Below are 101,254 nucleotides of genomic sequence, written 5' to 3' on the forward strand. Positions count from 1 at the left end.
ATTTGAATTGACCAAATAATCAGTATGAAAAGATGCAAAGAAATAAAGATTTCTCTGCATAAGGTTTACACCTTTTTTATATATAGGATATGTTACACACGGTTGAATCATGGTGGCAAAGGTAGCACAAACTATGAATCTTACCAAATATTTAAAGAAGAAAATGCGAAATTGTTTGCCTTTATTGAGCGCAAGTGTGGAATTCGAGATAAGGACTAAGGTTTCGAAAACGGTAATACGTAGGTGCATCCTTCGTGCCATCGGCTGCATCCGTAGGCGGTCTTTCCCTTTATTAATGTGCCTTTTCCGCACAGCGGACAGGGTTTGCCCACCATATCATCGGCAGGTGATGGAACTGTTGTCGTCGACTTCTTGCGCGGCGTTGTCGACTTTTTGCGTGCAGGTTTCCGCGTTTCCTCCGCCGTCGTTACCGTCAGTCGGCGATTCGTATTGTCGGCCAGCACTTGGTTTACGATGTCTGTCATCTGTACTTTCAGTTCATCAATAAACTGCGAAGCGTCGTATTTGCAGTGCTCGATGTCGCGTAATTTCTTTTCCCATATACCCGTCAGCTCACAACTTTTGAGTAGTTCCTCACGAATGGTGTCGATGAGTTCCACTCCTGTAGGCGTGGCGAGCAGGTTCTTACGCTCGCGGCGGATGTATCGGCGCTTGAAAAGAGTCTCAATGATGCTTGCCCGAGAGGAGGGACGTCCGATTCCGTTCTCTTTCAGCGCGGCACGCAACTGCTCGTCGTCCACGAATTTGCCCGCTGTTTCCATGGCACGCAGCAGGGTGGCCTCGGTATAGTATTTAGGTGGTGTCGTCCACTTCTCGGCCAGCGTAGGCTGATGGTCGCCGCTCTCGCCCTTGACGAATGTGGGCAAGATGCGTTCCTCGTTCTCCTTCTTCCGCTTTTCCTCGCCCGTATTGTCGGCATCGGAAGCATAGACGGTGCGCCATCCGGCATCGAGAATCTCACGTCCCGTGGCCTTAAAGCCTATGCCATCTACATCGCCGAGTACGGTAGTCGTGGCAAACTTACAGTCAGGATAGAAAGTTGCAATAAATCTTCGTGCAATGAGGTCGTACACATTGCGTTCCGTGTCTGTCAGACCCGTTGCCGGCACACCTGTGGGGATGATGGCGTGGTGGTCGGTTACTTTGGAGGCATCAAACACTTTCTTGCTTTTCGGCAGTGTGATATTCAGTAACGGAGTGGTAAGTTGTTCGTAACCACGCAGCCCACGGAGCGTGGCAGGGCACTTGGGGTAGATGTCGTCGCTCAGGTACTGTGTGTCCACACGAGGGTAAGTGGTGTATTTCTTTTCGTAAAGGCTTTGGATCAGATTGAGTGTAAATTCTGCGCTATAAGCGAATTTACGGTTGCATTCCACTTGCAAAGAGGTGAGATCGAAGAGGTGGGGCGGTGCCTCCGTACCTCGTTTCTTGGCGATATCGGTCACGACGAAAGGTTTTTCTGCGATGGTTTGAAACGAGGCTTCCCCCTCTTCTTTAGAGGTAAATTTACCCTGCGTAGCGGTAAAAAGAGTATTGCGATAAAGGGTGGAAAGCACCCAATATGCCTCAGGTTGGAAATTCTCTATCTCTTTTTGTCGGGCTACGATGAGTGCCAGCGTGGGCGTCTGCACCCTTCCGATAGAGAGCACTTGCCGTCCACTCCCGTATTTCAGCGTGTAGAGTCGGGTTGCGTTCATGCCCAATATCCAATCGCCGATGGCACGACTGAGGCCTGCAAGGTAGAGCGGTTGGTATTCCGATTGGTCTTTCAGCCCTTGGAAGCCCTCGCGAATAGCATCTTCGGTGAGTGATGAAATCCACAAACGCTTTACGGGACACGTGGCCTTGGCCTTCTGCATCACCCACCGTTGTATGAGTTCTCCTTCTTGCCCGGCATCGCCGCAGTTGATGATGCTGTCGGCTTTTTGCATCAGTTGTTCTATCACGGCGAATTGCTTGCGTATGCCGTCGTCGTCTATCAATTTAATACCAAAGCGAAGCGGGATCATCGGAAGCGCAGAGAGACTCCAATGCTTCCAATTCGGGGTGTAGTCGTGTGGTTCTTTCAGTGTACAGAGATGACCGAAAGTCCATGTCACTTGATAACCGTTGCCCTCCATGTATCCTTGTCGGGCGGTCGTGGCTCCTATGACACGGGCGATGTCGCGTGCCACACTCGGTTTCTCTGCTATGCAAACGATCATGCTTCTCCGTACTACAAATGAGATGCAAAAGTACGAAAAACCTTTCAGCCTCCCAAATCTTCATTTGCCAAAGTGGCAACAGAACGCCTTGTTACCACGTATCATCCCATGTTTGCACCACATTGCCGATGGCAATGCGCACGGTCTGTGCCTGTCCATCACTGTATAGTTCGGCCGTCGCGTGGTCTGCCTGTGCATGTGGTTTCCGACTCAGGGCGATGTCGAGACGTGCATTCTTCCAGCAAGTAAAGTGAGTGCCATAGGTGGCGCGATTACGAAGAAGGTCGGACAAGTGGCGACCTTTCTGTTCGTTTGGTGCAGGCAAAGCCACCGCCTCTATAGGACTTTGCGAGATGTAATCTATCTGCAGACGGTCGCGGGTGGCATTGGTAAAGGTGCCGGAGCCGGACAGCCGACAGACGAGGGGCATATCGGCCACATCATGCCACACCACGCTCCATGTGCCGTTTCTGTTTTCACAACTTCCCTGCTCAGCACGTTTGGGGCGGCATTCGCTATCCAATACCGCCCAACGTTCGTCTCCTGCATGGGTCACAAGCATAGAGAGACACAATGTCTGCCCCTGTTCGGTACATTCGGCATCCACCCGCCATGTGTCATTGATATGGCTGAGGGTGCGTACACCGCCGATGGGCGTCATCTTTACCACGTAGTGCGCCCGCAACCCTTCGTCTTGAGTGGTCAGTGTGTAGGTATTGGCCGTGAAGAGAGTGGCATGGGAAAAATCGGTGGCCCGTAGAGAGTCGCGCCGCAGGGTGTCGTCGTCCATAAGGTATCGGTTGGTTTGATACGTAAATACAAGTACATCGGTGTATTTTTGGAGTACGTCACGAACGAAATTGTAGGCTGTGTGTACCTCATTCGCCTTGGGATAGGGACTCTCTTCTCCGTCATCGTTCCAACAGCCGGTGAGCGAGAAGAGCAGCATTGACAGCAACGGAAGCAGACGTAGGCGTGTTTTTACATTCATCCCTAATCGGTCATGAGAGCGGGTCCATGTTTTGCTGGATGGTCGTTTAGATGGTTTGTAGCCCTGTCGAAGGCGTAGTGGACTACGTTGAGAGAGAGCGGCAAGCAAGATGCCGACCAGCGAATAAAAGATGCCGGAAAGCCATGTCGTCCCAATTGAAAAGGCAGATAAGCAGTCTAACGAGCGATTGAAGGTCATAGGCAAGGTGTGTCTATATTCCGCAAATATAGCAAAAAGTATGGTAAATACGCACTTTTTATATCCTATTTTTATAGAATACTCTGTTTTTTATGTAGAATTGTCAGTGTGTCAAACGGTCTTTCGCGTTTGCAGCACTTGTCTTCCATTCATCGGAGGATGCCGTTTACCGTGAGAAAGGTTGCCGACCTTTCCCTGTACAAACGCCATCTGTACCAGACACGAATGCCGACTTATCCATCGAATGAAAACTACTCTTTTCAACAAGGAACCTATCCGATGGGATAAGGCCTCCCATTCCATGTGGCTTCTTTTTAAAAAAAAGAGGCTTTATTTGTCCATGTTTTCCATTTGTTGTACCTTTGTCGAGGCCTTTTAGGCATACACAATATATATAACCCTTTAAAGGAGTAAAACATGTCATATCTATTTTCATCCGAATCGGTTTCGGAGGGGCATCCCGACAAAGTAGCCGACCAGATTTCCGACGCCATACTCGACCAACTACTCGCCTACGACGAAAAGGCACGCGTGGCCATAGAAACCCTCGTTACCACAGGACAAGCTATCGTGGCAGGCGAGGTACGCTCCACGGAATATGTGGATATTCAGACCCTCGCAAGGAATACTATCAACAGGATAGGCTATACAAAAGCCGAATACCAATTCGACGGCAACTCGTGTGGAATACTAAGTGCCATTCATGAGCAGAGCGACGACATCAATCGCGGAGTAGACAACGGCCAAGACGAAGACCAGGGTGCCGGCGACCAAGGCATGATGTTTGGTTATGCCACCAACGAAACGGAGAACTATATGCCGGTATCTTTGGAACTGGCACACCTCATTGTGAAAACGCTCGCTACGATACGCCGCGAGGGTCGGGAGATGACCTATCTGCGTCCCGATGCCAAAAGTCAGGTAACAGTAGAGTATGACGACGATCACACGGTGCAGCGTATTCATACCATTGTCATATCTACGCAACACGACGAATTTATGGACAACGATGAAGTGATGCTGGCTAAGATACGCGAAGACGTGATTCGCATCCTTATTCCACGTGTGAAAGCCCAGATACAAAGCGAAAAGGTGTTGGCACTCTTCAACGACGATATCATCTATTGGGTGAATCCTACGGGTAAATTCGTCATAGGCGGTCCGCACGGCGATACCGGATTGACAGGTCGGAAAATCATCGTCGATACCTATGGCGGTAAGGGTGCACATGGCGGCGGATGCTTCTCCGGCAAGGATTCAAGTAAAGTAGACCGATCTGCCGCCTATGCTGCACGCCATATTGCTAAGAATATGGTCGCCGCAGGAGTGAGCGACGAGATGCTGGTGCAAGTGAGCTATGCCATCGGTATAGCCCAACCCGTAAGCATCTTTGTAAATACTTATGGGAAGAGCCATGTGCAAATGACCGATGGCGAAATCGCAGCAAAGATAAAAGAAATGTTCGACCTACGTCCGAAAGCCATCGAACGCAAGCTGAAATTGCGGCAACCTATTTTCAGTGAAACGGCAGCCTACGGTCATATGGGGAGGAAAAACGAGGTCGTTCATAAGACCTTTACCAGCCGTTACCACGAGACAAAAACAATGGAAGTGGAACTGTTTACATGGGAGAAACTCGACCTTGTAGGCGATATTAAGCAAGCATTCGGGCTGTAATGGCGATACAACAGCCGGACTCGCTGGCGACGCGGATGGCACAAAACGGTGCCGAGGCCGTTGTCGTAAAGGATAGCAAGCCGAAACACCCCTATCAGGTGCTTCGGTCATTGCCGGTTGATGCCACGCCCGCCCAGCAAGACTCGGCCATACAGGCAACCTTTCAGCCCAACGAGATACACTACAGTAACCGACCGGACACGCTACATTTACCCGGTCACGACGTAGGAAAGAGTATCAAGGATATCCGACTGCCAAAATATTACAAGGAAATCTTCTTCTCGAAAGACTCGCTCCTGCACCCTGAACTTAACGGAGGGAGATATGGTATGGCGGGCGACCCTGTGCCTTACAGCATGAAAAACGACGATATTATTACGGGACTGTTGCTCGGTTGTCTCGTGATTGCACTCATCTCTTTCGCACAGTCGCGGCGTTTCATCGCCCTACAACTGAAACACTTTTTCTACACACCGAGGAGTGAAACCGGCATCATGAAAGAGACAAGTGCAGAAATGAAATTCCAACTTTTCATGTTGCTACAGACCAGCCTCACACTCTCACTTGTATATTTCTTCTATACACGTACCTATGAGGGCGATGCTTTTATCCTGAAATCCCAATACCACCTCATTGCCATATACTTTGGCGTTCTTGTAACTTACTATGCCGTGAAAGCATTGCTGTATAAGTGTGTGAATTGGATATTCTTTGAGAAGAAAGCCAATGAGCAATGGATCGTCTCCCAACTCTTCATCACAGGTATGCTCGGTGTCATGTTGTTTCCTGTAGTGTTACTCTTGGCATACTTCGACCTGCCGATAGACAAGGCCGTCCAATATGTGATAACAGTGATTGTGGTAACTAAAATGCTGTCCTTTTATAAGTGTTACAGCATCTTTTTCCGTAGATTAGAGGCCTTTCTGCAAATAATTTTGTACTTTTGCACCTTGGAATTGATACCCTTGCTTTCGTTGTGGGGTGTCTTACAGCTAATAGGTAATTATTTGAAGATTAATATTTAAAAGACAGATGATAAAGAAGATACTGATTTCACAACCCAAACCCACCAGTGAGAAATCACCTTACTTTGACATTGCTTCGGAATATGGTGTGGAACTTGTCTTCCGTCCGTTTATTAAAGTTGAGGGATTGTCGGCCAAAGAGTTCCGCCAGCAGAAAGTGAACCTTCTCAATTATACGGCAGTCGTGTTCACCTCCCGTCATGCTATAGACAACTATTTCAAGTTGGCCAAAGAGATGCGCGTCACGATTCCGGAGGATATGAAATACTTCTGTGTCACCGAGACCATCGCACTCTATATACAAAAATACGTGCAATACAGGAAACGTAAGGTGTTCTTCGGCAGCACAGGAAAAATCGACGACCTGATACCGACTATGGTTAAGCATAAGGCGGAAAAGTATCTTATTCCCATGAGTGATGTGCACAGCGACACTATTAAGAATCTGCTTGATGCTAAAAAACTGCATCATCATGAGTGTGTCATGTATCGCACAGTCAGCAATGACTTCACACAGGAGGAGGTGAAAGCCTTTGATTACGACATGGTGGTATTCTTCAGTACGAGTGGTGTGAAGGCATTGGCTACTAATTTCCCTGATATGAAGCCAGAGGAAATATGCATCGGCACCTTTGGACCGGCCACAGCAAAGTCGGTGGAAGCATTAGGTTTTACTCCCGCATTGAAAGCACCTACGCCGGAACACCCATCCATGACCAGTGCCTTACGGGCTTATTTGAAGCAAAACAAATAGGAGGGACGCATTCCGTGGTTGAAGCTCCGACATTCCGAAAGGCAGAACGTATTGCTGGAAGGACGCTCGTAGAACGCCTCTTCAATGGTACAGAGAGCAGGGCGATGTCGGCTTTCCCCATCCGTTTGGTATTCCTTTCCATTCCCAGAGACGAAGGAGAACCGCGCGCAAAGATACTTGTCAGTGTACCGAAGCGGTATTTCAAGCAAGCCGTCAAACGCAACCGCGTGAAACGACAGATACGAGAGGCTTACCGAAAACATAAGCAACTGATACCCGATGACAGCAAGCACCAGATGCTGATGGCATTTATCTGGATGGACAGTCGTCTTTATGACACTTCGGAAGTGGAACGACGGATAACGAACCTCCTGCAACGCATGATAGAAAGGCTATGACCTCGCCCAATCCCATCCGCCTCTTCCTCACTTGGGTACTCTTGTTGCCCATTTTGTTTTATCAGCGAATCGTCAGTCCTTTCACTCCACCCTCCTGCCGATTTACTCCTACATGCTCGGAATATGCCCGCCAGGCTTTGCTCAAACACGGACCCATCAAGGGATTATGGTTCACTATCCGACGTATCGCCCGATGTCATCCGTGGGGAGGGAGTGGTTATGACCCCGTCCCCTAAGACCCACAATCCAAGGCCTTAAGCCTACGAAATAATAACTAAACACAATCATTCGATGACGAAAAACTTTGTAGAAGAACTCAAATGGCGCGGCATGCTGGCACAAATCATGCCCGGAACCGAAGAACTCTTGCAGAAAGAGACCGTGACGGCCTATCTCGGTACAGACCCCACGGCTGACTCTCTCCATATCGGACACCTCTGCGGTATCATGATGCTCCGCCATCTGCAGCGATGCGGACACAAACCCATCATACTTGTAGGAGGCGCCACTGGCATGATTGGTGACCCATCCGGCAAGAGTCAGGAGCGGAACCTCCTCGATGCCGACACCCTCTACCACAATCAGGAGTGTATCAAGACACAGGTGGCCAAGTTTCTCGACTTCGATGGAACAGCCGACAACCGTGCAGAGATGGTGAACAACTACGAATGGATGAAAGACTTTTCCTTTCTCGATTTCGCACGCACCGTGGGCAAGCATATCACCGTTAACTACATGATGGCCAAAGACAGCGTGCAGAAAAGACTCAATGGTGAAGCGCGCGATGGTCTTTCATTCACCGAATTTACCTACCAACTCCTCCAAGGCTATGACTTTCTCCACCTTTACCGCGAGAAAGGATGCAAACTCCAGCTTGGAGGAAACGATCAATGGGGCAATATGACTACCGGCACCGAACTTATACGTCGCACCCTCGGCACAGAGGCCGAAGCCTATGCTCTCACCTGTCCCCTTATCACCAAGGCCGACGGCAATAAGTTCGGAAAAACGGAGAGTGGCAATGTGTGGCTCGATCCCGTCCGTACTTCGCCCTACGCTTTCTACCAGTTTTGGCTCAACGTGACCGATGACGATGCCGAACGATATATTAAAATCTTCACCTCGCTCGAACAGGAAGTCATCGACACACTCATAGCCGACCACCGTCAAGACCCGGGACGTCGCACCCTACAACGTCGCCTTGCCGAAGAAGTCACCACTATGGTACACTCGCCCGAGGCACTCGCTATGGCCGTAGAGGCCTCTAACATACTCTTTGGTAAGGCCACGAAAGAGAGTCTGCTCAAACTCAACGAGCAAACTCTGCTCGATGTTTTCGAAGGCGTGCCCCACTTCACCCTCCCTGCTGACAAACTCGGCCTGTCTGCTGGTGAACTCTTCACCACAGAAATTCCCATCTTTACCAGCAAAGGTGAGATGCGCAAACTCGTACAGGGTGGCGGCGTATCGCTCAACAAAGAGAAACTCGATAGCTTCGAACAGCCTGTCACAGCCCAAGACCTTATCAACGGGCGGTATCTACTCGTGCAGCGTGGTAAGAAAAACTACTACCTTATCACTGTGCAATAACATCCCTACAGAGGTTAAGCTTTAAACAAAACCAGCATTACACTGATTGAAATATGAAACATTATTTATCTATATGTCTTACGGTTCTTGCTGTCTTTACTACAGTATCGTGTAGTGAGAAGAAAAACACGGGCGATATTATTGCCGTCAAGCCCGTGGAAAAAGTACCCGATGTCCCTCGAAAGATGGGCGATAATGCGCAAGAACGGACGGTAGAATGGGGCGGAAATACGTATCGGATATCCGTCTCCAGACATGCAGACGGGAGCTTACCACGCGTGGAAGACGAGTCACATCGCCCGTATCTCGACAATAAGATCACGTTAATGATAATACGTAGCGACGGTAGTAAGTTTTTCGACCGCACTTTCACCAAAGCCGACTTCAACAGCTGCCTCAATGCTCATTTCCAAGCCCATGGTGCCTTGCTCGGCATTGTGTTTACGCGCGTAAAGGGCGATGTACTTGTGTTTGCAGCCAGCGTAGGATCGCCCGATATTACCAGTGACGAATATATGCCACTCACCCTTACGCTCAGTCGGACGGGCAACGTGTCGATTACCCGTGATTCGCAACTCGACTCAAGTCCCACGCAACAAGAAAACGAGGAAGACGGCGTCTAAAAAGAGCTGTCTTCCTCGTTTTTTTTCATACAGCACAACTTGTGCGCTTTCCTATTTCCGTTTCAGTAAAGTTTTTCTTGCCGAAGCGAAACTATCCGGACATTTTCCGATAAACACGACATTCAGCAGGCAATTGGCTGCCAAATCGAGATCGGACAGATCAACACCTTTCTCGCGTACCACTTGCTTACCTAAGCATACCTCCCACGTCGTATTGAAGTTAGCATCTTCGGCACCAAAGAAACTGTCGGCACCAAAAGGGCTTGGCATCAGCTTATACCGTATCGTCTTCTTGGAATCTACGGGTGACAGTGTGGTTAGCAAATCGTAGGCCTGTTTGAAAATAGTCCGATGTAGTTTGGCATCGGGAAACATGATAACGAGTTCAGGAAAGATTTCACCGAAATCGTAGGCCTGCAAGAGTTCTGTCAGCTTCATCGTAGGTTAGAATTTCGCCATTTTAATGGCCACCACGGCGCACTCGTCGCCTTTGTTACCCAATCGGCCTCCGCTTCTGTCGAGTGCTTGTTGCTGGTTCTCGGTGGTCAGCAGACCGTACACTACGGGAATCTCACTTGTAGCATTCAACTGTGCGATGCCTTGTGTCACGCCTTGACAGATATAATCGAAGTGTGGTGTTTCGCCACGTATCACGCAACCGAGGATAATGACGGCATCATAACCGCCATTGAGAATCATTTGATGAGCACCGTAAATGAGTTCAAAGCTACCCGGCACTCTCTTTACGTGGATGTTTTCGGGTATGGCGCCGTGCTTCTCAAGGGTATGTACCGCGCTATTGAGAAGTGCACCGGTCACGTCTTTATTCCACTCCGATACCACAATGCCGAAGCACATATTGCTGGCATCGGGTACGTTTGTAGGGTCGTAGTCTGAAAGACTGTGGAGAGCTGTAGCCATTTATTCAGATGCGCGTTCTATATACTTGTCTATCTCCTGATTGATGGGAGCATTGACATACTTTTTCTTAATGTCCTGATAAATCTGTAAAGCCTCGTTCTTCTTACCCTGACTTTCCAAAATTTCTCCGGCTTGGATGAGAAACGTGGGCGAAAGGCTGTTGTTCGTATTCTCGTCGGCTTTGCTGTCAGCCATAGATGCTGCTTTCTTCAATGCGTTTACGGCGTCGTCTAAACGATTCACATGTGCATAGGCATTACCCAGTGCTGCTTGCGAAGCCGGACTAACCATGGCATCGTCCGAGGTGGAGTAGGCTTCTAAATATTTCACGGCATCGCTCCATTTGTTCAAGTTAGCATAGCAAAGTCCGGCATAGAGATTTGCCAAATTACCGGCTTTTGTATTGCTGTAATCGTCGGCCACTTTCACAAAGCCGATATAACCGGCACCGTCTCCGTTTAAAGCCTTGTCGAAAGCCTCGGCATTGAAGTATTCCTGACCCTTTGCCAATGCCGTGCTTGCTTTATCCTCTCGCGGACCGGCCACGTAGTTGCTGTAAAGGATGATACCGGCCACCACAACAATTAGTGCCACGACGCCTCCACTTATTGCTTTCTTGTATTTCATGAAGAAAGCCTCTTTGTCGTTTAGTGCTCCTTCCCGAGAAGGAGTCTTTTGTAGCTTAATATTTGCCATTATATTCTTGTTTAATTGATTTCGTTTAGAAAGCGTCGCAAAATTACGTAAATATTCTCAGATGGTGAAATATATTGATTCTTTTTTCGTTTTTCCTGCCCAAAACAAGTAACTTTGCAGCCCACAGAACTACGTATTACGCATGATTCTAAGCAAGATATCCATCATTAATTTTAAGAATATCAGAGAAGCTGTGCTTGAGCTGTCGCCCAAGATGAATTGCTTTATCGGCGACAACGGAGAGGGTAAGACCAACTTCCTCGATGCTGTGTATTATCTCTCATTTTGCCGGAGTGCAAGCAACCCGATAGATTCGCAGATTATCTGCCATGAACAGGATTTCTTTATGCTCGAAGGCCGCTACCAGACCGATGAAGGAGAAGAGGTATCCGTGGCTTGTTCCATGAAACGTGGTACGAAGAAGCATTTCAAACGCAACAGAAAAGAGTACAAACGTCTCTCGGAGCATATCGGGTTTATTCCGCTTATCCAAGTTTCACCCTCCGACATTACGCTCATCGAGGGCAGCAGCGAAGAACGACGCCGATTGATGGACATTGTTATCTCGCAATACGACCGCACCTATCTCGAAACCCTCACCCGTTACAATAAGGCGTTGCAGCAACGCAACACGCTACTGAAGATGGATGACGAGCCCGACGAAACCCTGCTCGATATTTGGGAAACGGAGATGGCCGATGCCGGAGAACTCATCTTTCGTCGTCGCGATGCTTTCGTACAAGAACTTATGCCCACTTTCCAGAATTTCTACCAGCGCATCTCCGGCGACCAAGAGCAAGTTTCGCTCCATTACATCTCCCACTGTCAGCGTGGCCGGCTCCTCGACGTTATCCGGCGCGACCGTGCCAAAGACCGTGCTGTAGGCCATTCCTTGCATGGTATTCATCGCGATGACCTCGAAATGATGCTCGGCGGCTATCCTATGAAACGCGAGGGCAGCCAAGGGCAAAACAAGACTTTCATTATTTCTTTGAAACTTGCGCAGTTCGACTTCCTCCGCCGCACAGGCAACGGCACTACGCCGTTGCTTTTGCTCGACGATATTTTCGACAAGCTCGATGCCCGTCGTGTAGAGCAAATCGTCCATCTCGTGGCCGGTAACCATTTTGGTCAGATATTCATCACCGATACAAACCGCGACCATCTTGACCGAATCTTGCACAATGGTGATTTCGATTACAAACTCTTCTCTGTCGCCCACGGCGAGATAAGCGAACGGGAGGAGAGTCATGTTTAAGCGGAAGGTACAATCCATAGACGACCTGCTCTCTCATTTCTTGCGTCAGCAAGGCCTTGAAACGCCCCTTCTCCAACGGCGGCTCATCGACGCATGGGACGATGTGGCCGGTCAGACTGTAGCCCGATACACAGGTGAGAAGTTCATAAAGAATCAAACCCTTTTCGTTAAAATCAGCAATCCCGCCCTTCGTTCCGACCTATCCATGATACGTACACAACTGATTAAACGCCTGAACGAAGCCGTAGGTAGCATCGTGATTTTCAATATCAAAATCTATTGATTTCTTTTACTGACTCGGCCTTGGCCGGAATCGATTTTAGAGTCTCTTGAGCATTTCGGCTTGGGCCGAAATCGTTTTTAAAGTCTTTTGGTCATTTCGGCCTTGGCCGGAATTGTTTTTAAAGTCTCTTGGTCATTTCGGCCTTGGCCGAAATTGATTTTAAAGTCTTTTGGCCTTTTCGGCCAAGGCCGAAATGGATTTAAAAGGGTTAATTGAAGAAATTCCAGCTGAGACCGAGGCGGAGGATACGGTCGTTGAGGGGATAGTGGGGGGTAAGAAAATACTGTCGGTTACCGCTTCCGGCATTTATATGACTCATCATGATGAAGAAACGTGTATGCTTTAAGTGAAAATTGGCATAGACATTCACAATGGGGTAGTTGCCTGTCTTTGTAAGCGAAGCGGCTTTTTCTTGTATGACGTATTGCCCAAGGGCAGGACTATATTCGGGTGCGTAGTAGCGAGTAAAATAGCGCAAGTCGGCACCGAGGTCACATTTCAGCACCTTGGCAATCTTAAAACGCAGATAAAGATTGGTATAGATGTTGAGGTCGGGCACGGGGAGAATCTTCTCGGCCGAGGATTTCTGATAGGTGATGCTGTTTTCCCAATTCACAAGACCAAGTGTAAAATCCTGACAGAGCATGGCGGTAAGCACATTGATATTGCTGCCGTGTTGGCGTACGGCAACGGTGTTGTTCGTTCGCGCATAGGTGGAAGATATATCGTAGTTCTGTGCCATATACGTGTAGTTGCGAATATTGTCTACGGCAATCCGAAGAGCTGTGCGTGTGCGTTGAAGGCTTAAATGTCCTTCGATGCGTGTGCGTATCTCTTTGTCGAGGCCGGTATGATCCCACCAATAGTGCTTGGCATGATAGTGGCGATAGTAGAAGGTGGGGTTAAGATGGTGAACGAAAGCCTTTGCTTCCAGCTGCACGGTGTCGCCGAAGAGATGGAATTTAAGGTCGGCTGCGGCATCGACCTTGAATTGTCCCGCATCTTCTCCGGCCAGCCATGTCTCGGCCAATACGTGATAGTGGAGAGCGTCGCCCTGTTCCTTGGACAGTTCGCCTCCGATACTCAGATGATGTTCGTTGTAAGCGGCAAATCCACCCACAGAGTCGGGGAGTGAGAAGTGTCTCAGCTCTGAAGTGACAAAGGCTTTCAGGCCGCTTTTCGCCCATTTGTTGAAGCCCTCGAGCAAGGCGATGGCGAAAGTGTTGCGCAGTGCGTAGTGCTTGGTGTTGTCGTAGATGGAGTCGTTATCGTATTTACTTGTAGCACGAAACGTGTCGGCATAGAAGCCCGTGGGTGTTTTGTAGGCTTGATAGATGCGGCGATAGTGGTCGAACTGTGCGGTATGGATGAAACTCGTCACGGGCACATACTCATTTTTCGTCCATGTGGTATCTGTGTGAGCTTTCTCCTTTTCAGCCGCAAGACTGTCGGTCGCAGCGCGAGCGGCATCTTTCGCTTGGTAAAGGGCGAGTGCTTGGGTCGTATCGCGTGGCTCTGTCCCCATGATTTTCGCATTCTCGGGACGTCCGGCAAATGTTTTCTTTTCTGATGAAGCAGCAACGGGACGACCCTCTCGTGCCGCTTTACGGTTGTCGGCTTCTTGTTGTCGTTTCTCCTCATTCTCCTTTTTCGCGGCAAGCGCAAAGCGGCGCGCCTCTATTTCCTCTTTCGTCATGGGTACTTTGCGGTTGAATCCGATGCTGTAACGATGCGTAAAGAACACGTGACGGTTGTCGTTGCGATTCCAATTCTTTTCCAACACGGTGGGAATCTCGCTGGTCGTGAATCCGTCGTTGAAACTTTCGGGATGCGTAATGTAATTGTCGTTCGTAATGCCTCCGTTCTCTGCATGTTTCTGATGATTCGTAGAAAGCAGCAGGTGTGCTTGGTAGCGGTCGCCAAGATACGAAGCGTACATGGTGTAATTGAAGAGGGCTGTATTTTGGTTGGAATAGTACCCCCGCCCATAGAGGTAGTCGAACTTAAACCCCACACCGATGCGTTTGCCTGCATTCACGGCAAAGAGAGCTTTCAGATGGTCTTCCCCGTCGGTCTTGTCGCCAGCCGTGTTATATGAAAGATTGGTAATGGGCGAGTAAGTGTTGGTAAACAGAAACGAGCCTACGGGCACGATGAAGTAATCGTAGGGCTGCGTGAAAATAAACTGACGCGTTTCGGGACGATTGATAAAAATGCGATGGATACGCGGGTCGCCGAGGTTACCCGTGGTATTGTATTCTCCTCGCATACCCGTGGTGAAGATAGTGTTCATAAACAGATGCGGCAACGTGTCGGGCACGGCCGCCTTTCTGTCGCCGAAGCGTTCGTCTATCGTCCATACCTTTAGCCCTTTCGGTATCTCTTTATGCTGACTTTGTATGCTGTCGCTGCGCCCTCGGTTCCGAGCAGACGTGATGGTTCCGTCTTCGGTTATCTGATTGAAATCCTGTGCCGGCACGCACAAGGTAATGCTGAGACAGAGGAGTAGGGTAGAGGCGATTCTCTTCATGGCTTTATCGTCTGATACGAAATATACACTCAACAATTTTTATCATGATGGCCACCAGAATAATGACGGTGCCCACCATTCTATCGCCGAAGAAATAGAAAAGCATGCCGACAACAGCAGCTATCATGAAAACGAGGTTGAGTATCTGGCGTAACCCGTCGTAGGGACTTGGTTCGTCGACCTTGCGATGTCTGCGTGGCTGCAGGCGGTTATTGGCGGGAGAAGATGGATTTTGCTTCATAACTTTTGCGGGCAAAAGTACGAAAATATACCGTATCGTGCCGTTTATTAAGCATTATTTAACCAAAAACAGTTATGAGAACCCGCAGGCTCTCATGACCGACTTAGGTTTCAGGGCAGTAAAGTTACAGATGATAAGTCGGCATTCGTACCCTGTACAGATGCCGTTTGTACGTGGCACAAACACGGTTTGTACAAAGAAAGGTCGGTAACCTTTCACAGCACACATCGTATAAGAAAGAGCGATGGACTACAGTAGGAATGTCATCATGTAGAGGCATTTGCGGGAAAGTTTTGGGTGTTTTCCTTGTCCGCTTAAGAATCTTTCCGTACCTTTGCGGCGGTAAAAAGAATTCAAAGTGTCCAGCCAATTATCTGAGAATAACCCTACCTTATTATATAAAGGTATCACCGAGGTAAAGAGAAATGCGTGTTTCTCCTTATCTTTTAACATTTTATATTTGGTTAATTCAAATAATTTGCTAACACACACACACACACACACACACACACAGGCGACTTACTAAACGCTTTTGCATACGTGCGCGAGGTATGCCTCGCAATCCATCATTTAGACAAAGGACTTCCGAGAAGTTCCTCTGTTGGATGAGTCGTGTCTATATGTAAAGAAAATGAGTGTTCAGTATAAAAACAAACAGTAGTAATATGAAGAAAACAACGTTGGAAAGGCTATTCTATGTAAAGCCGGAATGTCGAGTATACCCTATCGAAGAAGAACAGTTCATCTGTACAAGCGTGTTGCCGAAAGTACCCGGTTCGACAGAAGAAGAATGGGAAGAGGATGAGGATGTTAACGGAGGAGAGTTCGATATATAGAGACTTAGCACATTCGGGAACTTCTCTGGTCTCTCGGGAAGGGAGGGGAAGGTCGAATGATGTGCTAATCATAAAGTTCAATACTTAAAATATAACTTCAATGAAGAAACAAATATTACCTATGCTGTGCCTTTTGGGCACTATGATGTTCACGGCATGCGGCAACAACGAAGAAACCGACGAGAAGAACAACGGCAAGATTGTGATGAGTGCGGCGCAGTTCACGCTGACCGAAGAACCTTACGGTGAAGAAACGGAGGTGGAGACGCGGGCTGCTGAGGCCTTACCCGAGACGCAGACCGTAGACTTGGGCAACGGCATCGAGGCAGAAGTGAGTATCGAGCGCGAACAAAAAGAGGCTACACACAAGGCCACGCGTGCCACGGAAATCAGCAACCAGCACTACACAATTACGGCTTTCAAGTGGGGAGTCGGTCGTGTGGGTGGCACGTTGCGAGGCACTGTGAGTGGTACTGGAGCTACGAAGACTTTTACTCCCGACCCGGGTACGCAGCATGAGATAGAGCTTCCACCCGGCACCTATACATTCTTCTGCTTCAATGACAAGGTGAGCGACGACGGTTCGTTCAATTATACGATTCAACAAGCCGATGCCGCTGGAGCACTTTTCGATTATAAGACAGTGGCCATCAGTGGTAACCATTATCGCGTGAACTTCGAAATGAAGCATCAGGCTGCCCGCATGCGCTTCGAACTGACCACCTATTGGGGTATCACCGGCATCAAAGCCACGGCAAGCGCCGACAATGGCATAACAGCATTCACTTATGATGACCTGATGTCGAACTACGCGGCGAGCGGAGGTGCTGTAACCTCTTCGGAATTTGGCTTCCCCAACGTCACAACCGAGGCCACCAACTATACCTATACTTCAACATCAGACTACGGGTATTTCCTCTGTAGTTTCTTTAATGGCGTACAGACGGCTTCAAACCTCAAAATCAACTTCACATCGGGTTCGCTCTACGGAAAGTCTCTTGCAGGAAAGAGTCTGACGATCGGCGGCTTCCCTCGTTCGAGCATGCAGCGCAATGAGTCCTATAAGGTGAAAATCAAACTGTTCTATAGCTACAACTATCTCTTCCAAGATGGAAGTGTCAGTACGTTGGCAGTAGGAAGAAAGGCAGGGAAGACTGCAGTGGCTGCAATGATTTCAAGTAACAAGGCCATGGCACTGACAGATGCAGGCGGTACTTGTAATTGGAGTAACTCTGCCGTGAAGCAGAACGTCGTTTCCACAGATGCCTTTGCCACGGTCTACAACGACATGGATGGTCACGGTCATACTTGGTCAGCTGCCCATTCGGCCTCTGGTGTTGCCCATGCCAACGACTTGAACTTTCCGGCTTTCTATCAGGCGACACATTACACTCCATTAAAGCCACTCACGGCTGGTGGAGGAATGTTGACTTCGTGGTATCTTCCTTCGATAGGCGAATGGAAATTGGCCGCACAAGCTATGGGTGGCTTCAATCCTGCCTCACTGACCACATGGCCAAATAATACACATCAAGCATGGAACGACCGATTGGTAAAGGTTATCAGCGTGCAGGCCGGAGGAACTAATCCGGTTTGGGGTAGCGGTCTTCCTTCTCATGGTTGGTATTGGGCAAGTAATGAGCATACCAACCCCGCTTCGGCCTTTCATGTTATTCTCTATCCCAACAGCGGTACCAATGGCTACGGCATGTATTTCGCCGCTAACCCCAAGGACAGGAACCCAATGCGTGTGCGGGCCTTCATTATCAAGGTTCATTGACATATTATACTCGTGATAGTTCCATCACTTGCTTGTGTCTTATCGTTCTTCCGAATTTTCCTGTTTAATAGCAAACAGAGAAACCCTCTTTGCTGTTGATTGAAAGGAGAAAAGAAGGGCGCATGGGAATGCCCTGTTTATCGGCATTCTGAAGGGATGAAAAAAAGTTGGGCAACTCGTTGGAAAAAGTTGGCCAACTATTTGCGCAAAGTTGGCCAACTTTTCATGTAGAGTCGGCCAACTATTTTCTTCAAGTCGGGCAAGTGTCTTTTCAAGGCGTCTCAAACGAGACATTTCTGTTTACCTCGAAGTACTTTTATCTATTATCAAAAATCTGACAGTGTCAAATGGTGATTTTCACACTGTCAGATTTTTAGCAATGAATATTCGGTATAAAAAATCCTCTCGGCTCATTGTGAGTCGAGAGGATTCTCCTATTTCGTATTCAATCTATTGAAGATACGTTTAGAAGTTGTAGTAAAGACCAAACGATACGTTGTTGCCGTCAAGATTCAATCCCCAAGCATTGCTGCTCTTTACACCGGAAGCCTTCGGGTCACTGTTCTTGTAACCAATAAAGCCTACATGAGCCTCAAAGCTGAGGCTCTTGTGCAGATTAACCGATACGCCGGGCTTCAAACCTACAGAGAGTTCGTTGCCTACACCGCTATAGTGCTTGTAACCTACAGCACCGTCGCAGAATACGTTGATGTATTCGTTGTGCAGGAAAGTGTAACGCACGTAGGGATTTACTTCGAATGTCTTGGCTGCAGTAGTCACGTTTTCGATGTTCACAGGATTACCTTTTCCCCAACCTACAACAGTACCTACAGCCCAATCTTCATTGAGGTTGTAACCGATTTCGGGGAGGAGACGGTAAGCAGTCTCACTGTCGCCACCTGCATTCTTTACACTCGAAAGGCCTACAGTACCACCCACATAAATCTGTGCACTAGCACTTACTGCGATAAAAGCAGCGGCCATAACCATAAATAACTTTTTCATAATCCTTTTACTTTAAGTTAATACTAAGTTGTTAAACACTCAATTTTATTTATTCATTGTGTTGGATGTGTTTGGAAACACGCTGCAAATGTAAAACACATTTGGTATAAAACAATGACTTTTCCATAAAAAAATGCCTACCATTTACAAAGTTGTGTTAATTCATTGGCAAATAACGGTATTTTTGTTACTTTTGCTCGCTTGAAAGCAAAAGTATGAGAAAGAATGAAAACAACTCCGATATTGATAGCTGGACCTTGTGTCATTGAGTCGCAGGAACTTCTCAACACTGTAGCAGAAGAGCTTGTAAATATCAACTGCATGTTGGGTACAGACATTATATTTAAGGCTTCGTTTGATAAGGCCAACCGCACTTCTATCCACTCGTTCAGAGGGCCGGGGCTGAAAAAGGGGCTTTCCATGCTCGCGGAAGTTAAAGAAAGGTATGGGTTAAAGATTCTTACTGATATTCATGAAAGCTATCAGGCCGAAGCGGCAGCCGAAGTGGTCGACGTGTTACAAATACCTGCTTTCCTTTGCCGGCAGACCGACTTACTCGTAGCTGCTGCACGCACGGGACGAATCGTCAATATTAAAAAAGCACAGTTCCTCAGCGGTCACGACATGCACTTTCCTTATGAGAAAGCCATGGATGCCGGAGCACAAGAGGTTTGGCTGACAGAACGCGGCAACAGTTTTGGGTATAACAATCTTGTGGTAGACTTCCGCAACATTCCCGACATGACAGAGATTACACCGACGGTTATCATGGATTGTACGCACAGTGTGCAACGCCCGGGCGCCGGCGATGGAAAAACAAGCGGCGACCGTAGATTCGTGCCGGCCATGGCTTTAGCAGCCAAAGCTTTCGGAGCCACGGGGTATTTCTTTGAAGTGCACCCCGACCCCGACAAAGGATTGAGCGATGCTGCCAATATGCTGGAACTCCACAGGCTGAAAGGTCTTATCAACGATATTCTCCACTGACTATGAACGAACAAATACAGGAACGGCTCGCCCATGCCGTTGAATATGGCGTGCAATGTATCAAAGACGAAGCACAAGCGTTACAGGAACTCATACCGCAAGTAGACGATAATTTTGCAGCTGCTGTGGCAATGATGTATGCCTGCAAGGGAAAGATTATCGTTACGGGAGTGGGTAAGAGCGGCAACATAGGTGCCAAGATAGCCGCCACGCTCGCCAGCACCGGCACACCAGCCTTTTTTATCAATCCCCTTGATGTCTACCATGGCGACCTCGGCGTGATGACCTCCGACGATGTGGTCTTGGCACTCAGTAATTCCGGACAGACCGACGAACTGCTGCGATTTCTACCCATGGTACTCCACATGAACGTGCCCATCATCGCTATGAGTGCAAATCCGGCATCACTGTTGGCCAAATATTCTACCATTCATCTCAAAGTGAAAGTGAACAAAGAGGCTTGTCCGTTGAATCTCGCACCCACGAGTAGCACTACCGCTGCTTTGACCATGGGCGATGCGCTGGCTGTGGCATTGATGCGAGTAAGAGATTTTAAGCCGAGAGACTTTGCACAGTTTCATCCGGGAGGAGAACTCGGCAAACGTCTATTAACCACAGCCGGCGACGTGATGCGTACCGACAATCTGCCCGTTATTCCGCAGAGCATGCCGCTGGGAGAGGCTATCATCGAGGTGAGCCGAGGTAAATTGGGGTTGGGAGTCTCACTCGATGGCGACAAGGTGGCAGGCCTCATCACCGACGGAGATATTCGGCGTGCCATGGAAAAATGGCAGGCAGAGTTCTTCAACAAAACCGTTAGTGACATCATGACTCGTACGCCGAAGACCGTTCTGCCAACAACAAAGATTTCGGAAATACAGCGAATCATGAACGACAACAAGATACACACCGTGCTGGTGGTGGATGCCAACGGCCGATTGAAAGGTGTGGTCGACCACTACAGCTGCATGATTTAGTCTCAGCCCCCATGAAAATGTTGATGGCAAAGTCTCTCCGATTCTTTCTTACGATATTCTTATTCCTCTGCTGCACATGGACGTTTGCACAGCGCAGTGACACGCTTATCATGGAAAAGCTGCAGGCCGAGGGTATCAACTTTTCCCACGACAACAGCGTGACGTTGCTCATGAGCGGGCAAGAAAAGTTCGACGACCTTTTCAAAGCCATACAACAGGCACGCCACAGTATTCATCTCGAGTATTTCAATTTCCGCAACGATTCCATTGCCGACCTACTTTTCGACCTCTTGGCCGAGCGGGCGCAACAAGGAGTGAAAGTGCGTGCACTTTTCGATGGCTTCGGTAACGATTCCAACAACCGGCCGCTCAAGCGTAAACATTTGAAACGACTGCGTGAACGAGGCATAGAAATCTATGAATTCGACCCCGTAGGCTTTCCTTGGGTCAATCACGTCTGGCATCGCGACCATCGCAAAATTGTGGTCATCGACGGCCAAACGGCATATACCGGTGGCATGAACGTGGCCGACTATTATATAAAAGGTACGGAGGTCGTGGGCAGTTGGCGCGACATGCACTGCCGTATTGAGGGCACGGAAGTGAATACCCTACAAACCATCTTTCTGCGTATGTGGAATCGGGTGACAGGGCAAAACATACACGGAGCAGAATATTACCGCAGCCCTTACTCCGATTTCCATTTCCAAGGCCTGAAACCCGACACCTGCGCTACGGCCGGCCACAAGACTGTGGGAATCATTAACCGTGAACCGCATACGTCAAACGGCATCATCCGCTCTTTCTATTTGCACGCTATCGAGGCTGCCCGCGACACTATTCGTCTCATCAATCCTTATCTCACGCTCAACCACAAACTGAAACGCGCCCTGCGCCAAGCCGTGCAACGCGGTGTAAACGTACAGATAATGGTCTCTGAGCACAGCGACATACCACTCACCCCCGACTGCGTGTTCTACAATCTTCACAAACTGATGAAGCACGGCGTGGAAGTCTGGATTTATCGCCCCGGCTTTCACCACACAAAAGTAATCATGGTAGACGGACGCTTTTGCACCGTGGGCAGCGCCAACCTCAATGCCCGTAGCCTGAATTTCGACTATGAAGAGAACGCCGTGATTATAGACCGCTGCACAACGCATGAACTCGACCGTATGTTTGAGTGCGACAAGCGTGATTGCTTCCGACTGACGGAGGCTAATTGGCGTACGTTCCGCACCCCGTGGAAACGTTTCGTAGGCTGGTTCGCCCATCTTCTTACCCCCTTTCTTTAATCTTTTCTAAGAGATGTTTGTCTATTCAAAGATTATCTTGTACCTCTGCCGCCATGCCGCAATAAGCAATCATCATACGACGATGAATGAGATGTAGAGGAAAGTGTGTTTTTCTGCATCTTTTAGCGCCATTATATTTACATGGCGGATTCCATAAGCGTGTGTAAAGTTAGGCAATTCTGTCGTTAATTCAGTCTGCGGGCTTTGAAGATTGTAGTGTACTAATGAGAGCTATGCTTTTAGGGTATGGGAGGATAGCTTTGGGCATACAAAAGGATAGCTTTACCGTGGTAAAAGCTATCCTTTCTCAAACAGCATTGTATGCTGTTGTGTGATAATGACTTACGTCTCTACTTTTCGTTGTTATTGTAAATTCTTTGCTACGAGGTCTGCAAGGGCTTCGCTTCGCAATCCCTGTCCCAACACTTTGCCTTGATTGTCGATAACGATTGTGTGAGGAATGGAGTTGATGCCAAGCATGCGGGCGGCCTTGTTGTCCCAACCTCGTAGGTCGGAGAGGTGCATCCACGAGAGGTGAAGCTCGCTGATGGCCTGCTGCCAGGCTGCTTTGTCTTGGTCGAGTGAGATACCAATGATGCCCAACCCTTTGCTCTTATAGGTGTTGTAGAGTTTAACAAGTTCGGGTGCATCCTGCCGACACGGCCCGCACCAGCTTGCCCAGAAGTCTATGATGGTGAGTTTGTGTTTCTTTGCCTCTGCCAATACGGATTGCGGCTTACCGTTTACGTCGTTCATGGTGAAGTCTGCGAGTGTTTCCAAACCTTTGATATGGGCTTCCATTTCGTGTATGGCAGGACGTTTTCTCATCTTTGCGGGCATTTTGGATATGATTTCCATCCGTTGTTTGTTGTTAATCATCTCTTCGGATGAGGTGAGCAACAGGAGATAGCCAAGTTCATTGTCGGCATTGTTGAGTGCGGCTTTGCGCAACGTCTCTGCGTATTTTCGCATGAGTTGTTCTCTTCTCATCTCTGCTTGAGGGCTTCCGGATGGGGCTTTCAGTTCTTTTCCGGTGTTTTGCGTGATAGCCGTTATTTTATCTTCGATGGATTTCAACGTGTCTGTGAGCTTCTGCAACCGGTCATTGGTTTCAGTTCCTCCCACTTTGCCAATCATCTCGTTGTTTGTAAAGGTGATATGAATGGTGCCCGGCTCGATAAAGAAGACGGAGGAATAAAACGACGTGGAATCAGCGAGGGCGAACACCTGAGCAATGGAAATGCTGTCGGTAGTGCCTTCGAGGACGAACTTCCCACCAGATACGATGAGCGTGTCGGAGGGTGCGGCGGCCTCAAAGTTGCGTGATAGCCATACGGTATCACCGTCATGTAGGCCTTTTGCCGTACCTTCAATTCTAAATGAGTGCGATTGGCATGCGGTCATCATGAGACCTGCCATGGCGCATACGAATAAATGGTGCCATTTCATATTAAAGGAATTTAGATAAGATATTGTGAACTGATGCTCTCGTTGAGGATAACACGGCGGATGGTTTCGGCAAACATGTCGGCTACGGACAGTTGTTTTACCTTGGCGCACCGCTGTGTGTAGGGGATGGAATCGGTGAAGACAATTTCTTCAAGGGAGGATGATTGCACACGTTCTGTGGCCGGTCCGCTCATCACGCAGTGTGAGGCACAGGCTCTGATGCTCTTGGCACCGGCTTCTTTCATGATATCGGCCGCCTTGGCGATGGTACCAGCAGTGTCTACCATGTCGTCTACAATGATGACATTCTTGTCTTTCACGTCGCCGATAATCTGCATACTCTCTACTTCGTTGGCGCGTGCACGGGTTTTGTTGCAGAGCACGAGCGGGCAACCGAGGTATTTGGCATACGTGTTAGCACGCTTAGAGCCACCCACATCGGGCGATGCTATCACGATGTCTTTCAGTTTCAGACTTTGCAGATAGGGGAGAATGACCCCCGAGGCATAGAGATGGTCTACGGGAACATTGAAAAAGCCTTGTATCTGATCGGCGTGTAAGTCCATGGTGATGAGGCGGTCGATGCCGGCAGCACTGAGTAGGTCGGCCACCAGCTTGGCACCAATGCTTACTCTTGGCTTATCTTTCCTGTCTTGGCGTGCCCATCCGAAGTAGGGAATGACGGCATTGATGCTGTGTGCAGAGGCGCGTTTGGCGGCATCTATCATCAGAAGCAGTTCCATCAGATTATCAGAGTTAGGGAACGTGCTCTGCACGAGGAATACGTCACGGCCGCGGATAGACTCTTCATAATACACGGCAAATTCGCCGTCGGAGAACTTGGTAATCTGCAATTTCCCCAATGGCCGGTTGAGACTAGCACAGATTTTTTCTGCAAGGTAGCGAGAATTGGTACCTGAGAACACCATGAAAGGGTTTTGTTCACTCATATTCGTTTGCGTTAATAGGTGGTTATTATGATGATTTATTTGTCTTCGTACGTGTCGTGTCGGCGATGGGAGATAGGATGCAGAGGTTATCCTACGGCCTTGCGTAGCTTATCGAAATGGCGTATCACCTCCTTATAGTTCAACTCATTGTGAATATCGAATCGGTTCCAAAGGTCTCCGCATACCACGATACCACCGAAGCCGAGGTCTTTCATCTGTTTGATGCAGTCTATGGTCATGCCCCCGAGAGCGTACACTTTCTTGTCTATGATGCCTTTATGGGCGGCATTGACCAACTCTTCTGCAGAAAAGGAGCTTTTGATGTTCTTGTCGTGAAGACTGTCGAAGATATTATGAAGAAACACGTAGTCCGATTTCTTTCTCGTTTCTTTCAGAAGGGAAAGGTCATCACAGCTCCTTGTTATGTGTCCCTTATAGCCTTGTGGAGGCATCTCGTCTAAGCGATCGAGATGGATGCCTGCTAATCCGTACTCTTTTTTTAGGTAATAGTGGTCGTGTACGGTTATTTTCCGATAGTAATCTTCGGGCAGGAGCGACAGCAAGCGCTCGGCATATGTGGGGGCTGTTCCGGGCTTGTAGATATGGAGGTTGTCCAATCCCTCATCGAAGAGTGCGGTCAATATCTTGTCCTCTTCCACAAAAAACGTGGGACTCGTCATGATTACCAGCTTCATGGTCTGTCTTTCTTTTCTGTTGCAAATGTATTAAAAATATAGGATATTTACAATGTTATCTGCTATAAAAAGTTACCTTTGCAAGCGAAACGACCATAGCCTCCCTCTCTCGGACTGCGTTTAGAGAGACTCGTCTATGGAAAAGAAAGAGAAAGGATAAGATGAAAGTAAACAAAGAGACGTATGCAGAAGTCCATACACCTATATATATATTGGAAGAAGAGCGGTTGAGAACTAACCTGCAGTTGATAGCCCGTGTGGCCAAGGAGGCCGATGTGGAAGTGATTCTTGCCTTTAAGGCTTTTGCTTTGTGGAAGACTTTCCCTATCTTCCGCGCGTATATCGACGGTACGACAGCGAGTTCGCTCAACGAAGCCCTGTTGGCTTATCGAGAGTTCGGTGCACGGGCACATACGTTCTCGCCTGCTTATACGGACGATGAGATAGGGGAGATTGCCCGCTGTTCGGACATCCTGACGTTCAATTCTCTGTCTCAATACTGTCGTTATGCCACAGCGGCCAAGGCTGCCCATCCCGATGTGAGCTTGGGGCTACGCGTGAATCCGGAGTATTCGGAGGTAGGCACAGCACTTTACAATCCTTGTGCGGAGGGTACGCGTTTCGGAGTGTCGGCCGACAAATTACCCGAACATCTGCCCGACGGTATCGAAGGATTCCACTGCCATTGCCATTGCGAGAGTGGTGCCGATGTGTTTGTACGCACATTGGCGCACATCGAAACGCAGTTCTCCCCATGGTTTGGGCAGTTGAAATGGATGAATTTCGGTGGAGGACATCTGATGACACGCCGCGATTACGACGTGCCGTTACTGGTGGAAACGCTGCGTGGCTTCCATCGTCGTTACCCTCATTTGCATGTTATTTTGGAGCCTGGCAGTGCCTTTGCGTGGGAGACGGGAGTGCTGGTGTCGCAGGTGGTGGATATTGTGGAAGACCATGGCATCAAGACGGCTATACTCAACGTGAGCTTCACTTGCCACATGCCCGACTGCTTAGAGATGCCGTACCAGCCCGCTGTGCGAGGGGCAGAGACCTTACCGCCTGATGCAGCTGCGCATTGTGCACCTGAAGCCCCTGTTTACAGGCTGGGCGGTAATAGTTGTCTTTCGGGCGATTTCATGGGCAGTTGGCTATTTGAACGACCGCTGTCGGTGGGCGACAACGTGATTTTTGAAGATATGTTGCATTACACCACGGTGAAGACCCATATGTTTAACGGTATTTCTCATCCTTCTATCGCGCTTTTGCATGCCGACGGTGAGTTGGAAATGCTCCGCGTTTTTACTTATGAGGATTATAAAAATAGAATGGATTAGTCTTTTAGCCCCAAATCTGTACAGGCTCTTATAACCGATTTGGGTTTCATGGCCGTAAAGTTACAGATGATAAATCGGCATTCGTGTCTTGTACAGATGGCGTTTGTACGTGGCACAGATACGGTTTGTACATGGAAAGGTCGGCAACCTTCTTAGCACAAATGGCATCTTTTTTCAAGTTTTGTCGCACCTGCAGCACTTAGGGTGGGAGAACACCCTATACTCAGTACTGCGCGCTGGGCTGACATATGATGCTCTTTGCTTTCCGCTTCGCACAGCGAACTTTGTTTCCATCGCTTATTTTTATCTAATAGACAGTTAAAATGTAGGTTGGTGTGAATCTTGAACCATATACCTTTGTATTTACAGGTAAAAATATTACCTTTGCACAAAATAATGGCGAAGCCCTCTGGTGGGGCATAGCAGCAGATAAAATTGAACAGAAAGACATGTTACTTGAGAAAATAGAGCAACTTCTGCGCGAAGTAAGTGAACTGACGGCAGCCAATGCCGAAGAGATAGAGGCATTGCGGTTGAAGTATCTGAGTAAGAAGGGCGAGATAACGGCGCTGATGGCAGACTTCCGCGATGTGGCTGCCGACCAGAAAAAGGCGGTGGGCATGAAGCTGAATGAACTGAAACAGACCGCTACGCGTAAGATTAACGAACTGAAAGAACAGTGCGAGACGGCAGAGACTGCCACCGACGACATCGACCTGACCCGCACGGCTTATCCCACGCCTCTTGGCACGCGTCATCCGCTAAACATCGTAAGAAACCGCATCGTGGATATCTTCTCACGCATGGGCTTTACCCTTGCCGACGGTCCGGAGGTGGAAGACGACCTGCACGTATTTACGAAGATGAACTTTGCCCCCGACCATCCTGCCCGCGATATGCAGGACACGTTCTTTGTGGACAACCATTCCGCGGATGTAACGAAGAACATCATTCTGAGAAGCCATACGAGTTCTGTGCAGGCGCGAGTGATGGAAACCACGCAGCCGCCTATCAGAATTATCTGTCCGGGGCGTGTTTACCGCAACGAGGCTATCACTGCGCGTGCTCATTGCTTCTTCCATCAAATAGAAGGCCTCTACATAGATAGGAACGTGTCTTTCGCAGATTTGAAGCAAGTGATGCTGATGTTTGCCCAAGAGATGTTTGGTGCAGAGACAAAGATACGCCTGCGTCCCAGCTATTTTCCCTTTACCGAACCCAGTGCGGAGATGGATATTTCGTGTCATATCTGCGGCGGCAAGGGTTGCGGATTCTGCAAGCATACCGGTTGGGTAGAGATTCTCGGTTGCGGCATGGTAGACCCGAATGTACTCGAAGCGTGCGGCATAGACAGCAAAGTGTATAGCGGCTATGCTTTCGGTTTAGGTGTGGAGCGAATCACGAACCTGAAGTATCAGGTAAGCGACCTGCGGATGTTCTCGGAAAACGATGTGCGCTTCCTTGACGAGTTTGTGAGTGCCGGTTAAGACATACAGGAAAGCGGATTGAAACAATGGTCAATCCGCTTTCTTCTTTATTGAGGTGTACGTGTGGCTTCCGTGGGATGAAACATATTATGCAGGAGGATAGACATTGAATAAGGAAAGGCTTTTTACCCGCAGTTACGTCTGTATCATGGTTGCTAACTTTCTCTTGTACTTCGGGTTCTGGACGCTTATACCCGTTCTTCCGTTTTATTTGACGGATGAATACGGTTGTCGAGCTGGTGTTATCGGCATCGTACTGAGCAGTTATACGGTTTCTGCCCTCTGTGTCCGTCCCTTTTCGGGTTATCTGATGGACTCTTTCCCCCGAAAACCCATCTACTTGTTTTGTTACTTTCTGTTTACTTCTGTTTTCGTTGGGTATATGCTCTCGGGTGTGCTCACCCTTTTTATCCTGCTTCGTGTGATTCACGGAACAGCTTTCGGCGGAGTTACCGTGGGCGGCAATACGTTGGTGGTAGACATTATGCCGAGTGCAAGACGAGGCGAAGGGTTGGGATATTACGGACTGACCAACAACTCTGCCATGGCACTTGGCCCTATGGCAGGCCTCTTCATGCATGGGCATTTCTCATACAATACCATCTTTCTTGTGGCTTTCGTCAGTAGTTTTACGGGCTTTCTGGCAGCCTCATTGGTGCAGACGAAGACGCGTCCTCCCGTGAAGCGCAATCCTGTTTCGTTGGATAGGTTTGTCTTGCTCAAAGGTATTCCCGTAAGCATAGCCTTGCTGTTACTCTCCATCCCCTATGGTGCTACCACCAATTTCGTAGCCATGTATGCCAAGGAGATAGGCCTCGATGTTCCGACAGGGTTTTTCTTCACACTGATGGCTGTCGGAATGGGGATTTCACGGATATTTTCCGGCCGTCAGGTAGACCATGGGTATATCACGCAATGCATACATTACGGCTATTATCCCGTTATCACAGCCTTTCTGTTGTTAGGCTCATGTCGGTTTATCCTCTCTGTCGATACCGGAACAACCGTAGCCGTGTTCTACCTCGTGCCTCTTCTATTGGGTATCGGATTCGGTATTATGTTCCCTGCCATGAACAGCCTTTACATCAACTTAGCTCCCAATGATATGCGTGCCACAGCCACGGGCACTTATCTCACGGCGTGGGATGTGGGTATCGGTGTGGGTATTGTGTGTAGCGGGATAATAGCCGAATGGTTTACTTTCTATATGGTTTATCTCATTGGAGCCATGCTGTGTCTTGTTTCTTTCCTTTATTTCAGCCGATATGTAACTCCTCATTATCGGAGGAATGCCTTGCGATAAGCGAGGGGTATTCGGATTTGCGCACAGCGTATCTCACAACGGGTGCTGATATGCTCTTTGCAAAGTGCAGAATGTATGTTTGAGGTATAGGACTTATACCCCATTAGATACGTAGGTGTTTAAATTATCATCGTGGTGATAAATATTTTTCATCAGGTTGATAAATATTTATCACTAAGTTGATAATTCGATTATCATAGTACAGAAGGGGTAACAGATGCCGTATCGTGCAGGTTCTCTCCCTATTATCTTTTGTCGAGAACCTATAAGACATCATCGGTTGTTGGAAATCGGGGCAAATCAGCAAGGATACTTTACGCGAGTTCGGGATAAGGCAATCGGACTGTAAGCCCCCTCGGGGCGTAAGACCTTAGACAGGGTGTGAAGCTCGTAAGAGCGTAATTGAAAATCGCCGGCGCAAAACGGAACGTGAAGCGGAAAGGCAACCCCTGATAAGCATGTGTAGAAAGATGAACCCCGTAGGGGTGGCGGAGGGGGGAGGGTTAATGTTCTGTCGCCCCTTCAGGGCTTAGACTGCGGGAATCCACAACACAGGGGCTGCGCTATTGCTTACCCCTGTCTAAGGTCTTACGCCCCTTTGGGGCTATTGGATAAGAAAATGCTATCGGTGCGTTATGGGTTTAACCATACATCCGTTTCGCGATAAGTCTCTGTGAACTGTCGGTGTATGGTTTTCTTGATGTCTAAGAGGGAGTCGCCCATGGATTGTTGCTCCTCGGGCGAGATGCGTTTCCCAATCTGTATGGTCATGCGTCCGCTGTTACACACGGGTGAGTGGAGTGGCATGAGGTCTTTCAGTCCGTGAAGGTAGACGGGAAGGAGGTCGACGTGGAGCAGTTTGGCCAGCAGGAATGCTCCGTTGTGAAAACGTCCGATGTCGTCGCCCGTCACACGTTCTCCTTCGGGAAAGATGGCAATGCTGTAGCCTTGTGCCACGTGTTTGCCGCACTGTTCTACGATGCTGTCGATGCCGTTGTCCATGGAAATAAAGTCGGCGAAGCATAGGATGCGGTGCACCACAGGATTGTGCCATACTTTTGTGCCCGTGACGATGAGGATGCGTGGTGAGAGCGCCATGAGGCATACGGGGTCGAGGAGAGACTTGTGGTTACAGATGATGATGGCAGGTCGGGCGAAGTCTTCTTTCTCGGGGTTGAGTAGGGTGGTCTTCACGCCGGCGATGTGGTGGATATCGTAGCGGAAGAGGTGGTACATCTGCCGGTGAAGCGTGAGCGTGCGTGCAGGTGTTTTCCGGCGAATCTTAAAGAGATAGATGCTGAGTAGCAAACCATAGAGTATCTGTCCGAGATAGACGATGGCATCAAAGGCCGTGACAACAAGCCGCCTGACGGTGATAGGAAAGGGACGTGGGCTACCGTCTTTATATGCGTAGAGCCATCCGAAGACTACGGGCGGCAATAGATAGGTCATGGCCACCACGGTTGCCATGCCCACGATGGTAATCTCGCCCAGTGAAGACAGGGCGGGATGGCGGGCGATAACGAGTGTGCCCATGCCGATAAACATGATGGTTGCGGAGAGGAAGATGCTGCGTTTATAGGAAGCAAGCATACGGCGATGGTGCGTGTGTTCGTAGAGGAGCCCTTCGGTCATGAAGATGCTGTAATCGTCTCCCTGTCCGAAGATAAACGTAGCGAGGATGATGTTCACAAGATTGAAGCTCATACCCAAGATGTGCATGGTGCCCAATATCCATATCCATGATACAGCCATGGGCAGAAAGGCGATGAGCGCATGCTCTATCTTGCCGAACGAGAGCCAGAGGAAGATGAAGACGATGAGCCCGCAAGCCCAGCCGATGTAGTTGAAGTTGTCGGACAGCGACGAGGCGATGGTGCTGTTCATGCTTTTCACATCGAATGCCCAGCGGCTGCCGTCGGCATTGCCATAACGGTCAATCAACTGTGGCACCTCGGCATTGGGTATGTTCTTTATGTGCACGGCGGTATTCCCTATGATACGCGTGCCGATGCCGTTGTCGATGAGCGGGGCAAAGAAGCGAATGTCGTGGGGATGAAACGGAGTCTGCAACATGGAGTAGAAGTCGGCAAAAGCATCGGTAGAGAATCCGTTGCGTGCAGCCTCTTGCGGGAGCGTTTGCCTGAAGAGCGTTTGATGTCTCGTCAAGAAAGCATTCCACCGGTCAATGCGGCGTTGTTGTTCTCTACGACTTGTGATAAAAGCGTCGGCTCCGTCGGCCTCGCTCTGTTCCAAAGCTTGGTCAGGGGTTGTTCCTTCATTGGCCATATACACTTGTGTGGTGCCGGCTTGCTCGTTGCGCATAACAGCAAGGTCGGCTAACAGATGGCGTTGGTCTGCCGAGAGGTAATTGATGTTCTGCATGTTGGTATCGAAGGCCGTAGACATGCTGAAATATCCCAATAGCAATGTCAGCCCTACAAAGGCGGTAATTATCCATTTGTTGCGTGGGTAGACAGGCGTGTACTCATCTGCATCTTCGGCACACTCTTCGCCATTGGCTTTTGCTTTTGTCCTTATATGGCAGAGGTGGGGTAGGAAAACCGTTACGAAGAGAATGGTGCCTACGAGCATAAAGGCTGCAAAGATGCCCAAATCTCGTAGGGCAACAGAATTGAGCGGTATCAGAGCACAAAAGGCGCCTACGGTGGTAACGTTTCCTATCACAAGAGGTTCTATGAGGTCTCTCAACGTGTCGCGAGGCGATGGACGGTGAGACAGGTGTGCCACGAAATGCAGCGGGTAATTAACCGCTATACCTATAATAATGGAAGCGATACCCAACACGATGATAGATACCTGCCGATGGATGAGCGACATGCCTGCCAAGGCAAGGAGCCAACCAAAGGCGATGGCTACGACAATCAGCAATATATGCCGCCAACTGCGCAGGGAATAAAAGAGGAGCGAGACGATAAGTATAATGGCGATGCTGACCGTCCATAGACCGTCGGTCTTTATCTGTTCGGCGTTCTGCACAGCTATGACAGGTGCTCCGGTGGTGAGTATCTGTACGTCGGTCATGCTTTGTCCGATAACCGAAGCGATGCTGTCGATACGTTCGATGAGTTTTGTGTTCTTTGCTGTCTCGCTCGCACCGTAAGGAGAGTCTATCATGATAATGGCGCGTTTGCCATCGGGGGAAAAGATGTAGCCGTCATTCAATTCATATTTCATGGCAGCGTTGCCTGTTTGTAGTCGTTCCGCTATGGGTAAAAACAAGCCTAACGGGTCGCGCTCTACGTTCTGCGACAGCAAATTTCCCGTAGGAAACAGCAACATCTCCTTGTTTCGCTGCATGGCTGCGGCAATACTGTCGGGTGTCATCAGCTGTTCCATTCGCGAGAACTCGGCATCGGTGAGGAAGAGCGGTGCGTTGCGGTAAACAAATGAAGCTACATTGAGCAGCTTATCATAGTCTATCTGTGCCGTTATTGTCCACGACTGTTTGTCCGCTTGTTTCTGAAAGGCTGCGGCAGCTTCCGTAAGCCGGTCGGTATTTATCTGCGAGGTGTCTTTCATTTGTAATACCACAAATATGCGGTCGGCGGCATTCAGCTTTTGATAAACAGCCATTGATTTGCGGTAAACATCGTTGTCGGGCAGGAAATCGCCAATGTCTTCGTTGAATTGCAAACGCATGGCCATGGCTGCTGATACCGTAACGATACCAACCAATAATACTCCGCACAGCCCTTTGCGTGCGTGCAGGTAATCGTATAAACGCAGTAGGAATTTCGTCATGGCGTGCAACGCATTATGTTTCGTTTTGAAATGACGGGGTTGGCATAGATACCGAGGAAGATATCGCGTATCGTGGTATCAGGCAGGCTATGCAGACGTTCTATGAAAGCGTTGCGTTCTTGAGAAGAATAATGAGTAGCGTGTTCGTTGGTTTGGTACATCAGGTCGTAGGCTATGTAGTGAGTGGGCATCAGTCGATAGTTGTCTATGATTCGTTTGTCAATCAGTCTTGTCACGGCAGCAATGGCATCGTGTGCAGGCAAGGAGGCCAAGTTCATCAACTCTTCTGCTTGTAAGGGACGGCATATCTCGAAATGTACGCGACCCTTAGATTGCATGATGCCCGTGAGAATACTGTGAATGTCTTCGCCCGCTTGCTTTACATATTTCGCCTTACGCGACAGAAAGAGTTCCTTCGCTTTCAGTAAATCGCAGGGCTCCCACTCATAGCTTACTGACACAGGTACGATGTGCAGCTCTGCTAAGGCTTGCATCTTATTCCGTCCGCCAGAGATGCTGAACATGTTTACCAAGCCGGGGTCGGTAGCGTCTATGCCATTCTTAGTGCGGCCGTTGCGCTGCGCAATCCACACCGAGGCATGCTCATGACAGATAACATGGCGCATATATTGCGACAGATGCAGCGAACTTCTATAGAACTCACGCGCCCGGCCACCCCGTTCTACGCGAAACATTTTATTACTCTTGCCGATGTCTACAATCAACGGATGGCACATCAGGTTGGCACCGAAAGTAATCTCTGTTGTCTGAAAGCCGTTGTCCACTAAGGCATTTTGTAACAGCGAAGCATCAAGCACGATGTCTCTGTGGTTACTCACATACATATAGCTTTCGTTGGGAGACAGCCACTGCAGACCATCACAAGTGAAACTACTGACAGACCTTTTGATAACCTGCCGGTTGAAGTGATACATCACCTGACGCTGAAATGCGTTTATCGTCGTAAGGCTGTGCAACAACGACCGTACTTCCTCTAATGACGAGTCGGGAAATACATACTCAGCCATTGCCGGCAACCAACTACTCTCGGCAATACGATGCATAGCACCCGGTATTTCACTATCGCAATACGGGCGTATATCATCAAACGACTCCACAAATGAATCTTCCCCAAAACGGTTTACCATGATACTATCTCTTACGTTCGTCTATAAATTTCACAGGCTTGCGACTCTTCGCCGGAAAGTTGATACGCCGAATCTCTTCCGCCGGCAATATCTCAACCATGGGTGCCACACGAATGCGAGAGCGGAAACTGTCCTTCAATTCCTTGACAATGGCTTCACGCGACTTGTGAAGATAAGCGGTTTTCAATCCCACTTTCACCACCACCTCATCCGTTCCTGCAACAGAATCGCGCACCACCACCACGTAGTTCTCCACACACGCAGCATTGTCGAGCACATCATTGACCGCAGGAGGATAAAGCGTAGTGCCCTTCAGCTTAATCATGTTGTTCTTCCGACCCACCAAAGGTGTGAGCCGATAAGCACCGCGACCGCATCTGCAACGCTCGACACACTTGGCTGCCATGTCGCCCGTACGAAACCGCAATAGCGGCATTGCTTCCACGCCCAACGTCGTAATAACCACTTCACCCACCTCACCATCTGGTACAGGTAAATCATCCTCGCCGATAATCTCAACGATAACCAACTCCGGATGCACATGACCGCCCATTCCAAACCGGCATTCCGAGAACGTAGCACCCATTTCCGTACTCGAGTAAGTGGCAAACAATTCCACCTCCGACCACTTCTCATGGATGCGACTCCCCAAGAGATTCAACGAGAAATCCTGTTCGCGCAGTCCCTCCCCAATACCGATGATACGCCTCACACTCGACTGACGATAATCAATTCCCCGTTCCTCGGCATACTCAATGAGCCGAAGAATAAACGATGGTACACACATCACAGTGTCAGGACGCATCCTACTAATTGTATCCCACTGCAACTCCGGTATGCCGTTACCTACACGAATTATCCCAGCCCCCAGCCTGCGAAGCCCTAAGAAATAGGCCATACCAGCCATAAAGCGCTTATCCAGCGTCGTCATCAACTGCACCACGTTGCCTTTGCCAAGTCCGACACAAGCAAAAGACTTCGCCTCGTTGAAAGCCAATCTATCCAAATCCTTATCCGTACAACCAAACGTCACAGGTTCACCCAGTGTGCCCGATGTCGTGATATAATCCACAATCTCTTCACGATCCACACAAAGGAAATCTTCGTTAAACAGCTGCAAATCCTTTTTCTCTGTAAAAGGAATTTGCACCAAATCCTCTATGCAGCCTATCTTTCCCTTGTCTATCCCATTCCGTTCAAAAAGCCGGCGATAGTAACGAGAGTTCCGTTCCAAATAGCCCAACTGCTCCCTCAACCGCGCATCTTGAAACTGTTTGATGACTTCAGCTGATTGAAACTCTATGTCCTCGCTTTCATTCCATTCGTAAAACATGCCTGCAAAAGTAGTAATAATTATTCTATCCACAGACACTCACCCATGGAAATACACCGCGCAACCCTGCACATCACCCCTCAGCAAGCTCAGATAAACCGTCCATCCATCCAAGTTTATACCTCTTTCCTTAGCGCATTTGCCTATTTTATGTTATCTTTGCATCATCATCCGAAACAATCTATCGACACAATCCTTATCAATACTCATATATATGAACAGCAAACAACTCATGAACCGAGCAGCCGACAACATCCGCATTCTGGCTGCATCCATGGTAGAAAAAGCCCACTCCGGACACCCGGGCGGTGCAATGGGCGGCGCAGACTTCATCAATGTACTCTTCTCAGAGTTTTTAGTGTACGACCCCGAGCAGCCCACGTGGGACGGACGCGACCGATTTTACCTCGACCCGGGGCATATGTCGCCCATGCTCTACGCTGCCTTAGCCCTGCAAGGACGCTTCACCATCGATGAACTCAAGGCATTCCGTCAGTGGAACTCACCCACACCCGGCCATCCCGAGCGTAATGTAGAGCGCGGCATCGAAAACACTTCCGGCCCCCTTGGCCAAGGGCATGCTTTTGCTGCCGGTGCTGCTGTAGCCGAGAAGTTCCTTGAGGCAAAACTCGGTAATGAGGTGGTGTGTCATAAAATCTACGCCTACATCTCAGACGGAGGCGTGCAAGAAGAAATATCACAAGGCGTCGGACGTATCGCAGGAAACCTCGGGTTAAACAACCTCATCATGTTCTACGATTCCAACGACATACAGCTCTCCACCGAATGCGGTGATGTGATGAACGAAGACACAGCCAAGAAGTATGAGGCGTGGGGATGGAACGTCATGACCATCGACGGCAACGACCCCGATGCTATCCGCATAGCTCTCCATACGGCACAACAAGAAAATCATCGCCCCACGCTTATCATCGGAAAAACCGTCATGGGCAAAGGAGCACTCAAAGAAGATGGAACCAGCTATGAGCACAACGTGAAGACCCACGGTGCACCACTCGGTGGCGAAGCCTACCGAAAAACCATCGAACACCTCGGCGGCAACCCCGACGATGCTTTCCGCATATTCGACGAAGTGCAAGCACTCTACGATAATCGTCGACAAGAACTGAAACAAATCGTAGCCGACCGACGTGCCGCAGAGGCTGTATGGAGCAAAGCAAACCCCGAGCTCGCACGGCAAAAAGCACAGTGGTTCGGTGACAAAGCTCCGCAAATAGATTGGACAACACTTGTGCAGAAGAAAGACGATGCCACACGAAACGCCTCTGCTGCATGCCTTAGTCTCCTCGCACAGCAAGTGCCCAACATGGTATGTGCATCCGCCGACCTGTCCAACTCCGATAAAACAGACGGCTTCCTCAAGAAAACTCAGGCCATGAAGCACAACGATTTCAGCGGTGCATTCTTCCAAGCTGGCGTAAGTGAACTTACTATGGCTTGCATGTGTATCGGCATGTACCTCCATGGAGGTGTCATACCGGCTTGCGGCACCTTCTTCGTCTTCTCTGATTACATGAAGCCTGCCGTGCGTATGGCTGCACTCATGGAAGTACCCATCAAGTTTATTTGGACTCACGACGCATTCCGTGTAGGAGAAGACGGCCCCACCCACGAACCCGTAGAACAAGAAGCGCAGATTCGTCTCATGGAGAAACTGAAGAACCATCACGGAGCCGACAGCGTCCGCGTCCTCCGACCGGCCGATGCCGACGAAACTTCCGTATGCTGGGAAATGGCCATGGAAAACATGACCACACCCACTGCACTCGTCCTTTCCCGACAGAATGTAACCAGCCTGCCCGCAGGAAATAATTATAAAAACGCCCGAAAAGGAGCATACATTGTGGCCGGTTCAGACGAGGCTTTTGATGTCATCCTGCTTGCCAGCGGCTCTGAAGTGTCCACACTTGTTGCCGCAACAGAACTTCTACACCGTGACGGCATACGTGTACGTATCGTCAGTGTGCCCTCCGAAGGTCTGTTCCGCTTACAGAGCAAAGCCTATCAAGAAAGCATCCTGCCCGCCGATGCCAAAATATTCGGCCTCACAGCAGGCCTACCCGTTACCCTCGAAGGGCTGATCGGTACGCACGGTCGCGTCTTCGGACTGCCCTCATTTGGCTACTCGGCACCTTATAAAGTACTCGACGAAAAACTCGGTTTCACGGCCGACAATGTTTACCGACAAGTCAAAGCACTGCTGTCCGAATAAACCAAGAGTGGGGCGGATATATCTCCTGCTGAGCCACGTTCGCCCTTTTACAACAGAATATAAAATAATGACATGAAATGGAAATAGAAACAATAGGACTCGCCAGCGACCACGCCGGTTACGAGTTGAAACAGTTTGTAAAACAGTATTGTGATGAGCATGGTTACAGCTACCACGACTACGGATGTCTCAATGAAGATAGCTGCGATTATCCTGACTTTGGCCATGCTTTAGCCGACGGTATTGAGCGTGGTGAAGTATTCCCCGGCATCGCTATCTGCGGCAGTGGCGAAGGTATTGCCATGACACTCAACAAACATCAACACATTCGCGCCGGTTTGGCATGGATTCCGGAGATAGCTCATCTCATTCGGCAACATAACAATGCCAATGTGCTCGTAATGCCCGGCCGTTTTGTCGACAAGGAAACAGCACGTGCCATCATGGATGCTTTCTTCTCTACCGACTTTGAAGGCGGACGTCATCAACGCCGTGTAGACAAGATTGCCTGTCGTACTGCTGAGTAAACAGATGTTGTCAGCAACAAAAAGTATTCGCTTTCCTCTCTTGCTATGAGAGAAAAAATGCTTTTATCCCTCACTTCGTATCGGAGTGGGGGATGATTGATTGAATACCCTCATCATCATATCGTTTTGTAAACACATAGCTTTCTGCTCATCAACGCATAGCTTTTACGCTGTCAACACATAGCTTTCGCAGTGTAGAAGCTATGCTATTTCAATAAGAAATATATGTAATTGTATATCAATAATTTACCTATTGTTTGAAAATCTCTGCTATGATAAAGATGAAAACTGTAGAGAGAGTTGAGAGGCGGCACAGAATGATAATAATAGTCCCTTGGTATGAACGAAACGACAGATCACTATAAAAAGGTAGCAAAACGTGCGGTTGAGTGCGGTAATGATAAGTAGGTATTTGTAAAAACCATAATTTTTAGGTATTGCAAGTATCGTAAAACGCCCGTATCTTTGCAATCGTAATATATAAATAACTACAAAACATCAATTGAAAAATGAAAAAGACAGTTGTCATTTACGGTTCCTCCACAGGAACTTGCCAGAGCATCGCAGAGAAGATTGCTGCTAAATTGGGCGTAGAAGCTATCGACGTGGCTAATCTGAATGCAGATGCAGTTAGCGAAGCAGAGAACTTGATTCTCGGTACATCTACATGGGGTGCCGGTGAATTGCAGGATGATTGGGTCGATGGCTTAGAGACGCTCAAAGGCTTAGACCTCAACGGTAAGACGGTAGCCCTCTTCGGATGCGGCGATGCCGAGTCTTATGGCGACACATTCTGCGGAGCTATGGCAGAAATTTACAACGAAATCAAAGATAAAGGCGTTACTTTCGTGGGCGCAGTGCCGACAGATGGCTATACTTTCGATGACAGTGAAGCCGTAATAGATGGCAAATTCGTCGGTCTGGCACTCGACGATGTAAACGAAGACGATAAGACCGACGGGCGTATCGACGCTTGGATTGACAGCATCAAGGGTAGTCTCTAACCCCTTGATTGCCCCGTTTTGAAACAGAATCGCCAGCTATGCAGCAGTCAGTCATGATGCCGGTTGATATCAAGGTGTTGGCAAACCACATCTATGAGTATAAGAAAGGCGTGCGCCGAATGGTGTTGTTCACGCTCAATAGCAAGTACGAAGAGTTTGCTATCAATCGTTTGAGAAATCAAAATATCGACTATGTTGTGCAGCATGTCGGCAGCAATAAGGTAAACTTATTCTTCGGCAGTAAGTCCTGTTTAGATGCGATTCGTTTAATCGTGACACGTCCGCTTAATGAACTGACCCCGGAGGAGGACTTTATCTTAGGTGCGATGTTAGGATATGACATTTGCGCTCAATGTGAAAGATACTATGAACGCAAATGTAAAAACTGCAAGAATGCAGTATAATAGGAAATCCGCAGTTTGATAAAATAGCGGTTTCCTAACGGATGATAAACTTTTTAGAAATCTTGTTCGCTAAATAAAATTCATAATGTTTTTGTATAATATGTGAAGGGATGTCGTGAGACATCCCTTTTCATTGTTTATAGTATTGTCTATTAGGAAATAGAGCACAGCAGAATTGTAAGAGACAAGTGTGAATTGTCATATCACAATTTATCGAACTCATGCATGTTCAGCATCTACCCATACTCTTGTTTACCTCAAATCGGTCATGAAGGTCTGTACAGATTTTGTTTGATTGTCGTTTAGATGGTTTGTCGTCCTCTTTCTGGCATAGCGGGCTACGTCAAGAGAGGGCGGTAAGCAAGATGTCGACAAGCGAATAAAAGATGACAGGAAGCCATGTCATTCACATTGAAAGGGTAGATAAGTGGTCTAATGACGATTGGCGGTTACCAACGGGAGAACAGTTCGAAGCCGAATTTGCAGCCAACTCCATCGAATTTTCCGTTCTTATTTGCAATGAATATCCCCATAGAGAATAGGTGGTTTGTAAAGCCATAACCACATTCTATATAAGGATGGAGACGTTGAACGAAGAGAGTGCTTACGTAGATGCGTTCAATTTCCATGAACTGACCGACGGCGGGCAGGCGGGAAAGGAACATCAAAGGCGACTCGTAGGTAAAGTTTGTCCGTACATAGTACTTGGAAGCATTGTACCAATTACTATTGAGAAGCTCGAAACTTCCTGTCCAATCGTCATTCCATCCATTGGGTATATAGGTTTCACGGAAGTTCGTATAGTCCAGAAAGTACACATTGTCGCCTCTACTTGTATAGAGACCGCTCCCTAGCCGCATGGAGATGGTTCTAAGACTTCTTAGCTTATATTTATAGGAGGCATCGCTTTCCCATCGTTCATATTGCCCGTTGGAGTGAAATAGCTTTCCGATACCGCGTTCGTAGTCAAATGTCAATATCATGCCATTCCAACCCCAAGGACGGTATTGTACCCTGAAGATGGGTGCAAAACTATGGTATGTAGTGGGTTTGCCTGTGGCAATAAATGGTACTTTGTCTACTGCTGAACGGCGATGATAGACAAATCCTGCTCGCAGGCCTAATTTTTCTGTTATATCATAGTTGTTGGTAATGGATAGATTCATATCCTTGAAAAAGTCGAGATGCATATTTGCCCAGTTGATAGAATCGCCTTTTTCGTGTCGAATTTGCTCTAATACAGAAGAGTTGGTGATGCGGTTGCCGTTTCCAAACTCAACTTCGAGGTATCCGTTGTGCCTTTTGTTATAATCGAATCTGAACGGAACACTGTAATAGAGTACTTTCTGTTTGAATGAATAGCCGGATTTCACACGAAGACTGACAGCCGAATTGTCTGTAAAGGAGTAGCTGCTCCTCACGTCGAACTTATAGGTAATGCCCTTGTTGGGGCTATATCCCATGTAAAGAGGGTTGAGAATGGGAGCAATGCGCAGATACCCGCGATTGTTTTGGCCATAGTTTGTCCGTATTCTCTCGATGAGATTTCGTCCAATCTTTTCCCATATTCGGCTCTCTCTATAGTTCTTTTTATCATTATTTGTCGTGGAATCTTTCGCAGAAGCCGTTTGAGCATGCTTCTTGTATAGAAGGTTTTCCTCTTCGGTAAGTTCTATCGGCCTTAACGAGGCCATCAAACTTTCGTCATGACTATTGTCGATAGAATCGGGAACAGCTGCTTTCAATCCGTAAATAGCAGTCATTTTCGTGCTTAGTTTGTTGCCGATAAAGCTAAATCGGGCACTTATTGTACATGTGGTGGGCAGTAACGACCGGATACCTTCTTTTCCCATTTGTATCTCAAGGGTAAATCTGATCATATCGTATTCGCCCGTCAGTTGTGCGGAGATAATTCTTCCTGTTTCTTCATCCACTACGGCAGAACCATGAACTAACTGTGTGTTATGCAGCTTAGGTTGAAATCCCACCCTGATTCGACCATTCATCATGGGGGCGATGCGGTATTTGTAATATCGCTTGTTGGCCTTTGAAAAAGGCGAAAGCAGAGAGTTGTTCACCACCGTCTCGCTGTAGATAGTTGGAGTGAGGTAGGGCAACAGGTTGGGCATTGTGTTCCTGTGGTGCGGGATGGTGTTGATATTCACCTTTCGGTCTGTCTCGTAGTGACTCAGGTCATGGAGAATGACATGGCTGTAGGTCTCTCCAAAATACTCGCGTCTGCCTTTTGCAATGGCGTAAAGAGAGGGAACGAGCAACAATGTGAAGTTTCTCTTGTGTGTGTTGATATGGTATTTCACGTATACATACGACGAACTGTCTCTGATGCTGTCGGTAACGGAAGTCCGATAGCTGAACATCTTCTGCAGTATCTCTGCGTTTTTTCGCTGTTTCGACAAAGCTGAAAACGGCAAACTTATCGTTAATAAACTTGCCAGCAACAGTATGTTATAGTATCGCAGAAGAAACATCGTGGGAAGAAATACTAAGGCCGATACGGCAGAAAAGAGTCTGCTACGCATCGGCCATTCGTATCAATAGATAATGGATGACAGAATATAGGCCACAACTGTTGAGACTGCCACACTTACCAGCCCGGGCATCATGAAACTGTGGTTCAATAAATACTTGCCGATAACGGTTGTTCCGCTTCGGTCAAAGTTAACCGTTGCTATGTCTGAGGGGTAGTTCGGAATGAAGAAATATCCATAAACGCTGGGAAATACGCCTAATAATACATACCCGGGGATGCCCAGCGAATATGCCAAAGGTAACATGGCTACCACTACAGCACCCTGCGAATTGATTAAAACGGATACTAAGAAGAAAACCAGAGCGATAGACCATGGGTAGACTTTCACGATTTCTCCTAACATAGACTGCATCTGGCCAAGATAATTAGAAAAATAAGTGTCTGCCAGCCACGCAATTCCGTAGATAGCAACAACGGCTACCATGCCACTCTGCCATACTGCACCGGCCACAGCTTTCTTAGGGCTTGCCTTACAGAAGATAATCATCAATGCCGCTGCACTTATCATCACAATCTGAATTACCAGATTCATCTTTAGCGGACTGCTCACTTCCTCTGTCACACCTGCCACCAGAATGCCTGCTTTGGCCAACTCTTTAGCCGTAGCGATGCTGCCATCGGGGAGTGTAATGTCTTTGGCTCCGGCTACAGCTGCTATGTGGTTGTATGCAGGAAGAATGTCTTGGAATACGGCAAACATTACTATCACAAGTAAGGCAACGAAGAAAATGTAGACGGCTCTTTTAGATTCTTTTGATACCTCCTTATCCAATGTCGTGGCGGTATTACCATAGATATAGGCATATTGTGCGGGATCTTTCAGCTTCTTTTGAAATGCCTCGTCTTTATCCAAGTCCTTCCCACGTTTGTAAGAGCACATTGAGGCGACAACTAGTCCGCAGATACAGGCTGGAATGCTAATCATCAGTACCCCCGGAATGGTAATATTGAAACCGTTTTCGTTGGAGATAGAGACGAAAGCCACCACAGCGGCTGCAATAGGCGAGCAGGTGATACCCACTTGGGAGGCGACACTGGCCACGGCACAAGGACGTTCAGGGCGGATTCCCTTTTTGAGAGCAATATCACAAACAATAGGCATCAATGTATAAACAACATGTCCCGTGCCCACCAACACTGTGAGGAAAAACGTGCAGAGCGGTGCCAGAAATGTGATTCGGTCTGGGTGTTTACGCAGAAGTTTCTCCGCTAATTGTATCAACCAGTCCATACCGCCCGATGCCTGCATAACTCCGGCACACGTGACGGCGGCAATAATAATGTAGATAACATCTGTCGGAGGTGTGCCGGGTTTAAGTCCGAAACCGAAAACGAGCAGTGCCAAGCCTATACCGGAGATAGCTCCCAAGGCCAAACTGCCGTACCGTGAACCCACCCATAGCGCCAACAGCACTACGAGAAGTTCGATAATCATTGTTATTGTCATATATGTTTAGTTTTGGATGAACAGTAATAGAAGTGTTGCTTTATGTTCGCGATATAGATGCAAAAGTAAGAAAAAACATCGAATCTGCAAGCACTACCGTCCCATAAAAGCGAAAATAATAACAGAATAACACGGTCTTCTTTCTTTTCTGACATGCTTGCTTTCCTGTGCGGAACAAACGGATAACCACACCTTTATCACTACTGAAAAAGGGAAAAGAGGAAATTAAGATAGAGGGAAGATGGAAAAGAGCGGTAAACGAGGCTCGAACTCGCGACCCCCAGCTTGGGAAGCTAGTGCTCTACCAACTGAGCTATTACCGCCTGTTTGCTTAGGAGCCGATACCCGGACTCGAACCGGGGACCTATTCATTACGAATGAATTGCTCTACCAACTGAGCCATATCGGCCGATACTCCCTTAAAAAAAGGTGATGCAAAGGTAATGCTTTTAATTGGAAATACTTCCATCTCCCTCAAGAAATATCTCGCATTAATAGTAATTAACTATTATGTTATCTCTTAGACCCCAATCGGTCATGAGACCGCTTATCCACCCTTTCAATAGGGATGACATGGCTTCCTGTCATCTTTTATTTGCTTACCGACATCTTGTCTGCTGTCCTTTCTCGATGTAGCCCGCTACGCCTTCAACAGGGTGGCAGACCATCTGAACGACCATCCAACAAAGTCTGTACAAGTTCTCATGACCGATTGCGGTTAAAAGTGAGGGCACCAATCAATAAACCCGCAATACATCTCCCACCTTAATTTGATAATCGGGTGAAAGGTCATTCTTTCTGTACAAGCTTTTCAGTCTGATTCCATATTGCTGTGAGATAGAATACATGCTGTCGCCTGCTTTTACAATGTGCGGTTTGCCTTTATATGCCTTGTCGGCTTTCTTACGTTTCTTCTTCAAGTACACGATATCACCTTCATGAAGGATGTCTTTCCGGTTGCGCTCATTGTAACTTGCCAATGCTCGTGCAGGTATATCCACTTCTTCTCCGATAGTTTTAAACGTGTCTCCCTCGCGGGCTTTCAAGTAGTAATTGCGGTTGTAGATATAAATAGGGTGTAATTTCCCGCCTTTCTGCACCGGTTTGTCAGTAGAAGAGTGGTGTGCCATGAACTTATCATAGCGGGTAGCGGTGTCATATTCGTATAGTTTGTAGAGTTGAATAATCTCAATCAATTTAGCTGCATATTGGGGATTGGTGGCATATCCACACTCTTTCAGCCCATAAGCCCATCCTTTGTAATCCGTTGTTTCCAAACTAAAGAGCTTCCGATAACGGGGTTTTGTGGCCAAGAACTTGCTGTGGTCTTCGTAGCTCTCATAGACATTTTTATAGGCTCTGAAGCATTCGTTCGTCGCATCGTCGTCATGATAGGTTGTCGCTCCTGTCCAATCGTGACATTTTATACCGAAATGGTTGTTGCCTTTTACCGATAGTTCGCTCAGACCAGCTCCGCTTTCGAGCAGTCCCTGTGCCAAGGTAATGCTGGCGGGAATACGATATTTCAGCATCTCTTCTATGGCCAAATCCTTGTATTGGTCGATATAAGTCTGATACGTGGTGTTCCATTTTATAGGCATACTTGCCCTGCCTGCCAAGAAAAAAACGGAGATGAACAATAAACCGATAACCTTTTTCATATTCATTGCCTATTAAGAAAAAAAGCGACGCCCCAACATCTTGAACATCGCTTTTGTAGTGGATAGGGGAATCGAACCCCTATGCCAAGATTGAGAATCTTGTATCCTAACCGTTAGATGAATCCACCCTATGTATTTGAAATTCAGGATTGCGTTTCGCCGTTTGTCGCTTTCTTGATAGCTACAAGACAGCAGATGCTTACTGAAATCCGGTGCAAAGGTATTACTTTTCCTGCAAATCACCAAATATTCATCATGTTTTTTAAGTTTTTATATTTATACTATTGCCGGCCTTGTCGCTCTCTCCGAATAGCCTTTATGATAAGGGTTATAGACGGGTTGTGAAATCTGACAATGCCAAAAAGTGATTTTCACATTGTCAGAATGCGATTTTCACAATGTCAGAATTTCGATGTTTGTATCAATTCTTGCCCATACATCTAAAAAACGACAGGCGGTGTATGAATTTCTTTCCGAAAAATTTGGCTGTTTCTATAATAAGTTTTACCTTTGCACACGCAAACTTATTACCGTATAGCGGGGTAGGTGAGGGCTTTTAGCTCAGTTGGTTAGAGCAACAGACTCATAATCTGGAGGTCCCAGGTTCAAGCCCTGGATGGCCCACATGCAGTAAAGGGGATATGCCGAAATGGGCATATCCCTTTTTTTTACCCCAATTGGTGGGGTGATATTACTTTGCGGCATAGATTTGTAACTTTCCACTCTGTTTTTATGATGATTCTTTAGTATCTGATGCTCAAAAGTTTGGGATGGTAATTTCTATCCCTAATCGTTCATGAGACCGTTTATCTGCCATTTTATAGGGATGATATCATTTCCTGTACAGACCCTCATGGCCGATTTGGGTTTTGGGGTGTAAAGTTACGGATGATAAGTCGGCATTCGTACCCTGTACAGATGCCGTTCGTACGTGGCATAGGTGGCGTTTGTACAGGGAAAGGTCGGTAATCTTTCTCCGCGCAAATCGCATTGCCGATGTAAGCAAGGTAAGTGCCGTAGGTGCGAAAGACCGTTTGCCGCATGCAACATTGTGCATTAGAATACGCTCTTCCCACAAAATAGAAGGGGTTGATGGGATTATCTCATGCTTTTCTTTCTGTAAAGGTGATGCTGTCAAATAAAATGTGTAACTTTGTAAGCATAAATGATAATTGAAAACTTATATATTATGAAAAGAAAAAGATTTGCAGGTTTGCTGCTAACCTTAGTATGGGCATCGGCAACTGCATGGGGACAAGGTCCTCATGGAACCGGTACCTACTATGCCTCGGCCGACGGAAAGAAGGGGCAAGGATTGAAAACGGAACTCTCTGCCATCATAGGTCAAGGAGTGAAGGATTTAGGTTATGGTGGCCTATGGAATGCTTATCGTACCACTGATGTCAGAGCTGATGGCAAGATATGGGACATGTATTCCAGCACTACAAGCTATGACCCTGTGACCGGACATGCCGGAAACTATAGGAAAGAAGGCGATATGTACAACCGCGAACACTCCATTCCGCAGAGCTGGTTTAGGAAAGCTTCACCCATGAAATCCGACCTCTTCCATGTTTATCCCACCGATGGATATGTGAACAATAAGCGCAGTAACTATCCCTTTGGCGAAACCAACGGCGAGATATATCAATCTAATGGTGGACACAGTAAGCTCGGAGCCTGTACGACTGCCGGGTATTCGGGCACGGTGTTCGAGCCGGCCGACGAATACAAGGGCGATTTTGCGCGTACCTATTTCTATATGGCCACCCGTTATGAGAATGAGATAAGCACATGGGGTGGCGGTGTCTTCGGTCATGGCACCTATCCGGGCATTGCCGATTGGGCATTGAAGATGTTTATCCGTTGGGCAAAGAACGATCCCGTAAGCGAAAAGGAAATCAAACGAAACAATGAAGTGTACAAATTACAGCACAACCGCAATCCTTTCATCGACTATCCCGGGTTGGAACAGTTTATCTGGGGCGACAGCGTGAACGTAGTTTTCCGTTATACGAATTCGGAAACACCGCCCACGCCTCCTAAACCTAATCCCAATCCCGATGACCCAATAATGCCACCCGCCGGTACACAGGTGTTCAAGAAGGTGACCTCTGCGGCTGACCTGCAGGCAGGTCGCACTTATCTCATCGTACACGAGACCGGCAGCAAAGCCCTGTCTGCTGCCGAAGCAAATCGCTACAGAAAAGTGGCTCCCGTGGTTATCAATAGCCAAACCATCACGACAGAAACGGGCGTGGCTGGCAAACCTTATATGCTGACATTGGGAGGTACAGATGGTGCTTATACCTTTTATGATGCCATAGGTGGCAAATATCTGTCGTACTCCGGCTCATCCAATGGCATCTACACTGCCGATGCTGCCACTTCGACAGAGGCACAATGGAGTATAACAATTGAGGCCGATGGCACCGCGCTCATTAAGAGTGCCGCTGTACCCGGCCGTGCCATCTTCTATAATCCCCATTCTCCGAGGTTTGCTTGCTATACCTTAACCAAGGGCATGGATGCAGTAACCCTCTATGTGAATGCACCGGTAACAGCCATTCATCCGCTGCTAACAACAGACGATGCCCTTGTTGATGTCTATGGAATAGACGGGCGTAAGGTGCGCCATGGCGTAAAACAAGGCGATGCTTTCAGAGGATTGCCACAAGGTATCTATATCGTAGGTGGAAAGAAATACATCGTCAGATAACGAGAATGCCATATATAAACTATAAGCGGAGGTGCCTCTATTGAGTTCCTCCGCTATTTACCCTCAATCGACCATGAGAGCCTCTTAGGAAGTTATGTCATCCCTATTGAAATGGTAGATAAACTGTCTCATGGTCGATTGGGGGTTATTAAATCTTATACTTGTTTTTCTTCTTGGCACGATGCGGAACAATGCTCCCCGACATGCCGAAATCCGAATTGCCGCGTGCCACACCGCGATATTGCCTCCACCGTTGTTTTATCTTATATACATAGTCGGCAGTCTCAGTGCCACGCATATAGCCGTATTTCACCACGGGGTCTCGATAGTATCGCGGGTCACTTAGTTTGAGCACAAAGTCGGAGACATCGCCCCACTGATACCTATTCTTGCCATGTTTAGTAGCCAACGCCATGGCATCGCGTATATGCAGATAGCCCCCGTTGTAGCTGCCCAATACGAAATGAATGCGCTCCATCCTGTCGGGCACATCGCGGAACTTATCACTCAATTCCTGTAGGTAGCGGACGGCAGCTGCAATGTTGGCTTCCGGCTCGTAGAGTTGTGCATGCGGAAGTCCCAAATGAGTGGCTGTAGAGGGGAGAATCTGCATCAATCCGCATGCACCAGCCCATGATTGAGCTTTCGGATCGAAGCAGGATTCCTGATAACATTGTGCTGCCAACAGTCGCCAATCCATCCTTGCCACAGGCGCATACATCATAAACAAACGGTCGTATTTCGAGATGATACCACCGGCACGATTGAGCATAGGGGCATAGACATGACGTCGCACGGTCTGCATGGTCAGCAACTGCCGTTCCTCACGTTGCGCCTCTGCAAGCAACTGCGGACGAAACCAATGATTCAGACTATCTGCCAGCGCATGGTTTTCGGGGTTTACTGCCCACTGTGCCTGCTCCTTTTCGGTATAAGGCCCGCAGAAATTCAGTTTGCCTTTCATGCTTTTAGGCAATGGAAAGGCGATGACATCGGCATCGCCCCGCTCTAATCGTTTCACCATTTCAAGCGTATCTTTACATAACTCCACACGCAGCGAAACGCCTATCTTCTGCGCAAACTTCTCACATAGCAGATATTGCGTACCCATGCCTCGACCACGGTAATCATAGTAGGTGTCGGGGCCGGAGAGAGTCAGCATAATCATTTCGCCATTGTCAATCATATCATCGAGTGTAAAACCCTTATCGGTCGTGATGGAATCGGTAATATCCACCCGTCCCCAAGGGGTAACGACTGCATCCTCTTTCTTCTTAGTACAAGAAAGAAACAAAAGGGCGAGCAACGATAATAATAAAGCAAAAGATTTCATCTGATAACCATTTCAAAGGGCAACTGTTCTCGCAGTCCCGCACTTGCGAATCAGCTGCAAAAGTACAACATTTCTTTGGATAGTCTCATCAAAAAGGTTACTTTTGCAGCAAATTCATCGGATAACACCGAGACTCAAAGCACGCAATCAATGAAAGATTTACAGAAATGGGCAAGACCCTGTATTTGGAAACTTGCCGAGCAGAATCGCTCCGAAGAGAACCGTATTCGACCGAGAGCCGGTATATTGCTTGATGCGAATGAAAGTCCGTATCATACGCTGCTGAATCGTTATCCCGACCCCTCACAGTACAGACTACGGGAAGCTGTGTCGCGACTGAAAGGTGTGTCATCTGACGAGCTGCTTATGAGTAACGGAAGTACCACGATGGTAGATTTCTTGTTTCGTTGCTTTTGCCGGCCAGGCATTGATAACGCCATGAGCTTTGCACCTACTGCACCTTTATATGCCCGCTATGCTGCCATCAATGAAGTGGAATACCGCACTGTGCCACCTGATGCCGGCTATCAGTTGAATGCTACGCGACTGTTAACTGCTTGTAATGACAGGACAAAGCTCGTATGGCTGTGCTCGCCCAACAATCCTACGGGCAACAACCTCAATCGTAAAGAGATGGAGCGAGCGATAGCCGGTTTTGATGGCATCGTGGTTGTAGATGAGCGGTATGCAGACTTCTCTATGCAAAAAACATTCCGGAGTGAGATACATCGCTATCCTAATCTCATAGTGCTCAACTCAATGAGCCATGCTTGGGGTTGTGCAGCCCTTGGTCTGTCGATGGTTTTCGCACGAAAAGAACTTATCGACTTTTTCCTTTGTGCAGGATTCACTTCCCCCGTTAGTCTTTCTGTGGAGGAGAAGATAGTCGAACGATTGGAAGACCCCTATGAAGTAGAACGTTGGGTGAAGTTGCTCTTACAAGAGAGGGACAGACTGATGGAGGCATTCCGGTTGCTCCCTGTATGTGAAGAGGTATTTCCATCAGACGCAAACTTCTTCCTTGCTAAAATGAAAGATGCTCAACGGATCTACACCTATTTAGCAAACAAAAATATCATGGTGAGTAATCAATCAATGACACCCCATTGCGAAGAATGCCTAAGAATCACGATTGGAACGCGTACTGAAAACACAGAACTACTATCTGCTCTCAGGCAATTTGAGTAGCATGCAGTGATGCAACCTCAACTTTTCTGCTCACTATAGAAATAAAGGATGGTCTTAGATGTTGCACAGTTGCCGATAAGGACACGTAGCACAAATGCGCGGGTTGTCAGTCGGTATGAATGGTATAGATGGCTCATATATCTCGGTGAGTACCTGCATGAATCGCGTTTCGTATTCTTCAGCATAGTCACGCACATCTGCAATTCGTTCTTTACCGAAGAATAGGGTAGGGTCGTAGTTATCAGCCCCGCTATGCTGTATAAATAATAAGGCAGGACTGACGGGCAGGTCATCGGGATTATACTCTTTCGACGTGCGCACAATGAGTGAATATAAGAGTGTTTGCAGGTAGTAATCACTGTGCTTGGTGAGAATCTTCGTCGTATCAAACACTTCCTCTACATCAGACAGTCGAGGTTGTTGTCCACTTCCCGTTTTGTAATCGACCACGCGTAGGAGGACTCCGCCTTGATTATCGCTTACGCGGTCGAGTCTGTCAACCATACCACCCACCTTTATGTTCAGCGTGCCTTGCGAAGTGGTGATGGTAAACGAAGTTATCACTTTCTTTTCTAAACCTTGGATGGTGAAAGGAGCCAAGCGGCGGTCTATCTGTAACAGCTGTTTTAGGTAATGAACAATCACCTTTTGGTTGATAAGCTGCAAGCCGTTGTAGTTCATCGGTTGTCGGTTGGCCTCTTTGATGTTGAAGAGTTCCTCGTCAAAGGCCTGTTTCACGATAGCAGCAAGCAAGTGGGGAGACTTTAAGAAACGGTCGATGTCGGTCTCGGTCACGGTCTCTCTATGAACATGCTCTTTGTAAATCAGTTCGGATGCACGGTGGAAGATGTTTCCGAAGCTGCGGTTGTCTATCTCTTCCTCTTCCATATTCTCGGGCTCTTTGATGCCGGCTACCTGATTGTAGTAGAATTGCAGCGGACAGCGCAGGTAGCGGTTGATAGCCGTGGGTGAAATGTAATCGAGCTGTTGGGTGAGCCGTTGCATCACGTCCTCCCCCTTTTCTATAGGTGTGGGCTTAGAGAAGATGGGCTTGCGACCGGCTTGCAAGGTTTGTCGTGCTATCTTCTGGTGACTTTCCACGAGCAGTTGTAACATAAAGCGGCTCATCTCGCCCGTTTTCCCCTCTTCGGTGGCATTGTTGTAGACCAATGTGACATGTTTGGCACGCTGTATCAGTCGATGGAAATAATAGGAGGAAATAGCCACTTTATGGTCAGTGGTGGTCAGTCCGTAGGCCTGTCGTATGGCGTGGGGAATGAAAGAAGCGTCATTCAGTCCCTTAGGCATATTGCCTTCGTTGCAGGAGAGTATGAGTATGTTGTCGAAGTCGATGTTGCGCGTTTCGAGCATTCCCATCACCTGAATGCCTACCGCCGGTTCTCCATGAAATGGAATAGAAGTGGATGAAACCAGCTGTTGGATGAGTCGTTCAAGTGTGTTGGAATCGACCGCAAGGTCTTCTTCCTCAATCAATGCGCAGAGCCTATTCAATAGTGTGTACATTCGGAACAGCGATTCCTGCATCAATGGGTCTGTCGCTTCCATGCGTTGGGCGGAGAGATTGATGGCGATACGCCGAATGAGGGTCAACAACCACCGGCAAGTTTGTAGGTTTTCAGGAGCGTCGGAGGGTTCGGTATGGAAGAGCAGGGTGAGCCCTTCGTCGATTGTCAGTTCTTTTTCTTCGGGGAAGAAACGTCTTTCGCTTCGTAAGCGGGCAAGCAGTCTGCCGCTGTTTTCGGAGATATAACGGGCGTAGGGATGACGCAGTAACGGACTGATGCTGCTGAGTCGGTAGCGGCAACGTCGGTTGCTTTTATTGTAGGAGCGCAATACAAGGAGCTGCGAGACCAGCGCAGCTACAGGCGATTGCGAGAGCGGATAGCCCGTAGTGATATTTACCTGTGTGGCTTCGGGCGGCAAACAATGGATAACAGTTGGCAGAAGGTCTTCGTTACACAACACGATGGCCGTCTTGCGGCCGGCCTCTATGCGGCCATTCTCTCTCAGCCAATCAGCGATATAGCGTGCTTGTATGTTTTCAGTTGGCGCAGAGATATAAGTCATCTCTTTGGGATGGCGTAGGTTATCGTAAAGTTCGTCATCGTGTGAGTTAAGTTCGTTAGGAAAATATTTCAGGTATTGACCGATGTAATATCCAGCTTCGTGGACGGGCGACGGCTCTTTTGGCATGTAATACTTGTCGAAATCCCAGTAGAAGCATGCCTTTCCGTCTGATTTCAGCTTTGAAAAGAGCGTTTGCTCTACTTTCTGCAAAAGGTTGAAACCTACGAAAATATAGCAATCATAGTTGTATTTCACGCCGACATCCTCTACTACTTCGCGGTAAAGTGCTCCTTCGTAGGCAATGCCTTGCGACTTGATGAGGTCGTTGAACTGCCTGTAGACCTCGTATAGATTGTTCCACAAACGTATAAACTTTTCTTTGAGAAGACTGTGTTGCTCTTCAGAAAAATGATGGAAGAAGCGTTTCAGCAGGGCTTTTTGTTCTTCCGTGAGATACGAAAGGTCGTCGTATTCGTGCACATCCCTTAGATTAGCGAACACGCGGCTTGCCTCCGCCATGTTCTTATCAATGTCGTCGAAGTCTGCAAGCAGCAGTTGTCCCCATCCATAAAAGCGGTCTATGGGTTCATTAGAGCCGGTAATGTCAGAGAAACACTTGTAAAGGTCGCTGATGAGCTTGATAGGATCGCCGACTGTCAGACGGCTGTGACGACGAAAGAGGTCGCTGATGGTGATATAAGCGGGGCTCCACAACGGTTTGCCTGCAGCCTTTGCTAACTCTTCATTGAGAAATAACGCCGCTCGTTTGTTGGGAAACACAATTGCGATACGCGACAAACGATTGCCGTATTTCTCTATCAAGTCTTGTGCAACGCACTGTAAGAAAGTTTTGTTCATTTCACTTCAATGATTTGATTGCTGAATACGAGCCAAATGAATCCTTTGACATGGCGGTTTCCCATCTCCTCCAACAGACGCATGTAGCTGCGCACCTGTTCGTGGTAGGCCGGCCTTTCACGCCCAAACTTAAAGTCTACCACAAGGGTCTCGCCATCGTGTTGCATCACACGGTCTGGGCGATGTTTTACGGCTTCGCCTGTTTTTGCATCAACAGAGAGTATCGTGCATTCATTGAAAATTTCCCATTTATCGGAGAACCAGTCTGCTACTACGGGATTGGAAAACTTCTCCCGCAGCGTTGCACGCAATTCCTCGGCCGTCAGTTCCTCGTCATAGAGAATGCCGTTGAACTCGAAATCGCGCAGCGTAGGTTCTATATCGTCTGCAGTGCGGATAGCGGAGAAAAGGCGATGCAACACGTTGCCCATCTTGATGTATTGGCTTTGCGGGTTTTCATCCTTGTCGGTCTCAATGAAATCTTTACTTGGATTGCTCTGCCGAAATGCTATTGAACTACGGAAAGTCTTCATAGACGGGTGACAGGCTGTTACAGGTTGCAGGAATACATTCTGCGTATCGCGGCTCGATGTCTGTTTTGGCACGTAGATATTGCCGTATTCAAAGACGATGGATGCCGTTTTCTCGCCGCCCGATTCGGTCACTGTTGCCCCATCAAGGCTATTGGGCAAGGTTTCTATTACATCTTTTATGACGGCCGAACGCGTATTGTCTCCCTTTCGTTTGCCGAAAACCACAAGGTTGTGGCTGGCACGTGTGAATGCTACATATAAAAGGTTGAGGTTATCAACCGTGTTTTGCAGATGTTCATGTATGTAGTCTTGCTCGTAGATAGTGCCGCGCATACGCTTCGGATAGTAGTCGATGGGCACGATGGGCAGTTCGTTGAACGGTGCAACGGCCGGTCTGCACCATATTGTATCGCCTAATTTTTCGAGTTGCCAATCGCAGAACGGGATGATGACATGGTCGTATTCCAACCCTTTACTCTTATGAATGGAGATGAGCCGGATACCATCGGCTACGTCGCTTTGTATGGTATATTCGTGCAGCGAGTTGTCCCATTCGCGCAGAAAGGCATCAATATCGGCGGTATTTTCTTTCAGGTAGTCGTTCAGCCGGTCGTAGAATGCGCAGACATAGGCACCTTGTTCAGGCAAAGTGTCTAAGCTGAAAATATCGTAGAGTCGTTCTACCAAGTCATAGAACGGCATCGAGAGTAGCTCGTAGGTATGTTCGGTAAACTCGGCAGGCAGGCAGGCATCCAGCGCATCCTTGTCGGCGAGCAGTTTGCTGTCGGTATTTTTGTGGCCGAGTACTCCTTTCCGGTAGGCTTTTACGAGGCTGGCCTTTGCGAGTAAGTCCTGTTCGTGGGTTAATACCTGCAAGGCATTAATCATTATCTGCACAGCGAGTGAGGCATCAAGGCGGAATGCTTCGTCTGAAACAAGCGGCATATCAGGGCATTCACGCATGAAGAAATCGGCGATGACGGGAATGTCTCTGTTCCATCTTACAAGGATGGCAATGCGTGAAAGCGATATGCCGAGGGCAACGAAACTTTGCAGCATATCTTTCATGCGGCGCAATACTTCTTGTTGATAATCGTCTTCGGGCAGCAGTTCTATACGCACGTATCCGTTGTCGGCACGCTTTTCGGGTATTTGTTGCTCCACATCGGCATAGGCTTTGCCGAGCTGTGCGATTTCCGGAGCATCGCTTTCGGCTCGCAACCGCTCCGTTTCCCGCGCTGCAGCGGCAGCAAAGAAGTGATTGTTGAATGCAATGATACGCCTTTGAGAACGATAATTGGTGTCCAATGGCAGTATTTCCATTTCGGCGCGGCTTTGTTCAAACTCCGTCTCAATATTGTTCAGAAGCCGCCAATCACCGGAACGCCAGCGATAAATGCTCTGCTTCACGTCGCCCACGATCAGGTTTTTTTTGCCGTGTCCCATGCATTCGCGCAGCAAAATCTTGAAATTCTGCCATTGCACGGTGCTTGTGTCTTGGAACTCATCTATCATGATATGTTCTAACCGTGTACCAATTTTCTCGAAGATGAAAGGCGAATCGGTGTCCTTGACTAAGCGATGAAGAAAGGTTTGCGTATCGCTGAGCATGAAACGGTTTAACTCGCTGTTGATGTTACGCATCTGCTGCTCGATGCTACCCAAAAGTCGCAGCTGGTCGAGATGACGCAATGTGAGTTCGGCAGATTGATAGAGAGACCATTGACGGGCGCGTTCCGCCTCGGTTTCGATAAGCAATGCGTGTAACACACTTTCCACCGCATCACGCACAAGAGGAGCGGTGTTCTTATCAGATTTCCTTACCCATTTTTCAGTATCTGCCATACAGTCTCTCACGCGCTGTCCTACGATATCGGCATCGAATGTTCCGTTACGCAGTTTGATGAAATAGCTGCATATCCCCGTTGAGCCGTATGCAAATGAATCGATGCTAAGTCCGCGTTCATCGAGTGTGCGGAAGAACGTCTCTCCATAGCTTTTTATCCGCTGCACGGCAGTTTCTTTTAGGGTACGGAGTTTCTTCATGTATTCGGTAAAGAAGTGTTCGTCGGCAAATCGCTTGTGCAGTACATCGCTGTTTTGCTTGTAGAACTCCTTGAAGATGTTCTCGCCGAAGCGTTTGAGTTGGCCGATAATATTCCATGATTTATCTTCCGAGATGTTGTTCTCAATATATCGGATAATCCAATTCAACATGACGTTGTGTTCGTCGAGCTCTTCTATCAGCTTATCCACGGCCTGTTGCTCCACTTGTCGGTCGTTCAGTTCCACGCGCAAGTTGGCATTTAAGTCGAGTTCTCTTGCCAGATTCCTCAACACACTTTGAAAGAAAGTATCTATCGTCTCTACCCTGAAATAGCTGTAGTTGTGTAAGAGTAAGCGCAGGGCAATGCCGGCACGCTCTGCGGCGACAGCGGGCGACAGTTCGAGCGTGTGGCAAATCCGGTCGGTATAGGCCTGCGAATCGGGCAACAACTTCCATATTCCGTAGAGTTGGCCGAGGATTCGCATCTTCATCTCTTCGGTTGCTTTGTTTGTAAAGGTAACAGCAAGGATGGAAGCGTAAGCGTATGGGTCGCGTATAAGCAGTTTCATATACTCCACGGCCAAGGTAAAGGTCTTTCCACTGCCTGCACTTGCCTTGTAGATGGTGAGAGATTTTGGCGTTTCAACCGTGTGTGAAAGTCTTTCCGCGGTGTTTTTCTCCATGTCGTATTTCTTGTTCTGTCGGTTGTTCTCCTATGTTTATGCGGTTAGCATCCTATCCGTTTCCTCGTGTTTTGATTCCCTTCGTGGCGTAGCAAAGTTGCTTCGGTTTTGTAAGAGCTATGCTTTGAAGACGTGAAAGCTATGCTTTGACGCGCTCAAAGCTAAGGGATGACGATGCCAAAGCTATGCTTTGAGAACCGTCTTCCTTAAGTGTTGATTTACAGACGATTATCTTCGGCTGTCTGTCTGCGATTGTTCTTTCAGTAAATCGCGAATCTCCATGAGCAATTTCTCTTCGTTTCCGGGTTCAGCAGGGGCAGCCGGCGCTTCCTCTTTCTTGCGTGACAGCACGTTGATACCTTTTATAAGCATGAAAATACAGAAAGCAATGATGAGAAAATCGATGACATTCTGGATAAACATACCATATTTAATATTGGCAGCTCCGATGGTAATGGCGAGTTCCTTAAAGTCTATTCCACCTGTCAGCACACCGATAATGGGCATCAGGATGTCGTCTACCATCGATGAAACGATTTTTCCGAAAGCTCCACCGATGATGACTCCCACAGCCATGTCCATGACATTGCCTCGCATGGCGAAAGCTTTAAACTCATTCAAGAAGTTGTTCATACGTTTTATTTTTGCGATATTTTCTGTTGATAACGTGTGCAAATATAAAAAATATTTTGTATCTTTGTGGCCGATAACAAAGAAAAAACGAGAAAGAGAGTCGCTTTTTGTCTTGCGAAGACTTTCTGCAGAGAGAGTGTTGGCAGAGCGATGAATTTAAGGTAAAAATAGAACATAGTTTTCAACCCTTTAAAAATAAAATAATAAAATGATTAAGATTGGTATTAACGGATTTGGCCGTATCGGCCGTTTTGTATTCCGTGCGTCTCTCGAAGAGGCCAATGCAAAGGATGTAGTAGTAGTGGGTATCAACGATTTGTGCCCTGTTGATTATTTGGCATACATGCTGAAGTACGACACGATGCACGGTACCTTCAAGGGAACCATCGAAGCCAATGTTGAGAAATCTCAGCTGATTGTCAATGGTAACGTTATTCGTGTGACGGCAGAACGCAATCCCGCCGATTTGAAATGGAATGAAGTCGGTGCAGAATACGTAGTAGAGTCTACCGGTTTGTTCCTCTCTAAAGAGAAGTCTCAAGGGCATATTGATGCAGGTGCCAAGTATGTAGTGATGTCGGCACCGTCGAAAGACGACACGCCTATGTTCGTTTGCGGTGTAAACGAGAAGTCTTACGTGAAAGGAACGCAGTTTGTTTCCAACGCTTCTTGCACCACCAACTGCTTGGCTCCCATAGCTAAAGTGCTGAACGATAAATGGGGTATCGCCGATGGATTGATGACAACGGTACACTCTACCACAGCTACCCAGAAGACAGTAGACGGCCCTTCCATGAAAGATTGGCGTGGCGGACGTGCTGCTTCAGGTAATATCATCCCCTCATCTACAGGTGCTGCTAAGGCTGTAGGTAAGGTAATTCCCGCTCTGAACGGCAAGTTGACAGGTATGTCGATGCGTGTTCCTACACTCGATGTATCGGTTGTAGACCTCACTGTTAATCTGGCAAAGCCTGCTTCTTATGCTGAGATTTGCGCAGAGATGAAGAGAGCATCTGAAGGAGAACTGAAAGGTGTGCTGGGTTACACAGAAGACGCAGTGGTTTCTTCCGACTTCCTCGGCGACGCACGTACCTCTATCTTCGATGCTAAAGCAGGTATCGCCTTGACAGACACGTTTGTAAAGGTCGTTTCTTGGTATGACAATGAAATCGGTTACTCACATAAGGTGGTAGAACTGATTAAACACATGGCCAAAGTAAACGGCTAATTCGTTTTCAACGGAATATCCATAAAAAGTCATCCGGTATTTGCCGGATGGCTTTTTTTTCGTATTTTTGCACGGAGCAAGTTGCTTTCGGGCGGGTAATAACGTTGCCATATACCGCAGGGGTGAACCTCCTTTGGAGCCAATGAATAAGATAATAACCATATTAGGACCAACGGCAAGCGGGAAAACTGAGCTTGCAGCAGCACTGGCTGCCGACATCGGAGGAGAGATTATCAGTGCCGATAGCCGTCAGGTATATGAAGGTATGGATATTGGAACAGGCAAAGATTTGTCGGATTATCATGTAAATGGTATTGACATACCATACCATCTCATTGATATCTGCAAACCCGGTACGAAATACAACTTGTTTCGCTATCAGCAGGATTTCCATACTGCCTATGAAAAAGTATGCGCACGAGGGGCAATACCTATTCTCTGTGGTGGCACAGGATTGTATATAGAGGCTGTTTTGAAAGGATATGCCCTGTCGCCGGTGCCACAAAATGAGGCATTGAGAAAGGAGTTGTATGGCCATTCGTTAGAGGAGCTGACGCAAACGCTGAAAAAACTGAAACGGGAAAACGGCTCTGTGATGCATAACCGCTCGGATGTAGATACGGTGAAACGTGCCGTCCGAGCTATAGAAATAGAGGAATACAATCGTGTTCATCCCTTGCCCGAACGACAAATGCCGCCCATTGATGCACTGATAGTAGGCGTAGCAATAGACCGAGAAGAGCGTAGGAGAAAGATAACATACCGACTTCTCCGGCGGCTCAATGAGGGAATGGTAGAGGAGATACGTGGTTTGCTCAACAGAGGCATTGAGGCCGAAGACCTGATATATTACGGATTGGAATATAAATACGTGACAGAGTATGTTGTGGGACGGCTTTCTTACGACGAAATGTTCGACCGTCTGGAAATCGCTATCCATCAGTTTGCTAAACGACAGATGACGTGGTTTCGAGGAATGGAGCGTCGCGGATTCGTCATTCATTGGTTAGACGCAGGACTGCCGATGGAGGAAAAGATACAGAAAATAAAGGAACGATTAAGTTGTGAATGATATGGAACAGACACGATGGGGCATCATCTACTGCCCGAAGCACGACGGGCTTTCACGACCGGCAAAGCATTGGAAGAAAATAGAACGATGTTTGGCGCAGAATGACGTAGACTTCGATTTCGTGCAAAGCGAAAATTCCAAGAGTGTGGAGAGACTTGTCACCATGATGATAGACAACGGTTACAAGACGATTGTCATCGTTGGGGGAGATTCTGCTTTAAATGATGCCGTGAATTGCTTGATGCGTGCAGAGAAAAAGGTACGTGATTCCATTGCGTTGGGTATCATTCCAAATGGCGTAATGAATGATTTCGCCCATTATTGGGGCTTCCGCGAGAGCGAAACAGACCAGACTGTAAAGTGGCTGAAAGCAAGAAGAGTGCGCCGGATAGACCTCGGTTGCATACGTTATACGAACAGAAAGGACGAAAAATGTTACCGTTATTTCCTGAATTGCATCAATGTAGGACTGATAGCCACGATTATGAACCTGCGAAGGCAGACCCGTCGTGTCTTCGGTTCTCGCACCATATCATTCGTTATCTCGTTATTGTTGTTATTATTCCAACGCTTGGAATATAAAATGCGCATCAAAATTAACGAAGATGTGATACAGAGAAAAATCATGACAATATGTGTGGGAAACGCAGCGGGTTACGGACAAACGCCCAATGCAGTGCCTTATAACGGTCTTTTGGATGTTTCGGTGGTGTATCACCCTGAGATGACGCAGCTGATTGAGGGGATTTATCTCTTCTTGCGGGGAAAGTTTCTCAACCATAGGAGCGTGCATCCCTATCGCACGAAAGAAGTGGAAATATTGGCAGAAAGCCGCACGCTCATCGGAATAGACGGCCGACAGATGACAACTCCTGTGGGGGCATACCGTATTACTGTAGAGCAGGAAGTCATCAACTTCCTGATTCCCGCATAAACCTCAATCATCCGATGTTGGAAATCCGATGGATTTCCTCCATATTCATTAGTTTTATCTTCTTTCCGTCGATAGCTATCAGTTGTTCATTGGCAAAGGCCGAGAGCGTTCTGATAGCATTGCTCGTGGTCATATTGGAGAGATTGGCGAGGTCTTCGCGGCTCATGTAGGTACTGAGGGTGCGTCCGTCTTCCTCAATGCCATAGTTGTCGCGCAGAAAGAGCAATGCTTCTGCAAGTCGACCACGTATGTGTTTCTGGGTGAGGTTGACGGTACGGTCGTCTGAAAGTCCTAACATGGTAGAGAGTTGCTTGATGAAATACATGCTGATGCAGGCATTTTCGCTCATGAGGTTTACCAAAACATCGAGTGGAAGGAAAGCAACAATGGAGGGCTCAAAGGCCTTCGCCGCCGTTTTATAGTCTTCTTCGGCAAAGAATGCGCGGTAAGCAAACAGCTCGAAAGGCTTAATGGCACGTACAATTTGCGGACGTCCGCCAACCCCATCCTTATAAATTTTCACTTTACCGCTTACGAGGCACATCATGTTTCGAGGACTTTCGTGCTCTTTATAGATGATGTCGTTTTTGTCATAACGGCGTAGCGTGAGATTTTCTACAATGGTTGTCCGTTGCCGTTCTTCAAGAGGAGCCCATAATTCCGACAGTGTATTTGCAATATTTTCTTTGCGTATTTTGTCTTTGAGAGTCATATGATGTCGTCGATTTGTGGTCAGAAACAAGTTGTATGACAAGGATATCTGCGGAAGAATCCTGCATTTCAGTTACGCAAAATTAATCATTTTTCTTGACATAAGTAAGGCTTTTCATGGCTTTTTTATAGAAAATATAACAAAAAGGTTTAGGTAGAGGCACCTGATAAATGTAAAATGAATTTATCACAAAGCCATGATATGATTTCGTGGGATAACCTTTTCTGCGTTGTATATGAAACGGAGAGAAGGCGGAAGTAGAATAAGTATGGTCTGATTTGCTATCCTTCGTTCCTATTCTCGTCTCTTTGCAAGCGGTATTCTTCAATCTCTCTGAAACCATTTAGGAAGTCTCGGCCGCTCATGCGCTTCTTTCCGCTTAATTGCAGTTCGGCTATTTCGAGCATTCCATCGGTGGTTTTTACGAGCAATCGCCCTCTTTCTGCGCAGAGACTACCGACAGATTCGGTTTCAGTAAATAGGCTCTCTTCATGCGTTTTAAAAGTCTTATATATTTTCAAAACGGTTTGGGTACCATTGGGAGCAAGCAGATTCGTCCATGCTCCGGGAGCCGGCGATAGTCCACGTACAAAGTCGTAAATAGCTTTCGAGCCTTGTTGCCAATCAATCTGGCAAGTTTCTTTAAAGAGTTTCGGGGCTTGGTGAAGTGTCGCATCTGCGGGAATCATCTCTTCTTGGGCAATGCTTTTTACGTTGCCTTCGCATGTTATCAGTTCATCGAGTGTCTCCAAGCATACTTGTGCGCCTAAGTGCATCAGCCCATTGTACACGTATTCGGCATCAGCATCATCGGGAATATCAAAAGGTCGCTGCTTGATGATGCGTCCGGTATCAATGTCTCGGTCGAGGAAGAAGGTCGTAACACCCGTTTGCTTCTCGCCATTGATGACCGCCCATTGAATCGGTGCAGCCCCCCGATACTGTGGAAGTAAGGCGGCATGCACATTGAACGTACCGTAGCGCGGCATGTCCCAAACCACTTCGGGCAACATACGAAAGGCTACGACCACTTGCAAGTCGGCGCGATAGCTACGCAGTTGCTCCACGAACTCGGGGTCTTTCATCTTCACAGGTTGTAATATCGGCAAACCGCATGTCAGTGCATATTCCTTTACTGCCGAGGGACGGAGCACCGAACCGTGCCGACCTACAGGCTTGTCGGGTTGCGTAACCACGGCCACCACATTGTATTCATGCTCTACAAGCGCACGGAGTGTAGCGACGGCAAACTCCGGTGTTCCCATAAAAACGATTCTTACATCCGATTTCTTCATCATTCGTAGGTTTTACTTGCATGGCCTTGTCATTCGGCCGACATATCTGCCACCATCTTTCGATATTGCTTATATATATGTGTTCGTGTGACATAGCCCATCAACCGACCGTCTACATCGAGTACGGGGAGTTGTGAAGCGTCGCTCTTGTCGAAGCGTTGCATCACGCGGTCCATGGTTTCGTTTACGCCCAACACCGCTTCCGGCTTCGACATCAGCTGCTTAACTTTGAAGTGATGGTACAGTTCTATGCGGAACACGATATGCCGTAACTTCGTGATATCAACTTCGCCAAGGAAGTTTCCGCCGGTGTCGATAACGGGCAAGATACCGCTATGACTTCGGCTCAGTGCATGAACGAGCTGTCCAAGCTCCATGTCGGGGTCTACCGAGGTGTAGCTTTTGTCTATCACACTGTCTAAACTCATGAGCGTGAGCACGGCGCGGTCGGTATGATGGGTAATGAGTTTGCCCTCGCGAGCCAAGCGCATGCCGTAGATGCTGTGCGGCTCAAAGATAATAATGGTGAGATAGGCTGCCACGCTCACTATCATCAAAGGGATGAAGAGCTGATAGCCGCCGGTTATCTCGGCAATGAGGAAGATGCCTGTCAGCGGTGCGTGCATCACTCCCGACATCACTCCGGCCATTCCCAAAAGGGTGAAGTTCTTCTCCGGAAGATAGATCCCCAGCTCATACATGTTCCATACACGGGCGAAGAGGAAGCCACCGAAGGCTCCGATAAAGAGCGATGGAGCAAACGTTCCGCCGCATCCGCCTCCGCCGTTGGTAGCCGATGTGGCAAAGACTTTCGTAAACAGCACCAAGGCTATATAGACGATGAGCAGCTGACTGTGGCCATAGAAGAGGGAATTGTTTAATATCGCGTCCCAATCGGCTTCGGTCTTGCCGCCGAGAAGAATGTTTACGCCGGTATATCCCTCGCCATAGAGCGACGGAAAGAGGAAGATAAGCGTGCTCAACACGATGCCGCCGAGCACTAACTTGCCGAGGGGATGGTTGCGAAGACGACCGAAGATACTTTCGCAGGCCGACATGGTGCGGATGAAGTACAGGGCAATGAGTCCGCAGAAGATACCGAGCAGGATGCTGGCAGGAACGCGCTCAACGAGCCATGCGCTGTCGAGTTGGAAGTTCAGCAGCGACTTGCCACCCACAAACAGATAGGTGAAGCAAGTGGCAGTGATACAAGAGATGAGGATGGGCAACAGCGAAGCCATCGTAAGGTCTATCATCAACACTTCGAGCGTGAAGACAAGGCCGGCGATAGGTGCCTTGTAGATGCCTGCGATGGCAGCTGCCGCGCCGCAACCGACAAGCAGCATGAGCACCCGATTATCCATTTTGAAGAGTTTACCGAGGTTGCTGCCGATGGCCGAGCCGGTGAGCACGATGGGCGCCTCTGCTCCCACAGAACCTCCGAAGCTGATGGTAATGGCTGAAGCGAGCACCGAACTCCAGCAGTTGTGTCCCTTCAGTCGGCTGCGTTTTGAGCTGATGGCGTAGAGTATGCGGGTGATGCCGTGGGAGATGTCGTCTTTCACGATGTATCTCACGAACAGTGAGGTGAGGAAGATGCCGATAACGGGGAATACGAGATAGAGCCAGTTGAACGATTCGCTGTGGAAGCCGGAGGTGAGCAGTTGCTGTATCTGCCCGATAAGCCAATGGAGCACGAAAGCGGCGATGGCGGCGAAGAGCCCCACGAAGAACGCCAACACGAGTGTAAACTGCCGGTCGGTAACGTGTTGCTCGCGCCAATCGATGAGCCTTTCGAGCAATGTGGGTTGAAGGTCGAGGGTGGTATCGTTTGCCATGTTGCTGTGGGTATGTGGGTCAGGGACGGACGATTTTCACTTCGCCGTCGGCTGCGAGCTTGATGATAGACGAGGGTGTGTGCGGTCGCTTCTCTTGCCGACGACTGTGGCACACGTAGTCCACGCTTTCGAGCAGTTCGGGGGCGATGTCGCAGTAGTTTTGGGCAGCGGGTTGGCCGCTGATATTGGCGCTGGTGCTGACGATGGCTTTCTGGAAGCGATAGCAGAGTTCGCGTGAGAAGGCTTCTTTCGTGATGCGCAGGGCGATGCTGCCATCGTCGGCAATGAGGTTGGGTGCGAGGTTCACTGCGCCGTCGAGGATGACGGTGGTGGGTTTCTCGGCCACATCGAGCAAGTCCCAGGCTACGGGCGGCACGTCTCTCACGTAGCGTTGCAGCCGTGCGTCGCTGTCTACCAGACATATCAGTGCCTTGGAGTCTTCGCGTTGCTTGATGCGGTATATGCGGGCTACGGCTTCTTTGTTGGTAGCGTCGCAGCCGATGCCCCACACGGTGTCGGTGGGGTAGAGTATCACGCCGCCTGCCTTGAGCACTTCTACGGCTTGCCGGATGTCTTCTTGCTGTGTCATGTTGCTTTGTCGGTTGTTTCTCGGACGTGCAAATATAGCGAAAAATCCGTTGGCATTGAAACTTTCATCCCACTTTTTCGTCGCCGCTCCCTTCGCTCTTTTCTCCCGTTCCGCTGCCTCTGACATACATTTTGCGATAGCGCGAGCCGGCGTTGTGCAGTTTCCCTTGGGCTTCGAGCCGGCGGGCAAGGCGATAGGCTGATGCTTTCGAGAGATTCAGCTCGGCACGCAGGTCGCCGATGAAGATGTAGTCCGTCTCGGCGAAGAGGCGGTCGAGGGCGGCATCCACTTCGGCATCTGTGGGCATGGAGTAGGGGTCTTGCCGGTAGGTCATGTTTTCAAACTTCGTTGTGCTCAACAGTCGCATCAGTCGCTTTTCGGGGCGGAAGTTAACGGTGCGCACATAGGGGTTTCGCAGGCGGAATCGATGGGTTTTCGGGTCTTCGTAGAGTTCGCCTTTGATGGAGAGCGAGAAGTAGCCCAGCCCGGGCAGATGCACGCGATTGCCGAGCATGAGCTGGTCGGCCATCTCTGTTTTCACGGCTTCGAAGGCACCGATGAGGTCGGCTGTGGTGAGTGCCGTTGCCTTTTCGATGTGTTGCCCCATCAGTTCCATTCCTACTGTGTTGTACATGTCAACCACGATTCGCCAAGCATCTTTCTTGGCCAGCGAACCGGTTGTTTTCATGAGTTTATAAAATACTGACATTGTTTAAAGGTTTTAAATGAGTATATCGGTTGATGCTTCATGTTATCATCGTCATTCCTTTTCATAGGCGAACGACCCTCTTAGTTTAGGAGTTGTTGTCTTTAGATGCAGGAGTTGTTGTCTTTAGATGTAGGAGTCGTTCCCATTAGATACGTAGATATTTAAATTATCATCGTGGTGAAAAATATTTATCATCGTGATGAAAAATAATTATCATCGTGATGAAAAATAATTATCATCATGATGAAAAATCATTAATCATACTGCAAAGATAGTAAGAAATACGGTATCGTGCAACCTTTCTCCCCATTATCTTTTGCCAAGCTCCTATTATCTGTGGTCGTAAGGCTGCCATTTTGAAAAAGAATCCTTATCTTTGCACATAAACAATCAACTCATATCACCCATGAAAAGAGTATCGTTGATAGGGCTGTTGCTGCTGACAACGGCTTTCGCAATGGCTGCTAAGGAATATAAAGTGAGTACGGCAGCCGAGTTTATCAAGGCTATCGGCTCAGACCGCGTGATAACCGTCAGTGGGGAACTGAACCTATCGGACGTGTTGGAATATGCATACTGCTGCGTCGCGGTGAAGCTCGCGACCATACAGGAGGGCGATACACCCAAGGCACACGCATATAGAGACGAAGTGTTCGACGGTTATCAACTCGTGCTCAATCAGTGTGTAAACCTCGTCATACAAGGTACCGATGGGGCTGCTATCGTGGTGTCGCCACGCTATGCCTACCCGTTGAGCTTCCGCAACTGCCGCAACATGACGCTGCGTAACCTTACCATCGGACATACCGACGAGGGCTACTGCCAAGGGGGCGTGTTGGAGTTTCAGTCGTGTGAAGACGTGCAGATAGACCGCTGCGAGCTTTTCGGCTGCGGCATCGAAGGCATTACCGCAACTAATACGAGTCGTCTGAATTGCACGAAGAGCATCATACGCGATTGCAGCTACAGCATCATGACACTCTCGCAGGGCTTCAACAGCAAGTTTACCGACTGTGACTTCTACCGCTGTCGTGAGTTCTCGTTGGTGAATATTGCGAACTCCTCGAATACCGCGTTCGTGCGTTGCCGGTTTACGCAGAATCGGGGCACGCTGTTCGCATCAAACGGACAGAACAACGTGTCGCTGCGCAACTGCGAGATACACCATACGGGACAGCTCGGCAATATAGACATCTGCAAGTTTCCTTCCACAACCTATGTGCAAGACGACGTGGAACTCAACGACCGCGGCATAGGTCCTACCGTGCGGCTGCAACTCTCGGCCAGCAAAGAGGGCGAGGTGACGGCAGACGAAGATGAATGTGGCGGCGAAGAAGAAGTGGATGAGAATGAAGGAGCACTCACGCCCGAGGAACTTTGGGGACAGGAGATTATCGATGATTGGCAGGACGTGGGCATAGAACTGCCGGCGGGAAAGCCATCGAACATCAAGGAGCTCGTGACCGTCTTCTGCAAGGCATGGCCGAGCGGGGAGGACAGTCCGCAGCGCGCGTTTCTCAACTTCCTCAATGGTAAAGGTGCTTACCGGCGCTACAACTTTCAACAGCCCGATGAGCCCGTAGACGCGACAAGCTCTATCTATGCTTATACGGATAAAAGCGGCCGCGAGGTGGCATTTGAAATCAGTGAGGGATGGCTCACCGTCTTCTTGCCCGATACGGGGGTAGACCTTGCTGCCGCTTTATGGAAACGCAACAACGGGCATAAACTGTTTATCGTCTGCCTCACATACACCAGCTATCAAAACGACCAGCAGCTCATCTTATGCTACGACTTCAATCCTGATACGAATACACTCTCGCCCGACCTTCGCACAAGCGAACGTATCGCCCCCGGTTACGACGGTCTACTGCGTCTGCCGCAACGGGGCACAAGTCTGACGATTATCAACAAAGAAGCGAGCGATACGGGAAATTATGAGCAGTATTGGAACGGGCAAAACTTTAATAAGCGTGTGCCCATGCGTCATGATTGAACCCTAATCAGCCCTTAGACCTCAAACAATGGTTTGCAGACGTCGCTGGCATCCAGCGAACAGAAACAACGGTTTGTCGGTTTTCGTATATAAAGAACGCCTCCCAAGAGTCAATGGTTGAACTCTTGGGAGGCACTTCCTTTTTATATATACGCGATGTGGATTAGAACTCTGCGTTCTTAGGCGTGCGGGGGAAAGGCACTACGTCGCGAATGTTCTGCATGCCGGTAACGAAGAGGATGAGACGCTCGAAGCCGAGGCCGAAGCCACCATGCGGACACGTGCCGTATTTGCGGGTATCAAGATACCACCACATGTCTTTCATCGGGATATGGCGTTCTTCTATCTGCTCCATCAGCTTGCCGTAGTCTTCCTCGCGTACGCTGCCGCCGATGATTTCGCCAATCTGCGGGAAAAGTACGTCGGTTCCCTGAACGGTCTTGTTGTCATCGTTGAGCTTCATATAGAAAGCCTTTATCTCTTTCGGGTAGTCGGTCATGATGACAGGCCGCTTGAAATGCTCTTCCACAAGATAACGCTCGTGCTCGCTGGCGAGATCCATGCCCCAAGAGACGGGGAACTCGAACTTGTGTCCCTGTGCTACGGCCTCTTTCAGAATGTCGATACCCTCGGTATAAGTGAGCCGCTTAAAGCTGCCCGACACGACTGAACGCAACCGCTCGAGGAGCGTCTTGTCTATCATGCTGTTGAGGAACTCGAGGTCGTCTTGGCAGTGGTCGAGTGCCCATTGCACGCAATATTTAATGAAGTCTTCCTCTAAATCCATCAGGTCGTTGAGGTCGATAAAAGCAACTTCAGGCTCAATCATCCAAAACTCTGCCAAGTGTCGGGGCGTGTTTGAGTTCTCGGCACGGAACGTGGGGCCGAAAGTGTATATCTGTCCCAATGAAGTTGCACCGAGTTCGCCTTCCAATTGTCCGCTGACGGTGAGCGATGTCATCTTCCCGAAGAAATCGTCGTCATATTTTATCTTGCCTTTCTCGTCCTTCTTCAAATCATAGAGGTTCTGGGTGGTTACCTGAAACATCTGTCCTGCCCCCTCAGCATCGCTGGCTGTGATGATGGGGGTATGGAAATAGAAGAAGCCGCGGTCGTGGAAGAATTGGTGAATGGCGATGGCCATGTGGTGACGGATGCGGAAGACGGCACCGAAAGTGTTGGTGCGCAGACGAAGATGACCATACTGACGCATATACTCAAATGTCTGTCCTTTCTTCTGCATGGGATAATCGGAGCCACAAAGACCATATATCTTTATATCCTTGCATTGTATCTCCACGCTCTGTCCCTTGCCCTGACTCTCAACGAGCGTACCCGTTACGGAGAGACAGGAACCGGTGGTTATCTGTCTGAGCGTCTGCTCGTCGGTCGTTGACGTATTGACGACTATCTGCACATTCTTAATGGTGGAGCCGTCGTTTAGTGCAATGAAGTCTACGGCCTTGCTGCTGCGGTGGGTTCTTACCCAGCCCCGTACGTTTACGGTAGCGCCGAAATCGGTACTTTTCAGTACGTCTACAATCTTTGTTCTACGCATTGTTTCCATCTTGTTCTATCTCCATTATTCAAAAGCGCCCATGCGCAACATGTCTACTTCTTTCTCGGTAAGGAAACGCCAATCGCCACGACGCAGATATTTCTTCGTGAGTCCGGCAAATTGTACGCGGTCAAGACGAACGACTCGGTAGCCCAAGCTCTCGAAGATACGACGTACGATGCGGTTTCTTCCGCTGTGAATCTCTATGCCGACCTGCTTCTTGTCGTTGTCCTTGGCATATTCGATGGCATCGGCATGTATCTCTCCGTCGTCGAGGGTGATGCCTGTAGCAATCTGTTGCATGTCGTGCATTGTTACTTCTTTGTCGAGGAATACGTGGTAAACCTTTTTCTTCAAGAACTTAGGATGCGTCAGTTTGCTGGCCAAATCGCCGTCGTTGGTGAAGAGCAGCACACCTGTAGTATTGCGGTCAAGGCGACCTACGGGATAGATGCGTTCGGGACAGGCTCCCTTTACAAGTTCCATCACGGTTTTCCGCTGTTGCGGGTCATCGCTTGTGGTAACATAGTCTCTCGGCTTATTGAGCAATACATAGACTTTCTTTTCAAGCGTTACGGGTTGGTCGTGGAACTTCACTTCGTCGGTACGCACAATCTTTGTGCCCAGCTCGGTAATGACCTGTCCGTTTACCGTGACCACACCGGCCTGTATAAATTCATCGGCTTCGCGACGGCTACATACGCCGGCATTGGCTAAATATTTGTTCAGACGTATCGGTTCGTTGGGGTCGGTGTGTTCTTCCTTATATTCGATACGTTTCTTCATGCTGTATTTGGCGTGGGGATCATAGCCCGGGGTGCGCGGACGATAGCCACCTTGATTGTAGCTTCGCGGTTGATAGTTGCCACGGGGCGGATAACCGCCGTAGTTGTTGTAGCCGCCTTGTCGGGGCTGTCCGTAGTTGGGGCGTGATTGATAGCCGCCTTGCTGATAGTTGTTTCTCGGACGATAACCACCCTCGCGGGGCTGATAACCACCTTCGCGAGGCTGATAGCCCCCCTCCGGATTGTTGAAGCGTGGACGATAACCGCCTTGTCGGGGCTGTCCGTAGTTGGGGCGTGGTTGATAACCGCCACCGGCTTCTCCCTCTTGGTTGTTGAAGCGCGGACGATAACCACCTTGTCGCGGCTGTCCGTAATTGTTGTTGTAGGGGCGCGACTGATAGTTTCCACCATTGTTATAACGGGGACGGTAGGGACGGGGCGACGACATGCCTTCGCCTCCGCTTTGTAATCCGCCGCCAAAGCCTTCGGGACGGAAACCTCCATCTTCTCGGTTCCCATTTCTGTCGCTGCTGTATGCATGTTGGGAGTGGATACGCGGGCGCTGTGTGCGGCCTCCATGATACTCATTGTTGTAGCCTTGTTGTGTGGGGCTGTAGCCTTCACGGCTGGTCTCATTCTGTTCGGAAGAGAAATTGTCCTGTTTGTTTTCTAATTCTTGGTCCATAGTTCTTTGTTGTTTTAAAATGTTTTGAAAAGGCCTCACGGCCATTGGATGATTATAATAACTATTTTGGTGTATTGTCAGATTCCTGTATAGTTGCGAGGGGTAATGGCTTTCAATTCTTTTTTCACCTCGGGCGAAATATGAAGCGTATCGATAAATGCACTGATACTTTCGTGTGAGATATGGGTGTTGGTACGTGTGAGTGCTTTCAATGCTTCGTAGGGATGCGGATAGCCCTCGCGTCGCAGTATGGTTTGTATGGCTTCGGCCACTACGGCCCAGTTTTCGTCGAGGTCGCGGGCAATCTTATCTTCGTTGAGAATGAGTTTGCGCAGGCCTTTCAGTGTGCTTTGTATGGCGATGATGCTATGCCCGAGGGGTACGCCGATGTTGCGAAGTACCGTGGAGTCGGTAAGGTCTCGCTGCAAACGACTGACGGGCAGCTTTTGTGCGAGAAACGCAAAGATGGCGTTGGCGATACCCACGTTTCCCTCGCTGTTTTCGTAATCGATAGGATTCACTTTGTGGGGCATAGCACTTGAGCCTACCTCACCCGCTTTAATTTTCTGTTTAAAGTAATCGGCCGAGATATACATCCAGAAGTCGCGGTTAAGGTCGAGAATGATGGTGTTCAGTCGGCGGATAGCATCAAATACGGAGGCCAGATAGTCGTAGTTGCTGATTTGTGTGGTATATTCTTCGCGATGCAGACCGAGGACTTCGGTTACGAAACGGTTGCCGAAGTCTGCCCAATCATATTCGGGATAGGCCACGTGGTGGGCATTGAAGTTGCCTGTGGCACCGCCGAATTTGGCTGTCTGTTTACAGGCTTTCAGCGTATTGAGCTGCTCTGTAAGTCGATAGACGTAGACCCTGATTTCTTTGCCTAATCGTGTGGGCGATGCGGGCTGCCCGTGGGTGCGTGCCAGCATAGGAACGTCTTTCCATGCGTCGGCAAGGTGGCGTAATTGTTCGATGAGTTCTTCCATCTGCGGCTCATACACCTCTTCCAGTGCTTCTTTCAGCGAGAGGGGTACCGACGTGTTGTTGATGTCTTGCGAGGTAAGGCCGAAATGCACGAACTCTTTGTATGCCTCGGGGATGCCAATACGATCGAAAGCCTCTTTGATAAAGTATTCCACGGCTTTCACGTCGTGGTTGGTAATGTTTTCGATATCTTTCACACGACGGGCATCCGTTTCCGAGAAGTCGGTATAGAGGCTGCGAAGTTGCGGGAAATATGTTGCGGAAAAATCGGAAAGTTGCGGCAAAGGCAGCTGGCACAGTGCAATGAAATATTCTATTTCTACGCGTACTCGGTATCTGATAAGTGCATATTCGGAGAAATACTCGGCCAATCGTTCTGTTTTGTTGCGGTAACGCCCGTCGATAGGCGAGATAGCTGTCAGGTTGTTAAGCGTCATGGCGTTTTTGTTATTTCGGGCAAAATTACGAATTAATCTTGATATAGGTGCTGTTGGTGCCTTTAAAGTATTATAAAATTGACCTTATCGGATGCCGGCGCTTCAAGCGCCACAGCCCAATCAACTTCGACAATCCGAGAATCATTGATGCTTTGCTTCTGTTTAGTCGTACAGATTGTCTTCTTTGCTCTCCGGCTTGCCGATGGTAAGGTTGACCAAGTCGTAGTAGCTTCCGTTGTAGACGTTGAAGTCCACGTAGCCTTTGATGCCGGGCAGTCGTCCCACGTCCGTGTGTTGCCAGAACTTCCACCGACCTTTATATTCCATGGTGTCCACATAGTAGTGGGCAATCCAGTAGGGATAATCGTCGAAGCGTTCGTCGTTAAGGTAAGCGAGTTTGAATTTATAATAGGTGTAGAGGATGGGCTTCACGTGATAGCGGTCTTCCACCACATGAAGCCATGTGAGGATGTCGCGTTTGAAATCTTCTACCGAGCGGTCTTTGGGCTTGTGCTCCACGTCGAGGACGGGCGGCAGGTCACCATCTTCCAAGTGTACTTGTTTTAAGAAGTAGTAGGCTTGCTCGCGCGCACTGCTACGGTTGCTCCAGAAATGGTAGGCACCGCGGATGAATCCGTGTTCGCGGGCTTGGTAGAAGTTGTCGTTGAAATTGTCGTCCAAGTGCTTTGCGCCTTCGGTGGCTTTGATAAAGATGAATCGCACGGGTGAACCTTCTATTTGGGCATTGCGTTGCAGTTCGTCCCAGTTGATGTCGCTTTGATAGTGGGAGATGTCGATGCCGTGTATCTCATAGCCGTCGGGGAAGTTGATGTCACCATAAAGTGCTCGCCATCGGAAGCCGGTAGGACTGACGAAGAAATAATAGAAGCCCCACGTGTAGAGTGTCAATACGCATAGCCCACCGAGCCATAAAGCCCAAGCGGGATATTTACGCAGGAAGCGCGGTCGTCGCGGATGTAGACGCAGATGAGGTGTACGCCGACGGTGACTGCGCGGTGCTGTGGTCGTCTTCTTTCTTGTGGCTCGTCGTGTTCCGGTCATTATGAAACGTAGAAGTACAAGGACGCAGCGCATCCTTGTACTTGCTTTGACTTGTATGTATGAGATTTATTCATGCTCCAGCTGAAGCGTTTTCGTGGTGCTGTCGCATACCGAGCTTGGCCCCCAGTATTGTATCGGTCCGGGATAGATGTAGGCCGTTTCACGCGCCCAACGTTTGCGTTGTGCCACAAACGTCTTGAAAGGTTTCCCGTTGAGGTCTACGAGTGCTTTGCGGATAACGGGTTTCATCTCGCCGTTACGCCGCTCAATATTCATCATCATCGTAATGGGCACGCCGCCGGCTTTCCATTCGTCGGTGTCGGCTGTTGTATTTTTCACCACGGCCATGTAACCCGTTTTTCCGTTGGCGATGAGCTGTGCGGCACTCACGCCGAGTGAGTAGCAATAGTCGGCATCGAAGTTCGACGGACAAGCGCAACGTCCCTCATAGCCGAGGAAATGGTGGATCGAGGCAAAGTGTCCCGTGAACCGGCCTTCTTTTTTCCATGTGTCGAGCAGGGCTTCTACCATGTCGGAGAGCAGGCGTTCGGTCTCGATGAGCGACACCTGTACGTTGCCGTGCGGGTCTCTGTCGAGCGACAGCTGACGGGCAACGCCCTCGGGCAATGTCTCAAATGTAGCGGCATTGGCCTTTGAAAGATGCGACAGAATGTAAGCACGCTGGGCTTCGTCGTCAAGGTGGCGATATTCTGCGCCGTGCTGGGCGAGCAAATCATTCAGTTCTTGTATCAATCGGCCAATGGCGGGGATGAACTCAATCAGTCCTTCGGGCACGAGTACCACGCCGAAGTTATTACCATCGGCAGCACGCATGGCCACGGCTTCGGCAATTTGCTCCACAATCTCGTTGAGTGTAAGGTCTTTTGCTTCCACTTCTTCGGAAATGATGCAGATGTTGGGCTGACATTGCAAGGCGCATTCGAGGGCGATGTGGCTGGCCGAGCGTCCCATCATCTTGATGAAATGCCAGTATTTGCGTGCCGAGTTGCTGTCGCGCTCAATGTTGCCGATGAGTTCGCAATAAGTTTTCGTAGCAGTATCGAAACCAAATGAAGCCTCTATCTGGTCGTTTTTCAAATCGCCGTCTATCGTCTTCGGGCATCCTATCACCTGTACGCCGTAGTTCTTTTCCGCATAATATTCGGCCAGCACGCAGGCGTTAGTGTTGGAATCGTCACCACCGATAATAACGAGTGCCTGTATATCGAGTTGGCGGAGAATTTCGTACCCTTTTTCAAACTGCTCCACGGTTTCTAACTTTGTGCGCCCGCTTCCTATCATGTCGAAGCCACCGGTGTTGCGGTATTCACCTATGAAATCGGGTGTCAGTTCCATGTAATTGTGGTCTACCAAGCCCCCGGGTCCCATGAGGAATCCGTAGATATGATTGTCGGGATGGAGTTGCTTCACGGCATCAACCAAACCGCAGATGACGTTGTGTCCGCCCGGTGCTTGTCCGCCACTCAGAATCACGCCAACATTCAGTCGTTTCGACGGATGACTCTCTCCCTTAACAAATTCCACGAGAGGCATCCCGTATGTATGAGGGAATAGTTTCTTGATTTCGTCTTTGTTATCCACGCTCTGTGTCGGAGTTCCTTCTTCAATCTTTACTGCACCTTGGAGAGCTTTAGGCAACTTAGGCCTGTATGCTGCTCTTTCCTTTTGCAATGCACTTTTTTCCATTTCTACTAAAAATTAATGTTTAATGAACCGTTTGCGGTTCTTTCATTTTATCTATTCTTGTCTGTTATCAATAAGCCTAAAAACAAAGCTACCTATTTTATTGCTTGCAAAATTACGGATTTTCTGCGACATAATACCGATTCGGGATGAGAAAATGTTTCTTTGCTATTGTCGCTCCATGGAGAATCCTTTGCTGCATTCACATTTTCGATTGATAGAAATCGAGATAAGTCTGTGCCACTTTTATATAATCATGATGACGGTTTACATATTCGATGCTCTGCTGTTGCAGTCGAGCGATGTCCACTTTGCCGGTTGCTAAACGCTCCAATGCCTCACAGACACTTTCCTTATAGGGCAATACATTGATGATGGGACGCAATTCATCCTCGCCGAGTATCTTGTAATTCTCAGGCTCTCCACCGCCCACACATACAATACCTTTCGACATGGCCAGCAGCGTATTCATCGATGGTGTGTAGCTATACAGTTGGTCGAGCAGCACATCGGCTTTGTCCATCATCTGCTCGTATTGCACGAAAGGCACGTTTTCGGCTACGATGAGTTCTATGCTGTCGGGATGACGCGAGGCCGTTTCGCGGGCGACTTCAAGCAGAATATCTGTACCTTTGTAAGCATTGCGGCTACGATTGATGCCGATGAACAGGCGCAAACGTCGATTCTTGTCGTAGGGAACGAACGGGTGTTCGGGCAAACGGATGGGAAACGGAATGAAGCAAGTTTTATTTGGAAAGTTTGGATGATAGCATGCCCAATATTCGTAAAGGCCGGCAATAATGCCGTCGCAATCTTCAGCCACGTATCGGTTAAGTCGTTCTTTGCCCGTTCCTATCCAGTCGTGCCGTTCGTTCATGGCATCTGCATCGGTGCGCAAGGTCTCGCCGATGTTGAAATCGCTGTATCTGAACGGTCGATTGTGGCAACATGTGTGTACCCAATAGTAGTCCATACCGAATGCACCGAGAAAAACGCGCCCGTTGTGGCGGCGTAGATAGCGATAAATAGGGAAGATGCGTTCGGCGCGGAGTTCGAGAAACATGGGATTGATGAGCTGCACCACGTCGTAACCACGCAAGCGGGGAAGCAACGCATACAATCGTGCCATATAGGCAATGCCACCCCATTTGCCTGTAGTGCGTGCGAGATTGATGTCACGGGGATAGTCTTTCCAAAAGTCCCCATTGGAAACTACGGTCACGCTATGCCCCAAGGTGCGCAGTCCCTCGGCCAGAGTATGGTGCACGTTGCTGTATTCGCCCAATAACAGTATGTTCATATCGGAAGGTGTGGAATCAGTTGGCAGAGCAGACGGCGTCCCGTTCGATGGTTTGCAAGACGGCGAAACCATTGGTATTTTCTTGTATAGGACTTGTCGGGTAGTGGGAAGAGACCTTTTTCATACAGTCGACTGACGCGCTTCTCTAACTGCCGATACGAGCGGGTCTGCATGATTATGTTGTAGAGATAGTCCATTGTGAGTTGTGCTACCCTGCGTTGTAAGGCTTCGCTGTTGATGGCCGTTGCTTTTGTTGCCATGAGGTGGAGGCGCCGGATAACATCTTCTTGGTCGGCAAGGCGTTTCATCACGCTTCGACTGTCAGTGCGTTGCATGATCGAATCTTCTCGGATGCGGTAGTAATATGCTTCGGCATCAGTGGCAAACACACGCTCTGCCCGCAACAGAAGTTGAGGTGTAAACTCTTCATCTTCGTGGTAGATGCCCTCGCGGAAACGCAGATTCCCTAATATTTGCCGACGGAAAAGGTAACCCCAAGCTGCCGCACGGATGTTGTTGTGGCGCATATAGCAGGCACCGTCCATAGGGGCATTGAAATGCAAGGGGATATTCCCTGTCTTGTTTCTTGATGAATGGAAGAGTACGAGGTCGGGTTGCTCATAGCGCATGATGTCGAGACAATGCTCGTAAGGTGTGCGTATCAGGAAATCGTCGGCATCTATCAATTGTATATAGTCGCCCTTGCACAGCCGAAGTCCTGTATTACGGGCATTACTCAGTCCGCCGTTCTTCTGTCTCACGTACACGATTTGGTCTATGATGTCGTGCAAATCAGCAATCGGAGCATGTTCCGAACCGTCATCGATGACAATTATCTCGCGTTCGTTTTCCTTCAGCGACAGTGCGAGAATGCTGTCAATACACTCGCGGAGCATATCAACAGGGATGTTATAACAAGGGATGATGAAACTAATCATTGTTATTTTCGGTATTTGCTGATGAATTGATGAATGCGACATAGGCTTTTCATACCCGATGCTTTGAGTATCAGTGCTTTCAGTAGGGCTGTAAGGGGCAGGTTGCAGCTTAGGATAGTGCGCAATGGAATCTTCTCTTTAGGCAATAGGAGCCGTGTGTCGCCCATGCGGAAAATATCTATCTGAATATTAACTAAATGCAGATAATAGCGCATGCGTGCCTCTGGTGAAGCTTTCTGCGGAGAGATGTATTCTTGGCGGATAAGCAAATGCCATTCTAACAGTTGCCGCAAATCCTCGCAACGGGCAGATGCAGTGATGCCCTCGTTGTTCTTCCAATAGTAATAAAGGCCGCTGCTGATGGTCAGAATATTGGCAGAGGCCTGCAAGAGACGTGCCGTGGTGATGATGTCTTCAAACACTTTGCTGCGAGGAAAGCGAATTTCGTGGAAGAGGCAGCGACGATACACTTTGTTCCAAGCATAGGCATGCAGGTAGCCTTGTTGCTCTATCCAATACGCATGCAGGTCTGTATAGCCATGGTTGCCAAGCGAAAGATACTGTTGGCGAGAGCTTCCGTAGCCTACAACCACAGGAAACTCCACAATATTGTATTCCGTATGACGTTTGAGAGCTTGCAGGGCTTCAGACAAGGTGTCAGGAGCGAGCGTGTCGTCGGAATCTATGAAAGCGATGAATTCACCCTGTGCGTGTGTCAGACCTGTGTTGCGTGCTTCGCTCAGTCCGCCGTTCAGTTGATGGATAACCTTGATTCGCTTGTCGTTCTTTGCCCATTCGTCACACATTTGGGGGCATTTGTCGGGCGAACCGTCATCTACCAATATCATTTCCCAATCCACAAACGACTGTTGTCGCACGCTTTCGATGCAGCGGTCGAGCACATGTTCTACGCGATAAACGGGGATAATGATACTTAACTTCATATGCTTTTCTTTTGCAAAGGTAACTTCTTTTTTTGAGTTATTGCAAAGTCTTTGAAACAATATATTGCTTCTAAGGAACTGCTCTTGGGATAATTATTATTACATTTGCAGTAAAAATAGACGAACAATGATTATTTTTCCCTGTGCAAAGATTAATTTGGGGCTCAATGTCGTATCTCGGCGGAACGATGGTCTCCATGATATTGAGACGGTTTTCTTACCCATTCCGCTGACGGATGCATTGGAAATCAAGTGCATGGACGAACAATTTCCCGTAGAAGATGCGTGTAACCTGACGATATCGGGCATCTCTGTCTTTGGTAATGGCGAAGATAATTTGGTGGTTAAGGCGTATCATTTGCTGGCAAAAGACTTTGAGTTGCCGCGTATCTACGCCTATTTGCACAAGCGTATTCCTGTTCAGGCCGGAATGGGAGGCGGTTCCAGCGATGCCGCCTATATGATAAGGTTGCTCAATGAGCGTTTTTCTCTGAATATGAAACAAAAAGAGATGGAGGCGTATGCCGGCCGATTAGGGGCTGATTGTGCTTTTTTTATCGCTTCCAAGCCGGCTTTTGCTTTGGGAACAGGAAATATTCTCGAACCTTTCAACGGCCTTTCCGAGCATTTGAAAGGCTATTACTTAACCATCGTTAAACCCGATATAGCCGTTTCCACCCGAGAGGCTTACAGCTTCATCACTCCCAAACGACCGGTAAAATGCTGCAAAGACATCGTTGCAAAGCCTGTGGAAACATGGCGGGAGGAATTGACCAACGATTTTGAAGCGCCCATTTTCTCGAATTATCCGACCATTGCAGCCATCAAGGAGCAATTGTATAGCCTTGGTGCCTCTTTCGCACTGATGAGCGGAAGCGGAAGTGCTGTGTTTGCCCTCTTTAAGGAACGACCTGTCCATATAGAGCAAACGTTCGGTCATTACTATACTGCTGTCATGCAACTTTAAGCCCAAATCGGTCATGAGAGCCTGTATAGGAAACCATGTTATCCCTATTAAAATGGTAAATAAGCAGTCTCATGACCGATTGGGGTTCAATCTTTACCCTGTTTTGTTTGAATATGAAAGACAATCAAAATGAAATGTTTCCCGTTGTAGATGAAGAGGGAAATATCTTAGGAGCTATCTCTCGCGGTGAGGCGCATAACGGTTCAAAGGTTCTTCACCCTGTGGTTCATCTGCATGTGTTCAACAGTAAAGGCGAATTATACCTGCAAAAACGACCTGCATGGAAAGACATACAGCCCAATAAGTGGGATACGGCCATCGGCGGACATGTGGATTTAGGCGAAAATATTGAGCAAGCGTTAGCGCGTGAAGCGCGTGAGGAGTTACAGATAACAGACTTTCAGCCGCAAACCGTGGGGCGTTACGTCTTTGAAGGACTAAGGGAACGGGAGTTGGTCTACGTCTTCTCCACCGTTTATGACAAGCCTATTACGCCCAACAAGGAAGAGTTGGCTGAAGGAAAATTCTGGTCGCGCGAGGAGATATTGACTGCAATAGGCAACGGCATGCTTACTCCTAACTTCGAGGATGAATATTCCGCTTATTGGGGAAGCAAGTGAGCAGACCCTTCATTGCCTCTTTTCCCATATACATACAGGTGTGTTTGGGATAAGATTATTTGGACTGTAAGCCCTAAAATAAGGTTTGCTGTGCGAAAAGAGGAAAGGTAATGAACAACAGAAAACAGACAGGGATGGGCGGCAGCATAATGCTTGTTGTCTTGACGTGGGAGTTCTAAGATCTCCGAGGCTTTTCATTCTTGCATACATTTAACAGGGCTGTTCCCCCTGCCTTTGGTCTGTCGCACTTACAGCGCTCCATTTTGTGGTGCCCCTTTACCCAAGGCGTTGCCTTGGGCTGACATCTTACGCGCCTTGCAGCGCTCGCCTTTCAATCCTCAAAGGCGTGTAGTCCAATTCACACAACCCTATATTTCATTCGTTCATAAAGCCCCACTAAGTTCTACAAGAATGCGGTATGTCAGCCTATCGCATAGCATCGGGTACACGATTCGGGATAAGAGATTTTTATCTAATAGCCCTGAAGGGGCGACAGACCTTAGACAGGGGTAAGCGGTAGCGTAGCCCCTGTGTCGTGGATTCCCGCTATCTAAGCCCTGAAGGGGCGGCAGAGCACGAATCCTCCATCCTCCGTCACCCCTACGGGATTCATCTTTCTACACATGCTTATCAGGGGTGGCGCTCTTACGAGCTTCACACCCTGCCTAAAGTCTTACGCCCCGTCGGGGCGTACAGTCCAGATAACCTTATCCCGAACTCGTGTATCGGGTATATGGCATTCCCTCAACTAAGCTCTGCAGGAGCGCAATTTATCAGTCCAGCGCATAGCGCTGGGTATAGAACGTTTCTCTAAACGGAGCACTGAAGGTGCGATACTGAAATGAAAAAGCTAAGCCATTACATCGTAACAGCTTAGCTTTTATCGTGTGATAGCTTAGCCTTGAGGACGTAAAAGCACAGCTTTTACAAAACGGCTGCTATCATGTTGAGGGATAATTAGTTAAGATGGAGGTCTTTTTTGATGAGCTCTATTTTCTCCATGCTTTCTTTTACGCAACGTTCGTAGCACCCTTCGCACTTCATTTCTCCCTTTATTTCGAGGTAGAACTTTATCTTAGGTTCAGTTCCCGACGGACGTACACTCACTTTGGTGCCATCTTCGCAGAACCATTGAAGCACATTGCTGGGTTCCGGCATGTTGAGTCGGGTCGTTTGTCCCTTATCGTCTTTCGCTTCCAAAGTCTGATAATCTTTCCAACAAACCACCTTGCTGCCGCCTAATTCCTGCGGTGCATTCGTACGGAAGTTTTCCATCATCTTCTTTATCTCATCGGCTCCGCTCTTTCCGGGCTTCACGACATTGATGGTGAACTCATGTGAGAATCCGTATTCCAAGTAAATGTCCATGAGCAAATCATAGAGCGTCTTTCCTTGGTCTTTAGCGTATGCGCAGATTTCGGCCAGCAGTGAGCAGGCGGAAACAGCGTCCTTATCGCGTACGAAATCTTCGGCCATGAAACCGTAGCTTTCTTCGCCGCCACCGATATACTGCTGTTTGCCTTCAGAAATACGTATCTCGCGGGCTATCCACTTAAATCCGGTGTAGCAATCGCGCATTTCTATATGGTTTTTCTCTGCGATTTTACGAATGACTTCCGTAGTGACAATGGTTTTCACGATATAATCGTTGGGTCGCATCTTTCCCGTTTTGATGCGGTTGGTAATGATATAATAGAGGAAGAGCAGACAGGTCTGGTTACCATTGATAAGTATCCACTCGCCTTTATCATTCTTGCAAGCCATTCCCACGCGGTCGGCATCGGGGTCGGAAGCCATCACGATGTCGGCATCCAATGCCTTTGCATCTCTCAAAGCTAAAGTCAGTGCCTCTCCGTTTTCAGGGTTGGGACTCACAACTGTGGGGAAATCGCCGCTCCGCTCCATCTGTTCTTTCACGCAATGCACATTTTCAAATCCCCAGAGTTTTAGCGAACGGGGTATCATTGTCATACCTGTTCCATGTAGCGGAGTATAGACAATCTTCAAATCTTTTTGCCTTTGGATGATGGCAGGGTCGATGGAGACGGTACGAATCTTCTCAAGATATATGTTGTCTATATCCTCGCCAATGAGCTGAATCAGACTTTTGTCTCCTTTGAACTTCACATCCTCCACTTTCACCTTGCCCACTTCGTCGATAATGCCTTTGTCGTGGGGTGCCAACACCTGTGCGCCATCGTCCCAATAGGCCTTGTAGCCGTTGTATTCTTTCGGGTTATGGCTGGCTGTAATATTGACACCACTCTGACAACCGAAGTGTCTGATGGCAAAAGAGCACTCCGGTGTGGGGCGCATGTCTTTGAAAAGATAAACCTTTATGCCGTTTGCCGAGAAGATGTCGGCTACTGTTTCGGCAAACAGACGACTGTTGTTGCGGCAGTCATGGCAAACGACAACAGAAATTTCCTTGCGTTCTGCAAAGTTTTTCTTTAAGTAGTTGGCCAATCCTTGAGTAGCCATACCCACGGTGTAAATGTTCATTCGGTTGCAGCCTGCTCCCATAATACCGCGCAGTCCGCCTGTTCCGAACTCCAACTCCTTGTAGAAACTCTCTATCAAATCGGTCTTATCGGCAGTCGCCAACATGTTTTCCACTGCCTTACGGGTTTCCGCGTCGAAAGCCGGAGATAACCATTGCTGGGCTTTCGCCCCGCATTGTGCGATTAATTCTTTATTATTTTCCATACTCAAAACTATAATTTTATGTGTTATTTGTTATATGATGCTATGCCACAAAATTACGAAAAAAATGGGATTATCTAAGGAAATGAGTGCACGTTTTTATGATTTTACAACTTGTTTTCTTTATCCGGTTGCCGGATAACGTAAAAATTCCGTATCTTTGCAAGATGTTTTATCGGTGACTCTTGCTTATGTGCAAGGCATGGAAAGCATATTATCTAAACAGAAACAACCATGTATTATACGGGCGTTATCATTGCTGTGAGCACATTCCTCATTATCGGGCTGTGTCATCCTCTTGTCATTAAAGCGGAATATTACTGGGGTACCAGACCTTGGTGGGGATTTCTCATCGGGGGCATTGCAAGCCTCGGTTGCGCTTTTTTTATAGAAAACGTTATCTTCTCGTCTATTATGGGCGTGTTCGGAGCTTCTTTGCTGTGGGGTATCGGCGAGCTTTTTGAACAGAAACGCCGTGTGGAGAAAGGATGGTTTCCTATGAATCCAAAGAGAAAACATTGTTATCGAAAGTCTTCGGAGGAAAAAGAATGACAGTTTGTAGCATTCTTCCGAACAGATAGAAAACGTTTTATGATGAAGACCGTATTGATTGTTGTTGGTAAAACAGTGAATCAACATCTTGTCGCAGGCATAGAAGACTATGCACAGCGCATTGCTCATTACATGCCGTTTGAGGTGATAACTCTGCCTGAACTGAAAAACACCAAAAGCCTGAGTGAGCAGCAGCAAAAGGAAAAAGAAGGCGAACAGATTCTGAAAACAATATTGCCTACCGATACGGTTGTGTTGCTTGACGAACACGGAACAATGTTTCGGAGTATAGACTTTGCAAAGTGGATAGAAAAGAAGCAAGGCTTCTGTAAGCGATTGGCTTTTGTCATAGGCGGCCCTTACGGTTTCTCAAGCAGTGTCTATGACAGGGCGAATGAAAAAATATCTCTGTCTAAAATGACGTTTTCACACCAAATGGTGCGATTGGTTTTTACCGAACAACTATACAGGGCTTGCACGATTATTAAAGGAGAGCCGTATCATCACGAATAACAAGTACGTTTTCTGTCTATAGGGGAACAATGTAAAGGATAGTATAATATAATTGTGCCACCAATATATAGATGAAGAAAGTAGGTGAAAAGGCTGTAATGCCATAGATAAGAGCACGGAAGACCTGTACCAAAGAAGTGTAACGACCGCATACCAATCCGAATGTGACGGCAGAAACCGTGCCGATAAAACAGAGAATAGGTATGAGGCTGCGACTGAAACTGCTGGGAAAAAGATGTCCGTTTACACTCAACAGAATGGCATGAGGTATACAGGTAAGCAACACAAGAATAGCTATCAACACCATCAACAGGCCGGCGACAAACCGCAATGCCAGCAAATGACGATAGGGGAGCTTTTTTCTTGCGAGAAGCAAGATAACGGATGCCACCATCCCACTATCTTTGATAACTCCGTATGCAACAGCAATGAGTAACAGCCAAGCCAGCATAGACCCCGAAATATTAGACGTAAAATGCCCGAAAAGCCATCTGACGCCTTCCGAACTAAGGATGGAGCGCAAGGGAAGTTGCGGCATGGAAGAGGCCACAACCCACGATATGAGGATGACGAATGCATACAACACGCATAATGCAAGTGCGCCTTTGGCGGCATATCGTTCTATGGCAGCTCGGTTATTCATCGGCTTCGAGATTGTCTATATCTAATATACGCAGTTCCAAAGCTCTGACAACAAGACGTGTGGCGTTGATTCCGATACCTCCGTTACCATCGGGAAACAGCTTCTGGACAAGTTCATTTTGCCTCTTTTCCAAGCTTTTAACACCAAAGGGCATGCCTCTAAGGTTGGTAATCTGTTCTTTGGTGTAGCCCAAAGCTAAATGACGAAGGAAGCGCTCGTCGTATTCATCTATCTCGTAGTTGATGAGTGCTTCTTGCTTTTGTAATTGATGATGAATGCTATGCTTGAATCTGTCGATGATTTTTTCGAGAATAGGCTGGTTGAACACAAGTCTTTTTCCATTCATGACGCTGAATACATCGCCTCGGGTAAGCAGTTCTCCACTCTTGAGAATAATGCCATCGGCTCCAGCATCGAGTACATCTACCCAGAGTTTCTCATTTAGTATCTCGCCCGTAAATATGAGAATCTTGATATGCTTTTTTGTTTCTTTTGTTTGTCGGCATATCTCCACACCTACGGTCGTTGAGCCTCCAAGTCCTAAATCCAGCAAAACCAAGTCGGGTTCCTGCTGCTTCATGAGCTTCCAATACGCCTGTTCGCTGTCAGCTGTGCCGATGATTTCGGCTTCGGGTATATCATTTTTGATGATACCTACTGTGCCTTTCAATTCTAAAGGCACATCTTCTACGATAATCACTTTAAATTTTTCCATTCTACTATCTCCTTTTATCTTTATGATTTTGAAGCCTTAGCCAATGTTATCTCTATCGTGGTATTGCCGTTGGGGGCTGGTATGGCAAGAATGCCGCAGCCTCTTGCATTGGTCATCTCTCCCGTTTCTCTGATAATTTGCCTGCAAAGCAGGTATTGAACGTTGGATGTAAGGGGCGTAAAAAGCCTGCGGCAACGGGTTTCATCCATAGCAAAAGGCATTTCGATACTAAAGACGACATATCTGTTGCCTCGCTCCGAGACCTGCAAAAGCAATTCTTTTTGTCCGCTTTGTTTCTTTAATATCTCGAAAAGAAAGTGCATCATATCATCATCGCAGAGTATTTTTCCCTCGTTCTCTTTACCGGTAAGTGCGGAAATAGCAACGGGACGACATTGCAGGAGCGGAACTTCTACCTGTCGATCGGCCTGTGCGCTCAGCAGGGAAAAGATGTCTTTGTAATAACGAACTAGTTCGTTCAGCGACAACAAAGACTCGTCTCGACCCTCCACAAGTTGGCTGATACGCGAAGGATAATACATGGTCTCATGTTTTAAGGTACTGAGGCAGTTGTCTAACACGCTGTTGCTGATATACAAACGCTCTTCTTCCAACTGTATTCTACGCAGCTCGTCCTTGGCACCATCTATGCTTTGCTGTCTCAACTCAGTGTTATCGATACTTTGTTGCAAAGCAGATGTGATTTGTTTGATGATGGCCGATAGGGCAGTAGGCAATTTTTCTGTTCTGTCTGTTTGAATGGTGCGGTTGATAAGTCGCAGCATCTCTGATTCGGGAACTTTGCTGAGCAGTATTTCGTTGATATGTTTGATTTTATCAATGCAGAAGTTGAAATGGAGCAAATGTCTGTAATACAGTAAATAATAGGCAGGGAAGATGAGTACGAAAAGAATGACCAAAATAACGATGGCAATGGTCTTGTTGTTACCCGACTTCTGCATCACGCTGCAATAGGTGGCCAGATTTGTGTCTGCAGAATGCTCTTTGAATAACTGTGTATAGACTTTGTTGTTATAGCGGTATAAATCCCACCTGTGCAAAGCCAAGGCAGCAACGGCACTCTCGTTTCTCATACGGAGAACAACTTGATAGTTTAATCGGAATCTACGATGCAACCAATGAATTTCCGCAGGAACTTTCGGGCTGGTAGAGAACCTTAATAACGTGTCGGTATCATGAGGATAAGTCTTGAGATAGAGACGGTTGAGATGGGTTCTGCAGCTATCGGAAAATGCAAGAGTACGGGTATAAGTGCCGTTGAGATTGCTTTGGTAGGCACTGTCGGCAAAGGCGGCAGCCTTGATTCGATGGATGTTTGCCGAAGAAACCTTTGCCGATATAAGAAGCGAAGAAGTTGCGAAGACGAGCACAAGCAGTCCTCTCACAGTGCCTTTTGGCAATCTGAAGCAAACTTTTGTACCTTTTCCCGCTTCGCTTTCTACCTCTATCTTGCACACGGCAAACAGTTTGCTGATTTTTTGATACTTGTCTATGATGCCTTTGCAATTCATCAACCCGAAGCGATGTGACTTCTGCGGGGTTTGGTGGTGGGTGTCGATGGCTTCATCGCCGAGCTGCAGTGGTTGACGCGTAAAGAGTTGTGAAAGTTGTTGCTCGTTCATTCCGATGCCGGTATCGTGTATACAGATCTCAACAAAATCGTCCTGCTGTTGAGCGGAGATACATACATTACCGCCCGATGGGGTGAATTTTCTGGCGTTATCTGCAATGGTATTAACCATAAACAGTGTTAATATTCTGTCAGCTTTGACAATGGCCGTGGTTGGTTTTATGCAAAGACGGATTCCTTTGAGCTGAAACTCCATGCGTCCTCTTGCCACAATGTCGAAGATGTCTTGCAATCGGAAACTTTCGATGTGAAGACTGAGTTCTCCTTGCCTTAGCTGAATCCATTGGGTAAGCACCGTATTATAGTCGTTTATCTTATCGGAAAGCTCGGCGATATAGGCATATCGTTCTTCCCTTACAGCCTGTTTCTCGTCTGATTTCTTCAATCTTGCCACCTCATTCAGCATGCGGTCGATAAACGGGGTCATGCTATTGACGAGCGACAGCTTGGCGCGTTGCTCAATGTTTCTTTGCCGATTGTTCCTCAAATGCAGTTGATGGATTGATTTTTCCTCGTTGATTTCTTCGTATCGGCTTTTCAATGAGCGTATATGGGCTTCGTTTTCTTTCTTCCATTGCTCTAAGGGTTCCAGCAAGGGGTGCAGTGTATCCTCGCGATTGCGATGGTGTCTAAGGTAATTAAAGAAGAAAAGAAGGAGGATAGTGATGACAATCATGGCCAAAACGGCAAGTATCATTATGTTGAGTTGTGCCGAAGCACGGTTTAATTGGTCAGCACGGGCTTCGAGCTGTCTATCTTGTCGTGTCATCTCTTGTAGCTCAAGATAGAGCCGACGGTTGTAATCACTGTTTGGTTTATCATCTATGGCGGCATAAACCACGCTCAGTTGTTCTCTGATAGAGGCAATCAAGTCGGATGCCTGATGAATCTTTCTGTTGCTGTTCAATGCTTTGTTCAGGCAGAAAAGTGCCGAACGATAGTTGCCTAACTGCCAATAAGCCCCTGCCAATGTGCGCCATGAACCGGCAATCTGGTATATATCGCCGAATTGGACGAAGATTTGCAGCGAGCGCAAAGCCAGATTTTCTGCCAATAAACTATCGGGTACATGGTCAATATTGATGGCTTTGATAGCGGAAAGGTTCTGTTTGAACAACAAGTTCCGTTGCTCTGCAGATTGCAGATGCTCGCTCATGGCCTGCATGGCATTGGCTTCCCAAAACGGATAATGTCCCTCTCGGGCAATGAGATAGCAACGCATCAGGTAGTCAAATTCGGTCTGTATCATCTCGTTGTGCGTGCCTTTGTCTATCACTCCGCCTGCTCCTACATTATAATAATAGTTCAGCAATTGCGCAGTATCTTCCTTTATCTCTCCGTTTTCATCAATATCTTTCATTGCATAGATAGAAGGAGCCTCTAAGCCTACATAATAATAATAGGTGGAAGTAACGATATCAAACTCTGTTCGGGCATAAATCATGCGCTTCTTTTGGTGCAGATTCAGCATTTCTTGCTCTTCTTCAATGCGACGGAATCGACGTAATGCACTCTCACGGTAGTCATAAAAGTCTTTGTTTCTCGACTGTCGTTGACAGAGACGCATATATTGAATATCGGCAATGAGCAGTTCTATTTGGTTATCGGTATGCCCTAAAATCCTATCCAGCTGTGCGGCGGCCTGACGATAGTTCATCCGCACAAGATTGACAAACGCCATATTATTCAATGCTTCTGCACTGCCTGCATCATCGTTGCTACCGGCAAGCCTCAAAGCACGATGGGCATAGACCATTGTAGAGTCCAAATTCCGATAATGATAGTCATAGGAAAGCTCATTCAACTTGTCTACTTCGTGGTTCTCCGGCGACGAACAAGCTGAAAGCAGCAAAAATATTCCAAGGAAAAATAGGCTTAATCCTTTCACGATTACAAAAATAACATATATTTTTCGGTAAGAGAAATAAAAAGCGGGAAAAAGCTGTTTCACTCGAAATAGCAGCCTGTGTTTCTCGCACATCTCAACTTTTCTGCGTAATTTTGCAGCCAATTATCATAAAAACAAGAGGTAAAATGATGGAAAAAGCGTAGATGTGACCCCACTTTTGAGGTAAAACAAAACTAAAAATCATCAGTGTGCTTCTCATGATAGACAAAAACGGGGAACGAAACGGCCATCCATTGATATGACAGATCCTATAAGAATCAAAGATATGAGTAATAAGAAAGGTTTATTGGCACTCAGTCCGCTGCTGGTGTTTATTGTGCTTTATCTGGCGACATCCATTGTTGCCGGCGACTTCTATAAAGTTCCCATCACCGTGGCATTTCTCGTTTCCAGCATTTATGCCATAGCCATCTTCGGCGGATTCCCGCTCTCGAAACGCATTGAAGCCTACAGTCGCGGAGCCGGCACGTCGAATATGATGTTGATGCTTTGGATATTCGTCCTTGCCGGAGCTTTTGCCAATGCGGCAAAAGAGATGGGGAGTATCGACGTGACCGTGAATCTTACGCTCAACATACTACCCGGTAATATGCTTTTGGCCGGACTTTTCTTGGCTGCCTGTTTTATCTCCATGTCTATTGGAACAAGCGTCGGAACCATTGTTGCCTTAACGCCTATTGCTGCGGGGCTGGGCGCGTCTACCGCCACAAGTATCCCATTGATGACTGCTGTCGTAGTGGGCGGCGCATTCTTTGGCGATAATCTCTCGTTTATCTCTGACACAACTATTGTAGCAACCTCTACACAAGGCTGCAAGATGAGCGATAAATTCCGCGTCAATTCTTATATTGTTTTCCCCGTGGCCTTACTTGTTTTCATCATCTATATCTTCATGGGCAACACCATTGATAGCCCGTCGCAAGTTCCCCCGATAGACTACATCCGCTTGATTCCCTACCTTGTGGTGCTCGTATGTGCTGTTTTTGGCATCAATGTCATGGCCGTGCTCACTATCGGATTGATTCTGACGGGTATTATCGGCATCTACGACGGCAATTACGACCTCTACGGATGGTTCGATTCCATGGGGAAAGGCATCCTTGGAATGGGCGAGCTTATCATCATCACTATGATGGCAGGCGGTTTGCTCGAACTGATTCGCGAAAATGGAGGTATCGATTACATTATCGAAAAGTTCACCGCACGCATCAATGGCAAACGGGGCGCAGAACTTTCGATTGCCTTTCTGGTGAGCATCATTGACATCTGTACGGCTAACAACACCGTGGCCATACTTACCGTGGGTGGCATTGCCAAGAATATCGGCGACCGATTCGGAGTAGATAATCGTAAAGTAGCCACGTTGCTCGACACCTTCTCGTGCGTCATGCAGGGCATCATTCCTTACGGTGCCCAGATTCTTATCGCCGCGGGATTGGCTGCGCTGAATCCCATTGAGATTCTTCCGTTCCTTTATTATCCGTATGTCTTGGGCGTAGCAGCACTCTTGTCCATCCTATTCCGTTACCCTAAACGATACAGCTGATGCCCGACGTTACGACCCGCAACCTGCTTTTCCTCACAACCGCCGGAGCTTTTACCGCTCAAAGACGACCCGAACAGATGTCGGTCTTTAAGTGGCGACAGCTTTGCAAACTTGCCGAGGCACACAAAGTACTCACCTTCGTGCTGGCCGGCGTTGAGCGACATGCCCGCGATGAGCGTATGAATATGCCCATCGAGGTGCTCGAACAGCTGCGGAAACTGAATGCCGAGAACCATATTCCTCCTCTTCCCATAGAACAGGTGCGACTGCACAACCCATGGTTAAACTTCAAACTACACCGCATTCTGTACAATGAGCACCATAGCATCGATACTTCTGTGGAGACGATACGCCTGCTTCGTCTCATCTTATTCAATATCGAATCTCTACTTACACGAGGTGTCTCCATGCAAGGGCTTATCTCTTTGGGTTCTTTTTTGCGTACCATGGGGCATAAGGCAGACTTTGTAAAACTCGATAGCTGGCTTCCCCGACTGCATCTGCAACGCATGGCCGACTATGTAGGCAGTCTACTGGTTGCCGGTTTCTGCTTCGAGGAAGAAGAGTTGCCTTTTATGAAACGTCTGCTGACTGAGGCTGCACCCCGTTCATTCGGAGCTGCCTACTTCAAAAAGCCCTTTCTTCATGTTACGGAACCACACTCCGCAGGCTTTATTCGCACCCACTTTTCCGCCTTTATGCGGGGCATAAAGTGCGCATTTGCTCATCTGTCTCATGCTCCTCTCGAAGCCTCAAGCTGCCTGATGCACCATTGTCTCCGCAGTTTCTTAGAGATAGAAGAATAACGATAAATAAAGTTTCCATCGCTGTCTGAATAAAATTCGGCGATTTTTCCTGATTGTCATAAATACGTTATACCTTTGCAGAACGGATGATAAACAGCAAAATGGCATGAGAGATATTGAAAAACTCGGAAACCCGACCGACTTGTCAAGTTATCAATGGGGCATGTTCTCTGCCCCCAAACAAAGAAGATGGAGAACCGGAAACCGTCTCCCTTGCAGAAAGGCAAGAGAAAGCGTCCTGTTACGGCATGCCGCCATGAGAAACGAACACATCAACGAAGCACATGTCTTTATTGCAGATTATGCCGCATGGATGTTAGCTTGCGGGGCTACTTGCATCAGAATAAGAAAGAATGTACAGCGTATGGCTGCCACATGGAATCTTGAAATAGAGCTCACCATTATGCCCTACAGTGTGCATTTGAATGCGTTTAATAGCGAAACAGAAGAAAACAAAGTGTTTATCAGACGTATTCCTCAAACCGGAATCAATTTTTACAAGAACACGCAGTTAAGTCGGCTGAGTTGGGATGTAGCCGATGGCCGCGTCGCACTTCATGAAGCAAAAAGTCGTTTTGCAGCCATCATAGCATCGCCCGATACCAATCGCTGGTTGGTACTTTTGCTCGCTTCGCTGGCCAATATGTCTTTCTGCCGTATATTTGGCGGCGATTTTTCCTCAATGGGCATTGTTTTCTGCGCTACGCTCATCGGTTTCCTGTTGAAACAAGAATTGTTGCGTGTACATATCGATGTGCATGCTGTGTTTATATGCTGTGCTTTCGTCTCCGCTGTGATAGGTGCTTCGGGTTATACGCTCGGTATCGGGCAGACACCGGAAATAGCTTTGGGAACGAGCGTGCTTTACCTGATTCCCGGAATACCTTATATCAACAGTATCAGCGACATGCTTGTAGGGCAATACATGGTGGCTTACAGCCGGTTTATGAGTGCCATGATACTCACTTTCTGCTTATCAGTGGGACTGGTGGGAGGTATTCTTTTGATGAACCTTAAAATGTTTTAGTGCAGCCGATGATACTTTTTACCGATGTTCTACAAGACGCCTTGTTTGCTGCATTGGCAGCTGTGGGTTTTGCAAGTATTAGCAATCCACCTCGGCAAACCTACGGATATTGTGCACTGATAGCAGGCATGGGGCATGCTGTACGTTTCTTTCTTATGCATCTGTCTAACGGAGCGTGGGGACTGATACCAGCGAGTTTTGCCGCATCGCTCCTCATTGGTTGTCTGGCCGTGTTGTTTTCAAACCACGCGAAGTGTCCTCCTGAAACATTCTCGTTCCCTTCTCTTCTGCCCATCATTCCCGGAATGTATGCTTATCGCACAGTAGAGGGTATTGTGATGTGTCTCTCTACCCACGAAGAACAGGTTTTTCATCATTATCTTTACTTATGCCTCTCTAACGGACTTACCTGTGTTTTCGATATTCTTAGCATGGTTTTGGGTGTTACGATACCCATCTTTGTGTTTAAGAAAATCTCTTTCCGCGTAACCCGATATTCCGATTAACCCCCAATCGCTTATGAGTACTCTAATGAATGATTGAGGGTAAGCGCACTATCCATAACTTACTGAATGCAAGCACGATAAAAGACGAGTTGAGAAAGCTAAGCTATTGCAATGTAATAGCTTAGCTTTTGCGGCGTGATAGCTTAGTTCCGACAAGCTGAAAGCTAAGCTTCCGTATCATGCAACGAAAGTGATGGAAACGGAAAGCATGACTACTATGTATGGATAGTGGGAGAGAGTAATATGGCTTTCTGCATCCATCTATTGCCGAAAAAAGAAATGGGATGCTACAACTTGGTAGCATCCCGATGTGTTTATTGTAATGATAAAAGGTTTTACGATACTTTTTCAAGGCGTTTCATGATAACAAACATGAAGAATGCCGAGAGGAGACACAGCACGATAAATACTGCCCATACGCTCCACAGAGGCAGTCCGCCCCACAAGTAACCACCTACGCTTACCAAAAGGTTGCCGATGGCTGTGGCTACAAACCAGCCTCCCATCATCATACCTTTATATTTCGGTGGCGCAACTTTGCTTACAAAGCTGATACCCATAGGTGAGAGAAGCAATTCACCGAAAGTAAGAATCAGGTAAGTACCAATGAGCCAATTCGGAGATGCATAGGTGGCATCGGCACCGGCTACAGCCTGTTGCTCGGGAGTGTTTAAGCCTTGAGAGGCAAGTAACATCAATACGTATGCAGAACCGGCAACCAACATACCATAGGCAATCTTGCGCGGAGCTGAAGGCTCTTTGCCTTTACGTGCCAAAGAGGCAAAGATGGCCATACTTACGGGTGTCAATGCTACCACATAGAAGGGGTTGAACTGTTGGAAAATGGGAGCACTTACGTCTACGATACCCTCTATACGGGTGTATTTCCAAATGAGTATTCCAATTGCTGCAAGTATCACAACTGCTGAAATCATCTTAGCCTTTCCCGTCTTGCTTTGGAAAAGAGAGAACGTTCCATACACAATGAAAATAATCATCAGCAGGTTGATAACATCGAATGCCATACTTTGTAAGCCGGTAGAGGTCTTCTCTACAAATTCATCGGCAAAATACGTCAGTGTAAGGCCGTTCTGGTGGAATGCCATCCAGAAGAAGATAACCACAGCAAAGACAAGGCAGAGGGCAATAATACGGTCTTTTGTCTCTTGGCGGGAAAGCTCCGGCTCTGCGGTTTCTGTGCTACCTTTGCTCTTGCCTTGTCCTACTGCATTTTCAACATGGCGGAAAGAAGAGCGGAAACCATAGTAGATGGCCATTGAAAGTATCAATGATACGCAAGCCACGCCGAAAGAGAAGTGATAGGCATCATTGGAAGCATAGCCTATGGACTCTGCCCATTCTTTAATTCTTACGGCTGCTGTTGGAGCGAATAATGCTCCAATGTTGATAGCCATGTAGAAGATAGAGAACGCAGAATCGCGCTTGGAAGCATATTCGGGACTGTCATACAGGTTACCCACCATTACTTGGAGATTACCCTTAAACAGACCTGTCCCGAAACTAATGAAGAGTAGTGCGGCTAACATGCCTGCAAGGGCTACTGTGTCGCGTCCCAACGGGATGGATAACACCAAGTATCCGGCAAACATAACGAGAATACCAATGGTTACCATCTTGCCGTATCCAAACTTGTCGGCCATGATTCCGCCTATCAGTGGCAGAAAGTAGACAAGTCCCAAGAAACTGCTGTAAATGATACCAGCCGTGCCCGGCGCAAAGCCGAAGTTGGCTCTTAAAAACAATGCAAACACAGCTATCATGGTGTAATAGCCGAATCGCTCACCCGTATTGGCTAAAGCCAATGCATAAAGTCCTTTAGGTTGACCTTCAAACATAGTTATAAAATTATTTAGTGTTAGTAATATCGAATAGATACGTAAGTTTTATGACAATATTGCCGAAGTTGGATTTACTGAAATAGTCTTTCTTGGAGTCGGCATACAAGTTTCCAAGTCCGTAATAGTATCTTCCTTCAAACTGAAAATGGCCTGCTTTGGGTACAGAGTACTCCACACCGAGACCGCCGGCTATGCCGTAATCGAATTTGTTCTCCACATCCATGGAGTATTGTGCTACGGTCTTGTTGGAACGGTCGGTAAGGTTGAGATTGGAAGGAGTGAAATTCGTGGAGGTAGACTCACCGAGGAAAAGACCGAATTGCGGGCCGGCTTGAAAGAAGAACTGCATACCTTTCTCCTCTTTACCCCATGCTAAATGGGCAAAAACAGGTATTTGCAGATAGCGGATGGTACGACTGTATCGTTCGGCCATATTCGTTACGGGATTGATAACCGAGTGGTTATCTCTGTCCCGTATGTCTTCTTTCCATCCAAGGATGGCATAGTTCACCTCCGCCTGTATGGAACAGACAGTACTAAAATACTTTTCACAGACATATCGGAGCGACAGACCGCCGGTGATACCTCCGTGCATACCCTGCGAAACGGTGGGAGTGAATCCGACATTGCTGAGCACATAACCACCGTTTACACCGATAGCAAGGTCGTTGCGATGTTTCCCTATCTGCGCATGAAGGGCAAAAGGAAGCATGAGAAATATCCCCAGAAGTCTCAATCTTGCAACGAGTTTCATTCCTGTATCAATAGTTGATGGTTTCTATACTGCGGTTAGGCTTGTAGTGAACAAGCATAAAACTCTTGTTGAGATAGCCTCCGGAGCCGGCTTTTACAAAATGGTATGGAGTCTGTATGGAGTTTCCTACTGTCTGTGTTTTCGTTCCGATGAATCCGTTACCGTATTGCTGTAAGCCCTTCATGAAGTACATGGCTTGGTCGTAGCCCACAATCGCAAAGCGGGGTAGGGCATTCAACATATCTGCATGAAAGCTCCAACGGTATCGCTGCTCAATGAGTTTGGTGTCTTCCGATAAGGGGTTATAATAAAAAGTAGTAGGGATGTAAGTGTCGTATTTGAAGAAATTTTCCAAATTATGGTTGGTATACATGAGCCATTCCGTATATCCGAACAGGGAAATCTTGATACCGGGGACTAACGTTCTTATGCCGTCGAGCTTTGTAAGGGAGACAGTCAGTTCGGGCGAACGGCCGGTGTTGAGGATAACCATATTGGGTTGAGTGCGACTGAACGATTTTAGGAAAATGTTTTCGCTGCTATTCAGATTGGTAATATTGTAAGAAATACCCTTGGCTTCCAGCTGTTTTCTCAAACCGAAAGTGAAGTTCCCCTTTCTGCTAGTGGTGTCGTTACAGTCTATGAATACGGGGTGGAAGCCTTGGAATCTTTCAACAAAGTGTCTGATGGTTGCTTCGTTGATTTCTTGAGATGATTGATAAACTTGGTATATTTGTGGATTCTTGGCTGTTTCATTTCCTGAAATGGAGAAAGGAATCACCATTTTAATACTATTTCTTTGGCAGAAATCACCTAAGTATTTCACTTGCTTGGAGTATAACGGACCGAAGATTACATCACATTTTTTTGCGTTGTCATCAAGAAGTGTCTGTCTGATGTCGGCATCGGCACCCACATTCCACGCATACACGTTGATATCAAGTCCGGTTTCCTTTAATTGGTTAAAGGCTAAAAGCATGCCCCTATAGTATTCTACCATTCGTTTGCCATCGCCATCCATGTCATGCAAGGGTAGCATAACGCCTACATTGATTCGTTCCGCGAATCGTCTTTCACCCATACGGCTGGTCGTTTCGGTCGTTGAAGCAGTAGACCGAGGGGTATTTGAGCGAGCAACTTCGCCTGTGGAGGTGTTTTTGGGATAAGGTATAAAGATGTAATCACCTTTCTTTAATTCGTATCCCTGCATTTTCATGTCGGGATTGGCGGCAATCAATTCATCCACAGTCAATCCATTGTCCTTAGCTATGGAAAAGACGGTGTCGCGTTTCTTCACCTTGTACATATCCTTCCATTGGGTTGTTTGGGCGAAGATACCCATACATACCATTAGTGTTACAAGTGTGACGGAATGCCGTAATATATGTGTTCGCATCTTTTTCTTGGCTGAATGATTGTGCAAAAATACTGAATAAAGTTGATTTAACCACCCTTTTTTTGTATTTTTGCATAAATATATCGTATGAACTTCTATTTAAGACTTATATGGGTATTCGTATGCGTGCAGTGCATGGATTGCTCTGTATATGCAGACAATGTGCCAACTATCTCACCCTCTGCCATATATACGAATGAGAGAGGAGAGAAGGAAGAAAGTAACAACATGTCCGGATCTGCGCCATTACGGGGACAGTTTATGGCTAATGTCGAACATTTAGGTGCCTATACTCCTTATTATGAATGGCGATTTTACACTACAGGGAATGCCGGCAACCCCTATTTAATAAGGTATGAAGAGAATACGGAATATACGTTTACCGATTCCGGTACCCATTATATCGTATTGTATGCAACCTTTATCAATGGTACCGACACCATAGCTTATACACAGGACTATTGGCGCAGTGCACAACCTCTGACCGTATCGATTAGTGAAAGTAAGTTGGAAATGCCCAATGCCTTTTCCCCTAATGGCGATGGAATCAATGATGTGTACAAGGTGAAGGAGGGGTATAAATCTATTATCGAATTTCATGCTTATATATATAATAGGTGGGGGCAGAAGCTCTATGAGTGGACAGACCCTGCCGGCGGATGGGACGGTACGTTTAATGGAAAGGATGTCGCAGAGGGAGTTTACTTCGTTTTGGTGAAAGCAAGAGGAGCTGATGGCAGAAAGTTTACCATTAAACGCGACGTAAATCTGTTGCGAGGTTATACCGAGGGGGCATCGTTAGGTACATAATAAAGGAAGAGATTAGCTTTAAGGAAGGAAGAAAATGAAGCGTGAAGACGAGAATATCAATGTTTGGGGAGCACGTGTACATAATCTGAAGAATGTGGATGTACAGATACCGCGTAACAGTCTAACCGTGATTACGGGGTTAAGCGGATCGGGCAAGTCGTCGTTGGCTTTCGATACGATTTTCGCAGAGGGGCAACGAAGATACATAGAAACCTTTTCGGCATATGCAAGAAACTTTCTGGGAAACATGGAGCGTCCCGATGTTGATAAGATAACAGGTCTGAGTCCGGTTATCAGCATTGAACAGAAAACAACCAACAAGAATCCTCGTTCTACTGTGGGAACAACCACCGAGATATACGATTTCCTACGCTTACTCTTTGCGAGGGCAGGGACTGCATATAGTTATATGACAGGTGAAAAGATGGTGAGATATACAGAGGAGAAAGTACTCGATATGATTCTCCATCGCTATGCAGAGAGGAAAATTTATATTCTTGCACCACTCATCAGGAACAGAAAAGGACATTATCGGGAACTTTTTGAAAGCATGCGTCGTAAAGGTTATCTCTATGTTCGTATAGACGGAGAGATACAAGAGATAACACGTGGTATGAAGGTAGATCGATATAAAAATCACAATATAGAGGTAGTGATAGACAAACTTCAGGTGAAGGAGAAGGATGGCGAGCGATTGAAAAAAACAGTCTCCACGGCTATGAAGCAAGGAGATGGACTTCTAATGGTAATTGACCAAGCAAACGATGAAGCCAAATATTTCTCCAAATTGCTGATGTGTCCTACCTCGGGCATTTCTTACAAAGACCCAGCCCCCAATATCTTCTCTTTCAATTCCCCTGAAGGAGCTTGTCCGCGATGTAAAGGGCTCGGTGTCATCAGCGAGATAGACCTCAACAAAGTTATACCCGATAGGACATTGAATATTCACGATGGTGCCATCGTGCCTTTGGGCAAATATAAAAATCAGATGATTTTCTGGCAGATAGAGGCACTGCTCAATAAGTATGATTGCACACTGAAGACACCGATAACAGATATTCCCGATGATGCGCTCAACGAAATACTTTATGGCTCTTTGTCGAATGTGAAAATAGCCAAGGAATTGGTGCATACGTCCAGCGATTATTTTACGGCTTTTGATGGCGTAGTAAAATATCTGCGCAGTGTGATGGAAAGCGACGACAGTATAAGCGGACAGAAGTGGGCAGACCAATTTCTCGCAGCATGCGAATGTCCTGAATGCCATGGGAAACGCCTCAATCGTGAGGCCTTATCCTATAAGATTTGGGACAAAAACATTGCCGATTTAGCCGACATGGACATCGCACAACTATATGAGTGGCTTACAGAAGCCCCCAAACACCTCGAACCGATGCAGAAGAAAATAGGGCAAGAGATACTTAAAGAAATTCTTACACGGCTTCATTTTTTACTTGAAGTTGGTCTTGATTACCTTTCGCTGAATAGACAATCGGCATCGCTCTCAGGTGGAGAAAGTCAGCGAATACGACTTGCCACGCAGATTGGTTCGCAATTGGTCAATGTTCTTTATATCCTCGATGAACCGAGTATCGGACTTCATCAACGCGATAATGAGCGTCTCATCAAATCTCTTCGGGAACTTCGAGACCTTGGAAATACGGTCATCGTAGTGGAACATGATAAAGATATGATGATGGCTGCCGATTATATTGTGGACATTGGCCCGAAAGCAGGAAGAAAGGGTGGGGAAGTAGTCTTTCAGGGAACACCGGCCGAGATGCTGAAGCAACATACTATCACGAGCGATTACCTAAACGGGCGCATGTCTATCGCTGTTCCCGAAAAGCGCAGAGCAGGGAACGGGAAGAGCTTGTGGCTGCGTGATGCTTGCGGGAATAACCTCAAAGATGTGGATGTAGAGTTTCCTTTGGGCAAACTGATTGTCGTTACCGGTGTCAGTGGGTCGGGTAAATCAACACTCATCAACGAGACACTACAGCCTATTCTCAGCCAACATTTCTACCGTTCGCGGAAAGCTCCCATGCCGTATCGAACGTTTGAAGGCATTAAGAATATCGACAAAGTGGTGAATGTAGACCAAACGCCTTTGGGTAGAACGCCGCGAAGCAATCCTGCCACCTATACAGGTGTGTTTAGTGATATCAGAGCACTCTTCGTCAATCTGCCCGAAGCCAAGATACGAGGCTATAAACCCGGCCGATTCTCTTTTAATGTGAAAGGAGGACGATGCGAGACTTGTGGAGGAAACGGTTATAAAACCATTGAGATGAATTTCCTACCCGATGTGATGGTACCCTGCGAAGTATGTCATGGCAAGCGCTACAACCGCGAGACGCTGGAAGTGAGGTATCGGGGAAAGAGCATCGCCGATGTACTCGACATGACCATCAATCAGGCCGTGGAGTTCTTTGAGAATGTGCCTACGATTCTGCAAAAGATAAAGACGTTACAGAACGTGGGACTTGGCTATATCAAACTCGGGCAGCCTTCCACCACACTCTCCGGCGGTGAAAGCCAGCGTGTAAAGCTGGCAACGGAGTTGAGTAAGCGCGATACGGGTAAAACTCTCTATATCCTCGATGAGCCAACCACGGGACTGCATTTTGAAGATATACGCATTTTGATGAACGTCTTGCAGCAACTTGTAGATAAAGGTAACACCGTCATCGTCATCGAGCATAATTTAGATGTGATTAAGTTGGCCGACTATATTATTGATATGGGGCCGGAAGGAGGTCGTAACGGCGGACGTTTGCTCTCTACAGGCACACCCGAAGAGGTGGCTCGCAGTAAAGAAGGGTTTACGCCGCAATTCCTGAAAGAAGCCTTAAACGGTTAAAATACCATCCGTATGAAGATTACGATAATACAATATGATATTGCATGGGGTGCCCCTGTTGCCAATCGTTATCGAGCAGAACGGTTGATGAATGAAGCCAAGGGAAGCGACCTCTACGTGCTCCCCGAAATGTTTACCACCGGATTTACCACGAATCCCGACGGAATGGCCGAGCCGGAAGACGGCGATACATTGTGCTGGATGCGGGAGAGGGCAGCTGCACTCAGTGCTGCCGTGGCCGGCTCCGTGGCTGTTTCTACCAACGGTGGATTCCGCAATCGTTTTTATTTTGTGCAACCCGACGGGCGCGTCTGTTTCTACGACAAGCGCCATCTGTTTGGTTATGGTGGCGAAGACCGCAACTTCACATGTGGTCGGCAACGCGTAGTTGTGGCGTTTCGGGGTGTAAGGTTTCTCCTGCAAGTCTGCTATGACCTCCGCTTTCCCGTATGGAGTCGCAACCGAGGAGACTATGATGCTATTCTCTATGTAGCCAGCTGGCCTGTTTCCCGTATCGCGGCATGGACAGCTTTGCTTCGTGCGCGTGCCATAGAAAACCAATGTTTTGTGGTAGGAGCCAACCGGACAGGTAACGACCCCACATGTGCTTACAACGGCTCTTCTATTATTTTTGATGCTTATGGACATGAGTTGGCCACTGCTGGCACTACCGACGCTTGTGCGGTTACAGCCTGCATCGACATGGACGCATTGGAAGTCTTTCGCCGGAAGTTTCCCGTGCTTTGCGATGCTGATGCCTATACGCTTGATGTATAGGAAATATCGCTTATGCGGTTGAGGAGCAGAATCTTTTTTAGGAAAACATTTGTGTGTTTCACCAACTTTTCCTAACTTTGCCGGCACTATGCAAAGAATAGGAAATCATAACCCAATGAATGTGGTGCAGGAAAAAGTGTGTTTTTCTGCATCTTTTAACGCTTTATATTTGCATACACCGGAAAAAAGTGTAACACA

At 47.8% G+C, this 101,254-nt stretch carries 79 protein-coding genes and 4 tRNA genes; 39 read left to right on the plus strand and 44 right to left on the minus strand.

Features of this window, described 5'->3' with window-relative positions:
• Nucleotides 1–215 precede the first annotated feature (215 nt).
• Both HMPREF0658_RS00820 and HMPREF0658_RS00825 read right to left on the minus strand, forming a co-directional pair.
• Nucleotides 216–2,225 carry a DNA topoisomerase 3 gene (locus HMPREF0658_RS00820; RefSeq protein ID WP_006947859.1) on the minus strand — a complete coding sequence of 670 codons (2,010 nt, stop codon included), beginning with the start codon at nucleotides 2,223–2,225 and terminating at the stop codon, nucleotides 216–218.
• A gap of 91 nt (nucleotides 2,226–2,316) precedes the next feature.
• Nucleotides 2,317–3,216, minus strand: a complete 900-nt coding sequence (locus HMPREF0658_RS00825; RefSeq protein ID WP_139047686.1) for a hypothetical protein — start codon at nucleotides 3,214–3,216, stop codon at nucleotides 2,317–2,319.
• Between the two features lie 615 nt (nucleotides 3,217–3,831).
• On the opposite strand from HMPREF0658_RS00825, the gene metK reads away from it, so the two are divergent.
• From metK to HMPREF0658_RS00855, 7 genes are read left to right on the plus strand one after another with little or no spacing between them, the layout of a single operon-like run.
• Nucleotides 3,832–5,091 (plus strand): methionine adenosyltransferase, encoded by a 1,260-nt coding sequence (gene metK, locus HMPREF0658_RS00830; RefSeq protein ID WP_006947862.1) that lies wholly within the window; start codon nucleotides 3,832–3,834, stop codon nucleotides 5,089–5,091.
• Nucleotides 5,091–6,116, plus strand: a complete 1,026-nt coding sequence (locus HMPREF0658_RS00835; protein WP_006947863.1) for a DUF4271 domain-containing protein — start codon at nucleotides 5,091–5,093, stop codon at nucleotides 6,114–6,116. Before metK ends, HMPREF0658_RS00835 begins: the two co-directional genes overlap by 1 nt.
• Nucleotides 6,117–6,123: 7 nt before the next feature.
• A complete protein-coding gene (locus HMPREF0658_RS00840) occupies nucleotides 6,124–6,870 on the plus strand; it encodes a uroporphyrinogen-III synthase (RefSeq protein ID WP_006947864.1) in 747 nt (248 codons plus the stop codon).
• A 14-nt stretch (nucleotides 6,871–6,884) separates the two neighbouring features.
• Nucleotides 6,885–7,268 carry a ribonuclease P protein component gene (gene rnpA / locus HMPREF0658_RS00845; RefSeq protein ID WP_006947865.1) on the plus strand — a complete coding sequence of 128 codons (384 nt, stop codon included), beginning with the start codon at nucleotides 6,885–6,887 and terminating at the stop codon, nucleotides 7,266–7,268.
• Nucleotides 7,265–7,504, plus strand: coding sequence for a membrane protein insertion efficiency factor YidD (gene yidD / locus HMPREF0658_RS10750; RefSeq protein WP_006947866.1), 240 nt, complete (start codon nucleotides 7,265–7,267; stop codon nucleotides 7,502–7,504). The genes rnpA and yidD overlap by 4 nt, the downstream gene beginning before the upstream one ends.
• Before the next feature lie 55 nt (nucleotides 7,505–7,559).
• Nucleotides 7,560–8,858, plus strand: a complete 1,299-nt coding sequence (tyrS, locus tag HMPREF0658_RS00850) for a tyrosine--tRNA ligase (protein WP_006947867.1) — start codon at nucleotides 7,560–7,562, stop codon at nucleotides 8,856–8,858.
• A 53-nt stretch (nucleotides 8,859–8,911) separates the two neighbouring features.
• On the plus strand, nucleotides 8,912–9,481 hold the full coding sequence (locus HMPREF0658_RS00855; RefSeq protein WP_006947869.1) for a DUF4738 domain-containing protein: 570 nt from the start codon (nucleotides 8,912–8,914) through the stop codon (nucleotides 9,479–9,481).
• 51 nt (nucleotides 9,482–9,532) lie between these two features.
• On the opposite strand, the gene HMPREF0658_RS00860 is transcribed toward HMPREF0658_RS00855, so the two are convergent.
• From HMPREF0658_RS00860 to HMPREF0658_RS00870, 3 genes are read right to left on the minus strand one after another with little or no spacing between them, the layout of a single operon-like run.
• Nucleotides 9,533–9,919 (minus strand): hypothetical protein, encoded by a 387-nt coding sequence (locus HMPREF0658_RS00860; RefSeq protein WP_006947870.1) that lies wholly within the window; start codon nucleotides 9,917–9,919, stop codon nucleotides 9,533–9,535.
• A gap of 6 nt (nucleotides 9,920–9,925) precedes the next feature.
• Nucleotides 9,926–10,402: a 6,7-dimethyl-8-ribityllumazine synthase gene (gene ribH, locus HMPREF0658_RS00865; protein ID WP_006947871.1), complete on the minus strand. Its 477-nt coding sequence runs from the start codon at nucleotides 10,400–10,402 to the stop codon at nucleotides 9,926–9,928.
• Nucleotides 10,403–11,098 carry a tetratricopeptide repeat protein gene (locus tag HMPREF0658_RS00870; protein WP_006947872.1) on the minus strand — a complete coding sequence of 232 codons (696 nt, stop codon included), beginning with the start codon at nucleotides 11,096–11,098 and terminating at the stop codon, nucleotides 10,403–10,405.
• 142 nt (nucleotides 11,099–11,240) lie between these two features.
• Between HMPREF0658_RS00870 and recF the strand changes: the two genes are divergently transcribed.
• Together recF and HMPREF0658_RS00880 are read left to right on the plus strand one after the other, a co-directional pair.
• Entirely contained in the window at nucleotides 11,241–12,356 is a 1,116-nt protein-coding gene (gene recF, locus HMPREF0658_RS00875) for a DNA replication/repair protein RecF (protein WP_006947873.1), read from the plus strand.
• Entirely contained in the window at nucleotides 12,349–12,639 is a 291-nt protein-coding gene (locus HMPREF0658_RS00880) for a DciA family protein (protein WP_006947874.1), read from the plus strand. The genes recF and HMPREF0658_RS00880 overlap by 8 nt, the downstream gene beginning before the upstream one ends.
• Before the next feature lie 208 nt (nucleotides 12,640–12,847).
• On the opposite strand, the gene HMPREF0658_RS00885 is transcribed toward HMPREF0658_RS00880, so the two are convergent.
• Nucleotides 12,848–15,169: a putative porin gene (locus tag HMPREF0658_RS00885; protein ID WP_006947875.1), complete on the minus strand. Its 2,322-nt coding sequence runs from the start codon at nucleotides 15,167–15,169 to the stop codon at nucleotides 12,848–12,850.
• 4 nt (nucleotides 15,170–15,173) lie between these two features.
• A complete protein-coding gene (locus HMPREF0658_RS00890) occupies nucleotides 15,174–15,410 on the minus strand; it encodes a hypothetical protein (RefSeq protein ID WP_006947876.1) in 237 nt (78 codons plus the stop codon).
• 665 nt (nucleotides 15,411–16,075) lie between these two features.
• Here HMPREF0658_RS00890 and HMPREF0658_RS11555 point away from each other — a divergent pair.
• Nucleotides 16,076–16,246 carry a hypothetical protein gene (locus tag HMPREF0658_RS11555; protein ID WP_006947879.1) on the plus strand — a complete coding sequence of 57 codons (171 nt, stop codon included), beginning with the start codon at nucleotides 16,076–16,078 and terminating at the stop codon, nucleotides 16,244–16,246.
• A gap of 100 nt (nucleotides 16,247–16,346) precedes the next feature.
• Nucleotides 16,347–18,026, plus strand: a complete 1,680-nt coding sequence (locus HMPREF0658_RS00900) for a hypothetical protein (protein WP_006947880.1) — start codon at nucleotides 16,347–16,349, stop codon at nucleotides 18,024–18,026.
• Nucleotides 18,027–18,491: 465 nt separating this feature from the next.
• On the opposite strand, the gene HMPREF0658_RS00905 is transcribed toward HMPREF0658_RS00900, so the two are convergent.
• Nucleotides 18,492–19,031 (minus strand): outer membrane beta-barrel protein, encoded by a 540-nt coding sequence (locus HMPREF0658_RS00905; RefSeq protein ID WP_006947882.1) that lies wholly within the window; start codon nucleotides 19,029–19,031, stop codon nucleotides 18,492–18,494.
• A 225-nt stretch (nucleotides 19,032–19,256) separates the two neighbouring features.
• Between HMPREF0658_RS00905 and kdsA the strand changes: the two genes are divergently transcribed.
• The 3 genes from kdsA to HMPREF0658_RS00920 are packed head-to-tail and all read left to right on the plus strand — an operon-like array spanning nucleotide 19,257 to nucleotide 22,290.
• Nucleotides 19,257–20,018 (plus strand): 3-deoxy-8-phosphooctulonate synthase, encoded by a 762-nt coding sequence (gene kdsA, locus HMPREF0658_RS00910; protein ID WP_006947883.1) that lies wholly within the window; start codon nucleotides 19,257–19,259, stop codon nucleotides 20,016–20,018.
• A gap of 2 nt (nucleotides 20,019–20,020) precedes the next feature.
• Nucleotides 20,021–20,995 carry a KpsF/GutQ family sugar-phosphate isomerase gene (locus HMPREF0658_RS00915; protein WP_006947884.1) on the plus strand — a complete coding sequence of 325 codons (975 nt, stop codon included), beginning with the start codon at nucleotides 20,021–20,023 and terminating at the stop codon, nucleotides 20,993–20,995.
• Nucleotides 20,996–21,018: 23 nt separating this feature from the next.
• Complete coding sequence (locus tag HMPREF0658_RS00920) at nucleotides 21,019–22,290, plus strand: phospholipase D-like domain-containing protein (protein WP_139047687.1); 1,272 nt, start codon at nucleotides 21,019–21,021, stop codon at nucleotides 22,288–22,290.
• A 363-nt stretch (nucleotides 22,291–22,653) separates the two neighbouring features.
• On the opposite strand, the gene HMPREF0658_RS10615 is transcribed toward HMPREF0658_RS00920, so the two are convergent.
• The 3 genes from HMPREF0658_RS10615 to HMPREF0658_RS00935 form a co-directional block, all read right to left on the minus strand.
• The gene (locus HMPREF0658_RS10615; RefSeq protein WP_006947886.1) at nucleotides 22,654–23,739 is read right to left on the minus strand and encodes a TlpA disulfide reductase family protein; all 1,086 of its coding nucleotides are present in this window, start codon (nucleotides 23,737–23,739) and stop codon (nucleotides 22,654–22,656) included.
• Nucleotides 23,740–23,750: 11 nt separating this feature from the next.
• Nucleotides 23,751–24,689 (minus strand): ribose-phosphate pyrophosphokinase, encoded by a 939-nt coding sequence (locus HMPREF0658_RS00930; protein ID WP_006947887.1) that lies wholly within the window; start codon nucleotides 24,687–24,689, stop codon nucleotides 23,751–23,753.
• A gap of 86 nt (nucleotides 24,690–24,775) precedes the next feature.
• Nucleotides 24,776–25,384: a thiamine phosphate synthase gene (locus HMPREF0658_RS00935; RefSeq protein ID WP_006947888.1), complete on the minus strand. Its 609-nt coding sequence runs from the start codon at nucleotides 25,382–25,384 to the stop codon at nucleotides 24,776–24,778.
• 161 nt (nucleotides 25,385–25,545) lie between these two features.
• Here HMPREF0658_RS00935 and nspC point away from each other — a divergent pair, with 161 nt between their 5' ends.
• The 3 genes from nspC to HMPREF0658_RS00950 all read left to right on the plus strand — a co-directional run bounded on the left by nspC (nucleotide 25,546) and on the right by HMPREF0658_RS00950 (nucleotide 29,511).
• Nucleotides 25,546–26,721 carry a carboxynorspermidine decarboxylase gene (gene nspC, locus HMPREF0658_RS00940; protein ID WP_006947889.1) on the plus strand — a complete coding sequence of 392 codons (1,176 nt, stop codon included), beginning with the start codon at nucleotides 25,546–25,548 and terminating at the stop codon, nucleotides 26,719–26,721.
• Between the two features lie 449 nt (nucleotides 26,722–27,170).
• On the plus strand, nucleotides 27,171–28,208 hold the full coding sequence (gene pheS / locus HMPREF0658_RS00945; RefSeq protein WP_024990887.1) for a phenylalanine--tRNA ligase subunit alpha: 1,038 nt from the start codon (nucleotides 27,171–27,173) through the stop codon (nucleotides 28,206–28,208).
• A 106-nt stretch (nucleotides 28,209–28,314) separates the two neighbouring features.
• Entirely contained in the window at nucleotides 28,315–29,511 is a 1,197-nt protein-coding gene (locus tag HMPREF0658_RS00950) for an MFS transporter (protein ID WP_006947892.1), read from the plus strand.
• Nucleotides 29,512–30,144: 633 nt separating this feature from the next.
• On the opposite strand, the gene HMPREF0658_RS00955 is transcribed toward HMPREF0658_RS00950, so the two are convergent.
• Genes HMPREF0658_RS00955 through flxY form a run of 3 tightly spaced genes read right to left on the minus strand, consistent with a single transcriptional unit; the run spans nucleotide 30,145 to nucleotide 35,757 of the window.
• Complete coding sequence (locus tag HMPREF0658_RS00955; RefSeq protein WP_006947894.1) at nucleotides 30,145–33,276, minus strand: MMPL family transporter; 3,132 nt, start codon at nucleotides 33,274–33,276, stop codon at nucleotides 30,145–30,147.
• Nucleotides 33,273–34,424 (minus strand): hypothetical protein, encoded by a 1,152-nt coding sequence (locus HMPREF0658_RS00960; protein ID WP_006947895.1) that lies wholly within the window; start codon nucleotides 34,422–34,424, stop codon nucleotides 33,273–33,275. The genes HMPREF0658_RS00955 and HMPREF0658_RS00960 overlap by 4 nt, the downstream gene beginning before the upstream one ends.
• A 4-nt stretch (nucleotides 34,425–34,428) precedes the next feature.
• Nucleotides 34,429–35,757, minus strand: a complete 1,329-nt coding sequence (gene flxY, locus HMPREF0658_RS00965) for a flexirubin biosynthesis putative acyl-CoA ligase FlxY (RefSeq protein ID WP_006947896.1) — start codon at nucleotides 35,755–35,757, stop codon at nucleotides 34,429–34,431.
• Nucleotides 35,758–35,971: 214 nt separating this feature from the next.
• Between flxY and HMPREF0658_RS00970 the strand changes: the two genes are divergently transcribed.
• The 4 genes from HMPREF0658_RS00970 (at nucleotide 35,972) to HMPREF0658_RS00985 (ending at nucleotide 39,925) form a co-directional block, all read left to right on the plus strand.
• Nucleotides 35,972–37,990, plus strand: a complete 2,019-nt coding sequence (locus tag HMPREF0658_RS00970; RefSeq protein ID WP_006947897.1) for a transketolase family protein — start codon at nucleotides 35,972–35,974, stop codon at nucleotides 37,988–37,990.
• A 77-nt stretch (nucleotides 37,991–38,067) separates the two neighbouring features.
• On the plus strand, nucleotides 38,068–38,517 hold the full coding sequence (locus tag HMPREF0658_RS00975; protein ID WP_006947903.1) for an RpiB/LacA/LacB family sugar-phosphate isomerase: 450 nt from the start codon (nucleotides 38,068–38,070) through the stop codon (nucleotides 38,515–38,517).
• Nucleotides 38,518–39,026: 509 nt separating this feature from the next.
• Complete coding sequence (gene fldA / locus HMPREF0658_RS00980) at nucleotides 39,027–39,521, plus strand: flavodoxin FldA (protein WP_006947905.1); 495 nt, start codon at nucleotides 39,027–39,029, stop codon at nucleotides 39,519–39,521.
• Nucleotides 39,522–39,559: 38 nt separating this feature from the next.
• Nucleotides 39,560–39,925 (plus strand): DUF2023 family protein, encoded by a 366-nt coding sequence (locus tag HMPREF0658_RS00985; RefSeq protein ID WP_006947906.1) that lies wholly within the window; start codon nucleotides 39,560–39,562, stop codon nucleotides 39,923–39,925.
• Nucleotides 39,926–40,374: 449 nt separating this feature from the next.
• Here HMPREF0658_RS00985 and HMPREF0658_RS00990 read toward each other — a convergent pair whose 3' ends face one another.
• The 6 genes from HMPREF0658_RS00990 to HMPREF0658_RS01015 form a co-directional block, all read right to left on the minus strand.
• On the minus strand, nucleotides 40,375–42,465 hold the full coding sequence (locus HMPREF0658_RS00990; RefSeq protein ID WP_139047689.1) for a DUF5686 family protein: 2,091 nt from the start codon (nucleotides 42,463–42,465) through the stop codon (nucleotides 40,375–40,377).
• A gap of 12 nt (nucleotides 42,466–42,477) precedes the next feature.
• Entirely contained in the window at nucleotides 42,478–43,923 is a 1,446-nt protein-coding gene (locus tag HMPREF0658_RS00995) for an anaerobic C4-dicarboxylate transporter (RefSeq protein WP_006947914.1), read from the minus strand.
• 250 nt (nucleotides 43,924–44,173) lie between these two features.
• A tRNA-Gly gene (locus HMPREF0658_RS01000) sits at nucleotides 44,174–44,246 on the minus strand.
• A 13-nt stretch (nucleotides 44,247–44,259) separates the two neighbouring features.
• Nucleotides 44,260–44,332: transfer RNA gene (locus HMPREF0658_RS01005), tRNA-Thr, on the minus strand.
• 328 nt (nucleotides 44,333–44,660) lie between these two features.
• On the minus strand, nucleotides 44,661–45,584 hold the full coding sequence (locus HMPREF0658_RS01010; RefSeq protein WP_024990889.1) for a glucosaminidase domain-containing protein: 924 nt from the start codon (nucleotides 45,582–45,584) through the stop codon (nucleotides 44,661–44,663).
• Between the two features lie 56 nt (nucleotides 45,585–45,640).
• Nucleotides 45,641–45,712 (minus strand) — tRNA-Glu (locus tag HMPREF0658_RS01015).
• 422 nt (nucleotides 45,713–46,134) lie between these two features.
• Here HMPREF0658_RS01015 and HMPREF0658_RS01020 point away from each other — a divergent pair.
• Nucleotides 46,135–46,208, plus strand: a tRNA-Ile gene (locus tag HMPREF0658_RS01020).
• A gap of 565 nt (nucleotides 46,209–46,773) precedes the next feature.
• On the plus strand, nucleotides 46,774–48,303 hold the full coding sequence (locus HMPREF0658_RS01025) for an HNH endonuclease signature motif containing protein (protein WP_024990890.1): 1,530 nt from the start codon (nucleotides 46,774–46,776) through the stop codon (nucleotides 48,301–48,303).
• Between the two features lie 148 nt (nucleotides 48,304–48,451).
• Here HMPREF0658_RS01025 and HMPREF0658_RS11945 read toward each other — a convergent pair whose 3' ends face one another.
• The gene (locus HMPREF0658_RS11945; protein ID WP_006947922.1) at nucleotides 48,452–49,636 is read right to left on the minus strand and encodes a transglycosylase SLT domain-containing protein; all 1,185 of its coding nucleotides are present in this window, start codon (nucleotides 49,634–49,636) and stop codon (nucleotides 48,452–48,454) included.
• Nucleotides 49,637–49,786: 150 nt separating this feature from the next.
• On the opposite strand from HMPREF0658_RS11945, the gene HMPREF0658_RS01035 reads away from it, so the two are divergent.
• On the plus strand, nucleotides 49,787–50,824 hold the full coding sequence (locus tag HMPREF0658_RS01035; RefSeq protein ID WP_024990891.1) for an aminotransferase class I/II-fold pyridoxal phosphate-dependent enzyme: 1,038 nt from the start codon (nucleotides 49,787–49,789) through the stop codon (nucleotides 50,822–50,824).
• Nucleotides 50,825–50,878: 54 nt separating this feature from the next.
• On the opposite strand, the gene HMPREF0658_RS01040 is transcribed toward HMPREF0658_RS01035, so the two are convergent.
• From HMPREF0658_RS01040 to mscL, 3 genes are all read right to left on the minus strand, one after another.
• Nucleotides 50,879–53,770, minus strand: coding sequence for a PD-(D/E)XK nuclease family protein (locus tag HMPREF0658_RS01040; protein WP_006947925.1), 2,892 nt, complete (start codon nucleotides 53,768–53,770; stop codon nucleotides 50,879–50,881).
• Nucleotides 53,767–57,033, minus strand: coding sequence for a UvrD-helicase domain-containing protein (locus HMPREF0658_RS01045; protein ID WP_006947926.1), 3,267 nt, complete (start codon nucleotides 57,031–57,033; stop codon nucleotides 53,767–53,769). Before HMPREF0658_RS01045 ends, HMPREF0658_RS01040 begins: the two co-directional genes overlap by 4 nt.
• A 228-nt stretch (nucleotides 57,034–57,261) precedes the next feature.
• Nucleotides 57,262–57,666 (minus strand): large-conductance mechanosensitive channel protein MscL, encoded by a 405-nt coding sequence (gene mscL / locus HMPREF0658_RS01050; RefSeq protein ID WP_006947927.1) that lies wholly within the window; start codon nucleotides 57,664–57,666, stop codon nucleotides 57,262–57,264.
• 208 nt (nucleotides 57,667–57,874) lie between these two features.
• Between mscL and gap the strand changes: the two genes are divergently transcribed.
• From gap to HMPREF0658_RS01065, 3 genes are all read left to right on the plus strand, one after another.
• Nucleotides 57,875–58,894, plus strand: coding sequence for a type I glyceraldehyde-3-phosphate dehydrogenase (gap, locus tag HMPREF0658_RS01055; RefSeq protein WP_006947929.1), 1,020 nt, complete (start codon nucleotides 57,875–57,877; stop codon nucleotides 58,892–58,894).
• Between the two features lie 142 nt (nucleotides 58,895–59,036).
• A complete protein-coding gene (miaA, locus tag HMPREF0658_RS01060) occupies nucleotides 59,037–59,966 on the plus strand; it encodes a tRNA (adenosine(37)-N6)-dimethylallyltransferase MiaA (RefSeq protein ID WP_006947931.1) in 930 nt (309 codons plus the stop codon).
• 1 nt (nucleotide 59,967) lies between these two features.
• On the plus strand, nucleotides 59,968–60,900 hold the full coding sequence (locus HMPREF0658_RS01065) for a diacylglycerol/lipid kinase family protein (protein ID WP_006947932.1): 933 nt from the start codon (nucleotides 59,968–59,970) through the stop codon (nucleotides 60,898–60,900).
• Between the two features lie 7 nt (nucleotides 60,901–60,907).
• Here the strand turns inward: HMPREF0658_RS01065 and HMPREF0658_RS01070 are convergent, their stop codons facing one another.
• The 5 genes from HMPREF0658_RS01070 to HMPREF0658_RS01090 form a co-directional block, all read right to left on the minus strand.
• Nucleotides 60,908–61,612 carry a Crp/Fnr family transcriptional regulator gene (locus HMPREF0658_RS01070; RefSeq protein WP_006947934.1) on the minus strand — a complete coding sequence of 235 codons (705 nt, stop codon included), beginning with the start codon at nucleotides 61,610–61,612 and terminating at the stop codon, nucleotides 60,908–60,910.
• 281 nt (nucleotides 61,613–61,893) lie between these two features.
• Nucleotides 61,894–62,907: a methionyl-tRNA formyltransferase gene (fmt, locus tag HMPREF0658_RS01075; RefSeq protein ID WP_024990892.1), complete on the minus strand. Its 1,014-nt coding sequence runs from the start codon at nucleotides 62,905–62,907 to the stop codon at nucleotides 61,894–61,896.
• Nucleotides 62,908–62,936: 29 nt separating this feature from the next.
• Entirely contained in the window at nucleotides 62,937–64,745 is a 1,809-nt protein-coding gene (locus HMPREF0658_RS01080; protein WP_006947937.1) for a chloride channel protein, read from the minus strand.
• 19 nt (nucleotides 64,746–64,764) lie between these two features.
• On the minus strand, nucleotides 64,765–65,334 hold the full coding sequence (locus HMPREF0658_RS01085; protein WP_006947938.1) for an L-threonylcarbamoyladenylate synthase: 570 nt from the start codon (nucleotides 65,332–65,334) through the stop codon (nucleotides 64,765–64,767).
• A gap of 64 nt (nucleotides 65,335–65,398) precedes the next feature.
• Nucleotides 65,399–66,043 carry an HU family DNA-binding protein gene (locus HMPREF0658_RS01090; RefSeq protein ID WP_006947940.1) on the minus strand — a complete coding sequence of 215 codons (645 nt, stop codon included), beginning with the start codon at nucleotides 66,041–66,043 and terminating at the stop codon, nucleotides 65,399–65,401.
• A gap of 406 nt (nucleotides 66,044–66,449) precedes the next feature.
• Between HMPREF0658_RS01090 and HMPREF0658_RS01095 the strand changes: the two genes are divergently transcribed.
• Nucleotides 66,450–68,039 carry a right-handed parallel beta-helix repeat-containing protein gene (locus tag HMPREF0658_RS01095; RefSeq protein ID WP_006947941.1) on the plus strand — a complete coding sequence of 530 codons (1,590 nt, stop codon included), beginning with the start codon at nucleotides 66,450–66,452 and terminating at the stop codon, nucleotides 68,037–68,039.
• Nucleotides 68,040–68,202: 163 nt separating this feature from the next.
• Here the strand turns inward: HMPREF0658_RS01095 and asnS are convergent, their stop codons facing one another.
• The 8 genes from asnS to HMPREF0658_RS01135 all read right to left on the minus strand — a co-directional run bounded on the left by asnS (nucleotide 68,203) and on the right by HMPREF0658_RS01135 (nucleotide 78,439).
• On the minus strand, nucleotides 68,203–69,606 hold the full coding sequence (gene asnS / locus HMPREF0658_RS01100) for an asparagine--tRNA ligase (RefSeq protein WP_006947943.1): 1,404 nt from the start codon (nucleotides 69,604–69,606) through the stop codon (nucleotides 68,203–68,205).
• Nucleotides 69,607–69,621: 15 nt separating this feature from the next.
• Nucleotides 69,622–71,067, minus strand: coding sequence for a pseudouridine synthase (locus HMPREF0658_RS01105; RefSeq protein ID WP_006947944.1), 1,446 nt, complete (start codon nucleotides 71,065–71,067; stop codon nucleotides 69,622–69,624).
• Between the two features lie 77 nt (nucleotides 71,068–71,144).
• Complete coding sequence (gene purB, locus HMPREF0658_RS01110; protein ID WP_006947945.1) at nucleotides 71,145–72,491, minus strand: adenylosuccinate lyase; 1,347 nt, start codon at nucleotides 72,489–72,491, stop codon at nucleotides 71,145–71,147.
• A gap of 162 nt (nucleotides 72,492–72,653) precedes the next feature.
• Nucleotides 72,654–73,553, minus strand: a complete 900-nt coding sequence (locus tag HMPREF0658_RS01115; RefSeq protein ID WP_006947946.1) for a glycoside hydrolase family 25 protein — start codon at nucleotides 73,551–73,553, stop codon at nucleotides 72,654–72,656.
• A gap of 66 nt (nucleotides 73,554–73,619) precedes the next feature.
• Nucleotides 73,620–75,260: a diphosphate--fructose-6-phosphate 1-phosphotransferase gene (locus HMPREF0658_RS01120; RefSeq protein WP_006947947.1), complete on the minus strand. Its 1,641-nt coding sequence runs from the start codon at nucleotides 75,258–75,260 to the stop codon at nucleotides 73,620–73,622.
• A 199-nt stretch (nucleotides 75,261–75,459) separates the two neighbouring features.
• Entirely contained in the window at nucleotides 75,460–76,557 is a 1,098-nt protein-coding gene (locus HMPREF0658_RS01125) for a glycosyltransferase family protein (protein WP_006947949.1), read from the minus strand.
• Entirely contained in the window at nucleotides 76,554–77,495 is a 942-nt protein-coding gene (locus tag HMPREF0658_RS01130; RefSeq protein WP_006947951.1) for a glycosyltransferase family 2 protein, read from the minus strand. Before HMPREF0658_RS01130 ends, HMPREF0658_RS01125 begins: the two co-directional genes overlap by 4 nt.
• A gap of 2 nt (nucleotides 77,496–77,497) precedes the next feature.
• A complete protein-coding gene (locus HMPREF0658_RS01135; RefSeq protein ID WP_036883807.1) occupies nucleotides 77,498–78,439 on the minus strand; it encodes a glycosyltransferase family 2 protein in 942 nt (313 codons plus the stop codon).
• Between the two features lie 127 nt (nucleotides 78,440–78,566).
• Between HMPREF0658_RS01135 and ispE the strand changes: the two genes are divergently transcribed.
• Entirely contained in the window at nucleotides 78,567–79,406 is an 840-nt protein-coding gene (gene ispE, locus HMPREF0658_RS01140; protein WP_006947953.1) for a 4-(cytidine 5'-diphospho)-2-C-methyl-D-erythritol kinase, read from the plus strand.
• A gap of 113 nt (nucleotides 79,407–79,519) precedes the next feature.
• The gene (locus HMPREF0658_RS01145; RefSeq protein WP_024990894.1) at nucleotides 79,520–80,026 is read left to right on the plus strand and encodes an NUDIX hydrolase; all 507 of its coding nucleotides are present in this window, start codon (nucleotides 79,520–79,522) and stop codon (nucleotides 80,024–80,026) included.
• Between the two features lie 957 nt (nucleotides 80,027–80,983).
• Here the strand turns inward: HMPREF0658_RS01145 and HMPREF0658_RS01150 are convergent.
• Complete coding sequence (locus HMPREF0658_RS01150) at nucleotides 80,984–82,732, minus strand: phospho-sugar mutase (protein ID WP_006947955.1); 1,749 nt, start codon at nucleotides 82,730–82,732, stop codon at nucleotides 80,984–80,986.
• A 231-nt stretch (nucleotides 82,733–82,963) separates the two neighbouring features.
• Between HMPREF0658_RS01150 and HMPREF0658_RS01155 the strand changes: the two genes are divergently transcribed.
• The gene (locus HMPREF0658_RS01155; protein ID WP_006947956.1) at nucleotides 82,964–83,281 is read left to right on the plus strand and encodes a DUF4491 family protein; all 318 of its coding nucleotides are present in this window, start codon (nucleotides 82,964–82,966) and stop codon (nucleotides 83,279–83,281) included.
• A gap of 42 nt (nucleotides 83,282–83,323) precedes the next feature.
• Nucleotides 83,324–83,794 (plus strand): 23S rRNA (pseudouridine(1915)-N(3))-methyltransferase RlmH, encoded by a 471-nt coding sequence (gene rlmH / locus HMPREF0658_RS01160; protein WP_024990895.1) that lies wholly within the window; start codon nucleotides 83,324–83,326, stop codon nucleotides 83,792–83,794.
• 16 nt (nucleotides 83,795–83,810) lie between these two features.
• On the opposite strand, the gene HMPREF0658_RS01165 is transcribed toward rlmH, so the two are convergent.
• From HMPREF0658_RS01165 to HMPREF0658_RS01175, 3 genes are read right to left on the minus strand one after another with little or no spacing between them, the layout of a single operon-like run.
• Complete coding sequence (locus HMPREF0658_RS01165) at nucleotides 83,811–84,437, minus strand: hypothetical protein (protein ID WP_006947958.1); 627 nt, start codon at nucleotides 84,435–84,437, stop codon at nucleotides 83,811–83,813.
• Nucleotides 84,430–85,152 carry a DUF5932 domain-containing protein gene (locus HMPREF0658_RS01170; protein WP_006947959.1) on the minus strand — a complete coding sequence of 241 codons (723 nt, stop codon included), beginning with the start codon at nucleotides 85,150–85,152 and terminating at the stop codon, nucleotides 84,430–84,432. The genes HMPREF0658_RS01165 and HMPREF0658_RS01170 overlap by 8 nt, the downstream gene beginning before the upstream one ends.
• A 20-nt stretch (nucleotides 85,153–85,172) precedes the next feature.
• A complete protein-coding gene (locus HMPREF0658_RS01175) occupies nucleotides 85,173–88,784 on the minus strand; it encodes a sensor histidine kinase (RefSeq protein ID WP_006947960.1) in 3,612 nt (1,203 codons plus the stop codon).
• Between the two features lie 166 nt (nucleotides 88,785–88,950).
• Between HMPREF0658_RS01175 and HMPREF0658_RS01180 the strand changes: the two genes are divergently transcribed.
• The 4 genes from HMPREF0658_RS01180 to HMPREF0658_RS01195 all read left to right on the plus strand — a co-directional run bounded on the left by HMPREF0658_RS01180 (nucleotide 88,951) and on the right by HMPREF0658_RS01195 (nucleotide 92,597).
• The gene (locus HMPREF0658_RS01180) at nucleotides 88,951–90,258 is read left to right on the plus strand and encodes a Na+/H+ antiporter NhaC family protein (RefSeq protein ID WP_006947961.1); all 1,308 of its coding nucleotides are present in this window, start codon (nucleotides 88,951–88,953) and stop codon (nucleotides 90,256–90,258) included.
• On the plus strand, nucleotides 90,258–91,064 hold the full coding sequence (locus tag HMPREF0658_RS01185) for a hypothetical protein (RefSeq protein ID WP_006947962.1): 807 nt from the start codon (nucleotides 90,258–90,260) through the stop codon (nucleotides 91,062–91,064). The genes HMPREF0658_RS01180 and HMPREF0658_RS01185 overlap by 1 nt, the downstream gene beginning before the upstream one ends.
• A gap of 106 nt (nucleotides 91,065–91,170) precedes the next feature.
• A complete protein-coding gene (locus HMPREF0658_RS01190; RefSeq protein ID WP_006947963.1) occupies nucleotides 91,171–92,091 on the plus strand; it encodes a threonine/serine exporter family protein in 921 nt (306 codons plus the stop codon).
• A gap of 8 nt (nucleotides 92,092–92,099) precedes the next feature.
• Entirely contained in the window at nucleotides 92,100–92,597 is a 498-nt protein-coding gene (locus HMPREF0658_RS01195; protein ID WP_024990897.1) for a threonine/serine exporter family protein, read from the plus strand.
• A 335-nt stretch (nucleotides 92,598–92,932) separates the two neighbouring features.
• Here the strand turns inward: HMPREF0658_RS01195 and HMPREF0658_RS01200 are convergent, their stop codons facing one another.
• From HMPREF0658_RS01200 to HMPREF0658_RS01210, 3 genes are read right to left on the minus strand one after another with little or no spacing between them, the layout of a single operon-like run.
• A complete protein-coding gene (locus HMPREF0658_RS01200; protein ID WP_006947965.1) occupies nucleotides 92,933–94,453 on the minus strand; it encodes a peptide MFS transporter in 1,521 nt (506 codons plus the stop codon).
• Between the two features lie 10 nt (nucleotides 94,454–94,463).
• Nucleotides 94,464–95,210: a porin family protein gene (locus tag HMPREF0658_RS01205; RefSeq protein WP_006947966.1), complete on the minus strand. Its 747-nt coding sequence runs from the start codon at nucleotides 95,208–95,210 to the stop codon at nucleotides 94,464–94,466.
• 7 nt (nucleotides 95,211–95,217) lie between these two features.
• Entirely contained in the window at nucleotides 95,218–96,606 is a 1,389-nt protein-coding gene (locus HMPREF0658_RS01210) for a PBP1 and LysM peptidoglycan-binding domain-containing protein (RefSeq protein ID WP_024990898.1), read from the minus strand.
• Nucleotides 96,607–96,741: 135 nt separating this feature from the next.
• Here HMPREF0658_RS01210 and HMPREF0658_RS01215 point away from each other — a divergent pair, with 135 nt between their 5' ends.
• Genes HMPREF0658_RS01215 through HMPREF0658_RS01225 form a run of 3 tightly spaced genes read left to right on the plus strand, consistent with a single transcriptional unit; the run spans nucleotide 96,742 to nucleotide 101,056 of the window.
• Entirely contained in the window at nucleotides 96,742–97,416 is a 675-nt protein-coding gene (locus HMPREF0658_RS01215; RefSeq protein WP_006947968.1) for a T9SS type B sorting domain-containing protein, read from the plus strand.
• Between the two features lie 34 nt (nucleotides 97,417–97,450).
• A complete protein-coding gene (gene uvrA / locus HMPREF0658_RS01220) occupies nucleotides 97,451–100,279 on the plus strand; it encodes an excinuclease ABC subunit UvrA (protein ID WP_006947969.1) in 2,829 nt (942 codons plus the stop codon).
• A gap of 12 nt (nucleotides 100,280–100,291) precedes the next feature.
• Entirely contained in the window at nucleotides 100,292–101,056 is a 765-nt protein-coding gene (locus tag HMPREF0658_RS01225; protein ID WP_006947970.1) for an amidohydrolase, read from the plus strand.
• Nucleotides 101,057–101,254: the final 198 nt, after the last annotated feature.

Source organism: Hoylesella marshii DSM 16973 = JCM 13450 (assembly GCF_000146675.1).
GTDB classification, from domain to species: Bacteria; Bacteroidota; Bacteroidia; order Bacteroidales; family Bacteroidaceae; genus Prevotella; species Prevotella marshii.

Bases quoted from the DNA above. Each gene is read 5' to 3' on its own strand.
- HMPREF0658_RS00820 (WP_006947859.1), bottom strand. From the start codon at position 2,225: ATGATCGTTTGCATAGCAGAGAAACCGAGTGTGGCACGCGACATCGCC.
- HMPREF0658_RS00825 (WP_139047686.1), bottom strand. From the start codon at position 3,216: ATGAATGTAAAAACACGCCTACGTCTGCTTCCGTTGCTGTCAATGCTG.
- metK (WP_006947862.1), top strand. From the start codon at position 3,832: ATGTCATATCTATTTTCATCCGAATCGGTTTCGGAGGGGCATCCCGAC.
- HMPREF0658_RS00835 (WP_006947863.1), top strand. From the start codon at position 5,091: ATGGCGATACAACAGCCGGACTCGCTGGCGACGCGGATGGCACAAAAC.
- HMPREF0658_RS00840 (WP_006947864.1), top strand. From the start codon at position 6,124: ATGATAAAGAAGATACTGATTTCACAACCCAAACCCACCAGTGAGAAA.
- yidD (WP_006947866.1), top strand. From the start codon at position 7,265: ATGACCTCGCCCAATCCCATCCGCCTCTTCCTCACTTGGGTACTCTTG.
- tyrS (WP_006947867.1), top strand. From the start codon at position 7,560: ATGACGAAAAACTTTGTAGAAGAACTCAAATGGCGCGGCATGCTGGCA.
- HMPREF0658_RS00855 (WP_006947869.1), top strand. From the start codon at position 8,912: ATGAAACATTATTTATCTATATGTCTTACGGTTCTTGCTGTCTTTACT.
- HMPREF0658_RS00860 (WP_006947870.1), bottom strand. From the start codon at position 9,919: ATGAAGCTGACAGAACTCTTGCAGGCCTACGATTTCGGTGAAATCTTT.
- ribH (WP_006947871.1), bottom strand. From the start codon at position 10,402: ATGGCTACAGCTCTCCACAGTCTTTCAGACTACGACCCTACAAACGTA.
- HMPREF0658_RS00870 (WP_006947872.1), bottom strand. From the start codon at position 11,098: ATGGCAAATATTAAGCTACAAAAGACTCCTTCTCGGGAAGGAGCACTA.
- recF (WP_006947873.1), top strand. From the start codon at position 11,241: ATGATTCTAAGCAAGATATCCATCATTAATTTTAAGAATATCAGAGAA.
- HMPREF0658_RS00880 (WP_006947874.1), top strand. From the start codon at position 12,349: ATGTTTAAGCGGAAGGTACAATCCATAGACGACCTGCTCTCTCATTTC.
- HMPREF0658_RS00885 (WP_006947875.1), bottom strand. From the start codon at position 15,169: ATGAAGAGAATCGCCTCTACCCTACTCCTCTGTCTCAGCATTACCTTG.
- HMPREF0658_RS00890 (WP_006947876.1), bottom strand. From the start codon at position 15,410: ATGAAGCAAAATCCATCTTCTCCCGCCAATAACCGCCTGCAGCCACGC.
- HMPREF0658_RS11555 (WP_006947879.1), top strand. From the start codon at position 16,076: ATGAAGAAAACAACGTTGGAAAGGCTATTCTATGTAAAGCCGGAATGT.
- HMPREF0658_RS00900 (WP_006947880.1), top strand. From the start codon at position 16,347: ATGAAGAAACAAATATTACCTATGCTGTGCCTTTTGGGCACTATGATG.
- HMPREF0658_RS00905 (WP_006947882.1), bottom strand. From the start codon at position 19,031: ATGAAAAAGTTATTTATGGTTATGGCCGCTGCTTTTATCGCAGTAAGT.
- kdsA (WP_006947883.1), top strand. From the start codon at position 19,257: ATGAAAACAACTCCGATATTGATAGCTGGACCTTGTGTCATTGAGTCG.
- HMPREF0658_RS00915 (WP_006947884.1), top strand. From the start codon at position 20,021: ATGAACGAACAAATACAGGAACGGCTCGCCCATGCCGTTGAATATGGC.
- HMPREF0658_RS00920 (WP_139047687.1), top strand. From the start codon at position 21,019: ATGGCAAAGTCTCTCCGATTCTTTCTTACGATATTCTTATTCCTCTGC.
- HMPREF0658_RS10615 (WP_006947886.1), bottom strand. From the start codon at position 23,739: ATGAAATGGCACCATTTATTCGTATGCGCCATGGCAGGTCTCATGATG.
- HMPREF0658_RS00930 (WP_006947887.1), bottom strand. From the start codon at position 24,689: ATGAGTGAACAAAACCCTTTCATGGTGTTCTCAGGTACCAATTCTCGC.
- HMPREF0658_RS00935 (WP_006947888.1), bottom strand. From the start codon at position 25,384: ATGAAGCTGGTAATCATGACGAGTCCCACGTTTTTTGTGGAAGAGGAC.
- nspC (WP_006947889.1), top strand. From the start codon at position 25,546: ATGAAAGTAAACAAAGAGACGTATGCAGAAGTCCATACACCTATATAT.
- pheS (WP_024990887.1), top strand. From the start codon at position 27,171: ATGTTACTTGAGAAAATAGAGCAACTTCTGCGCGAAGTAAGTGAACTG.
- HMPREF0658_RS00955 (WP_006947894.1), bottom strand. From the start codon at position 33,276: ATGACGAAATTCCTACTGCGTTTATACGATTACCTGCACGCACGCAAA.
- HMPREF0658_RS00960 (WP_006947895.1), bottom strand. From the start codon at position 34,424: ATGGTAAACCGTTTTGGGGAAGATTCATTTGTGGAGTCGTTTGATGAT.
- flxY (WP_006947896.1), bottom strand. From the start codon at position 35,757: ATGTTTTACGAATGGAATGAAAGCGAGGACATAGAGTTTCAATCAGCT.
- HMPREF0658_RS00970 (WP_006947897.1), top strand. From the start codon at position 35,972: ATGAACAGCAAACAACTCATGAACCGAGCAGCCGACAACATCCGCATT.
- HMPREF0658_RS00975 (WP_006947903.1), top strand. From the start codon at position 38,068: ATGGAAATAGAAACAATAGGACTCGCCAGCGACCACGCCGGTTACGAG.
- fldA (WP_006947905.1), top strand. From the start codon at position 39,027: ATGAAAAAGACAGTTGTCATTTACGGTTCCTCCACAGGAACTTGCCAG.
- HMPREF0658_RS00985 (WP_006947906.1), top strand. From the start codon at position 39,560: ATGCAGCAGTCAGTCATGATGCCGGTTGATATCAAGGTGTTGGCAAAC.
- HMPREF0658_RS00990 (WP_139047689.1), bottom strand. From the start codon at position 42,465: ATGCGTAGCAGACTCTTTTCTGCCGTATCGGCCTTAGTATTTCTTCCC.
- HMPREF0658_RS00995 (WP_006947914.1), bottom strand. From the start codon at position 43,923: ATGACAATAACAATGATTATCGAACTTCTCGTAGTGCTGTTGGCGCTA.
- HMPREF0658_RS01010 (WP_024990889.1), bottom strand. From the start codon at position 45,584: ATGAAAAAGGTTATCGGTTTATTGTTCATCTCCGTTTTTTTCTTGGCA.
- HMPREF0658_RS01025 (WP_024990890.1), top strand. From the start codon at position 46,774: ATGAAAAGAAAAAGATTTGCAGGTTTGCTGCTAACCTTAGTATGGGCA.
- HMPREF0658_RS11945 (WP_006947922.1), bottom strand. From the start codon at position 49,636: ATGAAATCTTTTGCTTTATTATTATCGTTGCTCGCCCTTTTGTTTCTT.
- HMPREF0658_RS01035 (WP_024990891.1), top strand. From the start codon at position 49,787: ATGAAAGATTTACAGAAATGGGCAAGACCCTGTATTTGGAAACTTGCC.
- HMPREF0658_RS01040 (WP_006947925.1), bottom strand. From the start codon at position 53,770: ATGAACAAAACTTTCTTACAGTGCGTTGCACAAGACTTGATAGAGAAA.
- HMPREF0658_RS01045 (WP_006947926.1), bottom strand. From the start codon at position 57,033: ATGGAGAAAAACACCGCGGAAAGACTTTCACACACGGTTGAAACGCCA.
- mscL (WP_006947927.1), bottom strand. From the start codon at position 57,666: ATGAACAACTTCTTGAATGAGTTTAAAGCTTTCGCCATGCGAGGCAAT.
- gap (WP_006947929.1), top strand. From the start codon at position 57,875: ATGATTAAGATTGGTATTAACGGATTTGGCCGTATCGGCCGTTTTGTA.
- miaA (WP_006947931.1), top strand. From the start codon at position 59,037: ATGAATAAGATAATAACCATATTAGGACCAACGGCAAGCGGGAAAACT.
- HMPREF0658_RS01065 (WP_006947932.1), top strand. From the start codon at position 59,968: ATGGAACAGACACGATGGGGCATCATCTACTGCCCGAAGCACGACGGG.
- HMPREF0658_RS01070 (WP_006947934.1), bottom strand. From the start codon at position 61,612: ATGACTCTCAAAGACAAAATACGCAAAGAAAATATTGCAAATACACTG.
- fmt (WP_024990892.1), bottom strand. From the start codon at position 62,907: ATGAAGAAATCGGATGTAAGAATCGTTTTTATGGGAACACCGGAGTTT.
- HMPREF0658_RS01080 (WP_006947937.1), bottom strand. From the start codon at position 64,745: ATGGCAAACGATACCACCCTCGACCTTCAACCCACATTGCTCGAAAGG.
- HMPREF0658_RS01085 (WP_006947938.1), bottom strand. From the start codon at position 65,334: ATGACACAGCAAGAAGACATCCGGCAAGCCGTAGAAGTGCTCAAGGCA.
- HMPREF0658_RS01090 (WP_006947940.1), bottom strand. From the start codon at position 66,043: ATGTCAGTATTTTATAAACTCATGAAAACAACCGGTTCGCTGGCCAAG.
- HMPREF0658_RS01095 (WP_006947941.1), top strand. From the start codon at position 66,450: ATGAAAAGAGTATCGTTGATAGGGCTGTTGCTGCTGACAACGGCTTTC.
- asnS (WP_006947943.1), bottom strand. From the start codon at position 69,606: ATGGAAACAATGCGTAGAACAAAGATTGTAGACGTACTGAAAAGTACC.
- HMPREF0658_RS01105 (WP_006947944.1), bottom strand. From the start codon at position 71,067: ATGGACCAAGAATTAGAAAACAAACAGGACAATTTCTCTTCCGAACAG.
- purB (WP_006947945.1), bottom strand. From the start codon at position 72,491: ATGACGCTTAACAACCTGACAGCTATCTCGCCTATCGACGGGCGTTAC.
- HMPREF0658_RS01115 (WP_006947946.1), bottom strand. From the start codon at position 73,553: ATGACCGGAACACGACGAGCCACAAGAAAGAAGACGACCACAGCACCG.
- HMPREF0658_RS01120 (WP_006947947.1), bottom strand. From the start codon at position 75,260: ATGGAAAAAAGTGCATTGCAAAAGGAAAGAGCAGCATACAGGCCTAAG.
- HMPREF0658_RS01125 (WP_006947949.1), bottom strand. From the start codon at position 76,557: ATGAACATACTGTTATTGGGCGAATACAGCAACGTGCACCATACTCTG.
- HMPREF0658_RS01130 (WP_006947951.1), bottom strand. From the start codon at position 77,495: ATGATTAGTTTCATCATCCCTTGTTATAACATCCCTGTTGATATGCTC.
- HMPREF0658_RS01135 (WP_036883807.1), bottom strand. From the start codon at position 78,439: ATGAAGTTAAGTATCATTATCCCCGTTTATCGCGTAGAACATGTGCTC.
- ispE (WP_006947953.1), top strand. From the start codon at position 78,567: ATGATTATTTTTCCCTGTGCAAAGATTAATTTGGGGCTCAATGTCGTA.
- HMPREF0658_RS01145 (WP_024990894.1), top strand. From the start codon at position 79,520: ATGAAAGACAATCAAAATGAAATGTTTCCCGTTGTAGATGAAGAGGGA.
- HMPREF0658_RS01150 (WP_006947955.1), bottom strand. From the start codon at position 82,732: ATGGAAAATAATAAAGAATTAATCGCACAATGCGGGGCGAAAGCCCAG.
- HMPREF0658_RS01155 (WP_006947956.1), top strand. From the start codon at position 82,964: ATGTATTATACGGGCGTTATCATTGCTGTGAGCACATTCCTCATTATC.
- rlmH (WP_024990895.1), top strand. From the start codon at position 83,324: ATGAAGACCGTATTGATTGTTGTTGGTAAAACAGTGAATCAACATCTT.
- HMPREF0658_RS01165 (WP_006947958.1), bottom strand. From the start codon at position 84,437: ATGAATAACCGAGCTGCCATAGAACGATATGCCGCCAAAGGCGCACTT.
- HMPREF0658_RS01170 (WP_006947959.1), bottom strand. From the start codon at position 85,152: ATGGAAAAATTTAAAGTGATTATCGTAGAAGATGTGCCTTTAGAATTG.
- HMPREF0658_RS01175 (WP_006947960.1), bottom strand. From the start codon at position 88,784: ATGTGCGAGAAACACAGGCTGCTATTTCGAGTGAAACAGCTTTTTCCC.
- HMPREF0658_RS01180 (WP_006947961.1), top strand. From the start codon at position 88,951: ATGACAGATCCTATAAGAATCAAAGATATGAGTAATAAGAAAGGTTTA.
- HMPREF0658_RS01185 (WP_006947962.1), top strand. From the start codon at position 90,258: ATGCCCGACGTTACGACCCGCAACCTGCTTTTCCTCACAACCGCCGGA.
- HMPREF0658_RS01190 (WP_006947963.1), top strand. From the start codon at position 91,171: ATGAGAGATATTGAAAAACTCGGAAACCCGACCGACTTGTCAAGTTAT.
- HMPREF0658_RS01195 (WP_024990897.1), top strand. From the start codon at position 92,100: ATGATACTTTTTACCGATGTTCTACAAGACGCCTTGTTTGCTGCATTG.
- HMPREF0658_RS01200 (WP_006947965.1), bottom strand. From the start codon at position 94,453: ATGTTTGAAGGTCAACCTAAAGGACTTTATGCATTGGCTTTAGCCAAT.
- HMPREF0658_RS01205 (WP_006947966.1), bottom strand. From the start codon at position 95,210: ATGAAACTCGTTGCAAGATTGAGACTTCTGGGGATATTTCTCATGCTT.
- HMPREF0658_RS01210 (WP_024990898.1), bottom strand. From the start codon at position 96,606: ATGCGAACACATATATTACGGCATTCCGTCACACTTGTAACACTAATG.
- HMPREF0658_RS01215 (WP_006947968.1), top strand. From the start codon at position 96,742: ATGGATTGCTCTGTATATGCAGACAATGTGCCAACTATCTCACCCTCT.
- uvrA (WP_006947969.1), top strand. From the start codon at position 97,451: ATGAAGCGTGAAGACGAGAATATCAATGTTTGGGGAGCACGTGTACAT.
- HMPREF0658_RS01225 (WP_006947970.1), top strand. From the start codon at position 100,292: ATGAAGATTACGATAATACAATATGATATTGCATGGGGTGCCCCTGTT.